This is a genomic window from Bacillaceae bacterium S4-13-56 (assembly GCA_040191315.1).
GTDB lineage: Bacteria > Bacillota > Bacilli > Bacillales > JAWJLM01 > JAWJLM01.
Genome location: JAWJLM010000004.1, coordinates 1 through 115,343, shown reverse-complemented (window position 1 = coordinate 115,343; position 115,343 = coordinate 1). Strand labels below are relative to the sequence as shown.

Here is a 115,343-nt window from a genome sequence, read left to right as displayed (position 1 = left end):
ACAGCTAATTTAAAGTAGGCGAAAGTGACATAGAACGGGAGATTCGTTAAGTCCGCTCCTGTCATATCCGCGTATTTTTTTGCAAATTCCTCTCTTGAGTAAAAGCCAGCTTTGGTTGTGATTGGCGGCTTTCCGAATCCATATTTTAATAGTTCAGGGTCATCGCCCTGCACCCAATAGCTAAGAGTGACACCAAGGTCTGCGAGTGGATCTCCAACTGTTGTCATTTCCCAATCGAAAAGTCCAACCATTTTGGTGAGATCATTCGGATCAAACATCGCGTTATTCGGTTTGAAATCGTAATGAATGATCGTTGGGCTTGGTGATTCAGGAATATTCGTTTTTAACCATTGGGTAAGTTGATCCACTCTTTGAACATCATCGGTTTTGGCATTTTCATAACGCTTGATCCAGCCATGGACCTGTCTCTCAAGAAACCCTTCTGGCTTCGCCATATCGACAAGCTCTGTTTTTGTATAATCAATAGAGTGGAGTTTGACTAGATTTTTTACCATGGCATCCGAAATCTTACGCCCATTTTCTTCTGTTTCTTCGATTTCTTTTGGATATTCTGTATCAAAAACTACTCCATGCCGTCTTTCCATCACGAAAAATTCACTACCGGTAATGGATGAGTCTGATTCATAAAGATAAGGCATCGGTGCTATTTGAAAATAGGGATGGATCGCTTTTAGAATTTTATATTCTCTGTTCATATCATGAGCTTTTGATGCTACTGGTCCAAGAGGACGTTTTCTAAGGACCGCTTCCCATGGACCAATTGATAAAGAGTAGGTTAAATTGGAATGTCCCGATGGGAACTGCTCAACCTGTAATTGTCCTTGTGGCAGGTCCGGCAACTTTTCCCGTAAATATTTTTCTAAAAGTTGGAGGTCAAGTTCCTCTCCTCGTCGAACGGGAATTGTGTCTTTCATAAATTAAACCTCCTTAGACTCCTTTTCCACATAGGTTTCAAGTGCTTTCTTGAATTCGGTTGGAACTGGAATTGGCTTTTGTGCTTCAAAATCGAAGTAAACTACGACAGCTTTTCCTCTCGCCACGAGGCCTTTGTCAGTGTACAGCTCATGTTTGATATGAAAGCTGGTGTTTCCGATTTTGCTAACAGTGGATTCTATTGTAATGTGGTCATCAAAATGCGCTTGCTGAATAAAATCACAGGATACGTTCGCCACGATAAAATGCCAATTTCCCATTCCTAGGTTAGCTCCGAGTTTTCTGAAAAACTCGATTCGCGCGTCCTCCAAGTAAATAAAGTAGCTGATGTTACTTACATGTCCTAGTGCATCTGTTTCGCTAAATCTAACCTTTACCCCAAATTCGTGTTTCATTTTCTATATCCTCCTAAGTCCTAGTGATGAATTTTTATTGGTTTTCCATCGTTATTGATGTGTGAATTTCGGTTTTCTCTTTTCAATGAAAGCTGAAACGCCCTCTGCAATATCCTTTGTTTGAAAAACTTCTTCAAAAAGTTGGGCTTCTCTTTTTATTCCTTCTCTAAGTGGAAGCTCTAAGCCCTCGTCTACTGCTGTTTTGATTCGCGATAATGCTTGTAGGGATTTATCTACGATTCTATCTGCAATCTGGAATGCCGCTTCTAGTCCTTTTCCTGTTGGTACTACGTGGTTTACCAATCCAATTTGCTCCGCCTTTTCTGCTGAAATAGGTTCTCCAGTGAACATCATCTCTTTGGATCGTGCCTCACCTATCAATCTAGGAAGGCGCTGGGTTCCCCCTCCACCTGGAAAAAGTCCAAGTTTGATTTCAGGTAAGGCAATGGTTGTCTGCTCTTCTGCGACCCTCATGTCGAATGCCAAGGCTAGCTCGCAGCCTCCTCCGTAAGTGAGTCCGTCTAGGACAGCAATAGTCGGTTTTGGCAGGTCATCAATTTCATGCAAAAGATTGTGCATTCCCATGACATACTCTTGCATGTTCGGATTTCCCATCATAGCAGGGAACTCTTTGATATCCGCACCAGCAATGAAGGCTTTTTCACCTGCCGTAACAAGGATGACACAGACCACTTCGTTATCGTCTTTGATTTGCTCGACGATTTCGGAAAGCTCTTCCTGAACCTGGCGACCCATTACATTTAGTGGAGGATTATCGATTACAATAATGCCAATCCCACGCTCTTTTTTTAAGGTAACCTTTTTTGTGCTCATGAAGTGACACCGTCCTTTGTGTAGTCATACCAGCCTTTTCCTGTCTTTCTACCAAGATCGCCGGCCTTTACTTTTTCCTCTATCAGCTTAGATGGTAAATCTTCTGGATTACCAGTTTCTTGATAGAGTTGCAGATTTGCATAATAACCTACATCAATACCAGATAGATCAGCCAATTCAAATGGACCAATAGGATGTCGTAGTGCTTTTTTTACAATGGTGTCAATATCCTTAAAATCAGCATATCCGTTTTCATATAAAAACATCGCCTCTTTGGAAAGGGCAAAAAGGATTCGATTAGCGATGAATCCATAGATTTCTTTTTCTAATAGAACAGCGGTCCGATTCATTTGTTCACATACAGCCATGGCTGTTTCTACTGTCTCTTGGGAGGTCTGCTCACTTTTCACGACCTCCACACAATCCATCACTAGTGGAGGGAAAAAGAAATGCATATTGCAGATTTTATCCGGTCTTTTGGTGACCTCTGCTAACTTCGAATTGACGATCGTTGAACTGTTCGTTGCTAAAATAGCATGTTCAGGAGCAATGGCATCTAAGTATTTAAAAACCTCACGTTTTACATCAAGTTTTTCAACTACCGCTTCAATAACCATATCTGCTTTTCTAGCCGCTTCTTCTATACTAGTTGTCATGGTGAGTCGACTGAAGGCTGCGTTTTTTGCTTCTTCCGAAATTTTTCCTTTTGATACCCAATTGGTCATGTGACCTTCTAGTTGTTGCCTCGCTTTTGTTAAAGCTTCTTCATTAATGTCTTGTAGTGTGGTCTCGAATCCACCTAATGCACTGAGCATGGCAATCTGGTGGCCCATCGATCCTGCGCCAATGACAGCGATTTGGTTAATATTTGTCATTTCTGATCAACTCCTTTGATTGTTGATGTTTATTTGTTCTGTACTAACCAGTTAGTATGTTTGTTTTAGGTTTGTATTGAAGGCACTTGATTCATTTTGGTTTGAGCCTTATGGTGTTTTTTAATAAAAAAGTAATGCTTATGCTCATGTTTCAAGCTTTATGCTCCATTTCATGTTATTATGCGCGGATTATTTAGTTTATGCGCAGGTTTCCTAGGTCCTATGCTCAAAATTGGCTTGTTTATGCTCGACTTTCTTCTCTCTTTGCTCATAATTTACTGCCAATGCTCACCATTGCCACGGTATGCTCAGATAAACCTTTTTAAGCGCAAGAGCACCACTTCCTATGCTCAACATTTTGTTCCTTGCGCGCATTATTTTCCTTCCTTAGAGTAATTATGCTCAAAACAGACCTCTAATGATCAACTTCTCCATTTTATGCTCACGGCAAAAACGGTCAATACTCATATTAACCCTTCTATGCTTACTCCTAACAAAACCTATCCGCAGGTATCAACACAAAAAGTCACTCTTCAATCCCTTCTCCGATCATCTTCATATACGTGTCAGCCACCTCATCAGCAGACACTCTACCATAAGGATTGAACCATTGATACGTCCAATTACATGCTCCTAAGATACCTAAGGTGACAATGCTGGGATCTAAGTCTGAACGAAACTCACCAGCAGAAACGCCCGCTTCAATAACTTTCTGCATACCCTTGCGAACCCGATCCCGCTTAGGACGTACTTCTTCAAGATGCTCCGCCGATAAATGGCGGAGCTCTCGGAAGAAGACACGGGCGCTATCCCCGTGTGGAGCGATGTTACTAACAAGCATTCCTATTAACTGACGCAATTTTTCTCCGTTCGTTAAAGAGGGATTGGATAAAATGACAGCCTGCTGCTCCAACAATGTATCAATGTAGAGACGATGGATGGTCATTAGGACCTCTTCCTTACTGGAAAAGTAATAGTAAAAAGTTCCCTTCGTGACACCCTCGGCCTCGACAATGTCTTGAATCGATGTTTCACTGAAGCCTTTTTCCTCAAATAACTGGATACATGTTTGCAGCATTCTCTCTTTCATCCAAAACCCTTCCTTCAACATCATTTTCGACCTTCACTTTTATAGGCTTTCCTCACGAATCGCACGGCGTAAAATTTTACCCACATTCGTTTTTGGCAACTCACTTCTGAATTCAACGATACGAGGGACCTTAAAGGCAGCCATGTTTTCACGACAATAAGAGATTAACTCTTCTTCCGTACAAGTTTTACCTTCTTTTAACACGACTACAGCTTTCACTGTTTCTCCACGATAGGGGTCTGGCACACCAACAACAACAGCTTCTTGAACAGATGGATGCTCATAAATGATTTCCTCCACATCACGAGGATAAATATTATATCCACCCGCGATGATTAAATCTTTTTTACGATCGATGATATAGACATAGCCGTCCTCATCCATTCGGGCAATATCCCCCGTATATAGCCAGCCGTCTCTCAATGTATTAGCGGTTTCCTCTGGCATATTCCAGTAGCCTTTCATGACTTGCGGACCGCGAATCACAAGTTCTCCTACCTCACCATACGGAAGTTCTTCCGTACCCTTGGCTAGGTCCACAACCTTATAATCGGTAGATGCAACTCCAATACCAATACTTCCTGGCTTTCTTTGAGCGAACATCGGGTTACAATGGGTAACCGGTGAACTCTCTGATAATCCGTATCCTTCTAAAATCATGGCACCTGTCTTCGCCTCAAAGGAGCGCAACAATTCTCCTGGCATTGGCGCACTTCCACTGTTACAAATTCTAATACTATCTATTCCATATTCTTCAGCCTTCGGATGGTTCGTCAGCGCAACATACATCGTTGGCACTCCCGGAAAAGAAGTTGGCTGAAGATTCTTGATGGTTTCCAGAACCTCTTCCAGTTCGAATTTTGGCAGAAGAATGTTCATAGATCCCGAATAAATAGAAAGATTCATTCCAGAAGTCATTCCAAACACATGGAATATTGGAATAACCGTCAGATATCTTTCTTCCCCAGGGGTGATTTCTTCCTTAAAGTACTCATAACACTGAATGACGTTGGCTACCACATTTCGATGTGTCAGCATAGCCCCCTTGGAGCGGCCAGTCGTTCCGCCAGTGTATTGAAGGACAGCGATATCTTCCTTAGGATCAATAACAGGTGGTGTCGGCGGCTTTGTCACACTTTTTACAAAATCGGTAAAATCAGTGGCTACTCCGCTATCACTAGATCTGCCCGTTAAATTTACACTAATGACTTGCTTCACGTTGGTCTGATCTAGCACCTTGTTTAAAACAGGAAGCAGTGGCTCATAAATAACGATGGTTTCCGCTCCTGAATCTGTCAGTATATGAGTCAATTCTTTCCCTAAAAGCATTGGGTTAACTTGAGTTACCGTACCCCCACCTTGCAGTATGCCATAATAGCTGATGACATATTGGGGACAGTTAGGTAGCATAATAGCCACTCGATCCCCTTTTTTCAGACCTTTATCCTGTAAGACAGAAGCAAATGCTCCCGCCTGCATAGCCAATTCTTGATAAGTAATTTCGTGTCCGTAAAAGTGAATCGCTTTTTTGTCCCCAAATCTGGCTGCTGTTTGTCTCAGTATATCCCCCACCGAAACATCAGGAATGTCAATTTCTTTCGTAATATGCTCTGAGTAATGCTTTAACCACACTCTTTCCATTTTGGTTCCTCCCTTTGTTTTATCCTTTTTAAAACCCACCGTGAAGTACTCCCAAAATCCCTTTTCTTTTTGTGTCTACATGGCTGACATCCCACCGTCTACTGCAACTATCTGCCCCGTCATATAATCAGAGGCTTTAGATGCTAGAAAAATAGCTACTCCTTCTATATCGTTATCTCCCCCCAATCTGCGCAGTGGCGTTCTTTCTATAATCATCTGTCCTCCCATTTCTAAGACGCCCTTTGACATCTTAGTCGGGAAAAATCCAGGTGCAATGGCATTCACATTGATTTGATGCTCTCCAAGCTTTGTAGCCAAATCCTTCGTAAAGGTAATCACAGCTCCTTTACTGGTGTTATAGCAAATGGTATCCATAATGCGAGGATCCACTCCACCAAAACCAGCAACAGAAGCTATGTTAATAATTTTTCCTTGTTTCTTTTCCATCATATGCTTGGCCACAGCTTGCGACATGAGAAAAGTCCCTGTCACATTGACGTTCATTACCTTTTGCCACGCTTCATAAGGCATTTCAAGGACCGGTGCTCCCCATGTCGCCCCACTATTATTTACTAAAATATCAATCGTCCCGAAGTGGTCTAATGTTTTTTGCACGACCTCTTGGACCTGTTCAGGATCCGCAATATTACATTCTAAGGCTAAAGCTTCCCCTCCATTGTCTTCCATTTCTTTTGCCACCTGCTGACAGGCCTCAATTTTCCGAGAACAAATCATAACTTTAGCACCTGCATCAGCATAAGCCAAAGCCATTTGGCGACCGAGTCCTCGGCCTCCCCCTGTCACAATCGCAACCTTCCCTTCAAGGGAAAACATTTCTTCTAATCTACTCATTTCAATCTCCCATCCTTATAAGAAAATTGCAAGCGCCCTTCGAAACAAGAAAAGCACTTGTTTCTGCGAAGTAAATTCTCGAGACGCATTTCTTGTGGCCATCGACGTAAGGCGGTGAGTCCCACAGGATGTGGGTCACGTAGGCGTTACGAATCATTTCGGTGGGACGAGTAATCGCAGTCCCACCACGATGCCGCGTTTTTAACCGAACCTCCTTCATCGATGTTGACTTATCGATGGAGAGGAGGGAACCGACTCTAGTCGATAGGCTGCCCTCGAAACAAGAAAAGCACTTGTTTCTGCGAAGTAGCTCTATGTAGCTTTCCTTACTCGGGCGAAAATTACTCGATGAAGCTTTTTCGCTGGAGCTAGACAGATTTTATACTTTATTTAAAATATATATTGTTAACGCTTACATTTTAGTCAGTCTTTTCCCTGATTGTTCTTTTAATTCTACTTTAGCCACCGATTGACGGTGAACTTCATCAGGTCCATCGGCGATTCGCAACGTCCGGATTAAAGCATAGGAGTTTGCTAATGGAAAATCCTCACTTACTCCCGCTCCTCCAAATGCTTGAATCGCACGGTCGATCACCTTTAGGGCCACATTAGGAGCGACCACTTTAATCATGGCAATCTCTTTTTTAGCTGCTTTGTTCCCGACCTTATCCATCATATCGGCAGCATTTAAAACTAGTAATCTTGCTTGCTCTATTTCGATTCTAGAATCAGCAATCCACTCCCGAATAACCCCCTGATGAGCAAGTGGTCGACCAAATGCCTCTCTTTGTTGCACTCTTTCACACATATAAGCCAGTGCGCGCTCTGCTGCTCCTATAGCCCGCATACAATGGTGAATCCTTCCTGGTCCAAGTCTACCTTGAGCTATAGCAAATCCTTCTCCTTCTCCGACTAAAATATTTTCTACAGGCACCCTTACATTGGTAAACGTAATTTCAGCGTGACCATGTGGGGCATCGTCATACCCGAAAACAGGTACCATTCGTTCCACTTTGACCCCTGGTGTATTCATGGGTACTAGAACCATAGATTGTTGACGATGGCGCTCCGCATTAGGGTCCGTTTTTCCCATAAAAATTAAAATCTGACAACGTGGGTCCCCAGCACCGGAAGACCACCATTTCCGACCACTAATCACATATTCGTCTCCGTCCCGAACAATCTCAGCTGTAATATTAGTCGCATCTGAGGAAGCCACTTCAGGCTCCGTCATACAAAAAGCGGATCGAATTTCTCCTTCAAGTAGAGGCTTGAGCCACCTTTCTTTTTGAGCCTCCGTTCCATATCGTGCCAGCACCTCCATATTCCCTGTATCAGGGGCATTACAATTAAATACCTCGGGTGCAAGGAATGATTTCCCCATAATTTCACAAAGTGGCGCATATTCTAGATTGGTTAGGCCGACTCCATACTTCTCATCTGGTAAAAATAAATTCCATAAGCCCTGCTCTTTTGCTTTTCTTTTCATCTCTTCCATCACAGGTGGAATGCGTTCGAAACGATGATTGGATTGGTTCAACTGTTCTTTATAGACTTTTTCATTTGGAAAAATGACTTCCTCCATAAACCGTTCTAACGTCTCTGACCATGACTTCACCTTATCCGAAACCGAAAAATCCATTCTTATCCCCCATTTCTTTAATAGTGAAACATTTTTTCTTTCTACCGAGATACTAACCGGTCGGTATGTTAACCCGTAAATAAAGCAGTCACCCCTGTTTTCTCTTAAGATGACTGCTTTTTTACAATTATACCTGACTTTTCTGAATATTTAAAGTGATTTTTATCGACGAAATTCTTATCCTTTAGTTTCTTATCCAAATAGGGGAGGAAAAATTCTTGCTACTAATCTTCATCCTTGACGTCAGGGTCTTCGGGTAGAGGCTCTGTCAAATACTCCTGCATTTGCTTCCTTAATTTTTCTAATTGATTAAGATGGGTAGCAAACTGTTCCTTGTTAATTAAATATTGTTCTCCATCATGAACTGCACGGATTTTCTTCTCTTGAATCAGAGATTCCACAACAGAAGGATGCATTGATAGGTATTCTGCTGTTTCTTTTACTGTTAAGTACATTTTTCGACCTCCTTAACAATCTTTTTGGCTGAAACCTTCCCATTCTTTCCTTCGTGTATTACAGTATGTATTAGATATTTTTTTAGTGAAGGGGGGATTTTTATGGATTCATTTCCATCATCAGGTCCTGGAATAGGCTTCCCAGGTGACATTATGTTTACAATAGTTCCTGTCTTTATAGGTATTGTATTTGTTATAGTTATTGGCACCATTATTTTTCGTGCTGCAAAAGGAGCTAAGCAATGGAATTATAACAACCAACAGCCCGTATTGACTGTTGATGCCACTGTTATCTCTAAGCGTACGGATGTTAGCCGTCATCATCATAATCATGATAACCATCATCATCACAGAACATCTACTTACTATTATGTCACGTTTGAAGTAGGAAGTGGAGATCGAATGGAGTTTCAAGTGGATGGAAAAGAATTTGGATTACTTGCTGAAGGCGATTACGGCAATCTTACTTTCCAAGGAACACGCTATCAAGGTTTTCAGCGTTTTGCCTATGAAGAAAATAATTAACTTTAATGAAATCGCGCCCACGTCCCGGTTTTTTATATTGGATGTAGTCTACTTATATATTTAGGTATGCCTAAAACGCTCTGGTCTTTTGAAGATGCTGCTGTTAAGTGGTTGTGATTTATCATTTATATGTAAAGGTTTGGCGTCGCACTCAGGCTGGGTTCGGCTTCTTTTCCGGTATATACACTATTTTTGCGCCAAACCGGACTCAACTCCGACCTTTTAGTTAGAAAGTAACCAGTAAGAACCCCTAAGATTTTCTTAGGGGTTCAAGATTAAAGTCTTTTTATCTCGCATTAACTGGCAGTAATATTCCACCTCAAGTCTTAAGTGAAACGAAAAGAGTAGTTGGGGAATAAACTCCTATGAAAATAAAACATTAAATTTTTCATCCTTGCTGGAAAAGCTTGCTTCATGGTTGGCTGCTGCAAATGTCTGATTGTTTCAAGAACCTTTAGGTCATGCCCTTGGGTGCTAACAATCAGTGGAAAACCCCCACTGATTGAAGTTTCACTTTATTCGTTATCCTCATCTTTGTCTTCATCTTCTTCATCTTGATCTTCATCTTTGTCATCTTGATCTTCATCTTTGTCATCTTCATCTTTATCTTGCTTTTCAGCTTTTTTCTCTGCTTTCTTTTCTTGTTTTTCTAATTCTTTGGCAGCTTTTTCTTTAGCCTTTTCTGCTGCCTTTTCAGCCTTTTCAGCCGCTTTTTCTGCTTTCTCTTCAGCCTTTTCTAATTTCTCTTCTTCCTCTACTAAGGCTTCAGAAACTTCTTTTTCTACTTCTCTATTCATTTCTTCCATATCTTTTTCTTCTTCGCGAGCAATCTCTTCCTGTTCTTCAACTAGCTCTTCTTCCATTTCTTCTATCTCTTCCTCTGCTTCTTCCTCAGAAATCTTGCCTTCGTCTAGTTTAGATTGAATATGTGCTAGTTTTTCTTCAAATTTTGCATCTTTTTCAGCTAGCTTTTTAATTCTTTTTTCCAGCTTTTCAAAGGATTTTTGAATGTTTTTAGCAATTGCTTCTTGTGCTTTTGGATTATCTACTTTTTCTAAAACAAGTAATAATGAGTCGATATTATTTGCTAGTTTACTTCCTATCACAGTAGCCTCTTCCTCTTCTGCTACTATCTCATCTTCTGAAATAACTTCTTCTTCATTTTCACCGACAACTGTTTCTTCGCCAAGAGTTAACTCTTCTCCAGTATTTTCAGTTGTAATATTTTCTGCGTCTGTGCCTTCTTCATTTACTAATTCTTCAGCTTCTGCTTGTGCCTTAAGTGCTGTTTGAAGTAACTCAGCAGCTTCGTCAGACTTACCTTCAGCAATTAGAGCATTGGCCTCTTTGATTCTTTCAGCAGCTTGTTCTGCTAATAATTCAGCTTGTTTATAGTCATCAAAAGTGATGGCCAATCTAATTTTTTCAGCAAAGATTTTTACAAAGTAGAAAAAATCACCAGGGATGAGTCCAGGTTCTTCTAAATCGTCTTCAACAGCTACGTCTTCTTCAACCACTTCAGTATTTTCATCTGTAGTAGTACTCTCATCTACTTCTGTACCCGAATCTTCTTCAGTACTTGTTGATTCTTCTGTACTTTCTACATTAGTTCCTACTTCTGTAGTTCCCTCAGTTGCAGTGTTTTCACCATCGTTCACTACATCGTCAGTTAAAACATCATTATCAATTACCTTTTCTCCCTCTTCTGCAAATGCGGCCACTGGTAAAACTAAAATAGATGCTAAAATTCCGCTAAGTATAAATGAGCTAAGCTTCATATTCACTTCTCCTTATCAATAGTTTTTTCACTATATGATTCGGACAGCTGTTAGCCTTTTTTGTCGGTGTCTAAGAAAAATAGTCGAATATGACTACTCATACTTCTTCCATAACTCCTGATTGGAGGTTGTTATACCTGATGCACCTGCTTCTAAAGCCCTTTCGACATCGGAATAAGTTCTAATAAAACCACCTGCTAGGACTGGCTTTCCTGTAATTTCCTTAACCTCTTTAATGAGAGGTGGAATAATGCCAGGAAGTACCTCAATATAATCAGGTTCTGTTTTTTGGATTAATTGTATACTTTTGTCTAATGCACTTTGATCAAGTAAAAATAGCCTCTGAATGGAGAGTACATTTTTTTGTTTTGCTTTTTTGATCACGTTTGACCGTGTGGAAATGAGACCATCTGGTTTAATTTCTTGAATTAAAAACTCCGTTGCATACTCATCATGCTTTAACCCATGAATCATGTCGACATGGAGAAGCATTTTTTTGCCATTCTGTTTAGCTATAGTGATAACATTTTTAACCTGGGCAATATGTAGATCCAGGAACACTGCATATTCATAATTGGTGTCAAAAATTTTCTCAAGTTCACGTACAGTACGAATGGCTGGTATGATTTTTTGGTTAAAAATTTCCATATCATTCTAAATCCTTCCTTATCATCGACTCTTCTAAGTATATCAAAGTTTCACTCTACATTAAAAAGCTTTAAAAATACATCTAGTCATTAAGATATTGTCACAATTTTGACGCACTTTTGTTAGTTGTTCGTTCGGATTTATGATATGTTTTAAATAGAAAACATAATATTTTTGGCCGGAGACTAGGAGAAGCCATAAGAACCCATGAAGGAAATTATTTTCCATTATAGGTTTTTATGGCTTTTTATTTTCCCCGCATTTCATTTGGAAAGGGGCTTTACCATGGGAAAAATGTTTGAAACAGACGTTGTGGTTATCGGCGGTGGCATGACTGGTTTAGGCGTTCTCCGTGACCTTACCTTGAGAGGAATTCAAGCAACACTTATAGAACAAAGAGATCTTATTCATGGTACTTCTTCGCGCAATCATGGGCTACTCCATTCCGGTGCGCGTTATGCTGTACGTGATGAAGAAGCTGCTATTGAAAGTTATAAAGAGAATTTAATTTTGAAAAAAACCATTCCTGGTTCTGTTGAAGCATGTGGTGGGCTGTTTGTAAAAGTTCCACAAGATGAGGATGCTTACGTGAAACAGTGGATCCAAGCCTGTGAAAAGATCGGTATTCCAATTGAAGAAATGGAACTTGATGATGTTTTGAAAAGGGAACCATTCCTTAATAAGGATATTCAAGTAGCTTATAGTGTCCCTGATGGAGCAGTGGACCCTTTTACAATGTCCGTTGATGTGGCAGCAGATTCAGTAAAGCGAGGGGCACAGCTTTTGACCTACCATGAAGTGATTGGCATGATCACAGACCAACATGGTGTTAAAGGTGTAAAGGTCCGCAACTTCTATACCAAGGAAGAGTTTGAAATCTTTGCAACTATTGTTGTTAATGCTGCTGGACCATGGGGCGCACAGCTCGCTACATTAGCGGGGCTTCCACTAAAACTCATTAATAATAAAGGAATGCTTTCCATATTAAATCACCGAATTAACCAACGAGTCATCAATCGACTCCGTATGCCAGGTGATGCTGATATATTTGTTCCAGCTCATAATGTTACCATTTTTGGAACTACTGGAAAGAATGTTGAAGATCCCAATGATACATCCTTGGACCAACATGAATTTGAGCAAATGCTTGAAATAGGAACTGCCCTTGTACCAAATTTGAAAAAGTTGCGTATGATTCGTGCCTTTAGTGGTAGTCGCCCACTATATCAAGATGAAAGTAAAGTTGATGACAGTGGTCGCAGCTTATCACGTGGATTGGTTCTTCTAGATCATCATGAACGTGATGGCATGGACGGTTTTATCACTATAACAGGTGGAAAGTTAACTACATTCCGCTACATGGCAGAAAAAACCGTCGATTTAATCAGTCAAAAATTAGGTGGGACAGAACTTTGTAGCACTCATGAAGAAGTCGTTCCGCACAGAGAAACTATGGATTTCAAACAAATTCAAAATATGGCCCCTGCAGCTATGAATAAGTTATCCCATTGGGCCGGCTTTCGCTCAGAGGCCATTAAAAAATCAATGAACGAAGACGAACATGGAAAGCTCGTTGTCTGTGAATGCGAGCAAGTGACCTGGAGTGAAGTGGTTTCTGCTATTCAGGAAAGTGGCAGCTTCCATATTGGAAATATTAGAAGGAGAACTCGACTAGGAATGGGACCTTGTCAAGGCACCTATTGTAACCAGCGTGTCGCTTCCCTTGCCGTTGAAAAGGGTATAGCTACTCCAGAAGAAGCCAATATCGCGTTACAAGAAGCCCTGCAAAGTCGTCAAAAAGGCATGTATATTATTGAGAGCATGGAAACAAAAAAACAGCTTCAGTTTATGGATACTATGTATCATGTGTCTCTTGGAATTCCAAAAGGGGGGAGTACAGCATGTATGATGTTGTCGTCATCGGTCAAGGGTTAACAGGTGTTTTATCGGCCATTTATGCAAAAAAGAAAAATTTGTCTGTGGCTCTCGTTTCAGAAGGTGTAGGAAGAATTGCTCAATCTACTGGAGTCATGGACTTACTCCCAGGTTCAAATGGCAATCTCGAAGATTGGAAAAAGTTCTTCCAAATCGACCAAGAAGGTGAATCCATTTTAGATAAAGCTACTCAAGAATTTTTATCATTAACGAATGACATCGCTTACCCTTACTATGGTAATTTGGGAACTCCCATTTCTATGGTCACAGGCTCTGGGTATGTAAAACAGACCCGCTTATATCCTAAAACCATTTCCGCACTGCCTAAGAAAGGAAAAGTGGTGATTGTCGGAATAAGTGAATTATTGGATTTCCGTCCTGAATTTATGAAAGGAAATCTTCAGGATCACAATCATCAATTGGAAATAGAAACCATCTCTATTTCCATAAAAAAAGATACTCAACGAGTGTTGACCCAACTAGATGTTGCAAGATTACTAGACCAGAAAGAAATTCGGGAACGCTTCATCCAAAATATCAAACGTCAGTTGGTTAGTGAGAACGTAGACTTATTTATCTTTCCTGCATCTTTAGGACTCCGCCATTGGGAAGAAGTTCTTACTGATCTAGAAAGGGAGCTACGTGCCAAAGTTACAGAAGCACCTGGCATGCCACCAAATGCAACTGCCTACCGCCTATTCGAGGCTTTGCGGAAGGACTCTATTAAACTTGGAATTCGATATTATTCCAATACCACTGTTTCAGGAGCAAATTTTGAAAATGAAAAAGTAGAATCTATTACTGTCCATAATCACAATCGTGCTACTACTGTGAAAGGTCGTTCCTTTATATTAGCAACTGGTGGACTATTAGGTGGAGGTCTTGACATACAGGAAAGCATTTGGGCTGAAAACGCCTTGCACCTCCCAATGAATGACCAAGGAGAATGCATCTATGTTCCATCCAATGTTTCTATTGCTGGTGCCACCAAGAATCAAGAACGAACTAGATATGGTATTACTGGTGGTATTTATTCCATTTTTTCAAGCTATCTTTCAGTCTATACTCTGCTTGAGGAAAACGTAGGAGGGGTTTCATATGCTACCAGACATTGATTTCTCTTTAGAAAAGTGTCTCAAATGTAATGCTTGTACAGCTAATTGTCCAATGACGGGGGTCACCTTAGATTTTGGTGGTCCAAAGCATATGGGACCAGAGATTAAACGATTAACACAAAACCAACCATTTTTCGATGATTCTCGGATTGAGCTATGCACCTTATGTGGTACTTGTGATGTTTCCTGTCCAGAGGGGGTACAGGTGTCGGTTCTTACTGCTCATGCTAAGGCCCTTCATGCTGAAACTTCTGGAACAAAATTAAGAGATCTTGTATTAAGTAACGCGGAATTAGTAGGAAAACTAGCTTCTACATTTGGACCTGTAACCAATGCAACCATGAAATCGAAATCAATTAGAAAAGTCATGGAGACCGTTTTAAAAATTCCAGCTGAACGTAGATTCCCAGACTATCGTTTCAACAATTTTAAACGGAGATACAAAAAGCGCGAAGTAAATACAGAAAGAAAAGTTGCGTATTTTGTTGGATGCTATGCTACCTATAACGCTCCAGAGGTTGCCGATTCATTTGTTAAAGTTATGGAGTACAACGGAATTGAAGTAGCATACCCAGAGCAAGTTTGCTGCGGAGTTCCTATGTTCTCTAATGGACAGATGAAACAGGCCATTAAAAACGCGAATAAGAATGTTGCTACCTTCTTGGATTATGCACGCCGAGGTTATGATATCGTTCTAACTTGTACCAGTTGTACGGACGCTTTTAAAAAGGATTATATCTCTTTTTTACAAAGCCAAGACGCGATAGAACTAGCAGAGCATGTATATGATGCAGATGAGTACTTACGAATTCTTCACGAAAATGGAGAATTAAATACTGAATTTGGCGAAATTAATATTCGTGCAGGCTACTACAGTCCTTGCCATATGAAGAGTCAAGGTATTGGAAATCCAGCCATGGACATTTTAGAAATGATTCCTGGTTATGAAATTTCCGATCTAGCAGCGAGCTGCTGCGGTCAATGTGGTACTTTCGGATTTAAAGAAGAAAAATTTGAGTATTCAATGGCATTAGGAAAATCCATGGGAGAAGCCGTATCAGAGCTTGATGCAGACTATACGGTTACAGAATGCGGCATGTGTAAGAACCAATTAGACGAAGTGACAAACAAAGTTACTAAGCACCCTATGCAAATTTTGTTAGAGGCTTATGAAAAAGGGGAAAATGAGAAGGACGCCAATGGAAGCTTTTAATAAGAACAAGTATCTTCCATCAATGGGGGATACTTGTTTCTTTTTGGCCCGAATAAGTAAGATTGGTGATCCATTACCTATCTTAAATTTTTCAATCCACGCACCTAAGTATGGTACGTCAGCGATTTTTAAATAAATACGCATATAATCATCAAATTTAACGGATTGAATTCAACCCCGAATATCGAATAATATTTGATTATACCGCAAATTGGAATAGACAAACCCAAAAGACAGTAAAATCGACCTATATTTTGTTGAAATTATGGTAATGGAAAATATGTCTGGCAATACAAAAAGCCTATGGAAGTTTTTCCTATTTCCATAGGCTTGAGATAATTTTATTTTTCACGGGATGGTTGCGCTGAAATAATATCATTTGCCGAACCTGTTCCTCCCGATGTTTCGTCAAGGATTGGGGGTAAATCAGCAACATTAAAATCATCAAGCGTAATCAAACTTCCGCCTGATGCGGTATAAGATTTACCGATTATTTGACCTTTTATTGTCCCCCCACCAGATATATTTATATCTGCATTAGGAGCATAAAATAATTGAGTAATTGCGTTTGCACCACCACTTATATTTATCTTTCCCCCACCTGTTATTATATGTCCTTGAAAACCTGATCCACCCGAAAAACTTAAGTCTGCATACTGAGCGTATAAAGAACCATATATTTTTTGACTTCCTGATAAAAGCAAGTTTGGACCCTTATAAAAGATATCAAGTTTTTTTACTTGGTCCTTGATTAGTTGAGACTTTGTGTCTTCATTTCCCTTTTTATTTAAATTTTCTATTTCATCAGATGTATTAATTATACTACCAGCCCCCATAGTAATGCTGTTATTAACATAAATTGTTAGTTTTCCTGTGCCAATTATATTAATTTTCCCATTTGGTAAATTTAAGGAATTAACCACAATGCTTCGATTACTATTGCCAATATTAATATTTAATGTGTTGTTGGAAGTGAGATAAATGTCATTGAATTTCAAATCCTGTGTCATATTTAAAGTATACCCATCTGCCACCCAATTATCGACACGCAAAGATCCGTTATAAATTACATCATAGCTACTATTAGACTTAAATACCTTTTCGTTTGGTGGTGTTGAATTGCTTGGAAAGACTGGAAATTGAGGCATTTCAAATGTTTTTATAGCTGGTAATTTAACTATTTCATTATTTAATACCATCCAATTCGGTTTATTAATGACATTATTCCCTGAGTCAGGACCAACATATATTTTTCCCGAAATACTTGCACCCCCATCGAGATTTATTGAACTTGGAGCAGATGAGTTTGTTCCAGCTCCACCTTCAATTTTTGCCCCACCAGATAAATTAACTGTTTCTCTAACAAAAACAGCTGTATCGGGAATTGTAACATTATTTTTTTGCACCCAACTGATACGAATTTGTTTTTCTACCGTTCTTGAATGATTATCAATTGTTCCGATTGATGTTATTTTGTAATCTCTGATAGTAGAATCTAGATTGTTACTGACATCCACAATCGATATTTTTGCTTCCGGCGTATGACCAAAATAATTTTCAAAATTTTTATAAGGAGGTTCATTGTTTAAATTCGTTATCATATCTTCAACATTTGAAAAGAAAGTAGTTTGATTGGGAGAGTTGTTATAGATATCAACAATGCCCTTATTCACTTTATCCATTGTATAGGTAATGCCAGATTCGGCAATATAATAAGTAGATTGATATGTTCTTTCACTAGAACTCATTTTCATATTGTTTAGAGCAAGTCCCATAAGGGCTAAACCTAAAACTGACACCACTACAAGAACCAATAAAACTATAACTAAGGCAATACCTTGTTCATTCTTTAATAACCCCATTCGCTTTTTCATAACATCAATCCTATTCTCTCAAATAAATGGTAGTTTCGGGTAAATTACCAATTTTTAAATTAACTTGAGTATTTCCTATTTTTGAAACAGTAAAAACCTTAATGTTAGAAATAAAATCCACATTATTTTTTTTCAAGGTCGTTCCTTCAAGCCTATAAATATCTGCTCCATTAATTGTTAGCTCATTGGGGTTTTTTACCTCAATTGTCTGTGCTTTTCTAATTTCTTTGGTAATGAGATTCATAGCCATTCTTTCATCAGATTGAATTTGAATAGCATTTGATTGTGAATTCATTTGTTTTTGTGCAAGTAAGTGAACAGAACTCGCAAGAAGCATAACTATTGAAAGGATAGAAATGGCAGCCAAAAGCTCAACTAAAGTTACACCCTTTTCGCTCATTTTCATTTATAACACCCCTATTTCTTCCACGATAAAACCATCTCCATTTGAGCTTCCTGTTTATTCTTTTTATCATCTTTATATATTTTCAAGATAACCTTACCTAATTCATCCGATACTGTCTTTAATTGTAAGAATACATAATGACCATCTTTGGTAATTCCATAACAATTACTACAAGAGATATCATTACTATACCCTTTCTCTAAAATTTGGTCAGATAAATTAGCTATAGAAGGAGAAATGGAATTAGTATTGATATTTATTATTTCTTCCATCTCTTTTTGTGCAAGGTAAGTTGAGTCAGTTATATTCTTTGACATAGTATTCGACTTAGCTGATTGAGAGAACATAGGTACCATTGATACAATGATAATAGAAAGTATTACAATTGATGCTAATACTTCAATTAATGTCAAACCTTTTTCAGATGAAAATTTCGGTAAATAATGTTTCATACAATCCCCCCTAATTTACCTGAAGGTTTCTTAGTCTTAGAATATACTAAATTTCGACATTTTTATATAATTAAAATCAACGCATCATCAATATTTTGTATTTCTTCCTAGTAAAATACTACTATCTTGACTCTTGCATTTTTTATTAGAATCCCAAAAAGGGCTACGGATTTGTAAACCGGACTGATGGAAACTTCGGCTCTAAAATCTGTACCACCCTTTGCCTTGCCACGACAATAGGACGTACGTGCGGGTGTGATATGCTGACAATCCGATCAGCAATCCGGTTCGAGGTGTTTCTGTACATTTCATTTTGTTGGCAATACACTTCGCTAATCACGAGAAGTTGCTTGTATTCTTTTCTACTGAGTAGCGACAAGCTGCTTCTATTTTTGAGTTCGTCAATAATTTCGCGCAACAAAACCTGGCTGTTTTCTGATCTAATTCAAAAGTTCCGCATACAACTTTTTTGGTTTATAATTTGTTAAGACTTTTTATTTCTCCTGGTGTCTTCACCCATTTTTCAGAATTAAAATAATTAATTTGCTAGAGGATGATACCTATGATCACAATTATTCGTAATGGAGAAGTTTATGCACCTGAGTATCTAGGCAAAAAAGACATTGCATTAATCAATGACAAAATCGGTTTTGTGGGAAATGATGTTGAACTGTCCTCGTCTTCCATAGACATTACGGAAATAGACGCTACAGGCAAAATCATTGTTCCTGGTCTAATCGATTCCCATGTTCACATTACTGGCGGGGGCGGTGAGGGGAGTTTTCATACACGTACACCTGAACTTAAACTAACAGATGCCACATTGGCCGGGGTGACTACTGTTGTAGGTGTAATAGGCACCGATGGAACAACAAGAACAATGACTAACTTGATTGCAAAGGCAAGAGCTTTAAATGAGGAAGGAATTACTTGTTATGCCATGACCGGTTCTTATCAGGTGCCCGTTCGCACGTTAACTGGAAGGATAGAAGACGATATCATGATGATTGACCTGATTCTAGGTACAGGAGAAATCGCTATTGCCGACCATCGTTCTACTCAGCCAACGAGGGAGGAACTAGCAAGAATTGCTTCTGAATCTCGTATAGGTGGCATGCTCTCTGGAAAACCCGGAATTGTAAACATTCATGTTGGAGATGGGAAAGATCAACTGCGATTGATTGAAGAGGTTGTGGAAACTACTGATGTACCAATGAAACAATTTTATCCTACCCATATCAATCGGAACCGAAAACTCTTTGAAGCAGGAATCCAGTTTGCTCAACAAGGAGGATATGTGGATTTTACGACAAGCGCCCTCCCAAATGATTCTCGGGGAGATCTTACAAGTAGCAGAGCATTAAAGGAAATGCTTGATGCCGGGGTTCCTATTGATCAAATCACTTTTACATCCGATGCACAAGGCAGTTTACCAAGATTTAATGAAAAAAGAGAGTTTGTTGGGCTAGGGGTTGGGGAAATCAAATCCCTACTTGAGGCAGTAAGAGATGCTGTATTGGTTGAAGGGATTCCACTTGAAACGGCAATTCGTGTGTCAACTGCAAATCCTGCTACCATTTTAAAGCTTAGCCAAAAAGGAGCCATTGAAAAAGGAAAGGATGCCGACCTAACGATTCTTTCGAAAGGTTTATTAGAAGTTGATACGGTTTTTGCGATGGGCCAGGTGATGGTTCAATCAGGTAAAACAGTTGTTAAAGGGGCTTTTGAATAGATAAAAAAATACATACATCCAATAATTATGGGAAAGTAACATTCCTATAAAATTGCGAGGTGTTTGTATTACGAGAACAACATGTGAAAATATCTACATCTGAGATGGCTCATTTATGGACAACTTACATAAACTACAGCTTTGCAAACTGTGTTCTTCCTTATTTTTTACTAATTGTGAGGAACAGGTGTTTTCAGACAAGTTGATGATATTTCATGTTGCTGCTCTTACTGTCGCTAGTACTAGTCCTTATGGAACTAGCTTAGGTTCAAGTCCCAGACATGATCTTGGCACTATCTATGTACGTCTAAATGCGGAAATACTAAAATTCGCAGAAGAAGAAGCAAGAATTATATTGATCATGGTTGGTTAGAACAACCGCCTTCTGCTTCTAATAAAGAATCATTAGGAAAATAAAACGTAAATGAATGGAGTCCAGTGGAATGGACTCTGTTTTTATGCAAGAAAAAAACTCCTCTGATACTTGAGGAGTAAGGGAATTACAGCGTTTTCTATATGTAGTCGTTACGAAATACTATTGTCCTTGGCGTGATCCCAATCTGAAAAATAGTAGAGTGCATTTTTCATGAGTCGAGGATGTGACTTCTTAATCCTCTTCTTGTTTAGGTTTTCTTCCCGTGCATGTAATCGCCGAATACCCTCCATCACTTCCTCAATGCTCATATCCACTTCCATCGTATTTATTCCTCCTTCCTTGAGTTACTTTTATAATTTCCAAAATTAGGAGGAACATACAAAAACTTAAGATTTAAAGATCACCGATTCATTCACAGAATGAGAGTTAAGGTTAAGTAAGTATGCAAATGTAAAGGTACCGCTGTGAAAAACGGTACCTTTTGGCATCTTCAGAAATTATACTGCTTCTTTTCTCGCTCCCATGATCTTCCCTTGCTTTTTCGATTCTCTATACTCGGCAGTTGCAGTAAAGATAACATCTGTTGAGGAGTTCAATGCTGTCTCAAAAGAGTCTTGTAAAACACCAATGATAAATCCTACTCCCACCACTTGCATAGCTATTTCATTCGGAATTCCAAATAAGCTACTCGCCAATGGAATTAATAGTAAAGACCCACCTGCTACACCAGATGCTCCACAAGCACTCACTGCTGCTAGAACACTTAATAAAAAGGCTGTTAGGAAATCAACTTGAATACCAAGAGTATTTACTGCAGCAAGTGTCAGGACTGAGATCGTCACGGCTGCTCCAGCCATATTTATCGTAGCTCCAAGTGGTATTGATACAGAATAGGAATCCTTATTTAATCCTAAGTTTTCACATAGTCTCATATTTACAGGGATGTTAGCTGCGGAACTTCTTGTAAAGAAGGCTGTGATTCCGCTTTCCCTTATACATTTGAATACAAGTGGATATGGATTCTGGCGAATGGTTACAAATACAATCAATGGATTCATAACCAGCGCTACAAATAACATACATCCAATTAAAACGGCAAGAAGCTTTCCGTATCCTAAGAGAGAATCTAGGCCATTTGTGGTAATACTATCAAAGACAAGACCCATGATTCCAAACGGAGCAAGTTTAATCACCCATCTCACAATTTTAGATACTGCTTCTGAAATATTGGAAATGAGGGTTTTCGTTGTACCCTGCGCACTTCTTAAAGCGATACCTAAAAGAATTGCCCATGCTAAAATTCCAATATAATTCGCATTATAGATCGCACTCACTGGATTATCAACGATATTAAGTAATAAAGTAGTGAGAACCTCCATTACTCCACCTGGTGGTTCTAAACCTTCTGCAACTGGCGCAAGCTCCAAGTTAACTGGAAACATAAAACTAGCTAATACAGCGATAAGTCCCGCGGAAAAAGTACCTACTAAATACAGAATAACGACTGTTTTCATATTCGTTTTTTGACCACTCACATGTTGAGCAATGGCTGACATAACTAGGAAAAAGACTAACACTGGTGCTATTGCTTTTAGTGCACCAACAAATAAAGAACCTAGCATTACGACAGGACTTGCGATTTCTGGTAATAGCAAGGCTAACAAAATACCAATTGTCAAACCTACAATGATTTGTTTTACTAAACTCAATTGGTTCCACTTTCCCCATACCCTTTTCATTGATGTCTCCTCCAGACTTTAGATTAATAGAATAATTGCAACTTTCGAGGACAACATCCCCATTGTCCCCCTTACAAAAACAAATGTCCTTGTCGAATAGTATAAAGAATAAATGGCTGGATTCCAATAGAAAAAACTATATTTTTAAAATGTTTAAACTATATAAATATTAAGATTATTCAGTTTACAATATCCACAAGATCTATACCATCAATAAATGAAAAAGAACCTCTGATCAAAGAAAGATCAAAGGTTCTCTCACTTATCCTGCTCTATGGTTCACTTAGAGATATATAGATATAGAATTTTTTAATAAGCCCCTGCCATTTGTCTGATTTCTTCATCCAATTCTTCCACTTGCTCCGATGAGTTTTTAGTTAGACCTAAAGACTGGGCTGTTAACGCATGAATTTTTCGAAACATTTCTGGGTTTTCTGATAAAGAAATACCATAAGAAGGGATCATTTCTTTGATCTTAGGTTCCCATTCTTCCATATGCTGAGGGAAACATTGTTTAATCACTTCAAGCATGACATGAACAGATGTAGAAGCCCCAGGTGAAGCACCGAGTAAGGCTGCGATCGATCCGTCAGCTGAACTAACGACCTCTGTACCGAATTGTAAGGTTCCTTTTCCGCCTTCTTCTGTATCTTTAATTACCTGAACGCGTTGGCCTGCAACAACCAAGTCCCAATCCTCACTTTTAGCATTTGGAATAAACTGACGTAATTCTTCCATACGTTGTTCCTTTGTTAATAAAAGTTGCTGAATTAGATATTTTGTTAATGGTATATTTTTTGCTCCTGCGGCCAACATCGTAAGGAGATTGTCTGGCTTAACTGAAGTAATCAAATCCGTATTTGATCCGTTTTTCAAGAACTTAGGCGAAAAACCAGCAAACGGCCCAAATAATAAAGATTTTTGATTGTTAATATACCTTGTATCTAAATGCGGTACTGACATTGGTGGAGCACCAACTGCTGCTTTTCCATATACTTTACCATGATGTTGTTGGACAACCTCTGGGTTCTTACAAACCATAAATAGACCACTGACTGGGAACCCTCCAATATTTTTCCCTTCAGGTATTCCTGATTTTTGAAGTAGATGAAGGCTTCCTCCTCCGGCACCAACAAACACGAATTTCGCCTTATGAGATTCAATTGTACCACTTTCAAGATTTTTTATTTTTAGTTCCCATAGCCCATCTCTATTCCGCTTTATATCATTAACACTGTGATTGTAATTAATGGCCACACCATGATTCCTCTTTAAATGTTTAAAAAGTCTGCGGGTTAATGCACCAAAATTAACATCTGTACCTGAATCAATTTTTGTCGCAGCTATTGGTTCATCCATTGTGCGTTCATTCATCATTAGCGGAATCCATTCTTTCAACTTCTCTGGATCTTCGGAAAATTCCATCCCCTCAAACAAAGGGTTGTTTGAAAGGGCTTTAAATCGTTTCTTCAAAAAATTAATACTATTTTCTCCGTGTACGTAACTAAGATGAGGTAATGGCATGATAAAGTCCTGCGGGTTTCTTATTAGATTTCGATTTACGAGATAAGACCAGAATTGTCTGGATAATTGAAACTGTTCATTAACCTTTATGGCTTTGCTAATATCCATAGATCCATCTGACTTTTCAACAGTATAGTTTAATTCACACAGTGCAGAATGCCCTGTTCCTGCATTATTCCATTCATTGGAGCTTTCCACACCCGCATCCGCAAGCTTCTCAAACACAGTGATTTTCCAATCAGGGTCTAGCTCCTTTAGAATGGTACCTAAGGTTGCACTCATGATCCCCGCACCAATTAAAATAACTTCAGAATAATTTTGTCCGTTACTCATTTTACCATATCCTTATACTCTAAGATTTTTTGAGGTTATAGCCCTCTGCTTACGTCTCCATGTAAGACAGACAACTTCTAATTTTTAATACTCTTTCCCAACATTATAATATATTAATATTGTTTATAGGGTTAACTTCTTCCATTATATCAATATTTTCAAAAAACTTAAAATATATTGTTTGGTTTTGAGCAAGAAATGATTGACCCTTTATGATCCATAACTTTAATATGATTGTGAAATAATTTTAGACTAAGTTTGTCACTATGGAGTAAGAGTGACAAACTCAAACCAAGCTATTGTCACTCAAGCAACATCAGTAGCACTCAGTTAATCTACTAACACTATTGTCTCGGAAAAACATCACTTAATATGGGCATGTTGGTACTTGAATTATGTAGGGAGTTGAGGCAAAGGTATGGGTCACGTAGACGTTGCCAATCATTTCGTGAATCGAGTAATCGCGGCCCTAACACGATGTGCGGTTTTAGCCTACGTTCCCTCTGAGATAAAGTGAAACTTTAATCAGTGGCCGTGCCCCACTAATTGTTAGCACCAAAGGTATGACAACCAATCGGATATTTACGGGCTGTTCATCCCCATCTACTCACCTCAAATATTAATTAAAATTTGAGGTGAGGGATTACTACCCGTTCATGTGGGATAAATTCTGATAGCAAAAAAAAGACTCGAAAATTGGAGAGGGTCTCCAATTACGAGTCTTTTAAATTCAACTTTCTACTGTTGTGAGCTGAGCTTTACATTTTAATCAGCCCTAGGTTACACATTGCTTTTCTTTAGGAATAGAAATAGTAAATGTCGTACCGATATTTTCTTAAATTAACACTTGAAGGTTCTGCTTATCCATGGTAACAAATCCTTCACACAATAGTGCTAATCCTTTATAAAAAGGAGTATTTGCATTTTTTTGAACATCATTGGAAAAATCAGAAATCCAGGTTAAGATATGTTCCTCCAAAAATTGGGATTGCGCTTTTATTAATTCTTGTTCTTCAAACTTTTGATTTGAAATACAGTCAATCAGATATGACATAAAAAGTAACTCTAATCCGATATGGTCATCGGGTTCTTGGTTCTTTCGAGTGAGCTCAAGACCAAATCTATGGAAGAAATCCCTGACTGCATAGGTCTGTAATCCAAAAACATTTTTTCTTTTTGATCTATATACTGATTCCCAAGGAGGAGCTTCGACGGTAGCTGGTCCGATAAAAAGCTTTGCGTAATCACTTCGCAACTCTGTAACTGTTTCTTCCACGGAATAATTTTTGCTAGCTTCCGACCACTTTAATAGTTCATCTATTCCCCTTGTCATTTGATCATTATCAACAGGTACGGGAAATCCTTTCCAAAATCCTTCTTGACTTTGAACTACTAATTCCTTTTGTGGGAGCTCTAACCATAAGCGGCCAAAAAGTTCATAAATTCTACTACGTTCTTGATCCATTTCATTCAGATTTTGATCCATGCTTATCCCTCCTCTAAGAAACATTGAGTCCTTCGTCAATCGGTTGTTTTGAATCTTTAGTTTTTTGATGACGATGTCCCGCAATCAAATAATTATATCCTAGTGTAAAGAGCAATCCCCCAAATCCAAGCATTCCAACAAAAATTGTAATCTCTGCCCATGTCGGAGAATAATTGCCTATCATTGCCCAAATATCTGGTCCAACTCCCGATAAAGAAGGATCTTCCCATCTTCCTAAGGTCACACCAGGCGCTCCATGAATTAAAGGGAGGGACAGGGAAGAAAGTAATAGCCAAACCCTTTTGAAAAACACACCGATAACCACAAATATGGATGCTAAAACGATAAGGCCGCTTCTCTGACGGTTTCGTTTAAAGGCCAGAATCAAGAATGGGATTAAACCGCCTAGCAATAATTGCCCCCAAAAGAACGGTGCAAGCCTACCCGTTAATAACAAATGAACATACTCCATCTCTTCCGCTTGTCTTGGGAAAGACATCGTTAATGTTTCAGACAACACCATAAAAATATCTACTGAAATAAATACTGCCAAAAGACCTCCTAAAGTTGCGATTAATCCTTTGTCTGTCTTGAATTTCGTAAATTTATTCATGGCAATTAAAACAACAAGCAATAAAGCTAGGCCTGAGTCTAATGCTGAAGCAACAAAAAGAGGAGCCATTAAAGCACTATTCCATGTTGGCTGAGCTATCTGCAATCCAAAAATCCAAGCCGTAACGGAATGGACCAATACCGCAACTGGAAGCGCAACAAACGACATAATCTTTAGTAACTTTTCATTCGGTTTGGGTCTAGTTATTAAGAACAAATATATCAGTGAAATGGATAGATAAATTGTTATGACAATAACATCCCAAATTAAGGGAGAACCTATTCTTCCATAAATCAATAGATTTAGGAAGCGTTGGGGACTACCCAGATCAACTAAAATGAGCAAAGCTGCTAAAATAATGCAAACTGTAGATAATAATATTGCTGGTTTAGACACTTTCTTAAAGGACGGGATATTAAATACCGTTGCTGATGAAGATACAATCAGACCACCAGCAGAAAGTCCTACAAGGAACATAAATGAAATAATATACAATCCCCAAGAAGTTATATTATCCATACCAGTCACAATCAACCCTTGGTTAATTTGATAAAACCAGGTACCAAAAGCAGCAATTGAAAGTAAAGATACACTACCGAGCCACACTTTATAATTCAGATTATTCATTGTAACCCCTCCTTTCTTAACGTAGATAATGAACTTTGGGTTCTGTTCCCAAATGTTCTAGTAGACGTTCGGATGTTCTGGATTTAATTAGCTTAGAAACTAAACTATCAGGATCATTTAAATCGCCGAAAACACGTGCTTCAGAAGGACAAGATTCTACACAAGCTGGTTCTAACCCTTGATCTGTTCTTTCTTTGCAGAAGGTACATTTTTCAACGACACCTTTAGGTCTTACTGGAACTTCAGCATCTCCATAGTTAAACCCGGTCATACGTTCAGGTTCCTGCCAATTAAAAGTCCTGACTTTATATGGACATGCAGCCATACAGTAACGACAGCCAATACATTTATCATAATCAACCAATACTCTTCCATTATCATCCATATAGGTTGCGCCAACTGGACAAACTTTGATACAAGGTGCATTATCACAGTGCATACAGGCAACAGGACGATAATTCATCTCCAGATGCGGATATACACCACCGGCACGGTCTATATCATCCCCGCCACCCTCAGTTAACACTCGATTCCAGAGCATTCCATCCGGTACATTATTCTGCATTTTACAAGAAATAGAGCATGTATGGCATCCCATGCACTTTTCAAGATCAATCGCCATTCCATAACGCGGTTTCTTTGTTTCCATTTATTCATCCCTCCCTATGCCTTTTGTACATCCACTAATACATCGTAGAGACCATAGACGGGACCAAATGTTGTCTTCCATTGTCTTGAGTTCACAAAAGAGTGAGTGACACTTTGGAAAGAACCTTCTTTATAGGCTTTTGGCCACCATCCATGATTCATACAAATCATTCCTGGTCTCATATCATTGGCACTCTGATATCTTGCTGTAAAACTCCCTCTATCGTTAAAGACGCGTACGTAATCGCCATTCTTAAATCCTCTTTTATCAGCGTCCTTTGGGTTCATGAGCACAAGTGGCTCAGGCCGTATTTGTTGCAACCAACGTGCATTGGTAAATTCCGAATGAGCTGTAAAGCGAGAATGATAAGTTCCATAAATTAAAGGATACTTATCAAAAAGCGCATTGTTAGGAGAAGCCTCAAATGGTTCCTCATAATCCGGAAGTTCCAATTTTTCCGGCAAGTATTCTTCCTGATAAAATTCTAATTTTCCACTCTTTGTTGGGAATTTCTTATCAGTAAAGAGCCTGTATGGTTCATTTGGTACATTCAAGCGTAAAATATTCTCGTTTTTGCGCAGTTCATCGTAAGTAATCCCCTTCAAGGCCGGATCATTAGAAGTGGCCAGAAGTGTTTTAGCATATTCCTTCATATCCTTAGGCAGAAGATGGCTATAACCTAACTTTTTGGCAAATTCTTGTTCAATTTGAAAATCAGTTTTGCTCTCGAATAAGGGATCAATTACCTTATCATCTAGCATGACATACCCTTGTTCAATTCTAAGATGCCCGGTCTCAGATTCATTTTCAAAATTAGAGCTGGCCGGAAGGATAATATCCGCACATTGGGCACTAAAGTTGTTAAAGATGTCTACAGTTACGACAAAATCTAATTTTTTAACCCATTCGATTGTCTTCTCAATATCAGGATAACGTTGTTGTAGAGTATTTCCTTGAACAAAGATAGCTTTAATCTCGTCACTTTCGCGTAATTCTGCAAGAAGCTTTCCACCTTTTGTAGTAGCAAATTCCTGTGGGATTGGCCATGAGCCCAAACGTCCAGACCACGTAGGTTGACTGATTCCAACCCCTCCCCCAACCGTTCCAATGTTTCCAGTTAATCCAGCTAAAAACCCTAGGAGACGACCTGTTGTATCGGCGTGGTACCAACGATCCATACCAAAGCCAAGAACCAAGGCAGCTGGACCATTTGTAGCATAATCCTTTGCTAACTCATTGATTACTTCGGGCTTAATATCAACAGTTTCAGAAACTTTTTCCGGGGTATATTGATTGGCCATATCTTTTAATAAAGAGAATACGGTGTTCACTTTAATTCCATTAACCTCGAAGTTCCCTTCTAATGAGGCTATTACTTGGTCTCCATCTACTTGAGCTGAATTTGTTACTTGATTCCAAACAACAAATTTTTGCTCATCCCCTCCGGCAATAATATCACTTTCTCTTAAGAGTTCTCGGTTATCAGATCTTACCAAGTAAGGAAGAGTGGTATATTTTCTAACGTATTCATCATTAAACCAATTATTTTTCAAAATGACATGAATTAAAGCCCACACCAAAGCACTATCCGTTCCAGGTTGAATAGGAATCCATTGATCCACTTTGGTAGCTGTAGGAGTATGATTCGGATCGATCAGGATAACCTTAGTTCCGTTTTTCTTGGCATCCATAATATAAGGAGCAGTGACACTTAGTGTTGTTTCAAGTGTATTTTTCCCCCACAGTATAATTACTTTTGAGTTTTCAAGATCTGTAACATCATTCTGACCACTACCATAAAAGCTTTGACCTACTACCTGCCATAGTCCATTGGCAATACCAATATCTATTCCTCCCGGATTCCCTGACTGCATGTTAAAGTATCCTGTCAAAAACGGAAACTTGTATTGCGGACTGACAGAGGATTGGAACAGAATAGATTGGCCCCCATACTCATCTTTAATTTCTTGGAACTTAGAGGCGATGGTATCGATTGCCTCATCCCAAGAAATCGGTTCAAATTTTCCTTCTCCTCTTTCTCCTACTCGTCTCATAGGGGTCTTAAGTCGATCGGGGCTATACACACGCTCGATCTCAGAACCTCCCCTTAGACATATCCCTGTGCAAAGTTTTGGTTTTTCACCGTTTTTTAATGTATGCGGTTGTATTTTCACCAACTTACCGTTACGCGCAGTAACTTTCATATGATGACGATTCCCACAGTGCGGATGGTGAGCTAAATATAGAATTTTCTCTTCAGGAGACGTTGCATTACTTGCTGCATTTACTTCTTTAAACCACTTCTTTTTTAACGTAAAACCTCCAAAAAGGCTTAGTCCAAGTGTTCCAGTGGCACCTGTTAAAAATTTACGTCTCGAAACCTCCATAATTTTAATCCTCCTCCTTAACAAGGTGTGTTTTGGCTACTGCATATTGATGAAGTATACCAATTTAATAAGTCCATTAATTCACAAATAGTACTTATTTGATATTCTGCTAGTCCTCCCCATCACGCATAAATTACGAAGATCATAGCACTTAGAGTAGGTACAAAGTAAATAGCCAATACACTTTACATGATCAGAATTAACAATTCCTTCCTTTAATAACTATAACCTCGTTTATATAGTGAATATCTCATAAATTAAACGCTATGTGTTTGTTCCGTTGTACAAAAAAAAATGCTTTTATTTGTACTTTAAAACATTGAAAGGTCAAAAGTTGACCCCCACGTGATGAAAGCATTCATGCTTTCATCACGTGGGGGTCTGTCATCATACCCGATTTTCTTTTTTAAGCTTTATTTTCCCGGCAATATAAACCATTAGAGGTAGCAGAAATCCCACAATATATGTTAAGGGAAAGAACACTTCTTTATCAAAACTAGCAAATTGCATTGTGCTCGTAAACATAATGGGTACCATTACAACTATCAACATTCCTAATGGTAAGGTAATGGGTCTATAATCTTTTGCTCTTACAAAATCACTTAAGCTAGCTACTAAAATATAGAATAGTATTGCTAATTTAAAGTAAATACTTAAAAACCATATGATGGCAATGATCACTTCTAACCTTTCTAAAAACTCTCCTATACTCACCTTTTTACCCAATAAATAAACAGGAAACATATTTCTAATCGTAACATCTGAACCCAACACGAGAATACAAAGGAATGTTACGGTAGTCAATAATAATCCTCCTATAAGTGTACCTTGTAAAAAGGATTTTTTTACTTTTGCTTCTTTATTAACATAGGGTGTAATCATTAGAAATACGAATAATTCCAAGTACGGAAACGCTAACAGATAGTAGCTACCATGTATCACTGGCTTTATACCTTTTTCAATATAGGGAAGTAAGTTCTCTTTCTCTAATGACCCGATTAAAAATATGCATAAAAGAAAAAATAAGCCTAATACCCACGGTAAAAAGATCTCAGAAGTACGCCCAACGTTTTCTATACCAAGTCTTATCGTATAAATAACGGTTAGCATAAATAGAATGTGGATTACTTGTATTGGTGTTTGAACTAAAATTTGTGTTTTTAAAAAATCTCCTATATCCCAAAGAAGGATCGAGCATAGTAAAAACAAGTACATATAAGTGATGAAAATTATTACCCCACCAACCCACTTGCCTAAAACATAGGTGGTACATTCAAAGTAACTTTTCTTAGGGTACAACTCATGAAGCTTTGAATAAAACAGCACTAAAAATAGTGCTATAACTGTGGCAACAATTGCAGAAATCCAAGCATCTTGTTTTGCTGCATTGGCTAACAAAGAAGGGGTAAACAAAATGGCACTACCAATTGTAAACAAAGTAATCATATTGGTAAGTTGTTTTTCGCTAATCTTTTCCTTGGATGAGCCTAACATTTTATAGCTCCTTTTCCATAAAGTGAAACCTCAATCAGTGGCCATACTCCACTGATTGTTAGTATCCATGGGAATAACCTAAAGACCCGTGAACCAATCGGACATGTACAGGTAGTTAATCCCCTACCTACTCTTTTCTTTTTTACTTAAGTTTTAGTTAGGAGTATGACTGCCCGTTAATGCGGGATAAAGAAATTCTCGATACCAATTCCTATTGGTGAAAGAATAGCTCTTAAACCACTAATAGGATTCGGGATGGACACACCATTTACTTGCAAAAGAGATAATGTAGTTGCAAGAAAAAGAATAGAAGAAAAAAGGATAAAATCTTTTTTCATATTTTGTTTTTTCATTTTAGGTATTTCATAAATCGAAATAAGTATTGCTAGAAATAAAACACCTATTGTTTTCAATGTTAATCACCACCAGCTTTCCATTGAAATGACTCCTTAATTGTCCCGGTTCTTCGAATATTGTATTGAGATTCAATTTGTACATCTAACTGAACAAATCCTTCTTCATTCCAGTTTTCCTTCACCCTATTCCAAAGTTTAGGGTTTTGTTTATGAATCTGTTCGCCAAAACCAAAGATATCTGTTTGTAACTCTTTAGCTTTGGTAAGTCCCTCATTTAATATTTCTCTTAATTGTTTGTCCAATTTCTCTGCCAATTCTTTGAGTTTGTCTTCACCTAGTATGTTTTTGTTACATCTCACCTCTCCAATCGATACATCAGACTCCACCTTTACGGTTATCTTAGGCATGCCATTAGCCTCTGCTACTTTTACGTCCGTTTTGGTTTCATAAATTTCTAGAGTGACATTGCCTCCTTCACATTTTTCAACACTAACCGTATTAGTAACGTTGTCAGTGATATAATTAAATGCCTTACTTTCATTCTTGTTTAACCACCCTACAAGCTTATCTTTCTTAAATACCCCTAAGTAATCTAAACTTATGACTGAAGGAGAAGGAATCCTTTCAACATTTGGTAGTCCTCCTCCAATATCAATATCACCTTCTACTTTTACCCCTGTTAAAACAGGGTTAACTCCCTCAGAGGAAAGCCTTGCAATTAAATCTTCTAAGTCAACTCCTTTTGTTGGAGCCCAGGATTTTTCGGATGCTTCTATAGAATTAAAGATTTTACTTGTCGGTATTTTGTCAATCGGCGTTAGGACTTCCAAAATACTAGAAGCATCCTTTTCTTTTGAAACAACAATAAAATAGTCTGTTCGTACTTCATGATCTCTAGACAAAAAATCAAGTGTTTTTTCGATTCCTTGTGCTGCTAGTTCTTCACCTAAGACAACTATCCTAAGATGGGATAAGTACAATTTCCTAGGACTTGTTAAAGTAAGGGATCGTAAGGCTTCAAACACACTTCTTCCTGTTGTTTCATATGTTGATACAGACACACGGGTTGACTGTGTTTTTCCGGCAATCTCCCCTGGGTTCAACACTTGTGCAGTTATTTTATATTCTTCATCTTCTTTATCAATTGCTAAACCGGTTAGGATGGCTAGTTCATTTAATTCCCGCTTGTCCCAACACCCAGATAAGATGAATAGTAACAGTAAAATGAATAACATCATAAATCCATTTTTCATGATGATGGCTCCCCACTCTGCGAGTTATCTGACTCCCTTGATGAATCTTTAGGTTCAGGAGCAGGAGTCTTTTCACGGACAATATTATTCTGAGAAATTAGACTAGGTCTTGAAGATAATGCCCACTTAGGCAAGCGAATAAGTGAATCCTTTTTTCCACCTTTACTCGACGGAGCCATAGGCGACAAATAGGGAACGCCAAATGAGCGTAAACTGGTTAAATGACTAACCAAAATGATTATGCCCAAAATAATTCCAAACAATCCAAAAGATGCAGCTAATATCATAAACAAAAAACGCAATAAACGTACAGATATTGCTAAATTGTATGATGGTATAATAAAACTACTTATGGCAGTTAATGCAACCACAATCACCATAACATTTGAAACAATTCCCGCTTCCACCGCAGCTTGTCCCAACACTAGGGCTCCAACAATCGATATAGCAGAACCTACAGCTCTTGGCATTCTAATGCCAGCTTCACGCAATACCTCAAACGTTATTTCCATCATAATGGCTTCAAAAAAAGCCGGGAAAGGAACACCTTCTCTTTGTGCAGCCAGGCTTACAAGTAAAGTAGTAGGTAACATTTCTTGATGAAAGGTTGTAACTGCTATATAAGCAGAGGGAACAAGTAAGGCTAACATAAAAGTCACATAACGTAATAGGCGGGTAGCACTAGCTATGTCAGCACGCTGATAATAATCCTCACTCGACTGCATAAACTGTATAAATACTGCAGGTGCAAGCAAAACAAAAGGCGTTCCATCTACAATAATGACTATTCTTCCTTCTAACAACCCTGAAGCTGCAATATCAGGTCGTTCAGTATTAAAAATGGTAGGAAAGGGTGTAAATGTTTCATCTTGAATGAACTCTTCTAGCATTGCACTTTCCAAGACACCATCCGTATCAATACGATTTAGACGCTCTTTTAATTCCTTTAAAATCTTTTCATTTACAATACCGTTCATATATAAAATGGCTATATCTGTTTGTGTTTCTTTACCAATCTGCATCTGTTCAATCCAAAGGTTATCACTCTTAATCTTCCTTCGAATAAGGGCTGTATTTGTTCGGAGTGATTCTGTAAACCCTTCTTTTGGACCCCTCACAACAGTTTGTGAGGAGGGCTCTTCCACTCCTCGCTGCATCCACCCTTTTGTGCCAACTGTAAGTCCAATCGTCTCTCCATCAAACAATAAAACGGTATCACCAGATAAAATATGACTTTTAACCTTTTTTAAATCATAAACCTTTTTCAATTCTCCGCCTGTAAGCGAATACTTTTCTAATAAATCCAAAGTAGCTGTTTCAAAGTTTGTATTTTCTAAGTGGACGTCCCTTATGTCAATCATTAACGTTTTTAATACAAATTCTTGTACAGTAGTAGAATCAGCAAGACCATCTGTATAAATAACCCCTATTTTTCGATGATCTTTTTCACCAAGGTTAAATTCTCTAAATATGACATCTGTACTATTACCTAAATCTTTTCTAATCGTATCTAAGTTATCCGATAATGATGGTGAAATAGAAGGTCCTGTTTTTATATCTGTCTTCATTTCTTTTGTTGCCACATTCTTTTCTTTCATTTTATCTTGATTATTTTTAACTTCATTTACCCAGTCGGTTAACTTTTTCATGTATTGATACTCCTAAAAAAGTATTGATGAGAAGAGAAAACCAATTAAAAGTTTCAGAAACAACATTCGTAATTATCTTAAACAGATAAAGGGAAACTTTCATCAGTGGTCGTCCCCCACTGTTTGTTAGCACCCAAGGGTTGACCTAAAGGTACTTGCACTAATCGGACATTTACGGACAGCCAACCATGAAGCAAGCTTCACCAACAAGAATGACAATTTAATGTTTTATTTTTATGGAAGTTTATCCCCCGCCTGCTCTTCTTCATTTACTTAAGAATTGAAGTGGGGAATTGCTGCCCGTTCATGTGGGATAAATTTGTTGTTTAAGCTTCAAAATCTCATAACTTTGTTAATAATTATTTAACAATATAATGCTAAGATTATTATTCTCAATCATTACTTAGATATTCAGGATTATTTTTGGACTACCATTTTTAAAAACTATCACCCAAATACGTGATAAGTGTTAAAAATCAGGTTTATCCATAAAGTGAAACTTCAATCAATGGCCGTCCCCAAGGGTACATCCTAAAGGACCTTGAACCAATCAGACATTTACAGGCAGTTTATCCCCTACCTAATCTTCTCCGTTTTTACTTAAGAATTAAGGTGGGGGATAAACTGCCCGTTCATGTAGGATAATGATAATGTTATTTGGAAATCATGCTTATTTAAATTTGGAACTATTTGTTATACACCGCCTCCATGAGGCTGTTCCTTCATAGAGATTAGTCCAAATAAACCAATAATTGAAAAAAGAAATGGTGTAACAAAACCATTGTAATATCCATCGATCATACTACCTGAGACTGAGTGAAAATAATCTAAAATATAGCCAAAAACACTTGGGAGTAACACAGCACTTAGAAATCCACCAGTATTGGCAATTCCCGTAACAATTCCTGATTCTTTAATCGGAAAGTATTGACGAACGAAAGCAAACGTTAACGAATTAGCTCCAAATGAAAAACCCATGACAAAGAAAAGCGTAAATAACAAATAAAGAGGAGGCTTTCCATTAAATAATAAAATGGCAAGCCAGCACAATATCGTTATTAAGTAGAAAATTAAATAAGGTTTTTTGATATTTTCTAATTTACTAGAAACCCAACTTATGAGAGGTGCACCAATAAGTGCTCCTAAAAGACTAATCATTATGAGTTGGCTAGCGTTAGTACGTGTCATTCTATATACATCTATCCCATAAGGAACCGCCCATGAACCAATAAATCCGATGTACCCGCCAACAATTCCAAAATGGCAAAAAAACAATGCCCATGGTTGTCGATTAGAGAGTACTTTACGTAGTAAATCAAAGGTTTTTTCACGTTGTAATTCCTTTTCTACTACAAATACCTCTGGAAACAATTGTTTTGGTTTCTTTATGAGAACAAAATAAAGGAGGATACCAAATAAACTTAATAGGACTCCTCCAAATAAAAATACATTTCTCCAACCAAACCAAACAATCATTGTTGAAACAGGAAGTGTTGCCAAAAGGAAGCCTAAGCTACCTGCCATTCCTGCCACACCTATTAATCGAATGAATTCTTTTCGATTTAACCACTGGCTCATGATGGATACCATATTGACCCAAATGGTTGCGTCCCCTATTCCTGTTAGTATTCTGGCTAAAAACAAGACAATTATATGTGTACTGTTACTATAAATAATAATTCCTAAGCCTGTCAGTATGGCCCCTATAATCAAGAAAAAATTTGGCCCATATCGATCAGCTAAAACTCCCATAGGAATTTGCAGAGCCGTATATACGAAAAACTGGACGCTTGTCACTAACCCAATAATTGATGCGGTTACGCCAAAGTCCACCATTAACTGATCTGTAATTAAGCCGGGTGCGGTTCTTTGGCTCGACATCAATAGATAAGTAAACAATACAGATCCAAAAACAACCCATCTATACCTACTGTTTTGTTTTTTCAATGACGTATTCTCCCGGTTTGCTTTTACACTATTTATATGAAATTTGGCTATACAAGTGTTAATCCAAAAAAGAGAGAACTTTCAGTCACTGAGTCGCAAATGATTATTTTTCTTTAGGAAGAAAAATAGTAAAAGTAGTTCCAATGCTTTTCTTGCTAGTTACTCTAATTTTTCCACCATGGGCTTCCACATAGCCTTTAGCAATTGATAATCCGAGTCCTTGCCCTCCACTTCTCGTTCTAGATTTTTCAGTTCGATAAAAACGTTCAAATATATATTGAAGATGTTCTTCCTCTATACCTGGACCGTCATCACTTATTTCAATCTCATAACAATTTTGTGCACTGCCAATAAATATATTCACTTTTCCATTTTCATTAGTATGCTGAAGGGCATTCCCTATTAAATTGATAAAAACTTGAGTCATTTTATCCTGATCAACTGAAAGAATACAGGGTGTCGAAGGCTTGTCGAAATAGAGAGTTATTCCTTTTTCATCAGCCAGCCACTGAAGTTGCTCCATAACCCTTTCAATAAGTTCACCTATATTTGTCTTGATTTTATTTAAAGGGAGTATTCCTGCATCAGTTAAGCTTAGTTGTTGGAGTTCGTTTACTAATCGAGACAGGCGATACACTTCATCATGTAATCTTAGAATTGTTTCTTCAGAAGGCTCTAATGCTCCCTCTTGAATAGACTCAAGTTTTCCTCTTAGGATAGTAAGAGGTGTACGCAATTCATGGGCAACATCATCAACTAGCATCTTTCTTATTTTTTCATTTTTTTCAAGTTGATCTAGCAAATTATTGAAAGAATATCCAAGCTGTTCAAACTCATCATTTGTTTTTAATTTGACTCGATAATCGTGTTCTCCCTTTGATATCTTCTCTATACTACTCATTAGATAATGAAGAGGCCGAGTCATCTTAGCTGCCAATACAAACGCTAATAGTGCCGCTGTAACAACCATAAGTAATGTCCCATAAAAAATGGACTCTTTTACTGTCAGTATATATTGATTCTGAATTTCCATCAGCCGGTTATTTAGAGGTTCTGAAATGATAAGAGAACCAATCTTTATTCCATTTAGAATAAGACTTTCCTTCATGCCCGTTAAGTCAGACTCAAGTTCACCAACCATATGCTCCATCGTCGAAGCAATAACAACCCCATCTTTATTAGCAAGACTATAATGAGCCGAATTCATCCCCATTCCTTGGCGCATCCTATTTTGCCCCATTCCCATGGTTGAGGTTTGATAATAGTATAATATTTCCTCTGGATTTCTCCATTCCCCATAATAATCAAAGGATTCTAGCAGATCATTTTTTAAGGGCGTTATTTTTTCACTTTCCGTTTCAAGAATATATTCCTCAAATTTTTGCTCTATTTTATATTGAAAATAAATCCCTTGAAAAACTCCTATAATAATAACAACAACTGTAAATCCAATGACGATTTTCCATTTGAGTTTCATCTTAATCTCCAAAACGATATCCGATTCCATACACAGTATGGATATAGTCAGGGATATTGGAATTTACTTTTAATTTCTTTCTTAAATTGCTCACATGAGTATCAATTGAGCGCTCATAGTTCACGTACTCTTCCCCTATAGCGATGTTCATTAATTGTAAGCGAGAATATACTCTTCCAGGTTTTGCTGCTAACGTATGGAGTATTTTAAATTCAGTTGGTGTTAAATTAACTTTTTCATCGTTCACAGTAACAGTATAAGTATCCATATCTATTTCTATGGGACCTCGTGTAATAATTTCTCCCTTTTCATCTGCCTCTTGTGCAGATGTCCTTCTCCACACAGCTTTCATACGGGCAACCACTTCTCGAATGCTAAAAGGCTTTGTTATATAATCATCCGCTCCAAGTTCCAATCCTAATAGTTTGTCTAACTCATCCGTTTTGGCTGTAAGCATGATAACAGGCAAATGCTTAGAATATGCCCGAATTTCACGTAACACCTGATAACCATCTGTTTCTGGCATCATGATATCTAGAAGAATTATATCTAGCTTCTGATCTTTCAAACAGCGTAATGCAGCATCCCCATTTTCTGCTTCAAACACAGAATATCCTTCTTTAACTAAGAAATTAGATATTGTTTCTCGAATTTGCTGTTCATCATCTACAACTAATACACGCTTGTTCATACTCCACCACCTCGTATAAGTTTACATGAAAATTATAATATACCTTAGCCCATGAGGAACCCATTTTTATAGAAAAAAAGCTCTGGTATTATCCAGAGCCTTCGGTTATTTAACGTTTTGAAAAGCGCGACCTTGACCACCAAAACCTCTCATTCCTTGACTAGGTTGAACATCGCCATTTGCTACTGAACAGTTTCCTCTGTATCCTTCTCCCTTTCTCGATCCAACATCTGTTCTACTAATATTAGCTTCCATCATTTCTTCCATGTTGGTTAGCATGTATTCCTTTTGTTCTTGAGTAATGACACCTTGTTCCACTAATTCACTTAATTGTTTTTCCTTGGTAACTGTCATCAAAGAAATTAGCTCTTCTAACTGAACTCCTTGTTCGTCCGCAATTTCTTGAACCGATTTTCCCTCAAGTCGAAGTTGTCGAAGCTCCTCCATTGTAAGTCCTAACAAATCTGCCGCCGTAGTACTCATTGTTCCCTGGAAGTATTGCCCCATTCTCGGCCCATAATGTCCATTCATCCCTTGTTGGACAAATTGAGATGTTTGCGTTCCAATAGCCTCATTAGGTGTTTGGGGTTTAATGACTTCATCAGCTGAGATATCAGATGGTCCCAAAATTGAGCCAATTCCAAATGCACTAACTAAGGCACCTGTTAGTAAAACCATTTTCCATTTCATTTTAATCACTCCTCTTTTTTTTGCTCACCCCTATCATAAACAAGGGTTTTTTAGAACTCTTAGAGAAAATATCAAGAAAATGTTAAGATTCAAAAAAGGTTCCTGACTCTCCGTACGGTGAAGCTTTACCATCCTGGGGGTCAGGAACCAGTACGTAAACCTCTTCCTCGCTTTTCCCATCTAGCTGTTCAATATTGATTTGTGTTTGGTTTTTAATTCTGGTATTTATTTTTTGGATCTGTATTCATATTTACTTTTGTAGTTGTAGGTACGAACATTTACGGGCAACCAATGAAGCAAGCTTCAGCAACAAGGATGAAAAATTTAATGTTCTATTTTCATGGAAGTTTATCACCCACCTAATCTTTTCATTTACTTAAGACTTTGAGGGGGGGTATTACTGCCCGTTCATGCGGAAATATTTTTCTTTTTATTTGTTCTAGAATGTGACTCATGAAATATCATAGGAATAAAAGAGGTGACAAAATGAGAGAGAATAAGATAATTCCATATTTATCAACGAAAAAGCTTTATCCAGAAAACCAAGAATCCCCCATTCACTTTCTAGACAACGGGCAGACTCCCATTCATTATTTTTATAGAAGGAATCATTTTGCCTACCCTATTCTAAACCCTTTGCGTTTTGGAGTGGAAATTTCAGGGCAAGTTTCCCAACCTCGTTTTTTTAATTTAAACGAGCTTCTTTCCATGCCTAGAAAATCATTGTTAATCCCCTTAGAATGTTCGGGAAATAAGCGAGCGAAATTCACCCCTGAAGTCTTTGGTGAGCAATGGCAAGATGGTGCGATTAGCCAAGGGAAATGGACTGGAGTATCCTTAACTTATCTTCTAGAACTTGTTGGACTGACTCCAAATGCGCTTGAAGTGCTATTTCAAGGTTCCGATTATGGTAACAAACCAGGTAAGCTAGAAAAATTCCACTTCGAGAGAAGCCTACCCTTAGAAAAGGCATTACACCCTGACACAATCATCGCTTTTCAATATAATGATAATCCTATTTCTTTTAAACACGGTTATCCATTACGCTTAATTGTTCCGAATTGGTATGCTATGGCTTCTGTAAAATGGCTAAACCGAATAAAGGTAATCGATCATCATTTTACTGGACCCTTTCAAACAGAGGATTATGTCTATTATCCTGATAAAGACTCTGACGTAGGTCAATTCCCTGTTACCACTATAAATGTAAACTCCATCATACAACAGCCGTTAGATTTAGCTATATTAGAAACTGGTACACACACAATTCAAGGAATCGCTTGGTCAGGACTTGGACCAATTTCAGAAGTGGAATTAAGTTTTGATCAAAGTGAAACCTGGATAAAAGCTTCTCTTCACCCATTATCAAATCAGAAATATGCTTGGTCAAGATGGTCTTATGAGTGGAAAGTAAGTCAAAAAGGTGAATATACAATATACGTTCGTGCCAGGGATTCAATTGGTAGAGTGCAACCTATAACTCCATTTTGGAATCGAAAAGGCTATGGATATAATGCCGTTTCACATATTAAGGTAAAGGTTAACTAATTTAAGTAATCGCTTCTCCTCCGGCTCTCTAGCAATTAGATTTGACCCTTTCCTGTCCATAGTCTTTATATATTTTCTAACAATCTTGGCTTGTGACATGTTAATGAACAGGTTGCCGTCTTCATAACCTTGGAATTTCGTATGGTTATCGGCTACCTGCGCTTGTTCATATAAAAAAGGTGCCTAACCCCATTACCATGCTGGGGGTCAGGCACCAAGGTGCATGTTTATTTTTTTAAAAAATAGGTTTTTTGAACAAGCTCTTTTAGTAAGTGCCTCCAGCTAATTCGTACCTAACAGAAAACTCCTGTACAAATTGATTTGTGATAGCTGGATCATGGATAAATAGCAAGTTTTCATCATTTACGTTATTCCCATTGTCACTCCAATTTGTTGATCCTACAATAACTGTTGGATCACTAGTTGTATCTGCATCTACTAACATTGTTTTACTATGAAGCTTACGATCTTCATTATCTTGATATACTGGTGCAGGGTTATTCCAACGAGTATTTGGATTATTCGTGCTCTCTTGTGAAGCAGTACGGCCAGTCATATCCACACTTCCAGACCACCATTGGTTCCAGAAGCTTTCATCGAAAACACCCTTTACATCAAAGCCAGTTAACGTACCTTCTAAATCATTATAAGAACCTTCCCATAAATACTTTAACTCATCAACTAAGCCTTGATCACTCCAAGCAAATATAGAAAAGTACGTATTAATATCCGCATCATATTTTACAAACTCTCGCATTCTACCAACCGCATCATCACCAGTTGAGAAATAAAGCTCTACTGATGTACCGTTCACATCAAATATATGTGTTGTATTATCAGTTTTACGCGTATTAAAGTTTGAATTTGCTTTATCAGGGGTTAATCCTGTACTTCCCCACATTTCATTAAATTCTATTTCAAAGTTTTCTGCAAGATTTGGCCAGTTGATTTCTACTACATGCTGCTGGTTTCCGCCAAGAATCCCCTGTTCCATATTTGTTTCAGAGCCATATAATCCAGTTACTGTGAAATTCCAGCTTCCAGTAAATACCCACTGATCATCAATAACAGCAAACTTATTATGCATTTGAGTTCCTGGACTGTAGTAGGTCCCCACACTTTTTTCTTCTGCATCTACTAATAGATATCCCGATTCGCTAGTGCTTCCAACTGTAACTTTAACATTTGGAAAATCATTAGGTGTAGATGGTAAGCCAAAATTTATTCTAGATGTACTATCTTCTACAGCAAAATGTGGAGAATCAGAGAATACATAAATATCATCTGCAGTTCCTACAGTTCCATCTTGTCCACGAACCATTTTTTCTACATATAAACGCATTGTTTTAAAACGGTCTGCGTAGTTGGGGTCCGTTGTATCCTTTGCATCTGCAATTACACGAACATCAACACCCTGTGCTGCTTTTGAAATTAATGTATCAACGATACCAGGTAAGTTAATTTCATATGTTGCAAAATCAATGCTGGTTGTCGCTTGATTTAATCGTTCAATTAATTTAGTTTCTAAATTAACATTATAATTTGCTTCATTTCCTGATGTTGCATAGGAAGTATCCGCACATTTATTAAAGTAAACGTTAATTGCACCTAGTGATTCAGAAACATTGGTTATACTTTCTGTTGTATCAGTGCACCCTGAGCCAGTACCAGCTTCCCCACCAGAAGTACTATTAGAGTTATGCGCTATAGGTGTTCCATAGCCATATCCATAGTCATTTGTCGAAGTATTCCAATTTGATGTAGTCGTTCCACTAACAAATGGATCCGTTCTCTCCATTGTTGCCTTTGATGTATTATCTCCAGCATACCAAGCATCTACATAATCTATTAATGTGCCACTACTATCACGCAGTTCAAGAGATTCAGATGAATTCCCTAATGCTCCTGTGTATATAATATCAGCAGTAATACCTGGAACGGTGTCATCACTAGTTCTTTCTAATAAATAATATCCCCCAGCGGAAATAGTTCCTGATAAAGTAATAGCTGGCGTTCCATCTGATGCATTTAACGTCCAATTTGTAAGATCAAGTGCTTGATTAGAATTGTTATACAGTTCCACCCATTCGTCATTATAACTATTTGTTGTTCCCATCCAAGCAATTTCATTAATAGCAACATCACCAGCAGCAACGGCATACACTTGATTATCTTGGTCAATTACTGGTGCAAAAAAAGCTAGAACAAGACCAAAGATTATTGAAAGATTTAAGCCTTTTCTCATTAAAACACCTCTCCTTATTTTTCATACTAGTACCATGGGGTCAGGCACCAGTACTTAACGCTTTAATAATGCGGGGGACTGGCTCCAAGCCCGATGCAAAAAGTAGATGCAATAAAGAGCAGCACTAAGTATTAATAATATAGCACTTGCCGTTAAGGTGGTGGATGATTTGTCTTGGAATGCAAACAAACTTCCTAAGGCTGGTCCAACCATAACTCCTATTCCCTGAACGGATGAAAAAACGCCCCAACCACCTTCTTTTATTGTAGTTGGAATATGCTCAGCCAAAAAGGAATTCCATGATGGCAAGAGAAGTGCATAAAATAATCCAATCAATGCTACAGCTACTATTACATAGAAAAAATCCGGCTTGAGGGTTAGTAAATGGAGCAATACACCTAGTATACTCAAACCAATAATAAAAGAGAGTTTTTTATTGGTTTTATCAACTACTTTTCCCATAGGAACAATAGCCAAAATAGCTATTCCCCCACCAATTAACATTAACAAAGAATATTGTGATTGTGTTAAGTCCAACTCTTTTAACATGAATGAAGGTAAAATCGGAATAAGCATTCCCATGGCGACGCTTTGCATTATAATCCCTGGAAAAACTATCTTGCTATTTTTCAATAATTTTAAAGTAACGAAATATTGGCGTTTTATTGTATTCCTGTGCTTAACATTATTTCCATGGTTACTGAAAATATAGAATAACCAAGCTATTAAGATGATAAATGGCATTAACCAATAAGTTAAACCATAGTTATATTGAAGGATGTAATTCATGAAAATGACTCCAGAACCTAATCCTAGGAGCCATCCAAAATATACAATCCCCATCTTCTTCCCGCGATCGTTTTCTTTAACTTTAGCCAACACCACTAACCATATTGGACATATACCGATTCCTAAAAGGAGAGAACCTAGGATGATGAACCAATATCCTTTCATAAAAACTACCATAGTTATAGCAATAATAGATATTAAAAAACTCATATGTACAACGAGAGATGTCCCAACACGTTTCATAATATAACCAATAAACAAGTTGGTTGTTGCATCGCTAATAAAGTGAAAAGTGATAGCCAGACCAACAATTGTGACGGGAATCCTTACATCTGTTGCAGCTAATGTTGGCAAATAACTTATAATAAGTGCACCACGAATAAATTCAATAAATGCCAGTGAAATAATTAAAAAAACTAAACTTTTCTCTCTATCCCCACTCACTAATAGAATCATATTCCAGAGACCCTCCTTCTAACAAATGGTCACCTGGATTTTTTTCTAAAAATTGGAGGATATCAGTACAAATAACACTTGCTGCGTTAGGATTATGAATTTTTTTCATATTTAGTTTCATTTCATTTTGTAAATGTGAGTCTCTCGTTATTTGAGTAATCTTTTCAATCAAAGCAGTTGGATCATTCACAAGGAAAGCGGCACCTTTTCTTTCAAAATAACATGCATTTTCAAGCTCCTGTCCCGGTACTGACCGATATAAAACTAAAGGAGTTTTTATAGCTAATGCTTCACTCAACGTGATACCGCCTGGTTTTGTCACCATTATAGAAGCCACACTCATTAATTCATATAAATGATTGGAGTAGCCCAAAATTTTTATTCTTGGAGTGTTCAAAAATCGATTTGTTAATTTTTTTCTTAATTTTTCATTTTTACCACACACCACCACAACCTGATACCGATGTTCTTTTGAAAGTTTAGCAACAATCTCTTCCATATCTTTTAGTACACCAAAAGCTCCAGCGATAATTAGAATAACTTCACTATCTTTTTTCAGATCATATTTATGAAGAATCTCCTGTTTTTCTAGATCCTCTTCAAATTGGGGTTGAATGGGGATGCCTGTAACCCTGATATTTGATAGTGGCACATTACTGTTCATTATATCCTGTTTTAATTCTTCAGTTGCTACATAATATCGATCAATTTCTTCATGAATCCAGTTTTTATGCGCACAAAAATCAGTCAATATATTGAATATCGGGATGGTTACACCTTTCTTTTTCCGAAATTCTGGCACAACGAGCATTGGAAATGTATTAACAATTATATCCGGTTTTTCATTTTCTACAATCTCTTCTAGCTTTTGCATACCTAATTTATGAATGAATGCCGTTTTGGAAAGGATACTTTGTTTGTTTCCACCATAATAAAATAATCCGTAAAGTCTTTGACCGTACGTATAGCTCATTATATAAAAAGACTTTGTAATACTGGTGAGAGTTGGATGAGCTTCTAAAAATAAATCAGATACAACAATATTATTAATGCCTTTCCTTTTAAAAGTTTCTGAAAGTGTTCTAGTGACTTGCAAGTGCCCATTTCCATAACTCCCAGTAAGTATTAGTACCTTTGGGCTTGATAACATCAAGACTCACCTCTTAATAAATTGTAATAAGTATAAATAACTAAAGGAGTGCTAGTTTGTGAATTCAAAAGATGCTATTCCTCATAAAGTTGAACTTCAATTAGTGGTCGTCCCCGCTGATTGTCAGCACCCTAGATTATGACCTAAAGGCACTTGAATCAATCGGACATTTAGGCAGTTTATCCCCACCTACTCTTTTCATTTCAGTTAAGACTTGAGGTGGGGGTATTACTGCCATGAAAATAAAACATTAAATTTTTCATCCTTATTGGTGAAGCTTGCTTCACGGTTGGCTGCCTGTTCATTCGGGATAAATTTGAATAAAATAATTCCGGATTTCATCTACTATAGTCGCGCGCATAAAAAAGTGCGATTCCCACTGAATTCCCTTTTAATTGAGCTAATTTAGGCATAAGAGATAATTTGTTGATCATCTAACAATACTTCTTCATACTGAGCGACCAAATCATCAAAAATATCATCCCAGGACCTGCTTAACGCAAAATTTCGGGCTTCATAACTCATTTGCTGAACTAGAGCTTCATTTTCTATTAATTTGGAAATTGCTATTCTAAAGTCTTCTATATTTCTTGGCCTGCAGAGTAAACCCGTCTTTTGATCTGTTACGATCTCTTGGACTCCTCCTGATTTAGCACATATAGCCGGTGTACCACTCGCTAATGATTCTAATACCACATTTCCAAATGTTTCGGTTGTTGAAGGAAAGACGAATAAGGTGGATCCAGCATATGTTTGTGCTAATTCTTTACCCTTCAAATACCCTGTAAAGGTCATATTGTCTGTAGCTTCTAATTCCAATTTTTCTTTCATCGGTCCATCTCCAACAATGAGCCAATGAATATGTTTCTTAATCTCAGGTGTTAGTTGATGAGCAACCTTCATTAAAATATCCAAATCTTTCTCAGGGGCTAACCTACCGACATACGTAAGAATAAATTTTTCTTTTATACCGTGTTTTTCACGTAATGCCTCTGTCGTATAATCCGGCTTAAACTTCTCACAGTCCACTCCTCTACTCCATATACCTATATTGTTAAACCCATGTTGAAGTAATTCTCTTTTTGTTTCGTGGGAAGGGACAAACGTTTTTAAAAAAGGTTGGTGAAACCATCGCATGTATTTCCAAATCACATTGGACATTAATTGCAAATTGTAATAGTCTAAATAGCGATTGAAATGTGTATGGTAGGAACCCACAATAGGAATTTTTAACTTCGATCCATAATAAAGTCCGCTAAGACCTATATTAAAAGGAGTAGCAATATGAATTAAATCTGGGTTGAATTGTTTTAATTCCTTTTTAATTTGATAAAAATTTGGGAAAGTAAAACGACATTCAGGATAAAATAAAAATGGCATACTCGTAAAACGATGAATTTGACTACTATACAAATCATCCTCTTTTGCCTCTGGAACAAACAATTGGTATTCGAAATTTCTTCTCTCTAGATAATTTGCAAACCGTTGTAGCGTCATCGAAACACCATTTACTTGTGGTTTATAAGTATCTGTAAAAATAGCAATCCTCATTTGAATTCCCCCTTCAGATGAAAAAGTTAACGATAAAAACAGAAATAATACCGGTTAACATTCCTAAAATGGAGCCAACTAAAACATCACTTGGATAATGAAGCCCTAATACAATTCGGGAAAGACCTACAGAAAATGCTAAAATAAATAATAAAATATCAAAATTCGTGTACATGATAAGAGGAATAATGACTGAAAAAATAGCTGTTGTATGACCAGAAGGAAAGGAATAGTCTTTTAGAGGCTTCTCGATAACTTTGGTGTTAAGAACTACGATATAGGGTCTATGTCTTGGGTAGATCTTTTTTAGAATATGCACGGGTATATGACTTACCGTAAGTGCAAGAGCAGATGCTAACCCACATATTCGAAGTGTGGTGTCTCCCAACAATATAAGAAGCAAGGACCCTGTAATGGTTACTACAGCTCCTCCTAGGTGGGTGATCTTGGAGAAATACCACTTAATGAAACGATAGTCAAAGTATTGGTTCAAGTATAAAAATACAAAGCAATCATAATGATATAATCCTTTTACTCCTTTCAACGTATAGGCCACCTCCTTTTTATGATTTACTTTCATCTTAAATGGCAAATATTAAAGATATATCAAGATCATGTAAATTTTTTTTTGAAAATTGTAAATTTACTCTTTTCTAAAAACGCAAAAATCGCAATGCTTTATTTAAAAACATTGCGCTTCACATATTACTTCACTTCAAGGCGTGGGCTAAAATTTGTTTATACACCTCATTTGAACGCTCTTCTGTAATTAAATGACCCGTCTTTTCAAATGTGACAAGCTTTGCATTTGGCAAGTCTTTCACTAATTGATAACCAATTTTCACTGGTGTGACTTGGTCTTCTTCTCCCCAAAGCAATAGTGTAGGGAGAGAAATAGTTTTTAATTCTTCCCTTGATAAGTCTCCTTCTCGGTGTCTTAACAATCTTGTAAGAGAAACATAAAAACCATCTTCCTTTAAGGGTTTTCCATATTCCTCAATATAATTTTCCGTAATGAAAGATTGTTTATAAAAAACATTTTGTAGATACTCCCTAACGTCTTTACTTTTCACCTTTCGTTTTACGAAATAATTAAAAAAAGGAAGGTACGTGCACCACCTTAATATTGTGTTTGCTCTCTTTAAATATCCAGAACTAGATAGTAATACTAAATTCTTTATTTTTTCAGGACTCATTTTCGCCGCATTTAATGCAATTTGACCACCCATCGAATGTCCAACAATACTCACATCTTTTAAACGAAAATAGTCAATACAACCTAAAACAATCTTGGCAAAATTTTTAAAGGAATACACAAAGGAAGATGATTTTTCACTCCTACCAAATCCGGGTAAGTCAATCGCAATTATAGTAAATCGTTCCTTTAATAAAGGGATAAGAAGATTAAAGGTATAAACTGAAGAAGCTAAGCCATGAATTAAAAAAAGAGGGGGTTTTTCATTTATTGAATATTCACAATAAATTTTTACATTACAAACATCTATATACTGTTGATTCAACACCATCATTCACATCTCCATCATCTTTTAGAGATATTTTGTGCGCATTTCTTCTATTACATGTATTATAGTTCTACGTTTATTAATGGGTGCCTGACCTTCAAGATGATAAAGTGAAACTTCAACCTGTGGGGGGTACTACTGCTATGAAAATAAAACATTAAATTTTTACTCCTTGTTGGTGAAGTCCTAAATTCGTATATTCCTTACACTGCTCGCTTTGCGTCATCGACGGCTTCAGGTACAATTTCAATTCCATAAACTTTTTTTGCTTGTTGAGCCAAGAATAAGGAAATCGTACCAATCCCACAACAGACGTCGATAACAGTTTCTTTTCCTGTCAGTTCTGTATATTCTAAAGCTTGATCATATAATAACCAGTACATACGGAAGTTGGTCAGTTCACTTCTATTTGGAACATTCTCACCTTATCTAGTTTTTCAGCCATGCGGCATATCAGTTAGCGTACCTTTTCTAACGAAATGGCTCTAGCCTTCCTTCTGCCGAATCTACTCTTGCTTCGAACCCCGTAATCTGTCAATCACTACGCATTAGGAGTCTTGATGGGATTGTTTCAGGAAACTTGGTTCCATCGTTCCAATCCTCCGTTGTATAGTTGAAGCTTTTCTAGTAAACTTCCTGTATTTTCACGCTAGAAAGCGTTTATAACAGAGCTTGTCGCGTACACCGTTGCTTTAAGTGAATTACTTCACATTCATTATTTCAAGTTTATTATACTGTATTGATTAATAGAAAGAGGTTGCCCTTGCAACCTCTTTCCCTTATTAAAACTTGCCTATTTGTCTTTCGAATTTCATTTAAAAATCGTATTCCGCTTCTTTAGCTTTACGAATGCTGGTATATGTTTCGGTCAATACTACTGTATCTTCCACCAAACGATTGATGCGGAATATCACATCATCATTAATAATTTCTTTTTGTTGAAAATCTTTTTCCTCGATAAATACGTATGTCTGAACAATTTGTGCTTTCATATACGCCATAATCGGTTTTAGTTGTTGTTCTACCACCAAATAATGCTTAGATGAACCTGCTGTTACAAGAACGCTTACTACTTTATCACGAAATGCATTTACAGGTAATAAATCGAAAATGTTCTTTAATGTACCAGGAATAGAAGCCTGAAAAATAGGGGTTCCAATCACAATAGCATCTGCTTCCATAATCTGTTTTGTTACAAATGCGGTATCTCCTTCATAATCCAAGTAATTTCGCCCATCACTAAACCGAACATTATATTCCGCTAAATCAATGATTGTATATTCGGCTTCTGGATACTTCTCTGATATTTCTTTAGAAAGATAATTCATTGCTGTTCTTGTTTTAGAACCGACAATTGAACCAGATATTCCAACAATTTTCATATTTATACCCATTCCTTTCGCTTCGCTCAAGGCACAAAATGGTATGAAATAAACTTGTGCTGAGCGACTTTTTTATTATTCTAGACTTATAGGGATGTTCAGTTAACTACAAACCACGTGAGGTGAGTGGGCCTATTCCGAAAGCGGAGTGACCGCAATTTATATGTGTAGATTGCCTTTTCAAGCACAAATAAGTGTGACTTCGAGCACGCAGACTTACCTTTGTATAAACATTACTCGTTTACTGCTGGGCAATACGGTGTCAGATACCTTTGGAAAGAGTTCCATGAATATTATTGAGTAGCTCCTAGAAGATCCAACAGATACAGATTTTAATATCGAACCACTTATTCACGGTTCGATGAAGGACAAGATTCCAGAGTTAAAACTTGCCATTGATGGTTTTATTACACCTGAACAAGCAGGGAAGTTAGCTGTGATTAAAGAACATTATGACAATCTTCAAAAACGTAAAGCAGATCTTGAAAAGCTTATCCTTTCTCTTGCCGAGCCCTACACAGAAGAAATTAACTTGATCTTAACTGTTCCATCTTTTGAAAACACCTTTTCAGCCATTGCTGTGGTTTCAGATATAGGTGCCGATATGGACGTGTTTCCGACTGCTAAACATTTATGTTCCTGAGCAGGACTAACACCTACGAATAACGAAAGTGCCAGCAAGAAAAAGTCAGCAAGGGTTTCAAGAGCAGGGATATATATCAAGCCCCTTTTGGTACAGTGTGATACGGCTGTAGTCAAAAGCGATAAGCATCCCGAAATCCGAAACCGCTATTTAAGAATCAAAAACGTCGTGGTCACAAACGTGCAATTATCACTATAGCACGAATGTTGTTAACAGTTAATTTACCACATTTTAAAGAAAGAAGAACCTTATAATCCAGATCTATATAAGAAAGCCGATGTTCTTCCAGTAAGCCGTGAAATCACGATTGAACAAGCAATCGCATTGGCCAAGTCCCAAGGTTTTCGAATTACGGAATCAATAACTTAGAGTTTGCTCTTTATTCCATAATTTATCAAAAGAGTCATCCTGTGATGGCTTATTTAATTAAAACATCAGTGGTTTATTTCAGACTTATATCCTACTATTTTTTTGCGGTATACTTTCTGATTGCTGGTAAAATTTCTGTACCAATAAGTTCAATGTTCTTGGCTAATTTGTCGAATGGTACACCACCCAAATCGATTTGTGCGAGATAACGCTGATGCCCAAACAACTCATATTGATAAAGAATTTTTTCAATAATTTGCTGTGGACTTCCTACGTTTATGACATTGCGAACATCAGCCCCTTGTGCCCACAATTGCTTCGAAAACCCTTGACCGTTGGCTAAGATTACTCCTTGATTAATATAAGGATAATATTCCTTAAGTGCCTCCTGCGTTGTTTCTGCCACATAAAATAGTCCTGTTGTTGCAACAGGTAAACTATCTGGATCAAAACCATTACTCTTTAAAACCTCTCTATAAGCATCAATCGATCTTTTGAAAACACTTGCAGGACCTCCTAATGTAGCAAGTGTCATCGGAACGCCTGCATAACCAGCCTTTATCGCACTTGCGGGATTACCGCCCACCGCACGCCAAATTGGAAGTGAACCAGTTTTTGGTCGGGGTAAGATTTCAGCATTCCTTAACGGCTCTCTAAATTGCCCGCTCCAATTAACTAATTCTTCTTCATTGAGCTTTAGCAATAGTTCAAATTTTTCCTCAAATAATGCTTCATAATCACGTATATTATATCCTAATAACTCAAAGAGCCCTATACGAGAAGCACGACCAGCAACAATCTCAGCACGACCATCCGAAATCAAGTCGATAGTCGCAAAATCCTCATACAAACGAACAGGGTCTAATGTACTGATAATCGTCGAAGAACTACCTATTTTTATTTTTTCTGTTGCTTGGGCAATAGCTGATAAAACAACAGTATGTGCCTGAGTAGTAAAATACTGTTGATGACTTTCCCCAACACCATAAAAATCGATACCTGCTTGTTCAGCTAACTTAGCTAATTCAATAATTTCATTAATCCGTTGCTTAGCTGAAATACGTTCACTAGTATTAGGGTTTGGCATGTGGTCACCTAATGTATAAAGACCGAATTCTAGACCTTTACTTTTGTCGATTCGATAATTTTCCATCTTATTCAACCTACCTTTATATAAAGTTGTTTATTTTCAACTGACAATGTTATTATGACTTATAAATATCTTTTTAATAAGTACGCACTTAAAAGTGGTATAGTATACAAAAAGATACTAAAGGAGAAATTGGGATGAATATAGAACCAGAATTGTGTCGAGTAGAAGATGCTTTAGGCATATTAGTTGGGAAATGGAAACCAATTATTTTATTGAATTTACTAAAGAACGGTACTCAAAGATTCAGTGAATTAAAGCGAAGTATGCCCGGAATTACCCAAAAGATGTTGACTAACCAATTACGTGAATTAGAAGATGAGGATATTATTCAGCGTGTTGTATACCCCCAAGTTCCTCCCAAGGTGGAATATTCGATTACAGAATACGGAAGGAGCTTGGAACCAATACTAGAAGCAATGCATGAATGGGGTACAAAGCATACTTTGCATAAAATGGAGAAATTGCAGCAAAGTAATAAATACTAGAAAGCTACCATTTTGGTAGCTTTACTCTTCCGATAACCCGTTAGCAATAGGTAAGCGTTTGAATTCCTTCATCGATGTTGACTTATCGAAGGAGAGGAGGGAACCGACTCTAGTCGATAGGCTGCCCCTCAAAACAAGAAAAGCACTTGTTTCTGCGAAGTAGCTCTAAGTAGCTTCCCTTCGTGCGCTTACTTGGGGCAAAAACTTCGAAGATTACTCGATGATGCTTTTTCGATGGAGCTAGACAAATTTAAAGTTTTATCTTGTAAGAAAAGCAGAAGTTTTGATAAAACTTCTGCTTCTTTATAAGACGCCGCCTAAATCTAGAACGGTTTCTTAGATTCTATTATTTTTTCTGATTTTTTGTAAATCATGTTCATCCCTTTCAAAAAATCATATTAGACCCGATAAAATATTAATCTTATCTTAGCGAAATCTTTTTTAGACTATATATATACTGTGGGTCAGACAACCAGTACTTCAATCGATTTTTTGTTTAAAAGGTATGAAAGTTATTGGCTTCTTGCAGTAATTCCTTCAAATAATTGATTGCATTCTGAGCTAGAATACCATCAATGACGCGGTGGTCATAGCTTAGCGATAGGGTAAGCATGTTCCCAACGGCAAACGCATCCTCTTTTATAATTGGCTTCTTCGTAATTTTACCAACACCCAATATCGCAGTCTCAGGTGGGTTGATGATTGGCGTGAACCATTGGCCACCAGCTGAACCAATGTTAGAGCTTTCGACCGTAACCAGGATTGTTGAATGAACCGATCGACACGAGCATCCATGCGATCATAAAGAACGAACTGCTCCCACATATCTTTCAATTCAACAAACTCCTTCAACTAAATAGTCCCTCCCCTATTTGCGTGCTAGGTCCATTATAGCAAATATTGGGGGGTTCGGGGGGACGGTTTGAGACTAGTGTCGCTTTTAATAAAGAATCGAAAATCATTTAGTCCCCACTTTGTGAGTCTCTTTTTAGTTATTGTTTGATGGAGAATTTCACTACAGGATATGCGCCAATTCCCTTTCCTAGAGTTGGCGAGCATCATTGCGTTGTCATGGTCTAGTCCGTATGACCGAAGCTTAGGGTCGACTACTTGAAAAATAGCTTGATGAAGTACTCTGTCTAAGATACATGGTATTCCTAAATATCTTTTCGAGCCGTCAGGTTTAGGGATCGGAACTCGTTTAACCGGTTGAGGCTTATATGTTCCATCCTTTAACTTTCGTTTGAGTGCTTGATAATATTTTCTCATATGAGATTCTAAATCGTTTACTTTTATACCATCTACACCTGAAACACCTTTGTTTGCTGTTACCTTCTTGAAAGCATCCCAAAGATTATCATCGTCAATAACTTTATCAATTAAGCTGATGCCATCTTGTTCTTTCCTATCCATGTAGGCATCCCTACGCACTCCTATATGTACCCTTGGGTCTCCAACCTATCTCTCCATAGTTAGCCATCTTTTTGGTTTTTACCGTGATGTTTTCTGCACTTAGCGGTGATGTCTACACCTCCTTGTTTTCCAAGATTTAAGATTGGTCGGTCCTTCGTTTCCGTAAGAAACTACTATGACTTCAGCTGACTTCTCACGGTAAACCTTTTTCCGACCAAGTGTATTCCACTCGTCCGTGAGATCTCCTCGGATAAGAGCGATAACTTTCTTCTCATGCAATTGTTATATTTACTGTATGGGATTCGGGCAGTATTGGACTTTATCTTGTTTAGTAGACTCACCCTTCCCAATTTATCCTTATATATAGTTTCTTGTTCTTCAGTTCAAGAATTTGCCTTCAGATTCCTCCTCACGGGTGGACCCCTTTGCCATTAGCTAACAGTTCATACCGCCAAGCCTGTAGTGGACTTTCACCATCAAGTTATCGCCCATGTCAGGCAGAACAAAAATAAGGCTACCTGCTGGTAGTCAGGATAGCCTTAGCATAAATGTAACTTTATTTGTCTGTTCTTTTAGCCAATTCCAAAATGAGTTGGTGATTTTCTTTAATATCCTGGTAAATACCTTCCAACTCATTCGCGATGGTATCTTCTTTTTGTTTAATAGAGCTAAGTTTGTGTTCTGCTTGCTCCTGATCATTTGTTATCTTTCTAAGACTAGTTTCTAATTGCTCACTATCTAACCGAATAGATAATATCCCCTCTGATACATCCCTTAGTTCTGTTGCCTGGTTATCCACCTTTGTGTCAACTGATTCCATCAAACTATTAAACTCACTAAAAGAAGTGAAACTTGCATTAATTTTTTTCTGAATTTCATCCAACTGTTCCTTAATCTTACCAGAAGCATTTGAAGAGGCACTTGCTAGCTTTCCTACTTCTTGAGCGACAACAGCAAATCCTTTTCCATGTTCACCAGCACGTGCTGCTTCTATGGATGCGTTAAGTGCTAAGATTTTCGTTTGATCTGAAATTCCGGATATTGTTGAACTGATACTTCCAACGACTTTTGTTAAACTTACAAGATCTTCTAGAAGTTCGGATGTTGTATTCATATGTTCTGTTGCTTGTTTATTATCTTGTCTAATTATTTCAGAACTGTCTGCCACCTTTTGAATAGAATGACTGTATGTTTTTATTTTTTCATCCAACGTTTCAAACACATTAAAAAATTGTGTTAATTCGGCTGTGTTATTAGTAAAAAGATTCTCCAGTTGATTGATAGAGGATAAGTTATTATCCAAACTTTGTTTAATAGTATGTGTAGACAGATCAATATCTTGGTATGTTTCTTTCATAGCTTCCACAAAAACACCGATTTCCTGATTCGCTTGCATTTTACTACTTCTGACATCTTGAGGAAGTTCGTTTATTATAGATAAAATATCATCTATTGCAGGACGATCAAACTGTGATTCACCGATATAACTGTATTGGATCATGTGTTGCTCATTTAATAGATATGTACTAGGAATCGCAATACGGAAACTATCCCATTTAATAGGGACAAAGACTTCGTATTGTTTAATCACTTTCCTTTTCTCATCTGATAAAATAGGAATTTTTATGTCCTCTTTATCGACGTATTGTTGAATAGATTTAATATCTTGTCCAGCAATACCAATAATCTGTATGCCCTTTTCTAACAAGCTATCATAATAGTTATTCAGCTCAACTAGCTGTTTGCGGCAGTTTGGTCACCATGTACCTCTAAAAAAAGTAAGAATGATAGGTTGGTTGCTAAAATCTGATAAACGAATAGTTCGATTGTTTGTTGCAGGCAATTCAAAGTGCGGTGCTTTTTTTCCTACTGTTAAACCTTTATTCGCCATGTAAATCCCTCCAATAATATGCCGGGTATTATAAAAACTTTCTACCTTATTAATCATGTTAATTATTTATTTGTGAAATGTCTATTTATTTGTCGGATTGAGTCCAACCTCCGAACAAGTGGTCCGAGGGATTTAATCTTTGTATGGCACTAATTTTAGTTCAACTCTATCAACGCCACGCACTCGACGTGTGTTATCATTTATCACTTAATACATTTTCGCTAAAGTTTGGTTTTGCGTAAATGTATTCCCACAATAGCGCTTATAAAAGGATAACCTAGTGATTATATTTATATTTCGAGAAAATATTGCTCTATTGCAGGTAGATTTTTTTATCGCGATCGATTTAACAAAATAGCTCTGTAAATTACGCGCTAAATCATACCCCTTTCATTCCTCAGATTCCCCTCAATTGCCAAAAGAACTTTATTCAATCTCCGTTGGCTGTTCCAACTTTTTTGTTAAAAATATGTTATCATGGGGATGAAATTTTCAGTTATTAGAGATATCTTTTAGTGCTCAAAATCAAAATAAGACTTTTCGAAGAATTACACTTATACTAAACCAGCAGTAATGCGGAATAAGAAAATCATCATTTGCTTAATATGTCGTGACATATATAATTACCTGTGAAATCCCCATGTAATAATTGGTAACTAACGATAAGTATAAAGTCATAACGAATAAAAAATAGGGACTCAAAACCACAGGTCTAAGACATTATTTGTTATGGTGGCTGGGTTATCTGTAGCAGTTGGTGAGTATTTAACCAGTTGTATAGTTAAAACTATTGTTGAGGGGAGAACTTATGGAACATAATCATAATTTATATAGTGAGGCTGAACTGTTTATCAGGATTTGCTATCAAGAGCTAGGTAAAAGTAGTAATACTTTAAAAGACAGAATAGAAGAAGTGAAATCGGATATTTACACCAGTGGAACATATACTCATACATTTGAAGAGCTACAGCATGGAGCAAGAATGGCTTGGAGGAATAGCAATAAATGTATTGGACGCTTGTTTTGGGACAAGCTTCATGTTCTAGACAAAAGAGGACTTTCGACTGAAAAAGAAATATGCAAAGCCCTTTTTGATCATATAGATTATGCTACAAATGGTGGAAAGATTATCCCTACTATCTCTATTTTAAAGCAAAGTACACAAGAACAAAAGGTTCGAATATGGAATCATCAACTTATCCGTTATGCAGGCTATGAAACAGCTGAAGGGGTAACTGGTGATCCCGATTCCCTTTCCTTTACAAAAGTTTGTCAAGAGCTTGGATGGATAGGGAAAGGAACACATTTTGATGTTTTACCTATTGTTATTCAGATAGGAAACAGTCAGCCTTGCTATTTTGATATTCCGCAAGAAATTGTAAAGGAAGTACCGATTACACACCCTACAATTGAGGGAATAGCAGATCTTCATCTAAAATGGTATGGGGTCCCAATTATTTCAGAAATGAAGTTAGAAATAGGAGGTATTGAATATACAGCTGCTCCTTTTAACGGCTGGTATATGGGAACAGAAATTGGCGCCAGAAACCTTGCTGATACAGCTCGTTATAACGTGCTGCCTAAGGTTGCCTCTATATTAGGTCTTTCTACAGAACGAGACTCTTCATTGTGGAAGGATAAAGCTTTATTAGAATTAAATATTGCTGTATTGAACTCCTATAAAAAAGCTGGGGTTAGTATCGTTGACCACCATACAGCTGCTAGACAATTCCAAAAATTTGAAAGTCTAGAACACGATGAAGGACGAAAGGTAACAGGTAATTGGACATGGCTGATTCCCCCTGTATCTCCGGCCACTACACATATTTTTCATAATCCTTATAAAAATGACATTATAAAACCAAATTATTTCTATCAGAAGAGACTTTATTAAAAAAGTAAGGTATTTTAAAAAATATTTATTTTTAAAATTATATGAAGAAGAACTAATACCAAACAATTCATTTGTTGCATAGTCATTCATGTATTTTTTAGACCAAGAGATACCACCACCGAGAATGAAAATAAGTATTCCCATTCTCGGTTATAAAGTTAAGATAAATATGTTTATCTTCTGCCTTTCACACTTGAAGTGCTTATAGTAGAACTTGTCGAGCGACACCCTTTACTTTAATGGAAAAAGGGCAATCCCTGCTTTTCTTAGAATTGCCCACTTAATTTTTATTCTTAATAAATTTAATGTGCATGGAAGAAAAAGAAAAAACAAACATCTTTAATAATGGCAACCTTTTCTATTTTCACACCTTCTCACCTTTTTATATTTTCAAATGACTTCAATACAAAAGTACCGGCTAATTTCATCAAGGTTTACCCATTGAAACTCATGTCTTCTTGAAAGGGAAATAAAATCTATACCTTTTCGAGCAGCGGTTGGTTTATAAACATCTCCGTAAACCGCGAATTCTTCTCTAAAATATTTATAAATACCGTTATTTACTTTCCCTTCATAAAAGGGCTTGTCCGATACAAGAACAACACAGGCTGTTTTATTAAAACCTCGGTCTTTCAGCTGTTCCATAAATTTAATATCTTTTGTGAATGAATACATCTGTTCAGGATATTGACCATTTAACGGATGTTTAAGTTCAATAGCATATTTTTCAGACTGATCAGCATTATAGATAACAATATCAATCTCTTTTTTTATCGTCTTTGTATCATTCGTGAAAAAAGAAACGTTTCTCTCAAACTGAATTTTGTAATTCGGAAATTTACTTCTTAAATATATGCCTAATTCATGCTGTAAACTAAATTCATTATAGATTTCAATATTATCTGCTTTGACGTAATGAAAAAAATCCTGAACAATCACCTTCAATTCAAGCATACTTATCACCTTTCTTCGTTCGTGTAATCCCGATCAATTATTTTCTACCTCCCCTAGGTACTTTTTCATTAATTCTTCAGCCTCTTTAATACCCGCTTCCGTTAAGTAAACGGATTTGGATCGCACGCTCCCTCGAATTAAATCCTCATCAGTTAATTCATTTAAGGTATCAAACGGGTATCCCTTCCAGCTTCTTCTCATTTCCACTGGAAGATCATTCTCCTTCCATGAAGTTAAGTATAGTAATAACAAAGTAAGCTCTTTAATCTTTTCCTCCATTTAAAACAAACCCTCTCTTAATCATTATTAATTTTAGCTTATTAGAAAAACCAACTATTTACAATATTGTTTCTCCACCAACAGCTCTGTCTATCATAGGAATAAGAGTTTATTAGATTGGGAGGCGTTTTATTTTATGAATTTATCAAATGTAGGGAAAGGATATCAGGCAGATAAGCAGCTCGATTAAAATTATGTGTTTTTTAGGGGGATCTAAATGGATGTACTGAAAGAAGTTTTGGGTGTTATTGCAGAAAGATTAGATGTAGCTGAGGAAGAAATTAAACTGGACTCAACGTTCAAAGATGATCTAGATGCTGATTCATTAGATGTTGTTGAATTAGTAATGGAATTTGAAGATACATTTGATATGGAAATTCCGGATGAAGATGCAGAAAAGATACAAACTGTTGGAGATGCGGTTAAGTATATTGAAGAAAATAAATAGTTCAAAATGTTACAAGAAATGCACTAGGTTAATAACTCCTAGTGCATTTCTCATTACCCGCTTCAACCGATTAAATATGTAGGGTGTTTTGCTTATGTTAATCTTTAGTAAAATAGAGTCTGACGAATGGGAAGATAATGACATGCATAAGTGCATAACTTATATAAGTAATTGATATAATCGCAGGATAATAAATGATTTTCGTATCGTTTCCTTGATCATACTACAGTTTTATGTAGTTTTACAATCAGAAGTGAATCTAGTATAACTATTATCGTAGAAAAATACTAGAGGAGGAATTATTTTGAAGCTTTCAAAAATAACAAAGGGGGTAGGAACAATTGTTTTATCAGTGTCGTTGTTGGCTCCAACAACGATCAGTGCAGAATCAAGTCATCCTGTAGAGAAATCTCCTTCTATTGAAAAATTTGAAAAGGAAAAGGAAAAGATAATTTCAAAACAAATGAAATTGTACAACAGTATGGACGAGGATCAAGCTAAAGGTTTAAGTGAGTCAGGAAAAGAAAAATTTAAACAAAAAATCATTGATAAAAGAGAAGACTCCATCGAGAAAAAGTTAGAAAAACTTAACGAAAAATATGGTTGGGAGAAGGTTAAACAACCTTTTCAAATAATGCCTTTAACGTACTCATCTGATATGGATATGGATGGAGATTTGTATGTATCTCATTACGATGTACATATAGATATGATGGGAGATATGTATGGGTTGGTTCATTAGATCCATATGGTAATTCCGAAGATATCGCTTCTGCTAGTGTTAATACTACAATAGATGTCGATCAAACATTTGCGCATACATATGATAATATTGGTCGAGTTACTGGTACAGAAGTAAATGGTGATTCATCTGGACACGTTTCATTAAGGACTTCCTCAGAAGGAAATGGTGTGGCGTGGAATGTTAGGGATGGGAACTATGATATCGAAGGATATTAAGTTTACGCAACAACAAGACTAGAGGTAACAATGTACTTTGGTCCTCCGGGAGAAAGTTTTAAAGTATTCCCTTCTTATGTACATGATTGGACTGAGCGGAAAACTAACGTTTCTGGTTCAATCGGTTTCTCAGGCTTTTCACCAAGCGGAACGCTTAATGTAAGTACATCAACTGTTCCGTATTCATGGTCCCGTTCAAGGAACATATTCTTCTTCGTCCTCTGCAATTGCTCAATGATTTAACTTTTAATTATACTTAAAGCCCTGTAGTATATAAACTATAGGGCTTTATTTTTGGAGGAGATAAATATGAGATTGCCTTTTATAATTATTCTAACATTAATTTTTATAGTAGGTTGTTCAGAAGAAGAAATTCCTACATTAGAAGGAAATATCAACGAGTACAGTAAAAATAAAGAAACTATTCTTAACTACTTTGATAAAGAAAACATTGTTGTTTTTCAATACATGAAAAATCATAATAAAATTGTTGTATTAGGGGGAGTTAAAAATAACACTGAATATATCGGAAATAAAGAAGTTGCAGTCACAATAAATGGAACCGATAATTCTGATTTAGCTTTTTTCTATAATGATCAATATATTCATCCGATTTCAAAACGTCAATACGTATGGGGGATGGTTAAGGATACTGATGTATCGGAGGTTACTATTGAATATTTCAATGATGAACAACTTGTTTTCTCTGACAGCACGGGGATCGTGAATAATCTATTTTTAACGGAACTCATTGTGGATTCGGAAGGACCGTATAAAAGGAAATTTGTTTTAAAAGGTCCGGAAGGTGAAGTTATAGAAGAAATTAATGAATTCTGATTAGAAATAATATATTACTCCTCTACTAAATGGTAAAATATAAATAGGTAGAAGCACTACAGAAATTTATTTTTCTGTAGTGCTTTTTTGTGAATTAAAAGGGGGATGGATCTTGAAGAAAATAATATTACCTGTTTTGTTAGGTGCTGTAATGATAGCTGGGTGCAGTGAACAAACCGATAAAACGAATAGTGATGTTGATGAAAAAATTCGGATGTAGTAGAACAACAAGAAGATATAAAAGTGGGAAAAAAGGAACAAAAAACGGTGTATGGTAATTCAGGAGAAGTTTCACCAGATAAACTTACTGTTTTAGAAATCGGTGAAACAGGAACGATAGAGTCAACTATTGGTGATTATAAGGTAACTGTTAAATCTGCGGAATATGTGCCTTCTCCAAATTATGAAGAAGCCTCTGCGGTAAAGTTAGTCGTGGAAATAGAAAATTTAACGGTTGAACCAAAACAGTCAGTAGGAGATATTTATTTCTATAATTTTTATAATAAAGCATCTGTTGTTGATCAATCTGAATCACATACTTTGACTCAAAGAATAGTGGCTGATTTTGATTTAGTTCGTCAGACCTTATGAACATTCTCATCATAGATGGGTTGTCGCCCTCCGACCTATCCCTTTCCGTATCCAAGGACGTAGGATTGGTTCAGCCGACTTCACCTAGCTTCATACATGAGTTCCCTACGAGGTTCTTATGCATGCAGGAGTATTAAGGTGAGGGTTTCAGCTCAACATGACGGCTTTCATTCCCCTCTTCAAACATATAGTTGTGATGACCGAAGTCATCCCTCTGTTTCATGATTTCCACTTATAAGAGAACGTTTCGCACGCTGCGTAGTATAGGTCTACTACGTAATACTAGGGTAAATCAATTGTAGCTAGGAATAGCATTAATTGGACAAAATTATTCTGTGGTAAAAAGTATGTCAGGGGTGGTGCATTTCAATGACTGTAATCACTGCTAAAATAAATGACACATTAAATGGAAATTATCATCCCAGTATTTAGTGAACTGCACCCTCTAGTACCAAGACTTCTTTTATTCATTGTCGTGATTTTATACGGTAAAGGTAAATAATAAAGAGCCAAAATATACAGTCTAATGAATAAAACAATGTACATTTTAGCTCTTCTTGATAATGGAGTTATTGAACTAAAGCCCAGTTATAGTGAAACGATTCACAAAAAATATCATTACTACTTCATTTCAAAACGATTATAAAAGTAATAATTAATCTGATATAATTTATAGAAAGGTGGTGTTCCTTATGTTAGAACAAAACAATGAACCCAAAAGAAAATATGAGTGGTTAGGTAAGTGGGCTAAGATGACTGGTGAACGGGCTAGAATTGATGCAAAAGCTAATAACACATATATCGTATACGAAAAAGACGGAAAGCTTGTGAAGGAATTTCCTAGTGGAGATATTGTTCCATTAAATAAAAACGGTGAATCTTAATGCATATCCACAGACCGATATTCTATATATTTGCAGGTAATAACGGAAGTGGTAAAAGTACACTACGCAGCTTAATTATTGATAAAATAGGTGTTGATATTAATATTGATCCAGATGCTATTGCACGAAGGATCGATCCAGAAAATCCTGAGAAAAATAGAGTATCAGTGGTAAAGAAGTGATTAAGTCAGTCAGTAATTATATTAAAGAGGGAAAAGACTTTTCAATTGAGACGACCCTTGCTGGTAAAAATGCTATTAGACAGATTCAAAAAGCTAAAAATGAAGGATACGAAATAACGATGTTTTATATTGCACTTAGTAACGTCAGTCAAAACATCGAAAGGGTTTCAATGAGAGTGGAGAATGGTGGTCATGACATCCCAACTGAAGATATTATCAGAAGGAATAACACTTCATTTAAGCATCTATATGACTGTGCGTATATGATTGATAACCTTGTATTGATTGATAACAGTGAGGATGATGGGAAAATTGTGCTTGAAGTAAATAATGGGATTATTACTTTCGAAGCAACAAACCTTCCTAAATGGTCACATCTCGTTCAGGAACAGTTCAGAAAAGATTAAATGATCAAGCCGATTTTCTGCTTTAATAAAATCGGCTTTTATTACCTTCCCGAAGAGCAAATATAGAAAAACCCTTATTGGAGATGAGAGGCAGTTATATAGTTTAAGAAAATGTAGACACAATAAGAGACTGCCTTTGTTAAGCAATCCTCCTGTTAGTGAAATAATTTATTTTAGTTTAAAATATAACACACTTTGACCTATAAGCTTTCTTTCATCTTTTCATAAGTATTGAACTGCATATTGTTTTCCAACTTCTTCTTCACCAACTTGAATATTTAACGTAGAACTATCAGTGCTAATTTTTTCTCCCGATATCGAGAGGGACTTACAGAAGTTTAAAAGAAATTTAAATACATTTTCAAGCTTACAAAACTTACTCCCGAATTACTTCATACATTAATTGATTGGATAGAAATTAACGCAGATGGTACAGCTAGCATTCATTATCGTTTTAAAGAACTAGCTGTACCTCTCGCTTCAACTTCTATTTAGTTATTTTAACTCTATCAACGCCACGCACTCGACGTGATTCGTCTGTGGAAACATGTCGACTGGTTGGACTTCTTTGACATCATATCCTCCGTCGACGAGAATTCGTAAATCCCGTGCAAGTATCGATGGGTTACAGGAAACGTAGACGATCCGTTGAGGTTTCATCTTTAACATGGCATTAAGCAGGTCTTCCTCACAGCCTTTTCGTGGAGGGTCGACAACAACGACATCTGGTTGAAGGCCTTGCGCTCGCCACCATGGCATGATTTTTTCTGCTTCCCCGACAAAAAATTCTGCATTGTCGATATTATTTAGCTTTGCGTTCTGCTTTGCGTCATCAACGGCTTCAGGTACAATTTCAACTCCATAAACTTTTTTTGCTTGTTGAGCCAAGAATAAGGAAATCGTACCAATCCCACAATAGGCGTCGATAACAATTTCTTTTCCTGTCAGTTCTGCATATTCTAAAGCTTGATCATATAATACCTTTGTTTGCACAGGGTTTACCTGATAAAACGACCTTGGGGATATAGCAAACGAAATGTCTCCAATACTATCTTTAATGTATTCCTCACCCCATAGGATATGGGTTTCATCCCCCATGATGACATTGGTTCTTTTGAAATTAATGTTATGCGCAATGGACTTCACATTAGGAAACGCCTCCGTAATTTCTTCGACGATTTTCTCTGCATTAGGAAGCTTTTTCGTTTTCGTGATGAGAACTACCATTACATCTCCCGTCTGTTGACCAGTGCGAACCATAATATGTCGAAGCACCCCTTGATGGGAGTCCTCATCATAAACTGACACATTATATTTCTGAGCAAGACGACAAACAGCATCTACTAATCGGTCATTGGTTTCCTGTTGAATAATACAAGTGTCCATGTCGATGATTCGATGACTTTTCTTTTGATAAAAACCAGCCTGTACTTCTCCGTCCTTTGCTTTCACTGGCATTTGAACCTTATTTCGATAACGCCAAGGATCCTTCATTCCTTTGACAGGATGTACAGGAACGTCCGGAAGTCCACCTAATTTGCGAAGAGAATCTTTCACTTGTTTTAGCTTCATTTCAAGTTGACGTTCATAGCTCATATGCTGAAGTTGGCAACCACCACACTGTTCATATACCGGACATGGTGGATCAACCCTATGCTCGCTTTCTTCAAGAATCTCTTCTATTTTTCCAAATCCATAGTTTTTCTTCACATGGATTACTTTAATTTTTGCTTTTTCACCAGGAAGGCCATAAGGAACAAAAAGTGGGTAACCATTTACCTTAGCGACACCTGAACCTTCATGAGTAAGATCTTCAAATGTACCGTTAATAACTTCATTTTTTCTAACGGGTGCAGATTGTTTTGACATAATAATCCCCTTTATTAAATTGCATTCTATGAACAGTTTACCCTTATTCTTTTAGAACAAAAATAAAAAGTATGATAAGAAAAACTCGGCTTATCACCACGTCCTAATGGCGAAAGCCTTAGTTTTTCTTATACTATCAACCAACAAAATTTATAAATTCTGATAGTACGAAAGAAAAGACAGCCAAAAGATGACTGCCTTTTTATGATGAAATACGCTATTCAGATTCGAGTTCAGATGATGTCCATTTCTCTCTTGGGACAAATATTTCAAGATGGCGCGTTAAATTGACAAATTTCCCGGGCAATAATCCACCATATTCACCATCTAGATTTAATTGCATCTTTTCCGACGTTTCGACAGTAATATTTTTGGCCTTTGTATAGATCACATGTTCATCGGAAATATGGTTCCCTTTGATTGCTAGGGATGCGACTCGAATAAAATCAGCAAGATTCACTTTCTTCAATATGAGTAAATCAAAAAGTCCATCATCCATCGCCGAATCCGGGGCAAGTCTTTCAAACCCACCAACAGAGTTCGTATTCGCAATAAGAAAGAGCATGATTTCCCCTTCGAAAAAATTACCATCATATTCAATTCTGACATCCGTTGGTCGAATCGATGGCATGAGCATTTCTAGGCCTTTCAAATAGTACGCAAGTTGACCTAGCATTGTCTTTAACTTACTTGGAACCTCATAGGTTAACTCCGTGAGTTTCCCCCCACCAGCTATATTAATAAAATAATGATCATTTGCTCGTCCAATGTCTATAGGCTTTGATAGACCTTCTGCAATGACTTCAGTTGCCTTTAGAATATTACGTGGAACTCCAATTGCTCTAGCAAAATCATTCGTCGTTCCAACTGGGATGATACCTAACTTCGGTATGTTTTCTTGTTCAGCCAGGCCATTAGTGACCTCATTAATAGTTCCATCGCCACCGGCTGCAATGACCACATCAAACCCACGATTGGCAGCCACAATAGCTGCTTGTGTGGCATCCCCTTCTCCCGCAGTACAATGAGCTGAAGTCTCATATCCAGCTCTTTCTAGGATCTGCATGACATCCGGCAACTCCCGTTTAAATGCCTCACGCCCAGATGTTGGATTGTAAATAATTCGGGCACGTTTCATATCCAAGACTCCCTTACTTTACATCATCTATATATCCTTATACATCATAGACCTTTTTCATACGTTTGAAAAGTTAGATCATTTTCCAAAAAAAATACCCTACATGAACGGGCACCCAACTTTAAAGCAAGCTTCACCTACAGGATGGAAAGTTTAATGTTTTATTTTCATGGGAGTATTACCCCACCCAAATCTTAAGTAAAACGAGAAGAGTGAGTGGGGGATAAACTTTCCACAAATGTCCGATTGGTTCAAGGGCTTTTAGGGCATACCCTTGGGTGCTAACAATAAGCGGGGGACGAGAAACCCCAGTGGTTGAAGTTTCACTTTATATACTTATCACACCTAGAAGTTAGCGTTTTTCCAATTCTGAAGTTAAAAGCTGGTTAACCATTTGTGGATTGGCTTGTCCTTTTGTTTCCTTCATCACTTGACCAACCAAAAATCCAACAGCCTTCTTCTTTCCATCTTTGAAATCTGCAATAGATTGAGGATTTTTGTCCAAAATTCCTGTAATAATTTCTCGAAGCTGGCCTTCGTCAGAAATTTGGACAAGTCCTTTTTCTTTGACAATCTTTTCAGGATCTCCTCCATGCTCCACAAGTTCTGCAAATACCTGCTTTGCAATTTTAGAAGAAATTGTTCCATCTTCTATAAGTCCAATCATCTTTGATAATCCTTCTGGTGTAATTGGAAGATCATGAAGCTCTTTATTTTCCTTGTTCATGTATCCAGAAAGCTCCCCCATAATCCAATTCGATGCCTGTTTCGGATCTGCATTATAGGAAATCGTTTCTTCAAAAAAGTCCGACATTTCCTTTGTAGCTGTTAAAACTTCCGCATCATAGGAAGGTAAGCCAAGTTGGTTTATATATCTCTCTTTACGAGCATCTGGGAGTTCAGGAATTTGGGCACGTTCGCGAGCCTTCCACTCCTCATCAATATATAAAGGAACAAGGTCAGGCTCAGGAAAGTAACGGTAATCATCGGAGCCTTCTTTTACACGCATAAGAATCGTTTCTTTTGTCGCTTCATCATACCGGCGTGTTTCCTGCTGAATTTCTCCACCGGCTAAAACAACTTCACGCTGACGCTTTTCTTCAAACTCCAATCCTTTTTGAACAAAATTGAACGAGTTTAAGTTTTTCAATTCTGTTTTGGTTCCAAATTCTTTTTGACCAGCAGGACGAATGGAAATATTGGCATCACATCTTAAAGAGCCTTCCTCCATCTTACAGTCAGAAACTCCTGTGTATTGAATAATATTTTTCAATTTTTCCAAATATGCATAGGCTTCTTCAGGTGTACGAATATCTGGTTCAGATACAATTTCCACTAAAGGCGTCCCTTGTCGATTTAAGTCCACCAAGGAATATCCATCACTACTGTGCGTGAGTTTTCCTGCATCCTCTTCCAAGTGGAGACGAGTAATTCCAATTTTCTTCTTTTGGCCATTCACCTCAATCTCAATCCAACCATGTTCCCCAATCGGTTGATCGAACTGAGAGATTTGATATGCCTTTGGATTGTCAGGATAAAAATAATTTTTTCTGTCGAATTTTGTGTGTGTAGCTACCTCGCAGTTTAGCGCCATGGCTGCACGCATAGCATAATTAACGGCTTGCTCATTCAATACTGGTAAGACCCCTGGATATCCAAGTTCAATCGGACTAATATTCGTGTTTGGCTCAGCTCCAAAAGCATTGGGACTTGCACTAAAAATTTTGGAGTTTGTTTTCAACTCTACATGGACTTCTAGTCCAATGACCGTTTCAAATTCCATTTACTTCGCCCCCTCTAGCATAGGCTTTTGTTTATGATGATCGGTCGCTTGCTCGAAGGCATGCGCCACTCGATAGACCATACTCTCATCAAAGTGCTTACCAATAATTTGCAGTCCGATTGGAAGACCTGTTGATGACATACCACAAGGAATAGAAATTCCTGGTACCCCAGCAAGGTTCACAGGTATCGTCAAAATATCATTCACATACATAGTGAGAGGGTCCTTTGTGTTTTCCCCAATTTTAAATGCTGGTGTTGGCGAAGTAGGTCCAACAATCACATCGTATTTCTCAAAAACTTTTTCAAAGTCTTGCTTAATCAGTGTGCGAACCTTTTGTGCCTTTTTATAATAAGCATCGTAATAACCAGAGCTTAAAGCAAAAGTTCCTAGCATAATACGACGTTTCACTTCGGCCCCAAAACCTTCACTTCTAGAACGTTTGTACATCTCGATCATATTTTCAGCTTCCTTTGTACGAACCCCGTAACGAACACCATCAAACCGGGCAAGATTCGCGGAAGCTTCAGATGAAGATAATAAATAGTAGGTAGCTACTGCAAAACGAGAGTGTGGAAGCGAAACTTCTTCCCAGGTAGCACCTAATTTTTCATATTCCTTCAGTGCTTGAAGGACGGCCTCACGCACCTCATGATTCACACCAGAACCTATATATTCAGACGGAACAGCAATCTTGAGTCCTTTCACATCTCCAGTAAGAGCTTCAAAGAATTTTGGAACATCAACGTTAGCTGAAGTCGAGTCCATTTTGTCATGTCCAGAAATGATTTGTAAAATATACGCATTGTCCTCAACGTTCCTTGTAATCGGTCCGATTTGGTCAAGGGAGGATGCAAATGCAATAAGACCAAAACGAGAAACCCTTCCGTAAGTTGGTTTCAATCCAACCACTCCACAAAAGGAAGCTGGCTGGCGAATGGATCCTCCAGTATCTGAACCAAGCGCAAATGGAACTTGTCCGGATGCGACCGCTGCTGCAGATCCACCCGATGATCCTCCTGGAACATGATTTAAATTCCATGGATTTTTGGTTGGGTGGTAGCCGGAATTTTCATTGGAAGAACCCATTGCAAATTCATCCATGTTAAGTTTACCCACTGTTATCGTGCTAGTTTGTTGAAGCTTTTGAACAACTGTTGCATCATAAAGCGGGTCAAGGAAGTTATCAAGAATCTTACTCCCAGCAGTGGTACGTAACCCTTTTGTTACAATATTATCTTTTATTCCTACAGGAATGCCGAACAACGGATTCTTTGTTTCTGTTTTAGGCTCGTTATCAAGAGCTTTTGCTTGTTCACGAGCTGCTTCCTCATTTAATGTAAGAAATGCTTTGACTTGGTTGTCCACTTCATGAATTCTTTGGAATGAGGTATCCACTAAATCCGTTACAGAGATCTCCTTTTTATGTAACCATTCCTGCAATTCTGATAACTTATGATCAAATAAATTCATCTGCGCCTTCTCCCTCCCTTACTCTAAAATAGATGGAACTCTAAATTGTCCATCTTTATGATCCGGTGCATTCTTCATGGCTTCCTCTTGAGTAATCCAAGACTTCGCCTCATCTTTCCGCAATACATTTTTTAAATCCAACACATGGCTCGTCGGTTCCACATTTTCTGTATTCAGCTCATTCAACTGCTCAGCATAGGTAATGATGGCATCTAGGTCCTTGGTTAACCGTTCTACTTCATCTTTAGTAACGGCCAGCCTCGCTAGGTGTGCGACATGTTTTACCTGCTCCTCACTAATTCTCGACATGGTACACCTCCACAATTTTCTTCTGTTTCCATTATCACATAATACTTGATGATACCAAAAAACATGGGTGAAGGGCAATGATTGAGGGGTGGTTTGGGGGATTTGCACGTTAAATTTTGTTCTTTATGCGTCTAGCTGAGATCCGCGCGTCGATTATTGGGCGGCGTGCGCCTGTTTGAGTGATTTGCGCGTCTACTTTCACTTGGCGTGCGTCTACTCGAAATCCGTGCGTCGATTCTTGGGCGGCGCGCGTCTGTTTGAGTGATTTGCGCGTCTACTTTCACTTGGCGTGCGTCTATCCTAAATCCGCGCGTCGATTCTTGGGCGGCGCGCGTCGGTTTAAGTGAATTGCGTGTCTACTTTCACTTGACGTGCGTCTACTCGAAATCCGTGCGTCGATTCTTGGGCGGCGCGCGTCTGTTTGAGTGATTTGCGCGTCTACTTTCACTTGGCGCGCGTCTATCCTAAATCCGTGCGTCGATTCTTGGGCGGCGTGCGTCTGTTTGAGTGATTTGCGCGTCTACTTTCACTTGGCGTGCGTCTATCCTAAATCCGCGCGTCGATTCCTATGCGGCACGCGTCTGTTTGAGTGATTTGCGCGTCTACTTTCACTTGGCGTGCGTCTATCCTAAATCCGCGCGTCGATTCTCGGGCGGCGCGCGTCTGTTTGAGCAATTTGCGCGTCTACTTTCACTTGGCGTGCGTCTATCCTAAATCCGTGCGTCGATTCTTGGGCGGCGTGCGTCTGTTTGAGTGATTTGCGCGTCTACTTTCACTTGGCGTGCGTCTATCCTAAATCCGCGCGTCGATTCTTGGGCGGCGCGCGTCTGGCTTTTATTAGTATCAAAGCCGGTTAATTCATTGTTTAAACTTTGGATTAACTGTTGGATATCTAAAACATATTTTACACTATTTCCTTTTCCGACCATCTTAAAATTAAGTTGTTTTAGCAATTTATTTGCTACTGTTCTTGAGCTTATTTGAAGAAAGTCTCTTAGTTCACTATTGGATATAGATGTTTTAAAAAGGAGGGCATATTCCAAAAGCGCGGCTATATGGGCATTATTATCGGAGTAATTGCAAGATGGGCAGTACCACTGTCCCTTGCGTCTCTTTAAATTATCAGTTGAACATTGGGTACAGATAACCCCAGTACTAATATCTTTTTGCTGAATTCCGTATTTTTCAAATATATTTGGATGATAAGGGCAATTCTGTTTGATCAACTGCTGCGATACTTTCTTTAATTCTTTAACTGATATTTTTTCCTTTTTGTATTTTTCTTCCAATGAATAAACCCTTTGAACAAACTCTTCACTATGAATTACATTTTTGTAATAATTAGATTCTCCAGTTGTTCGTAATAATGTGTTTTGATTTGAGAACACAATTAAAGTTTCAATTGGAAGTGTTGGGAATTTGTTTTTAATCAACCATTCTTGAAATCTGAATCTCTGCCGTTCAACTTGAATAGTAGGATCAGAAAAACATTCTTCGATGTCATTCCATTTCCTTATCATTTGTCGAAAATTTGGATCTAATAGAATGGTACCTGCCAGGTTTTTGACTTCAACAATGAGGAAAAATTCAGAAGAGAGAAGAAGGATGTCCATTTGAAAGAATTTATTACTGTCTTCAAGCCTGATGTTAAACAAAATTCGGTACTTTTTACTATCTAAAAATCCTAAAAAATAATCCATTGACTTTTCCCCAGCAAAACCACTATTAGCGTTCCTCCGATCCGTCTCAATATCTTCCATTCTTGGATGTGGGACACGCAGCCGCTTTTGTAAAAGTTCAAGTTGCCTTAAGTAAATAGGTTTCTCGCATGGCTTGTCTATCAATTTATTATGCCTCCTTTTTATTTAATAAATGAGTTCCACAAATTAAGATAATTTCCTTCTATTTGTCGAATGGTTTATTTTACTTTTAAAAATTAATTCATCATTTTGAATGATGATAGTCCACTAAATTCGTACCGGTCAACAATCCGCACGTCGATTCTTGGGCGGCGTGCGTCTGTTTGAGTGATTTGCGCGTCTACTTTCACTTGACGTGCGTCTACTCGAAATCCGCGCGTCGATTATTGGGCGGCGCGCGTCTGTTTGAGTGAATTGCGCGTCTACTTTCACTTGGCGTGCGTTTGGCTGAAATCCGTGCGTCTATTCTCGGGCGGCGCGCGTCTGTTTGAGTGATTTGCGCGTCTATTTCCACTTGCCGTGCGTCTGGCTGAAATCCGTGCGTCTATTCTCGGGCGGCGCGCGTCTGCTTGAGTGATTTGCGCGTCTACTTTCACTTGGCGTGCGTCTACCCTAAATCCGTGCGTCGATTCTTGGGCGGCGCGCGTCTCTTTGAGTGAATTGTGCGTCTACTTTCACTTGGCGTGCGTCTATCCTAAATCCGTGCGTCGATTCTTGGGCGGCGCGCGTCTGTTTGAGTGATTTGCGCGTCTACTTTCACTTGATGTGCGTCTACTCGAAATCCGTGCGTCTATTCTCGGGCGGCGCGCGTCTGTTTGAGTGATTTGCGCGTCTATTTCCACTTGCCGTGCGTCTGGCTGAAATCCGTGCGTCTATTCTCGGGCGGCGCGCGTCTGCTTGAGTGATTTGCGCGTCTACTTTCACTTGGCGTGCGTCTACGCGAAATCCGCGCGTCGATTCTTGGGCGGCACGCGTCTATCCTAAATCCGCGCGTCTACCTCCGCACTCGTCGCACACCTCACACAAAAACCCCCGCCATGGCGGGGGTACTAAATCCTAACACATTAATTAACTCTGCAATATTAAATAGTTTTTGCACGATCGAATTCTTCTTGGATCTCTAGAGATGGCTCTTTGTCTAGTAAACTAAATACCACTATCGCAATAGAGTTCAAGATGAACGCTGGTACAATTTCGTAAAGATCAAAGATTCCGCCAGGACCACCAGTTAGATAGTTACCCCAAATGAAGATCGTTAAAGCACCGATGATAATACCAGCTAGTGCACCGTTGCGAGTCATGCGTTTCCAGAATAAGGAGAAGAGGATAATTGGTCCAAAGGCGCCACCAAATCCTCCCCACGCATAGGCAACAAGTTCTAGTACAGTCGCTTCTGCACTATATGCTAGATAAATAGCTAAAAGTGCGATAGCTACAACAGAAAGACGTCCTACCCATACAAGTTCACGATCAGATGCTTTTTTGCGTAGAACAGCCTTATAGAAATCCTCAGCTACGGCACTAGAAGATACAAGTAACTGGGAATCGATGGTACTCATAATGGCTGCAAGGATCGCTGCTAATAAAATACCTGCAACCCATGGATCAAATAGCAATTGTGAGAAGGCGATAAAAATTTGCTCAGAATCGACAAGAACCGTAACACCATTGCTCACTTCTGTTGCAAAAGGCATTCCCGCTGTACTTACGTTTGCAACATAAGCAATACCTGCAAAACCAGTGAAGATAGCACCAAACAATCCAATAACCATCCAAGTCATACCTATCAAACGCGCTTTAGGAACATCTTTAGTTGAACGAAGGGCCATAAAGCGTGTAATAATGTGAGGCTGACCGAAGTAGCCCAATCCCCAAGCTAAGAGTGAAACCACGCCAATGAAGGTTGCTCCAGACATAATATCTAGGGCACCGGGATTTACTTCACCAACCGCTTGTACAGCTTCCCCCCATCCTCCAACTTCGCTGATCGCACGGATAGGAACAACAATAAGGGCTAAGATCATTAATATTCCTTGAAGGAAATCTGTCCAACTTACAGCCAAGAAACCGCCTAAAAATGTATAGGAAATGATTACAGCAGCACCAATCCATAGTGCTTGTGTATATGAAAGATTAAAGGATGCTTCAAATAGTTTTGCTCCCCCAACCAATCCTGAAGAAGTATAAAAGGTAAAAAAGATCAAAATGACAATGGCAGAAATAACTCGAAGTGATTTTGAAGTATCACGAAAACGATTTTCTAAAAAATCTGGAACAGTAATCGAATCGTTCGCAACCTCCGTATAACTACGTAAGCGACGTGCAACAAACTGCCAGTTTAAATATGCACCAATAGATAATCCAATGCAAATCCATGCAGACGCAAAACCTAAAACATAAGCTGCTCCTGGTAAACCAAGAATTAACCAACTACTCATATCAGAAGCCCCAGCACTCAAGGCAGCGACTCCAGGCCCTAACCTTCTTCCACCTAATACATAGTCTGATAGATTAATAGTTAATCGATAGCCCACAACACCTATGACTAACATACCAACTAAATAAACAATAAATGTAATTAATGTTGCGTTATCCATTCATTCACTCCCTCTCCGTAAAATAAGTAATGATTGATAGAACAATTAATAGTGGCATTGGAACAAAGATCCAAAACCAGGTTGATGCAGTTAATGAATAAGTAGCTCCTATAAGCAAATCCATTCTTCCACCCCCTATTTTTTTGTATTCACTTCTTATGCATATTTTGTAAGTTCTAAAATAATGACCATGAAGTAAAAATTCAGAAATACGTTTACTGATATATCATAAACTAAAAATATGAACTTTTCAAAAATTTATAGTTTATAATATGTGTGAATAATTATACAAACATACCCTGGTATTTTCTCCTATAGTATAAAAATGATGATATCTATTCAGAAAAAATTAATAAAATTAAGTTCATCGCATTCAAATGAATATCACTTTATCCCTGGATTTGTTCCAATTAAACTAGATATTATTTTTTCCGACAGACTTTATTGTAAGCGCTGCTAATATAATAAGTTTTTACTATGATTAACAAAGTATTGATTTTTTAATTAAAAAAACCGATTTACACATGAGTTGTGTATAAATCGGTTTTTTATTATCGTTCTATAGCATTTCAGATGTTGTTTTTCCTTGCATGTGTTGAAGAAGGTAATCTGGACCACCAGCTTTGGAGTCTGTACCAGACATATTGAACCCACCAAATGGATGATATCCAACAATCGCTGCCGTACATCCACGATTGAAGTACAAGTTACCTACATGGAAATCTTGGCGAGCTTTTTCTAAGTGCTCACGGTTATTGGTGAATACAGCACCTGTTAAACCATACTCAGTGTTGTTTGCGAATTCAATAGCTTCATCAAAGTTTTTAGCTTTTGAGAAGCCTACAACAGGTCCGAAGATTTCTTCCTGCATGATTGTAGCAGTCGGGCTAAGGTCTGCAAATATTGTTGGCTCGACAAACCAGCCTGTGCTGTCGTCTCCATTACCACCAGTCATAAGTTTCCCTTCTCTTTTACCTGTTTCAATATAGCTTAGGATTTTATCATAAGCCGCTTGGTCAATTACTGGTCCCATATAAGCTGTTGGGCTAGAAGGATCTTCAGCTTTAACTTCTGTTTTTGTTTTCTCAACAACACGCGCTAATAGATCATCGTAAATAGCTTCGTGTGCAATAACGCGGGAGCACGCCGAACATTTTTGGCCTGAGAAGCCAAAAGTAGAGTAAGTAATGGCATCAGCTGCTAACTCAAGGTCTGCACTTTCGTCAACTACGATCGTGTCTTTTCCACCCATTTCAGCAATGACACGCTTAAGCCACTTTTGGCCTTCATTTACTTTTGCTGCACGTTCATAGATACGTGTACCAACTTCGCGAGAACCAGTGAAGCTGATGAATCGTGTTCTTGGGTGATCAACTAAGTAATCTCCAATTTCAGAACCACTACCAGGAATGTAGTTTATTACTCCAGCAGGAAGCCCTGCTTTTTCAAGAACTTCCATAAATTTGTAAGCAATAACAGGAGTAGCACTAGCTGGCTTTAGTAAAACCGTATTACCAGAAACCATAGACGCTACAGTAGTACCACACATGATCGCAAATAGGAAGTTCCATGGTGGAATTACTACTCCCACTCCTAGTGGAATGTAATGGAATTGGTTATGTTCAATTGGACGGCTATTAACAGGAAAACCGTCTTTAATACGAAGCATTTGACGTCCGTAAAATTCCATAAAGTCAATAGCTTCCGCTGTATCAGCATCCGCCTCTTTCCAAGGCTTCCCAGCTTCTTTTACAAGATGAGCAGAGAATTCATGCTTACGACGACGAACAATAGCAGCCGCACGGAATAGAATATCCGCACGCATGGCAGGATCCGTTTTTCTCCAATATTCAAAAGTCTTATCAGCAATTTTATGCGCTTTTTCTGCAAGCTCTTGATTTGCCTTTGATACATACCCAAGGACTTCATCTTTTTTGGCAGGATTGACAACCTTTATCTTATCTTCGGTTGTAATTCTTTCTCCACCAATAATCAATGGATATTCTGTACCAAACTCACCCTCTACCTTTTTAAGTGCATCTTCAAAGGCCTTGCGATTTTCTTCAACAGTGAAATCTGTAAACGGTTCATGTTTGTAAGGTACGACCATGCGTAACGCCTCCTTCAACAATTTTGCTACATAAACTCTATTAAAAAAACAGAGCCTTCCACCTATCATTCTAACCTATAAGAATGGGCACATCAAACAATCTTGCACATTTTTAAGGCTCTAATTTTGACGAAAATACAGGAGTCTATTACTGATAGAGATAAACAAATGGGTCTGTTTCTCCCGCTTCTCGAACGATTACACTTTCCTGTTGTTGATGGGAGTGTATTTGGACCTCAACCTTAAAGTAATTCGGGAAAGTTTCCATTACTAGCCCATAAACATATTGAGTAAATCCTACAACTTCTGCTTTACCTTGAAATTCGATAGGAATCTGGATATTAAGTTCAGCTAGTTCCCCATCTTTATAGAAACCATTTCCTATAACTCCAACGTAGTTAGGAAAATATCGTGCGATTTCATCGGTGAATTCCTGCATGAGCTGACTTTCCTCATTATAATTTACAGCTGCTTCATTTGATGGAAATAAAACATAGTCTTCATCTATGTCCTGCCACTGTTTTGCAACAGCACCCCCAACCTCTACTACAGTCTTAGCAACAAAATTACCCGGTGACATGGCATTTTGATCTTCTTCGCGAAAAAGGGCCACCACTATAGGGACCTCCTCCAAGCCCTCCATCTGACGAATTCGTTGAATCACTTCATTTGCTATTTCTTTCCCTTCCTTTACCATGACTTTCTCTGGAATATCTTGATAATAATAAGGGCCACCGACTTCCGTTTGAAAACGGTACGTTGATTTCAAGGCAATACCTATGGACATCCCTTTTAATTCAACTATTCCATCTTCATTTTTCTTAAGAAAATCATGTTCCAAAATATGACTTAAGTATTTAGGCGCCTCTTGATGCGATTCAATTGCATCCTCTGGCCCTTCCATGACGGGATTCAAGCCACTTGATGTTTCACCTTCCCGTGAAAGCCAATTATAAAGCGTGTTGCTGTCAATCCTCTGTCCTTCTTGAAAAAAATACAAATCGGGATCAAAATAAGATTTGGCATGGTCCCTAAGTCCAACTTCAAAAACATCAATGTCTAATCGATTGGCCATTTGATTTACAATAACACCACGGGCTTGGCTTGGTTTGTAAGGATAAATAATCTTGTATTCCTCTTCAGATACATTAAAGCTCGGTACAAAAGCAGTTTCTCGCTTATTATTTTCATTGGTTTGGACTATTTCTTCCTCTTTATCAAAAGTTGGGGCGCAAGCACTCAGTATTAAAACAGAAGCCAAAACGACTCCCTTGATTATTTTCATAAAACTACCACTCCCTAAGATTTCAAGGCCGCCATTAATTGTGCCTCACTCCAAATTTCAATTTCAAGCTTTTTCGCTTTATCTAGCTTAGATCCTGCATCTTTACCAGCGATTAACAAATCCGTACTTTTACTTACACTACTAGTCACTTTTCCACCTAATGATTCAATTAATTCCTTCGCCTCGTTTCGAGAATAAGATTCCATCGTTCCAGTCAGAACAATCGTCTTCCCTGAAAAAGCAGAATCGAATGCCTGATCGCTTTTAATGAGGCCCTTATATTCAAGATTAAGTCCAAGCGATTTTAAATCTTCAATAAGCTCCCGAGCATGCGGCTCTTCAAAATAACGAACAACAGCGTCTGCCATTTTGTCTCCGACTTCATAAATGGCAACCAATTCATCATAGGAGGCATTCATAAGACGTTCCATAGTTTGAAATTGCTCAGATAATGTTTTAGCCGCTTTCGCACCTACATGTCGAATACCCAAACCAAACAAAAGTTTTTCCATTGAATTTTGCTTAGAAGCTTCTATAGCATCAAGCAAGTTCTGTACTGATTTTTCACCCATCCGCTCTAGTTTGAGAAGTTCTTCTCGCTCAAGCTTGTAAATGTCTGAAATCGTATGGATCAATTGATGGTCGAATAATTGGATAATGACTTTTTCTCCAAGACCTTCAATGTTCATCGCATTTCTAGACACAAAATGAATGAGTCCCTCCTTTAACTGGGCCGAGCAGTTCGGATTGATACAACGAAGAGCAACTTCCTCTTCTAGGCGGACTAGTTTACTCCCGCAAGCTGGACATTCTGTCGGCATCGCATATGGTTGCTGCTCACCGGTCCGTTGGTCTTCAATGACACGAACGACTTCTGGAATAATATCTCCAGCTTTTTTAATAACGACAGTATCTCCAATTCGTATATCTTTTTCTCGAATCAAGTCTTCGTTGTGTAAGGATGCTCTTTGGACTGTTGTTCCTGCAACTTTTACCGGCTCTAAAATAGCTGTCGGTGTAATGACTCCCGTACGCCCAACACTCAATTCAATGTCTCGCAAGATGGTTACAACTTCTTCCGCCGGGAACTTATAAGCTATTGCCCAGCGTGGACTTTTCGCTGTGAACCCTAACTCTTCTTGTACATCTAGCTGATCAACCTTTACGACAATGCCGTCAATTTCATAGCTAAGCTTAGGTCTACGCTCCAACCAACTGTTGACATATTCAATAACTTCCTCGATATTTTTGCATCTTTTCCACTCTGGATTTGTCTTAAATCCAAGCTCCTTCAAGTAATCCAATCGATCACTATGGGTTGATTTTTTCGTATACTCCCAATAACCAATTCCATACAAAAAAATATCTAGGTTGCGTGATGCGGCGATTTTCGGATTGAGTTGACGAAGAGAGCCAGCAGCCGCATTTCTCGGATTCGCAAAAGGCTCTTCTCCCCGCTCCTCTTTTGCCTCATTTAAAGCAACGAATGATTTTTTTGGCATAAAGGCTTCCCCACGAACCTCGATGGATTCGGGATGGTTCAATCGTAAAGGAATGCTCTTTATTGTTCGAAGATTATGGGTAATATCCTCACCTTCAGTTCCATCACCTCGAGTTGCTCCTTGAACAAACACCCCTTCCTCATAACGTAACGAAACAGCTAAACCATCAATCTTCAGTTCACATACATATGTAACCTCTTTATTGGTACCCTCACACACTCGACGATCAAAGTCTCGTAGCTCCTGATCATTAAAGGCATTCCCCAAGCTTAACATTGGAATGATGTGCTGAACCTTTTGAAAAGATTCCAGAGGTTCACCCCCAACACGCTGGGAAGGTGAATCTGGCGATTGAAACTCAGGAAATTTCTCCTCAAGCTCCATTAATTCTCTCATTTTCTTGTCGTATTCCACATCAGGGACAGTCGGTGAATCTAATACATGATATTCATAGTTATACCGGTTCAATTCCTCGCTTAATGCTTCTATTTTTTGACGTGCTTCATCTTTATTCAATTCATTCACCTCATTAGAAAAGCGTAAGCGCCTTGACCATCGACGTAAGGCGGTAGACCTCATCGAATTTTTTGGATCGTCGGCTAAAACCGTCACATCGTGTTGGGACTGCGATTACTTATCCCACCCAAATGATTAACAAAGCCAACATGACCTACATCCACGGAAAATCAAGCTTTTTCTTCGTGCGAAGTAGTTCATAGTAGCTTTCCTGTCCTGTAGGCCTAACACGGTTCACGCAGGATGCGAGTCAGTTCAGTGTTGCGACAAACGTTTTTGGTGGACCGAGTAACTGGAGCCCCCAGGATGTCGCGTTTTTAACCAAACTTCTGAAATCGATGTTGATTTATCAAGCGAGATAAAGGAACCGACTCTAGTCGATAGGCGCTGGGGCTAGACTTTTTTTCTTATCTTTAATAAAGGTATCTTCTTATTGTTTTGTTATAGGAGCAAATTTAGCCAAAAGACGCTTGATTCCAGTTGGAGCAGGAAAAGCGATGTCTAATTCCAGACCTTCTCCAGCACCTTTCACATTAACCACTGTACCAGTGCCCCATTTTTTATGACCTACCTTGTCTCCAACCTTCCATTCAATCAATTCTCCACCGGAAGAGGTTGGCTGTATCATTTTTCTAGCTTGACGCTTCGGTTGAACCTCCGATCCTGATGTAGAACGACCAAAAGGAGACTTTTGATCACGACCGAATGGTGCTTCATTAAATGGGGAGAAGGATTCTCTTCCAAACGGAGTAGCACCACTTTGTACATCTGCAGTATCTCGGCCTTCTATCAAATCATCTGGAATCTCATCAATAAAACGACTCACAGGATTAAATTGTGTCCGACCATAAAGAGTCCTCATACGCGCATGCGTTAAAAATAATCTTTTTTCAGCACGAGTGATCCCTACATAACAAAGGCGCCGTTCCTCCTCCATCTCTTCATCGGCCATTAAAGATCGACTATGCGGGAAGATGTTTTCCTCTAACCCAATCAAAAAAACTACTGGGAATTCAAGCCCTTTTGCAGAATGGAGCGTCATAAGGATCACTTTTTCTTCGCTATTTGGATCTTCATCAACACGATCAATATCCGCAATTAGTGCCAAATCCGTTAGAAAATTAATCAGACTCTTATCCTCATTCGTTTCTTCAAAATGCTTTGTTACAGATAACAATTCATTAATGTTTTCCAAACGACTTTGGGACTCTATGGTATTCTCATTTTTTAGCATCTCTTCATATCCTGTTTTTACTAATATTTCCTCAACCAAATCTGTAACAGATAAAAATTCCTGCATTTTATTCCAATTGCTAATCATGGTTTGGAATTCACGAAGTCCTTTAGTTGCACGGGCACTCAACCCCATCAATTCCACTTCATCTACAGCTTGGAAAAGCGATAATCCATATGCTGCAGCATGTTGACCAAGCTTGTCTAAGGTCGAATTTCCAATCCCTCGTTTAGGCTCATTAACTACTCGAGTAAAACTAATATCATCATTTGGATTAGAAATAAGGCGTAAAAAAGCAAGGACATCCTTAATCTCTTTTCGATCATAGAATTTTGTTCCACCCACCATTTGGTAAGGGATGTTCGACTTCATCAGTACATCCTCAATCGCACGAGACTGCGCATTGGTTCTATACAAAATGGCGATATCATCATAATTTAAGTTGTCCTCACGAGTGAGTTTTTCTATTTGGTCGACTATGAAAAAACCTTCCTCTTGTTCATTGCCACCGCAGTGATATTGGATCGTAAATCCTTCTTCATTCTCAGTCCAAAGTTTTTTCGGCTTTCGCTCCGGATTATTTTTAATAACCTCATTAGCCGCATTTAAGATAATTTTCGTAGAACGATAGTTTTGCTCTAATAGAATGACGCGGGCATTGGGATAATCTTTTTCAAACGATAAAATATTTGCAATATCAGCCCCTCGCCAACGATAAATAGACTGGTCTGAATCTCCGACCACACATAGATTTTGATAGCGACTAGCAAGCTTGTTAACAAGTGAATACTGAGCACGGTTGGTATCCTGATACTCATCGACATGAATGTATTGAAAACGACGTTGATAGTATTCCAAGACCTCAGGGACACGATCAAATAAATGGAGAGTTTGCATGATTAAATCATCAAAATCTAATGATTGGTTTTTTCGAAGCATTCTTTGGTAGCCTTTGTACACCTTAGCAGCCTGCTGTTGATAATAATCTCCTGCATTTTTCTCAAATTCTTCTGGGGTCACTAGTTCATTCTTAGCACTGCTTATGGCGCTCAGCATTGCCCTTGGATCTGTTTTTTTAGGATCAAAATTAAGGTCCTTGAGCACCTTTCGTATAACAGATAATTGGTCTGTTGTATCTAAAATGGAAAAATTGCGATCATACCCGATTCTATCGATGTTTCTACGAAGAATTTTTACACACATGGAGTGAAATGTAGATAACCATATCTCACTTGCCACTGAACCCACTAGGTTTTGCACACGTTCACGCATCTCTCTAGCGGCTTTATTGGTAAAGGTGATAGCGAGGATATTTCTTGGAGCGACATCCTTTTCACCTAAAAGATAGGCGATTCGATGCGTTAATACCCGCGTTTTCCCACTACCAGCCCCAGCCATGATAAGTAGTGGTCCCTCTGTGTGACGTACTGCATTTTGTTGCTCTGGATTTAATCCATCTATTAAAGTGTTGATTTGATTCATTTGCTCTACCACCTTTACATCTTTTGTTTCACTGCTGCTACTGTTTCTAATGCTGCCTTCAAGTCCTCATAGATGACATTGCCAACTACTATCAAATCAGCATACTGACTCATTTCCACTGCTTGTTCTGGGGTCTTAATTCCGCCACCATAGCAAAGCCTTGTATGATTTAATTCCTTTTTAACCTTTTGGATGAGTTGTGGGTCTCCATACTCCCCGCTATATTCCATATAAAAAATCGGTAAATGGTAAACGTGCTCCGCCAATTGCGCGTAGGCAATCACATCATCCTCTTCCGGAAGATAGCATCCTGTGTATTGAAACACCTTCGCTTCCTCATTCATGACGCAATACCCTTCCACCAGAAGCTCGTCCCAATTTAATAACGCACGGTTTTGCTTAATCGCTTCATGGTGTAAGTCCATAACAAATGTCTTTTCACCTGAATTCATGACCATTGGGATAAAATAATAATCAAAACCTGGTGTAATGGACTCCAAATTAGAAATTTCCAGCACGCAAGGAACCGAATATCTTCTAATTTCTGCGAGTAATTGGATCACCTGGTCAAGCGTAACCCCATCTGTTCCTCCTACAACGATAGCATCCGTTCCAGATTCACAGAGTTCCGCCAAATCCTTGTCATCTAGCGGTTTATTCGGATCTATTTTAAACACATGTTTCCAATGCTTTACATCATACATTTTTCGTGCCTCCAACTCTGCTTTCCATTCCTTTATTATAGCAAAAAGATAGGGGGAGAAGAAACGGGGGAGGGAGGATTGAGTAGAATTAATGTGCTCTTGTTGTTGCAGCCGGCTATTAATTCACTTTGGGGGGTGGTGCATTGACCAAACTCAATTATAACCGGCTTTTTTTTTACTTTTGGCCCTGCTCCGCCGACTAAACTCAATTATAACCGGCTTTTTTTTTACTTTTGGCCCTGCTCCATCGACTAAACTCAATTATAACCGGCTTTTTTTTTACTTTTGGCCCTGCTCCATCGACTAAACTCAATTATAACCGGCTTTTTTTTTACTTTTGGCCCTGCTCCATCGACTAAACTCAATTATAACCGGCTTTTTTTTTACTTTTGGCCCTGCTCCATCGACTAAACTCAATTATAACCGGCTTTTTTTTTACTTTTGGCCCTGCTCCATCGACTAAACTCAATTATAACCGGCTTTTTTTTTACTTTTGGCCCTGCTCCATCGACTAAACTCAATTATAACCGGCTTTTTTTTTACTTTTGGCCCTGCTCCATCGACTAAACTCAATTATAACCGGCTTTTTTTTTACTTTTGGCCCTGCTCCATCGACTAAACTCAATTATAACCGGCTTTTTTTTTACTTTTGGCCCTGCTCCATCGACTAAACTCAATTATAACCGGCTTTTTTTTTACTTTTGGCCCTGCTCCATCGACTAAACTCAATTATAACCGGCTTTTTTTTTACTTTTGGCCCTGCTCCATCGACTAAACTCAATTATAACCGGCTTTTTTTTTACTTTTGGCCCTGCTTCATCGAATAAACTCAATTATAACCGGCTTTTTTTTTACTTTTGGCCCTGCTCCATCGACTAAACTCCATTAAAGCCGGCTTTTTTTTACTTTTGGCCCTGCTTCTCCGACCAAACTCAATTATAACCGGCTTTTTTTTCACTTTTGGCCCTGCTTCATCGAATAAACTCAATTATAACCGGCTTTTTATTCACTTTTGGCCCTGCTTCATCGACCAAACTCAATTATAAACGGCTTTTTTTTCACTTTTGTCACCGCTCCTCCGACCAAACTCAATTAAAGCCGGCTTTTTTTTTTACTTTTGGCCCTGCTTCATCGACCAAACTCCATTATAAACGGCTTTTTTTTCACTTTTGTCCCCGCTCCTCCGACCAAACTCAATTAAAGCCGGCGTTTTTTTTACTTTTGGCCCTGCTTCTCCGACCAAACTCCATTATAACCAGCTTTTTTTTCACTTTTGGCCCTGATCCGCCGACTAAACTCAATTAAAGCCGGCCTTTTTTTCACTTTTGGACCTGCTTCATCGAATAAACTCAATTATAACCGGCTTTTTTTTTTACTTTTGGCCCTGCTTCATCGCCCACACTCAATTATAACCGGCTTTTTTTTACTTTTGGCCCTGATCCGCCGACTAACCTCAATTAAAGCCGGCCTTTTTTTCACTTTTGGCCCTGCTCCGCCGACTAAACTCAATTAAAGCCGGCTTTTTATTTACTTTTGACCCTGCTTCATCGACTAAACTCAATTATAACCGGCTTTTTTTTTACTTTTGGCCCTGCTTCATCGAATAAACTCAAATATAACCGGCTTTTTTTTCACTTTTAATCAATCTACTCATACCAAACTCAATTTAACTACTATTTTTTTATAAAGTACGCACGTTTAGTAGTGCCTATAAGCTTATATTCATTTGATAATATTCTTCTAATAGCTGAATTTGCAACTTCCTCCCCACACCACTGATATATATCCTTCGTGGTCACCTTTCTCTCAGGGAATAACAACCCATACTCGTCCACCATTCGTAGAACGCTATGATCAACAAGCTCTACATAACCACACCCACAAGACAAAATACTCCGATGCTCATGCACCATGAAATGACCACACTTAGGGCATATTAACCCTTTCCTCAAATTCCCAAATGAATACTCCGCCTTATTTTCAAATAGAGAATCAGTAGTTTGAGCGGCAACAAGCGTCTCAGCTATCTTTTCGTGCCTAGGGGTTAGCTTACTTATAGAGGAATTTAATTTACCAAAGAATCTCCCCAATTGGGAATGAAATATTGCAGGTAATTCCGGTGGGGCGTTGTATGGCATCATGTCGGGATTTACAAATACAAGGTAGGCTTCAATGGGAAGGTTAATTTTAAGATGATGGAAAAGTTGACGAAGGAGAGATTCAGATCGTTGTAACTGCAACAGTGGATTTTTAATTTCAGAACCAGATTTCATACACCATTTATCGCCATTAATAACGATGTCACCGGTGTAGTTTTTCACTTCAAAAAGATAAATTTTACGGAGAGTGATGAGGAGGGAATCAATTTGAAAAATGGTGTTGTTATGCTTAAATAATAAGTCGTTTACTATAAGGGCACCATCCGGCAGTCCAGCTATCCATTCATCAAACTGACACTCGCCTTCGTATCCTTTTTTCAAGTTATCATACTGCTTTGCTTCCTCTTCACTTAATGACATGCGCGTTGCCAAAGATCGCAACATCCTTAATTCGAGGCTCTCACTTCTTTCTTTATAAAACATAGCCCACTTCCTTTCCTGAAAATAAATTCAACTTAACTATAATACATCACAACCCAATACACCAAGTAAAAATTTGTGTATAAGAAAAGCGCAAGTACCCGTGAGCATCGACGTAAGGCGGTGAGGCTCGCAGGATGCGAGTCCGTTCGATGTTGCGAATCATTTCGGTGGGACGAGTAATCGCTTTCCCAACACGATGTCGCGTTTTTAACCGAACCTCCTTCATCGATGTTGACTTATCGAAGGAGAGGAGGAAACTGACTTTAGTCGATAGGCTGCCCCTCGAAACAAGAAAAGCACTTGTTTCTGCGAAGTAGCTCTAAGTAGCTTTCCTTACTCGGAGCGAAGATTACTCGAGGAAGCTTTTTCGCTGGAGCTAGACAAATTTTATGCTTTTGTATGAAAACAGACCCTGCAAAACTTTTGTATACGTGATCTAGTCACAATAGATGGTACTTCTATACCGTCACAACCCGTTTCTTATGCAGGGTATCCTTCTTCAGGATCCACCAATGTATATTTCGACCTGGTCATATTGTTATTAAAGGTATTCCCAAAGATGAACAAGATTTATACTCCTTGTTTGATTAGGAATCCATTTTCATGGTAGATGGTGGCTCCGGGAAGCGAGCCATAATGATTTCTTATCTTGTTAGAAAAATTGGCATTCACCAATCCTTTTGGTTGCACTTACGCATATGGTAACTTTTATACTTACCTATATGCCAAAAAAAAGCACTGCGAGGAGATCTAACAATCCACTCTCAGCGCTATTAAAGTTATTCTTTCATCGGTTCTTCAATTTTCCCATATAAACGATCAAATACCATAGAATAGGCGTCATTTCCATAATTTAAACAGCGCTTCACACGGGAGATGGTCGCTGTTGATGCTCCAGTGTCACTTTCAATTTTCTGATAGGTTTTTTTCTCACGAAGCATACGTGCTACTTCTAATCGTTGAGCTAATGATTGAATTTCATTAACTGTCGCAAGATCATCAAAAAATTGATAACACTCTTCTTTATCCTTCAAAGTCAAAATCGCTTCAAAAAGCTGATCTAACTCTCGACCTCTTAACTTATCGATTTGCATAGGGAACACTCCTTCTCCATTCCAGTATTAAGTATCCTACTCCCCATTATACTTTCATACGTTAATACGTTTCAATTTTAACGCATTATCGAAGGGAAAAGAACCTCTTTCCTCTTAACATCATAGATTCCTTTTGGAGTAATCCTAATATATGGCAAATGAACCGATGATAAAAATAACAGAGTGTAGATAGGATCACCAAAATGGTAACCTTTCGAAACAAGCAATTCTCTAAGTTGCTTTTCACTTGGAATTAAATCATCTATTTTTTCTTCAGACATCATTCCTCCGAGTGATAGCGGCAATTCAAATATGATTTCTCCGTCTTGAGCAAGTACGATTCCACCACTAATTTCTTTCATTCGATTAAAAGCAATGATTAGATCATTTTTATTTTTTCCTATGATCGTGATGTCACCCGTATTTGAGAAGGAACTCGCTAATCCTCCAAGTTCTTCTGTAAAGCCTTTTAATAGAGTAGTGACCTGCCATTTCCCTTCTCGGTCAATGAGCATTAGGAAAGCCTCATTTTTACTGTCTAAGACATCATCACCAGTATTAGCAAGAATTGGGTATGGTTTAAGGATAACGTCATTCATCATTTCAATACCAATGGGCATAGAAAATTGCATGTCATACTTAGTTAAGTCCCAATCCAAGGTTAGTGGTAAAACACCATGACTTCGCCAATCGAATGGCATATAATCATTGCAACTAATTCCATTTCGTTTCATCCATTTTCCTTTAGCTAATACGGATACGGGATGAGGATTTTCTTTTGCATCCAAAATGTTGATGTGAGCAACATGCCCTGGTGCAAGGCTACCGATACGATGATCTATTCCAAAATATTGCGCAGCATTTTTGGAGGCCATACAATATGCCTCTTCTACTGGAACGCCTTCTTGAATCACTATTTCTAAGCAACAGTTAATGATTCCGTTTTCATAGAAAGATGGAGGTGAACCATCGGTCGTTAACATCATTCGATCATAGCTATCACATCCGAGTTCTTGAAGTTCTCGAATAATTTTTTGAAGGTCTGGACGTATGGATGAATGACGCAATGCCGTCATATACCCCATTTCAATTCGATTCATCACTTCTTTCCCAGTCATTCCTTCATGGTCACCATCAGTCCCAAGGAGCTTCATTTTTGTTAAAGTTTTTTCAGAAGCACCTGGAAAATGACCTTCCACCGGCTTACGCAAACGTTTAGCCTCTTGCATCCAATGCAGTGCTAGATCATCACCCTCTAAAATTTTAGGCCAATTGGTTAATTCGCCTCCTTGAACTACGGCATCATGCTTTAACCAAGATAAAATATTAGCGTTATCTGTAAAGCTTTCACTTTCCTCATCTTGAAGGGCAGATTGAGAGTCAAATCGGCACCACCAGTATAATGAAACCGGGAGATCATTGATGTCATCAAGAAAAGAAAACGCTTTCTTTTTTTCGAATAAAAAAAGCAGCATTAAATTATCATTAATGAGCGTTGTCGTTCCCGATTGAGATGCATATTGTGCAAGTCGATGGGGATTATATAACTGAAAAGGATGAGCGTGGGGTTCAATATAGCCCGGCACTAAATATTTCCCTTCACAGGATACAATTTCAGTTCCGTCTATATTTTTTGGTTCATCTTTTCCCACATAGATAATTCGATCTTCGTAAATCCAAATATGGCCTGTAACCCATTTTTTTGTGAAAACATTCAAGTATGTCCCATTCTTTAACCAGAGGGTGGGTGCTATTTTCCCATCGACCACGGAAAGATGTTCTCTTATTTGACGATTTCGCCAACGGTATCGGTGCTCATTCATCGCTTTCCCCACTTTTTCAATTAATTTTGTTTATTATATCACAAATAAGTCTTCACCGCATTAATGTTTTGAAGGAGTTGATAAAAAATGTCTCGACAAAATATTGGAATAATCAACGCGTTAGTACGAATTACCTTTGGATTGACAACTCTCAGTTACTGCACAGCAAAAATGGTTCGCAGACCTTGGCGTGCAAGCTATCTTGTGTATAGCTTCCTAGGTGCAATGAAGGTTGCCGAAGGAATCACTCGCTTCTGCCCTATAACTGCACTCTACCAAGCAAGAGATGAATGGTGGTTCGAGGAAGATGAGGATGAGGAAGAAGTTTTTAATCCCTCTTAAAGTTTTATCACAATAGTTTTGATTAAAAGCATGTTCCCTCCAAAATGAGTGACATTCTTTTTCTCTTTCCTTAATTAGGAAATCGAACCCCCTGGCTACAACAAACAAGGGGGTTTTAAAAATTATACTATACTTTTCTCCCGTCTAAGGGCTCTATGTCCAATATCTTTTCGAAAGACGAAATCATCGTTCCCATCAAAAGCAGCTCCCAATACCTCATAGACTTTTTTCTGTGCATCTAGTAAGGTTGGCTCAACAGCACCTACCATAAGAACTCTTCCCCCATCACTCACAAAGCCATCACCTTTTTCAGGATTCCCTACTCCAGCAAAAACCGCAAAACTAGAATCCTTTTCAAAAATTCCAGGTACAACTACTCCCTTAGAATACTCACCAGGATATCCTTTAGATGCAACAACTACTCCCAGTGCTGCACCATTCTTCCACGTTAGCTTTGGGTCACATCCATCTAACACGTCCATTAAAACCTGCGCTAAATCATTTTCAAGCAGTGGTAGGACCACTTGTGTCTCAGGATCTCCAAAGCGAGCATTAAATTCTATAACTTTTGGTCCGTCCACAGTGTCGATCAATCCTGCATATAAAATCCCTGTAAACGGAATCCCCTGGCTAACCATCCCAGTTGCCGCAGGCTTTAAGATCCTATCCACCGCCTTTGAAATCGTGTCATTTTTCAAATGTGGAACTGGAGCATAAGCCCCCATTCCTCCCGTATTAGGACCCTGATCCCCATCAAGCAGTCGCTTATGGTCTTGAGAAACGATCATCGGATACACTTTTTCTCCATTTACAAACGCCATTAATGAGAACTCTTCGCCTGCCAAAAATTCCTCGACTACAATGCGTGCTCCAGAAGATCCGAACCGGCCACCCTCTAACATATCACGGGCTGCCCCCACAGCCTCATCAACAGTCTCGGCCACCACTACACCTTTCCCAGATGCTAAGCCATCTGCCTTAATGACAATAGGAGCACCTTTTTCTTCAATATAATCTTTGGCTTCATTAAAATTTTCAAAAGCCTGATACTTTGCTGTTGGGATGTTGTATTTATCCATCAATTCCTTAGCGAACGCTTTGCTCCCCTCGATAAGCGCCGCTTCTTGTCTTGGACCAAATACTCGTAACCCTGCCACTAAGAAAGCATCGACTAGTCCATCCAATAATGGAGCTTCAGGTCCGACAAAAGTGAGATCAATCCCTTCTTTAACAGCAAAATTTACCAATGCTTCTTTATCCAGCTCATCTATCAACACACGAGTAGCTATGCGCTCCATCCCCGCATTTCCTGGTGCTACAAATAGCTGAATCACCTGACTACTTTCTGAAAACTTCTGAAGTAAGCTATGCTCTCTTCCGCCTCTCCCCACAACAAGGATTTTCATAAATTAGCAATCCCCTTCCTAATGTTTAAAATGGCGCATTCCAGTGAACACCATGGCAATTCCGAACTCATCACACGCTTGTATCGAATCTTCATCGCGAATGGATCCACCTGGCTGAATGATCGTAGTAACACCGGCTGCCGCCGCCGCTTCCACCGTATCTCTCATTGGAAAAAAGGCATCCGATGCAAGTGCAGATCCATTAGCTAAATCTCCCGCCTGTTCTAAGGCGATTTTCGCTGCTCCAACACGATTCATTTGCCCAGCACCAACGCCAATTGTTCGGCCATCCTTGACCAAAACAATCGCATTAGACTTCACATGCTTCACAATCTTCCAAGCAAAAAGAAGATCCTTCATCTCTTCGTCTGTAGGATTTCGTTTCGTAGGAACCGTAAGCTTTTCTTCCTCATAAAGATATTTATCCACATCTTGAAGCAAAAATCCTCCGTTGACCGTTGTCACGAGAATGGATTTTTCAGTTTCAGATGAAAGTTCAACTTCCAATAAACGAAGATTTTTCTTAGCTGTTAGAACTTCAAGTGCCTCCTCACTAAACTTCGGGGCAATGATAATCTCTAGAAAAATTTCCTTCATTAATAATGCTGTTTGTTCATCAACCTCTCGATTTAAAGCAACGATTCCACCAAAAATAGAAACCGGGTCGGCATCATAGGCGCGTTGATAGGCCTCCAAAATGGAAGAACCGGTTCCAACCCCACATGGATTCATATGCTTAACAGCAACTGCAGCTGGTTCATCAAACTCACGCAAAATCATTAAGGCTGCATTAGCATCTTGAATATTATTGTAGGACAATTCTTTTCCATTCCGTTGTGTCGCACCAGCAATAGACGGCTTTTCGTTTTTGCTCGTTTGGTAGAAAGCTGCCTTTTGATGAGGGTTCTCCCCATATCGTAAAGACTGAACCTTTTTAGCACCAAACGTTACTTTTTCAGGAAACTCTTCGCCTACTAATTCAGTCATATAACTTGCCACTAAACTATCGTAATAAGCTGTATGACGGAACACCTTAGCAGCTAATTCACGACGCTTTTCCAAAGAAAGTCCTCCATTTGATAGCTCCTCTAACACTCCTGCGTAATCGGAAGGCTCTACAACCACGCCAACAGAAGCAAAATTCTTAGCTGCCGCACGAAGCATGGATGGACCACCTATGTCAATTTGCTCAATAGCTTCCGCTTCACTCACACCATCCTTTGCAATGGTTTCTTCGAAAGGATAAAGGTTGACCACAACTAAATGAAACGGTTCAATTTCATGCAATCTTAACTGTTCAAGATGGGCTGGATCATCTTGCTTTGCTAATAGGCCGCTATGTATAAAAGGATGCAATGTTTTTACACGACCTTCCAAAATTTCAGGAAAACCAGTGACATCTTCCACCTTCGTGACAGGGAGCCCCACTTCAGCAATAGATCGAGCCGTTCCACCAGTCGAAACAAGCTCGAAACCTAAATCCAACAATCCTTTTGCAAAATCTACTATTCCTGTTTTATCCGAAACACTTAAGAGTGCACGTTGACCCATTTGGTATCCTCCTTAGTAACTAGTTCTCGAATGACTTTTGGGTAAATTGTATGCTCTATTTGTTGAATCCGCAAATGGAGGGACTCATACGTATCATCCGAAAACCTTGGGGTTGCTTCTTGTGCAATCGCTGGACCTGTATCCATTCCCTCATCTACAAAATGCACCGTAACTCCGGTCACCTTCACTTCTGAATCAAGGGTCTGCTGAATCGCATCTTTCCCTGGAAAGGAAGGGAGTAGAGAGGGATGGATATTAACAATTCTTCCTTCATAAGCTTTCAATAAAGTTGGGCCAATCAATCGCATATAGCCCGCTAAGAAAATCCATTCCACCTGCTCGGAGCGTAACCGATCTAAAATCACTTTTTCATAGGCTTCCTTAGAAGCAAAATCTATTGCCGCAAATACCATGACTGGTACTCCGTATTGGTTGGCGCGGTCTATGACCTTAGCATTCATCTTGTCACATACTAGAACCGCTATCTCTGCAGGAAAATCCGATAGATGAATATCCTTTACTATAGCTTCAAAATTACTTCCACTTCCCGAGGCGAAAATAGCTAGTTTTTTCATCCTTCCAGCTTCACTCCTTTTTCCCCAATGACTTGGCCAATGACTACAGCATCTTCCACAAGCTCCAACACCTCAGACACATCGGACGAGCGTACAGCTAGCAACATGCCGATTCCCATATTAAAAACCCCAAACATCTCCTCATCTGAAAGGCTGCCTTCTTGTTGTAAAAAGGTGAAAACTTGAGGAACTTTCCAAGATCCACGATCAACTCGTACTCCAAGACCATCTGGCAGCATTCGTGGAATATTTTCGTAAAATCCACCGCCAGTAATATGACTAATTCCTTGAACAAGACCACGTTCAATCAGAGGAAGGACGGATTTCACGTAAATACGAGTGGGCTTCAAAAGAACCTCGCCTAACGGACGATCCAAGCCAGGATAAACTCCCCCTAAATCCAACTGCTTATCTCGTACAATTTTTCGTACAAGGCTAAATCCATTGGAATGGACGCCACTAGATGGCAACCCCACCAGTACATCACCAACAGCTACATTTTCTTTTTCTATCAGCTGCGATTTTTCAGCGATCCCTACTGTAAAACCGGCAATATCATACTCCCCATCTTGATACATATCGGGCATTTCTGCTGTTTCTCCACCAACGAGTGCACAATTAGCCTCCACACACCCATCTGCTACACCTTTTACAATAGCTTCAATCTGACTCGGATCATTTTTTCCAGTAGCGATATAGTCTAAGAAAAATAACGGTTCCGCTCCCTGGGCCAGCACATCATTAACGCACATCCCGACAACGTCCACCCCGATAGTCGAATGGAGATCCAATTCAAAGGCGAATTTTAGCTTGGTCCCAACCCCATCACATCCTGATACCAAAACAGGTTCTTCAAAACGCTTCCACTCACTTAGATCAAACATTCCTCCAAAACCACCAACAGCACCTAACACTCCCGTCCGAGCTGTTCGTTCCACATGTTTTTTCATACGTTCGACTGCTTCATACCCTGCTTCCACGTCCACTCCAGCTTCTTTGTATGCATTTCTCATCTTCTCACCTCAGGCCTTTTGATAAGGATGAATCGTATTTTTATAGATTTCCGTTGGATAATCTCCTGTGAAACACGCTGTACATAAACCGTGTTTTGGCGAATTCTCTAAGCGACCAATCGAATCTTCCAGTCCCTCAACAGAAATAAACGACAGGGTATCCGCCCCAATCAACTGGCGAATGGCTTCCACGTCATGGTTAGCTGCAATAAGCTCAGCTCTTGTTGATGTATCAATTCCATAATAACAAGGATTCATAATTGGAGGGGCTCCAATTCTAACATGAACTTCCGTAGCTCCTGCTTCTCTCAATAGATTTACAATTCTGCGACTGGTCGTGCCACGCACAATAGAATCATCCACCATGACCACTCGCTTTCCTTCCACAATCCCACGAACAGCCGAAAGCTTCATTTTCACACCTTGCTCCCTCAAACTTTGCGATGGCTGAATAAAAGTTCTACCTACGTAACGGTTTTTGATTAACCCAAGCTCATAAGGAATTCTTGAAGCCTCCGCGAATCCAATCGCCGCAGAAATACTAGAATCCGGAACACCAGTTACGACATCAGCCTCCACTGGATTCTCTAACGCCAGCCTTCTTCCCATTCGCTTTCTAGCCGCATGAACATTAACTCCATTTAAAAGGCTATCAGGGCGAGAAAAGTAGACATGTTCCATGGCACATAGTTTTCGAGGGATGGGCTCTGCAAATCGGTCTCGTTCAAGACCATTTTCATCAATTACTAAAAGTTCCCCTGGTTCCACTTCCCCCATATAAGTCGCGCCAACGATATCAAAGGCACAGGTTTCAGAGGAAAATACATAAGCATCTCCTAGACGCCCAATCGATAACGGACGAATTCCCCGTGGGTCAAGAGCTACAAAAAGCTGTTTTTCCGTCATCATTAAAAGTCCGTATGCTCCCTTGATCAAAGTCAATGCCTGTTTTATCGCATCTTTTATAGGCATATGACGATTCCGTTTAATAAGATGAGCAATGACCTCTGTATCCGATGTCGTTTGCAGAATGCTACCTTGTGCCTCAAGCTCAAGTTTTAAAGACTGGGCATTCACCAGATTTCCGTTATGGGCAAGCGCAAGGCCACCTGTCTGTGAGCGAAAGTGAAGAGGCTGTACATTTTCCAGTCCACCTCCACCAGAAGTCGCATAGCGAACATGACCAATCGCTCCAAAACCTTTTAATCGATCAATATCTTCCTGGTCAAACACCTCAGCTATCAACCCAAGCCCTTTGTGCGTTTGCAATTTTTCTCCATCGGTTACCACAATCCCAGCGCCCTCTTGCCCACGATGCTGAAGGCTATGCAATCCATAATAAGTTAATTGAACAGCATCCACATGACCCCATATTCCAAAAAGTCCACATTCTTCATTTAAACCTCTGATTTCAGTAAGCATGGAATAGCTCCTTTCCAGGCTGTTTTCAATTTTTCCACTGGAACTGATAAAATATCCAAATCATTTAATAGAACATTAAATTGCCCATGACCTTGAACCTTACCAATTTGAATGGTTTCTGGCATTTGCACCTCAAATTCATGCATTTTTTCTGGCGAAACGGTGATAACATAACGTGACTGTGTCTCACTAAACAGCTCAACTACCGCATCCCCTGATACCGCAACATCACAGCCTAAATTTTTCTCGAAAAGCACTTCCGATAACGCAACAGCCAATCCGCCTTCAGCTACATCGTGAACGGATTGAACAAGCCCCTGACGAATGGCACCAAGCACTGCTTCTTGACGATTTTTCTCCACCGACAAGTTCATTTTTGGTGGCTGACCACTAAACTCTCCATCTATCAATTTTTGCAGTTCAGAACCACCAAATTCAGCAGCAGCCTTGCCAAGAACGTAAATATAATCTCCTGCCTGCTTTGCATGCTGAGTCGTAATATGGTCCGTATCCTCAATCAACCCGACCATTCCTACAATTGGGGTAGGGAAAATAGCAGAAGTACCTGATTCGTTATACAAGGAAACATTCCCACTAATAACCGGTGTTTCAAGCTCAGAACACGCACGACTCAAGCCTTCTACTGCTTTCCTCATTTGCCAAAACACTTCCGGCTTTTCTGGATTTCCAAAATTTAAGCAATCTGTAATCGCAAGTGGCCTAGCACCAGAACACACGAGATTTCTAGCTGCTTCTGCCACTGCAATCTGTCCACCAACATAAGGATCCAAGGCTAAGTATCGGCTATTGCAATCCGTCGTCATCGCTAGCGCCTTTTTCGTGCCACGAATTCTCACGACAGCCGCATCAGAGCCTGGTACCACTACCGTGTTCGTTTGCACCATACTGTCATACTGGTCATACACCCATTCCTTGCTAGCAATCGTCGGCTGTGCCAATAATTTTAACAATGTATCTTTAAGGTCCTCGACTTGTGGAACCTCCATCTTCAAATTTTGATGATAGGCAAAACTCTCCGGCTCTCGATCTGGTTTGTGGTACACAGGTGCATCTTCAGCAAGCGCATCAACCGGAACATCCGCTACCACCTCACCATTGTGTAGCAGACGAAAACGTTGGTCATCTGTCACCACACCAACTTCAACAGCATGCAAATCATATTTTAAGAACAAATTCTTAATCTCCTGCTCGCATCCTTTCTTCACCACAAGCAACATCCGCTCCTGCGACTCCGAAAGCATCATCTCATACGCCGTCATATTCAACTCACGCTGAGGAACCAAATCCAAATTCATCTCCATACCCGTCCCCGACTTACTCGCCATCTCACTAGCCGACGACGTGAGGCCAGCAGCCCCCATATCCTGCATCCCAACAAGCGCATCACTCTTGATCACCTCAAGACACGCCTCAATCAACAACTTCTCCATAAACGGATCCCCAACCTGAACCGAAGGACGCTTACTCGCTGACGCTTCTGACAATTCTTCCGAAGCAAAAGTCGCGCCGTGAATGCCATCTCGCCCCGTTGCGGCGCCAACATACATCACCGTATTTCCGATCCCGCTCGCGACACCTTTTTGGATATCCTCATGACGAATGAGACCCACACACATAGCGTTAACAAGTGGGTTGCCCTCATAGGAATCGTCAAACTGAACCTCGCCCCCAACCGTTGGGATGCCCACGCAATTCCCATAATGCGCAATTCCATGAACGACCTCAGAAAACAAATATTGCACTCGAGGGGATGTCAGTTCCCCAAATCTTAAAGAATTCAGGAGTGCGATTGGTCTAGCTCCCATAGAAAACACATCACGAATAATTCCACCCACACCAGTAGCCGCTCCTTGAAAAGGTTCTACGGCAGAGGGATGATTATGACTCTCCATTTTAAATACAACTGCTTGCTCATCACCAATATCCACAATCCCTGCTCCCTCTCCAGGACCTTGCAATACATGAGGCCCATCTGTAGGGAACATTTTGAGGAGTGGCTTTGAATTTTTGTAGCTACAATGCTCCGACCACATGACAGAAAACAAACCAAGCTCTGTCCAGTTTGGACGGCGTCCCAAAATATCTTTTACTTTAGTAAACTCTTCCTCTGTTAACCCAAGCTCACGATAGATTTGTTTTTCTTCGATTTGCTCCGGTAACCACTCAAGCGTTGACTGCATGGGATTCCCTCCAATTCTTTACGATCGATTGAAATAGCTTAAGCCCATCCTCATTTCCGAGTAAAGATTCCACCGCACGTTCTGGATGCGGCATCATTCCTAGTACATTACCTTCTTGATTTATAATCCCAGCAATATCATGAACCGACCCATTTGGGTTCTCCCCATACGTAAAGACGATTTGTTCATTTTGTACAAGCGTTTCATACGTTTTCTCATCACAATAATAGTTCCCTTCTCCGTGAGCAATTGGAAGTCGGACCGTCTCCTGATCATACCCAGTGGTAAACATGGTGTTTTTGTTTTTTACTTTGAGATCAACCGTCCGACACATAAATTTGAGATTTTTGTTGCGTAACATCGCACCAGGAAGGAGTCCTGACTCTAGTAAAATCTGAAATCCATTGCACACCCCAAGAATAGGCTTCCCTTTTTGAGCAGCATCTTTGACTGCCTTCAAAATAGGAGATGTCTTTGCCATGGCTCCTGTTCTTAAGTAATCCCCGTAAGAAAATCCGCCTGGGAGAAGAATACCATCATAGTTTTCAAGATTTGTTTCTAAATGCCACACCATATCAACTTCTTCTTGGAGAGCATCCTTTACTGCATGGTACATGTCACGATCACAATTTGATCCTGGGAACACAACTACCGCAAACCTCATTGAGGGACAACCTCCTCAATCGTATATTCATAGTCTTCCATAACTGGGTTTGCTAGAAGTTTCTCACACATTTCCTTGATTTGCTCCTCCATATGGTCAAGCTTTTCTACTGTCAATTCAAGATATTTTCCTACTCTTACTTCTTGAACCCCTTCATATCCAAGCGTTTCAAGTGAATGCTTCACTGCTTTTCCCTGTGGATCTAAAACCCCATTTTTCAACGTAACGAATACCTTTACTTTGTACATGATGCCTCCCCCAGTCTTCTCCAGATTTCTCCGTAAACCGTAATTAAATCATTTGTTCCTTCACGAAAAACATCCTTATCGAGTTTCTCCCCTGTTTTCTCATCCCAAAGCCGGCATGTATCCGGTGAAATTTCATCCACTAAAACCAAGTCATTGTTGTAGGTGAGTCGGCCAAATTCTAATTTGAAATCTGCTAAAATAAGCTCTTTTTCTAATAACTGTTTTTGTAAAATTTTATTGATTTGAAGTGCAATTTGTTTAATTTGTTGTAAAGTTTCTGCAGATTCCCCTGTTAGATGGAGGGCGTGCTCATCGTTCATGAGGGGATCTCCTAAATCATCATTTTTATAGTAAAGTTCAACTATAGGAGGTGTTAACACTGTTTTTTCTTTAAATCCAAGTCGTTTGGTGAGGCTTCCAGCAGCAATATTTCGCACAACCACTTCGGCAGGAATCACACTAGATTTATAGACTAACTGGTCCGTTGCATTGATTTGCTCAATAAAATGAGTAGGAATCCCTTGTTCGTTAAGTAGACTTAGAAAATAGCTAGAAATCTTATTATTTAGAGTACCCTTACCCTGAAACTGCTCCTTCTTTTGTCCATTAAAAGCCGTCGCATCATCTTTATAAGACAGAATAACTTGATCATCTTGTGTTGGATGCTGATAAACCTTTTTTGCTTTCCCCTCATATAACAATTCTCCCTGCACAGTGAGTGCCTCCCTTTGGTTTAATTACGTTTATTTACGTTTATTTGCGTTTATTTGCGTTTATTTGCTTCTATTCTCTCGGTTTCCTCTCCGGCATCTCATTTTGCGTCAATAGACTGCTTCTATTCACTCGGTTTCCTCTGCCGCTTCTCATTTTGCGTGAATAGACAGCTTCTATTCTCTCGGTTTCCTCTGCCGTTTCTCATTTTACGTCAATAGACTGCTTCTATTCTCTCGGTTTCCTCTCCGGCATCTCATTTTGCGTCAATAGACTGCTTCTATTCACTCGGTTTCCTCTGCCGCTTCTCATTTTGCGTGAATAGACAGCTTCTATTCTCTCGGTTTCCTCTGCCGCATCTCATTTTGCGTGAATAGACTGCTTCTATTCACTCGGTTTCCTCTGCCGCTTCTCATTTTGCGTGAATAGACAGCTTCTATTCTCTCGGTCTCCTCTGCCGCATCTCATTTTGCGTGAATAGACGGCTTCTATTCACTCGGTTTCCTCTCCGGCATCTCCTTTTGCGTCAATAGACTGCTTCTATTCTCTCGGATTCCTCTGCCGCTTCCCATTTTGCGTCAATAGACTGCGTCTATTCTCTCGGTTTCCTCTGCCGCTGCCCATTTTGCGTGAATAGACTGCTTCTATTCACTCGGTTTCCTCTGCTTCTTCCCATTTTGCGTTAATAGACAGCTCCTATTCTCTCCTTTTCTAAACCCACTCTTACTTTCTAGTTAATAGATCAGCAAGTTTACTCCCCCAACCCAATCCTGTTAAACACGAGATCTACGTTCGCTAAGTGCTGTGTATAATCAAAACATTCATCAAGCTTTTCCTCAGATAAAACAGCAGTGATTTCCTCTTCTGCCTCAATTAAGGATCTAAATGGCACTGCTTTTTCCCAGGCTTCCATGGCTCTAGGTTGAACAAGGTCATACGCCTTCTCACGTGACATTCCAGTATCGATCAACGCGAGCAAAACACGTTGGGAGAAAATAAGTCCAAAGGTTTTATCCATATTGCTCCTCATTCGATCAGGGAATACGGTTAAATTTTTCACAATTCCGTTAAAGCGATGCAACATATAATTCAAAGCAATCGTTGCGTCTGGTAAAATCACACGTTCTGCTGAAGAATGAGAGATATCACGCTCATGCCATAGAGGAACATTTTCATAGGCTGTCATCATGTACCCACGGATCACGCGTGCCATTCCTGTCATATTTTCCGAACCAATTGGGTTACGCTTATGAGGCATAGCTGATGAACCCTTTTGACCTTTTGCAAAAAACTCTTCCACTTCACGAGTCTCTGTTTTTTGTAATCCTCGAATCTCCACAGCCATTTTCTCTATAGAAGTTGCAATTAATGCAAGTGTGCTCATGTAGTGTGCATGGCGGTCACGTTGCAAAGTCTGGGTTGAAACAGGGGCAGGAGATAACCCTAATTTTTCACATACATACTGCTCCACAAATGGATCAATATTGGCATATGTACCTACCGCTCCAGACAGTTTCCCGAATTCCACTTGATCGGCAGCAAACTTAAAACGTTCGATATTGCGCTTCATTTCTTCATACCAAAGGGCTAGCTTCAAGCCAAAAGTCGTTGGCTCAGCATGAACCCCATGCGTACGCCCCATCATAACGGTATATTTATGTTCTTTCGCTTTTTCCCCAAGAGTTTCTAAAAAGGTATCGAGTTGACGCTTAATGATGTCATTAGCCTGCTTGATTAAATAAGAAAGGGCAGTATCCACTACGTCTGTGGACGTCAATCCATAGTGGACCCACTTTTTTTCTTCTCCAAGGGTTTCCGAAACAGCACGCGTAAAAGCTACTACATCATGACGTGTTTCTTCTTCGATTTCGTAAATTCGTTGGATGTCAAAGGAAGCATTCTCACGGAGTCTTATTACTTCCTCTTTCGGAATAATTCCTAATTCACTCCAGGCTTCACAAGCTAAAATTTCCACTTCTAGCCATGCCTTAAATTTATTTTCATCCGTCCAAATCGCTCCCATTTCTGGTCGAGTATAACGTTCAATCATTAGAAGTCCTCCTATTTATTAAAAGTAAACGGTGGCTGTTGCTCAATAAGCGCCAGTAGTTCATCACGACTTTCACCAACATAGGTGATATGCCCCATTTTACGGTTTTCTCTTGTCTCACTTTTTCCATATAAATGAAGAAAACCATTGTTCATTTTAGATATGTTTTTAAAAATCTCTTCCATATGCTGCCCTAAAACATTGACCATTACAGCATCATGTGACGGCTCTAAAGAAAGCAACGGAAGTCCGCAAATCGCTCGAACATGTTGATCAAACTGAGATACTGGGCAAGCCTCAATTGTATAGTGCCCGGAATTATGTGGTCGTGGTGCAAGCTCGTTGACGTATAATTCATTCCCCTTCACAAACATCTCGATTGCCATGGTTCCCACTAACTCAAGGCCCGTTGCCAATGTTTTCCCCCATTGAATAGCTTCCGCTCGAAGCTCTTGAGATATTCTTGCTGGGACAATAGATTGATGCAAAATGTGGTTGACGTGAACATTTTCCGGAATTGGGAAAACGGTAACCTCCCCATCAACACCCCTTGTTAAAACAACCGCAATTTCCTTATCAAACGGAATCCACTGTTCCACGATACAAATCCCTTTTTCAATCAACCTTTGCGCATGACTGATATCTTCTGCCGTACGAACAATCTGTTGACCTTTCCCATCATATCCTCCTCGACTCGTTTTAACGACACAAGGAAGGCCAACCCTTTCAATGGCCAACTCTAACTCTTTTTCATTTTTGGCTTCTTCAAAAGAGGCTGTTGGTACGTTTTGGCTCTGAATGAAACTTTTTTCCTGGATCCTATCTTGAGTTAGCTGTAAGAGTCGTGAGCCTTGAGGCAGGATTCCTCTTTCTTCAAATAGAGTAGCTACCTTTAAATCAACATTTTCAAATTCATAAGTAATCACATCACTTACCTCAAGGAGACGGCGAGCTCCTTCTTGGTCATCATAAGCTGTGGCAATTACATGGTCCGCAATTTGTGCGCAAGGTCCATTGGGGTCAGGGTCTAACACTGCAATCTTGTATCCCATCTCTCTAGCAGATATGGCCATCATGCGTCCGAGCTGGCCCCCTCCTAATATTCCAATCGTTTGCCCTGGTAGAATCATAGATTTATTGTTTTTCAAGTTCCTCACTCATTTCCTGAACCTTTTTTTCTAAGCTTTCACGATAATTGTTCAAACGTTCAATTAGGCTTGGATTATTAGTTGCCAACATCTGAGCTGCCAATAATCCTGCGTTAGTTGCACCTGCTTTTCCTATTGCAACGGTTGCCACGGGAATTCCTGCTGGCATTTGAACAATAGATAACAACGAATCCATTCCGTTTAAGGCTTTGGACTGGATCGGCACCCCGATGACAGGAACCGTTGTTTTTGATGCAATCATTCCTGGGAGATGAGCAGCACCACCCGCACCAGCTATGATCACCTTGACTCCATTTTCCCGAGCCTCTTCTGCATACCGAAACATTTTGTCAGGTGTCCGGTGAGCAGAAACAACATCCTTTTGATATGGAACTTCAAGAGCGTCTAATATATAACAAGCTTCTTTCATCGTTTCCCAATCTGATATGCTACCCATTACAATTCCTATCACAATATCACCTTTTCCCTTTTATAATTTTGTTCTACTGATTGAAAGGAACACCCTTTTGAACATTAGAAAACTTGGCATTCACCAAGCCTTTGTGGCGAATGCCTTAGTTGCACTTATGCAGATAGGTAAGTTTTATACTTTCCTATCTGTTAAGAAAAGCTCAAGCGCCCCTCGAAACAAGAAAAAGCACTTGTTTCTGCGAATTAGCTCCAAGTAGCTTTCCCTTACTCAGGGCAAAAACTTCGATGATTACTCGATGATGCTTCTTCGCTGGAGCTAGACAAATTCTCTAACCACTTATAAATTCTGATACTATAAAAAAATGCTAATGCTTCCTATAAAAGGGAAGACATTAGCACTTGATGTGTAATGGAATGCATGTTATGCAGACTCTTTGAAAGTAGAAATCCACAATGAAGCGCGGGCTTTGTATTCAGACAGAAAAAAGCCCTCGACATGCAAAGGTCTTCCCTCATAGTCCAGCAATTTACGGTCGCCAGGTAGAAACTTATGGGCCATATCCCCAAAATTATACGAGGTAATTTGTTAGATTTTCTTCTTCTTTCATATTAACAACCGACCATGGAAACTGTCAATAAAAAACGAACATTAATATAAATTTTGTTTTTATTGTTCGCTATTCACCTGTTCCCCCTCAAATATAATGATTCTTCCTTGAGGGATAACCTCTTTCTTGCCGTTTTTCATGACTTCTTCAAAGACTGGTTTTTCTAATCTTTTGACCGGAAAATACCCTTCCCTCTTCATCCGATCAAGGCAGTCCTCAATGGTCTCACTTTCCTGCACTTCAAATTTCTTTTTCTTGCTCATAATGATTTCCCTCTCCGAACATTTCTTACCCAAAAACCACCATGTATGGTTTTTGGCTCGTAAGCAATGATAAATGCTTTAGGATCAATTTCTTTAATTGCTTTATAAAGAGCTATTTCAGATTTTCTTGGAGTAAGAATTTGCATATTTAGACGGTCTCCATCCATTCCATAAGCCATCCAACTCGTCACCCCATACCCTTTTTCTCGAAGTAAGCGAGTAAACTCTAAATCCGGATTAGTAGAAATTACATTAACCGTTATATATCCTAGGGCTAACTTTTCTTCGATCTTCATGCCAGTTATAACCCCAAGTCCATATCCAACTGCATAAGCTATTAGGTTCTGAATTTGATCTAAGTTGTCGAGAACAAGTCCCAACCCAACAACATAGATTACTACCTCAAACATACTCAAGAAGGCGGCAAGATATCTTTGACCCTTCATTGTTAAGATCATTCGTATCGTAAAAAATGACACGTAAACAACATTGATCGTTAAGATGATAAGCACCATAACGATGCCATTTTCAAGCATTACCATTTCCTCCTTACCAACCCAAAGACAGGCACTCAACATAAACTTTTTCATATTTTAATTACAAGAATACTTAGGCCCTTATTATACACTTAGTTTTTCAAGAAAGAAAAGACCATAGGAAAGGAGCTTTTAGATGTTTGACCCTTTTAAAAATATGGATGATTGGCAAAAGAATATGGATACCATCTTCGGAAAAAGATTTTGGAATCAATTTGAACATTTTACCAATAACACATTCCCTAAAATAAATATGTATCAAACCGATCAGGAAATACTTTGCATGGTTTATATTCCTGGAGTTAGAAAAGTGGAAGATATTAATGTGTACGCTGACGAAACAACTCTAGAATTAGAGGGATCCATTCGCTTACAAACCTCTCATCATAAAGCAGTTCTAGAGGAAATTCCTCAAGGAGACTTTCACCGAAAAGTTGATCTTCCATTCCCAGTACGCAGCGACCGAATGGAGGCTACTTATGAAAATGGTTTATTGGTTATTCAATTGTATCGCCTTCATTCCAAGGACAGAAAGAAAAAGCGTGTAGAGGTGAAATATTTAGATGAGGAGTAAGACCACTTTTGCATAAGAAAAGCGCAAGCGCCCTTCGAAACAAGAAAAGCACTTGTTTCTGCGAAGTAGCTCTAAGTAGCTTTCCTTCCAGTGATTACTCGGGGCAAAAACTTCGAAGATCACTCGAGGAAGATTTTTCGCTGGAGCTAGACAAATTTTATGCTTTCTTGTAAAAAAACGTCTGAAGATGAGTTCTTCAGACGTTTTTTATGGAGCCTAGCGGGATCGAACCGCTGACCTCCTGCGTGCAAGGCAGGCGCTCTCCCAGCTGAGCTAAGGCCCCGTATTCCCTATTCTATAAAACTATTCCTAACAAGAATGGTGGGCCTGAGTGGACTCGAACCACCGACCTCACGCTTATCAGGCGTGCGCTCTAACCAGCTGAGCTACAGGCCCATTCTATTTTTGCGACTTTCTAACTATAACATCGGCTCACATTTTGGTCAAGAGGATTTTATGCAGACTAAATAAAGGTGTCCCCTTATTTTTACAGGGTAACACCTTTACGTTTACTGCATTCCATAAAAAGCAAACTTATCAGTGGCGGTTTCTTCATTCCCACTGACGATTCGTTAATTGGACATACGGGCAGCCAACCATGAAGAAAGCTTCACCAACAAGGATGAAAAACTTAATGTTTTATTTTCATGGCAGTTTATCCCCCACCTATTCTTCTAGTTTTCCTTAAGATTTGAGGTGGGGTATTACTGCTAGTTCATTCTGATGAAAATTCACTCCCCTAAGTTCTGCTCCTTTGCAGCTGAGATTATTGCATCAAGAGCTTCCTGTTCATCTGGTCCTTCTGATGTTATTTTTATTTCTGCACCAGAAGCAATCCCTAGGGCCATGACTCCCATAATCGATTTAAGGTTTACTTTTTTTCCGTTGTATTCAAGGTTGGATTCCGCCTCGAATTGGCCTGCCTTTTGGACAAGAATTGTTGCCGGGCGCGCATGCACTCCGTCAGGGGACGTAATCTTAAGTGTTTGTTCTACCATATCAATTCACTCCTAAATATAAGTTTATTCATCAGGTCATTTCCAAAACAACTATCTTTAATATTTTACGAAACAGATTATATTAACCATATTTCGCAAATATATTTCTTGGTTGAATCCCATTTCGAGCGTTACACTAGAAATAAAACATTATACTTTTAAAACATTGTAGTTACAAATCGAAAGGAGATTCAACATGATCAAACTATTTGTTACTGATTTAGATGGCACTTTACTGGGCAACAACCATTATATATCAAATGAAGATATTTCTGCAATTCAAGAAATAATTGATCAAGGGATACAATTTGGAATTGCTACTGGTAGAATGGATCATGAAATCCAAGAAATCTTAAAACGAATAGCACGAGCAGGTCATCGAATTAGTCAAAACGGTGCTTATGTTTACGACCTTGCTCACAAAAAAATTTCTGAGCGAACATTCGAAGCAGAAATTTCACGCACCCTATTAGAAGCTGTAAATCAAGATCATGTCGTTGTTACCGTGTCCACAGATAGAGAGACCCACGTGTTAGAAAGAAATGAAATGGTGGACCTCATTGAAAAACAGCTATTCCATTCCATCCAAGTGACACCTAATATGGCAGAACTTTTTGGGAGTAATATCAATCCCTCTAAAATTTCAGTTTTTGGAGAAAAAAAAGATTTACCACCGATGATTCAGAAAATTAATCAAACGTTTGATCAACAAATGGATTGTTATATCTCATACCCTACTTGCTTTGATATTATGCCTAAAAATATTAACAAAGCCAATGCAATATTGCCGATTCTTCAAACAAACAGCATTCACCCTGATGAACTTGCTTGTATTGGGGATTCACATAATGATATAGAGATGCTTAGATTGACTAAGCACAGTTATGCTATTTCAACTGCAGATCCCGAGGTTAAGCAAGTAGCCAATTATGTTGTCGATCATGTTCATGAAGCTATTGAGGATTTAAGAAGGAAAAGTCTATTGTAGTAATTAATTAATACGTGTTTTAGGAGGACATAAACTTTAAAATCCTTCTTCCCACAGGGGCACACTAAGAAAAGCGCAAGCGCCCCTCGAAACAAGAAAAGCACTTGTTTCTGCGAAGTAGCTCTATGTAGCTTTCCTTACTCGGGGCAGAAACTTCGAAGATTACTCGATGAAGCTTTTTCGTTGGAGCTAAACAAATTTTATACTTTATCTTAAGAAAAGCGCAAGCGCCCTCGATCATCGACGTAAGGCGGTGGACCTCATCGAGCGAGATAAAGGAAACACGGTTCACGAAGTGAATCGATGTTGACTTATCGATGGAGAGGAGGGAACCGACTCTAGTCGATAGGGCGCTGGAGCTAGACAAATTTTATACTTTCTTATCTGTTGAAAAAAAGCCGGACCCAATACATCAATTGGATCCGGCTCTTATTATTTAGAACTAGGATAAGAAAATAAAGTATAAGACAAAGATTACAAATAGTCCGTACATGATTGGATGAATTTCTTTCGAACGTCCTTTTAGAATCATCGTAATTGGGTAGAAAATAAAACCAATTGCAATTCCTGTTGCAATACTATAAGTAAGTGGCATTGCAATAACAGTCAAGAAAGCAGGGACTGCCACTTCAAATTGATCCCACTCAATATTCTTCAAAGAGGACACCATGAGAACTCCAACAATGACAAGAGCTGGTGCAGTTACTTCTGACGTAACGACGCCCAAAAGCGGGGAGAAGAACAATGCTAGCAAGAAAAATCCTGCTGTAACTACAGATGAAAATCCTGAGCGTCCTCCCGCAGCAACCCCTGCTGAAGATTCAATGTAAGAAGTAGTTGTAGAAGTACCAACAATGGCACCCACTACAGTTGCAGCTGAGTCAGCAAAAAGTGCTTTTCCAGCGCGAGGAAGTTTGTTATCCTTCATAAATCCAGCTTGAGAAGCAACTGCTACAAGTGTTCCAGCAGTATCAAAAAAATCAACGAACAAGAAAGTTAAAATAACAACTAGCATTTCTAAAGTAAAAATATCACCAAAGTGCAGAATCGCTTGACCAAAGGTTGGAGAAATATCTGGAACAGCTCCTACCACATCATTGATTCCTGTTGGAGGATGGATCAAACCGACAACCATTCCTGCAATAGATGTTAAAAGTAATCCGTAAAAAATTCCACCTTTAATCCCTAAAGTCATTAGAACAACTGTAATTACAATTCCGAAAATAGCAAGCAAAGTAGTTCCTTGAGTCAAATCACCAAGCGATACTAAGGTAGCGGGATTAGCAGTAATAATTCCAGCGTTCTTCAAACCGATAAAAGCAATAAACAAACCAATACCTGCACCAACGGCATATTTTAGGTTGGAAGGAATCGCATTAATTATCGTTTCGCGAATTCCAGTTAAAGTTAAAACCACAAAAATAAGTCCGGAAGCAAGCACACCAGCTAAAGCCGTTTCCCAAGGAATACCCATTCCAAGAACAACGGAATAAGCGAAGAAAGCATTCAATCCCATACCAGGAGCTAACGCGATAGGATATTTCGCAATTAATCCCATAACTAAGGAACCAACAGCAGCCGCAATTGCCGTTGCACCAAAGATAGCATTTGGATCCATTCGAGTCATGCCTTCAGGTAAAGTTTCGATATCGAGCATTGCTAGTGTAGCTGGGTTAACAAAAAGAATGTAAGCCATAGATAAGAAAGTAGTAAGACCGGCTACAAATTCCGTGCGATAGTTCGTTCCTAGCTTTTCAAACTCAAAAAATTGCTTCATAATGATTTTTTCCTCCTTAGGATTTTGTATCACTGTCATTGCTACGAATAGAAAAAGCATACTTAACCCATGGCCAAGTATGCTCTACATGAAAGGAGAAATAATAGAAAAATAGACTTCCTATCAATCACCACGTAGTCAGACTATTTACGGTAGTCCGGTAGAGACTTTTGGGCCATATCCCCAAGATTATACGACAGTGTTTTTTATTAAATTGATATGATTTCTTTACTATAATACTAATTTCATAGATTACAGTCAACAAAAAACGAATAATTAATTTTAAAAAATTAAAAATGTTCGTGTTTACCGTGTGTTCTTCCTATCTATAATAAGTTTAGAACTAATGAAATACCCTTTATTCCCACTCAATAGTTGCAGGCGGCTTACTAGTGATATCATACACAATTCGATTGACGTGATCGACTTCATTCACAATTCGTGTAGATATTTTTTCCAGAACATCAAATGGAATACGTGCCCAATCAGAAGTCATTCCATCAATGGATGTGACAGCACGAATACCCACAGTATGATCATAAGTTCTAGAATCTCCCATTACCCCAACACTTCGAATATCAGGAAGTACCGTGAAGTATTGCCAAATGTCCCTATCTAACCCTGCTTTACTAATCTCATCGCGAAGAATCGCATCGGACTCTCTTACAATCTCTAGTTTTTCTTCCGTTACTTCTCCAAGAACTCGTATCGCTAGCCCTGGTCCTGGGAATGGCTGGCGCCAAACAATTTCATCTGGCACTCCAAGTTCAGTACCAAGCGCACGTACCTCGTCTTTAAACAAGGTGTTTAAAGGTTCAATTAACTTAAATTGCATGTCTTCTGGAAGTCCCCCAACATTATGGTGAGATTTAATCGTTTGCGCGGTATCTGTTCCACTTTCAATGATGTCTGTATAAAGAGTTCCTTGAGCTAAATAGTTAATATCTTTAAGTTTTGATGCTTCATCATCAAATACGTAAATAAATTCGTTACCAATGATTTTCCGTTTTTTCTCAGGGTCAGAAACCCCTTCTAATTTTCCTAAGAAACGATCCTTGGCATCAATTTTAATTACATTCATATGGAAGTCCCCTTTAAAGGTATCCATAACAGCATCCGCTTCATTTTTTCGAAGCAATCCATGATCCACAAAAATACAGGTCAATTGATCTCCGATAGCTTTGTGAAGGAGCGCAGCAACAACAGAAGAATCAACACCACCACTAAGTGCACACAATACCTTTTGATCTCCAACCTCAGCGCGGATTTTTTCCACTTCGAGATCAATGAAATTTTCCATATTCCAATTTCCTTCACATTGGCAAACCGTATACACAAAGCGCTCCAGCATCTCGTTTCCATGTTCGGTATGACGGACCTCCGGATGGAATTGGACCCCATACATTCTGCGGTTTGGGTCACTTATAGCGGCAACAGGACAAGATGGATTCGTTGCATCCACAGTAAAGCCTTCTGGTGGAGCAATAACCTTATCGCTGTGACTCATCCAAACGGTTTGTTCATTTGGAAGGTCTGCAAAAATGGCAGATTCAGTTTGGATTTGAATCGTTGATTTTCCGTATTCTCGCTGATTTGCACGTTCAACTGCTCCACCAAAATGGTGAGTCATGAGCTGCATTCCATAACAAATCCCAAGAACCGGTATTCCAATCTCAAATATATCCTCATCACAGGAGAAACTATTTGGATCATACACACTGTTTGGGCCACCAGAAAAAATGATCCCTTTAGGATTCATTCTCTTAATCTCTTCTGCCGTCAACTTATGGGAGTGTAGCTCACTATATACCCCAAGCTCACGAATACGGCGTGTAATTAATTGATTGTATTGGCCACCAAAATCTAGTACTAGGATCATTTCTTGGTTTTCTTCCAACATGGATGGCACCCCTTTATTTTTATAGACTTTATTTAAAGCAAAAGAAAAGACACCTATCCTCTAAGAAAAATAGAAGACAGATGTCCCGTTACATCGCACCTGAGTGCACAAAGTTAACATATTAGGAAACAACTGCCTTCATAGTCACGACGTTTACGGTGTCATGGTAGAGACTCTCGAACCCTATTTTCGAGGATATATGAAGGTACTTTTGGAATAACCTATTTTAACAAGATTCGACACACTCGGTCAAGATAGACTTCTTTTTAAAAGATCAGCCCATATTTCTTTCTCTTGATCCCATTGACCTTCCTCTTTTTGAGGACGATATAAAATCTTTTCATACTGGTAGGTGAGACGACTCATATGTTGAGTTTGAAAATCACGATCAATCTCCTTCGCAAACTCTCGAAGAGTCTGACCTTCTTTTCTTCTTAGCCCTCGATGAGCCAACACTTTAATTAGAAAATGATAGGCTTTTTGATAGCTTTCATTATCTGATTTTTTCATGTACCTGAAGAGATACCATCTACTTAGCCAGTTGAATCTAGATTTATATAATCCAAATACAAGTCCAGCAACAACGAGAATTCCTAGAATCCAAGACAGCCATGAAAAAGATTTACCGTTTGCTCCTCCACCACTAGCTTCATCTTCAGAGAGTGAATCTTCCAAACGATTACGCGGATTTAAAGAAGGATCATTTAAATTTGGATCGATTTCTGGTTCTTCTGTTCCTTCATTCTCAGGTGTCTCATTAGGGTCTACTTCCTGATAGAATTCAGCACGATTAATAAATCCTTTCGTAGGTTCAAAAGGAACCCAACCTACCCCTTCAAACCACACCTCTACCCAAGAGTGGGCATTGGAATTAGTCACTTGGTAAACATTTAACTCTTCACCATTTCTTTCAATTTTTTCGTTTAAAAGATCACCACCTGTGAATCCTTTAACCCACCGAGCAGGGATATCGATAGAACGAAGCAGCACAATCATCGAGGTGGAAAAGTTATCACAATATCCAACTTGTGATTCAAACAAAAATTGATCTACATAGTCTTCGTCTTCGCTAGGAACAGGAATTCCTGTTGTATCGTACTCAAAACCCGTACTACTAAAATATCGTTCTACTGCTTTCACTTTTTCATATTTCTTTTCATGTGGTTCCGTAATTTCTGCAGCTAAGTCTTTTACTCTCTGGGGAAGACCCTCTGGCAACTGGAGATAAGGAGCTACATTTTCTGACGATATAGTACCATTATCTTCCTCTAATTTATTGATTGAAAAGGAAGGTTCGTTAAAAGCTAATTGATAAGTTTCTAGAGATCCTCGGTTCCCTTCTATGATCGTTTCAATTCTGCCACTTTCAGGCTCTACTCTATATTCTGCTTCTCCGACTGCGTCAACAGCGCTTATGCCATAAGGATAAACCAGTACCGGAAGCCTTGTTTCTCCATTAAACCCAACGACCGCAAACGATGATTCCTCAGATAAAACGGTTGGCGAATGGAAGTCGAGTGAGAGTTCCCCATTCCCATGGAATTGAGTGTCTCTTTCAATCGTTCTCTCCCATCCTTTTCCGGTATAAAAATCCTTAGATTCTACACGCCAATAATAACGCTCATTAGCGGCTACCTGAAAAACTGGAGAGTCATCCTGAACAAAAGAACCCCCTAATCGCGAATCATTTTCTCCATAACCCACCTTACGAATTCCTGGTCCAGATCCATTCCCAATTCCTTCTGCTGCACTTTCCATAAACGGTACAGGGTCCGGCCATTGCGGTTCAAATTTAGGCCCTAAATATCCAAGTAAGCTTGATGCTATTACAACAACTAGTAAGGGAACCACCCAAGAAGTGGTGCGTTTTCCTCCTCGGACCGGAATTTTTTCATTAGCCATCTCCTTTGTAAAACTAGTAAGTCCTAGCATAACAAAGGAAACAGCAAAGGTCCTGATGATGGCAGTCATCCCCTCATACACTGTAAAAGTATCAAGAATAGTAATATAGATTATGGTAATAACGATAAAAAACAGCGTTTTCTTCGCGATGACTAACCAATAATATAAGAGATAACTCATGAGCCAGAGCAAAATAAAAAATAGTAAACTTCTAAAGAACGGGGTCATTTCCCACCATTCTCTAGCAACAATAAATTCAAAATTTACCACTAGATCTGCATAAACCGCTAGGAACCATTCCTTACTTAGAAAGGCTTGTTCCAAGAACAGACCATCAATCAAATAAGCCATTCCTAACAGCTTTAATGGAGAAGAGACATACCATGGTAGCTGCAAAAAGGAAAGCACAAAACAAAAGGCAGCATAAAGTATAAATATGGTAGCATCTTCTGTATCTGTTACTTGTTCAAGCGGGCGTAACCATTCCCAAAAAAGAAGGAACCCACCAAAAAATACGGCAGCATTGATTAAATACTGTTGCTGCCCATCTCCTGACTGCCGCATCATGTACTCACCTCAAATGTTTGTTTTAAAAACTTGTCCTCAGTCATGAGATTTACAATCACACCCGATGACCTAAGTTCTGCCAACAATTGATGTTGTTCTTCTGAAATTCGATCTTTTGCTTGAATATAAAACAACACGATTTTACTAGACTTGAAACGTAATTTTCCAATGGTTTCTTTGGTTTCACGTGAGAGATTTGAAGTTGCCAACAACGTAATTAAACCCGACGGTAAAGAACGCTGGGCATCAATTATAGCCTGACCAAAAGGAACGTTCCCACTAGGGGTCAGTTTTGCTAAATGTTGATTAATTTTGTCCTGTTTAGAAACATCTCTTTGGATTGGAAAATAAGTTCGTTGCTTTCCTATAGTCATAAAAGCAAGCTCCGAAGTCTGTTTACGGAGAGCATCTAAAAGAGAAGCTGACAATTCCACAGCACCTTCAAAAACAATCTCGTCATTAGCAGAATGACTAGTAGCATCCAAAATATAGAGCATATCGAAGCTCTTTTGTTTTTCAAACTCCTTGGTCATGACTGAATTTTTTCGAGCAGTTGTCTTCCAATCAATCCAAGAAACTCGGTCACCCGGTGCATATTCACGGACACCTGAAACAACGGTTGTATCTTTTAAATTGATATTGTAAGAAGGAGCTACCCCTTCTTCAAAACTATGAGCTTTTTCATTCATCGATAGTTTTCTAAATTTCGGATAAACGAGAATTGCATCATACACCTCAAAATAGTGTTCCTTTTTTACAAAGCCAAAGATGTCTCCCATTTTGACTCGTATAGCTTGTAAATGGTGCTCGCCTCTAGGTAACCCTTCGATACCATAGCGAAAACTGAAGGATCGTTTGAACCCAGGAAAAAGAACGCGTTTAATAGAACGTGGCTCATAAACAGCTTTCGGTTGTCCCATGTACTTGTACATTTCAATGCCTAAGTTTTTCTTTTCTAGGCTTTTAGGAAGCATTTCCTCAACCACGCAATAAAACAAAGGAAAAGGTATTTTCCTAGTTAGCTTGACTTCAGCAATTAACGCGTCACCGGATCTTAATATGTGATTCGATATACTGCGTTCAACCTTCCATTTTGAAAATGGATAAAAGAGGAGAATAAGGACATAAAGAACGAGAGGGGTCACACTATAAAACAAAAACCAGCTGACAAATCCTCCCTGAAACATGGCGTAGGAAAAAAGTATTCCTACTAGCAATAGTAGAAAAACAGTCTTTCGAATGAGTAGAAAGATATGTCTCATCGTGCATTGAATTCCTTATGAACCGGAATGGAAGTACTTTCTAAAATCTCCTCGATTACACTTTCGGTGGTTAATCCATCAAATTTTGCTTCTGAAGTTAAAATCATACGATGAGATAACACATATGGTGCCAAATATTTCACATCATCCGGAAGGACATAGTCACGGTCAGATATGAAAGCAAATGCCTTTGCCGCTTTCATAAGCGCGATAGAACCACGAGGACTCACACCAAGATAAATAGAACGGTGCTCCCTTGATCTGTTGACAATGTCTATAATATACCGCTGAAGCTGAGTATCAATATAAACATCTAACACAGCTTTTTGCATTTGGATGAGTTCTTCCTTGTCCATCACAGGGCCAATGCTATGAATAGGGTGCTCTCCACTTGTTCTTTTCAACATTTCTAATTCTTCTGACGGAGACGGATAACCCATATTCAACTTTAGTAAAAATCGATCGAGTTGCGCTTCTGGCAAGGGATACGTCCCCTCATATTCAATCGGGTTTTGAGTAGCCATTACAAAGAAAGGCTGAGAAAGCGGAAGCGTGTTCCCATCTACTGTTACACTTCCTTCTTCCATTCCTTCTAATAAGGAAGATTGAGTTTTGGGTGAAGTTCGGTTAATTTCATCTGCCAACACAATATTCCCTAAAATTGGGCCTGGACGAAACTCAAACTTGGCTTCTTGAGGATTATATATTGAAATACCCGTAACATCTGATGGAAGCAGGTCCGGTGTAAACTGAATTCGTTTAAAATCACAGCTTAGTGATTTTGCAAGCGTACGAACTAGCATGGTCTTCCCGACCCCAGGAACATCCTCTAACAAAACATGTCCCTTAGCTAGCAACGCTACTAAACTAAGTGTTGCAATATCCTCTTTTCCGATAATTACTTGATTTATATTTTTCATTAAGCCTTGTACCTTGGGATGATAGTAAAAAATTTTCTGTGACATAGAATTAAATTCCCCCTGACATATTTGACCTTCCCTTTATATGAACGTAACTAAAGGAGCTTTCACTTGAAGTTTAAGCAAAAAATAGAAATTTTTTGCCTATTATAACTATACTACAAGAATAGGGATGCAATAAAGTAACATCCATATAAAATTAAACGGGAATGTTTGGGAGGGGGTTACACTTTATACTGGTTTTGAGGTTAATCATCTTCATAAAGAACAAATCTTTCTGTTTATTTGGGGGGCTATGTGTATCATTCTTTTGCGTGAACACCATAACTCTGTTCGCTTGCTC

At 38.8% G+C, this 115,343-nt stretch carries 97 protein-coding genes, 2 tRNA genes, 4 pseudogenes and 4 riboswitches (1 of these 107 running past the window's edge); of the genes and pseudogenes, 21 read left to right on the top strand and 82 right to left on the bottom strand.

The window, feature by feature from the left end:
* From RZN25_02260 to RZN25_02220, 9 genes are all read right to left on the bottom strand, one after another.
* On the bottom strand, positions 1–935 hold the 5' portion of the coding sequence (locus RZN25_02260) for a phosphotransferase family protein (GenBank protein ID MEQ6375656.1). It extends 115 nt beyond the left edge of the window; 935 of the gene's 1,050 nt are visible here — the first part of the coding sequence; the start codon lies at positions 933–935; the stop codon falls past the left edge of the window.
* 3 nt (positions 936–938) lie between these two features.
* Complete coding sequence (locus RZN25_02255) at positions 939–1,349, bottom strand: thioesterase family protein (GenBank protein ID MEQ6375655.1); 411 nt, start codon at positions 1,347–1,349, stop codon at positions 939–941.
* A 51-nt stretch (positions 1,350–1,400) separates the two neighbouring features.
* Positions 1,401–2,183: an enoyl-CoA hydratase gene (locus RZN25_02250; GenBank protein ID MEQ6375654.1), complete on the bottom strand. Its 783-nt coding sequence runs from the start codon at positions 2,181–2,183 to the stop codon at positions 1,401–1,403.
* Positions 2,180–3,058 (bottom strand): 3-hydroxyacyl-CoA dehydrogenase family protein, encoded by an 879-nt coding sequence (locus RZN25_02245; GenBank protein ID MEQ6375653.1) that lies wholly within the window; start codon positions 3,056–3,058, stop codon positions 2,180–2,182. Before RZN25_02245 ends, RZN25_02250 begins: the two co-directional genes overlap by 4 nt.
* 526 nt (positions 3,059–3,584) lie before the next feature.
* A complete protein-coding gene (locus tag RZN25_02240) occupies positions 3,585–4,148 on the bottom strand; it encodes a TetR/AcrR family transcriptional regulator (GenBank protein MEQ6375652.1) in 564 nt (187 codons plus the stop codon).
* A 39-nt stretch (positions 4,149–4,187) separates the two neighbouring features.
* Entirely contained in the window at positions 4,188–5,789 is a 1,602-nt protein-coding gene (locus RZN25_02235) for a long-chain fatty acid--CoA ligase (GenBank protein ID MEQ6375651.1), read from the bottom strand.
* A 75-nt stretch (positions 5,790–5,864) separates the two neighbouring features.
* Entirely contained in the window at positions 5,865–6,641 is a 777-nt protein-coding gene (locus tag RZN25_02230) for an SDR family oxidoreductase (protein ID MEQ6375650.1), read from the bottom strand.
* Between the two features lie 412 nt (positions 6,642–7,053).
* Complete coding sequence (locus RZN25_02225) at positions 7,054–8,283, bottom strand: acyl-CoA dehydrogenase (protein ID MEQ6375649.1); 1,230 nt, start codon at positions 8,281–8,283, stop codon at positions 7,054–7,056.
* A gap of 224 nt (positions 8,284–8,507) precedes the next feature.
* Positions 8,508–8,738 (bottom strand): excisionase family DNA-binding protein, encoded by a 231-nt coding sequence (locus tag RZN25_02220; GenBank protein MEQ6375648.1) that lies wholly within the window; start codon positions 8,736–8,738, stop codon positions 8,508–8,510.
* Between the two features lie 102 nt (positions 8,739–8,840).
* Here RZN25_02220 and RZN25_02215 point away from each other — a divergent pair, with 102 nt between their 5' ends.
* Complete coding sequence (locus RZN25_02215; protein ID MEQ6375647.1) at positions 8,841–9,263, top strand: DUF2500 domain-containing protein; 423 nt, start codon at positions 8,841–8,843, stop codon at positions 9,261–9,263.
* Positions 9,264–9,778: 515 nt separating this feature from the next.
* Here the strand turns inward: RZN25_02215 and RZN25_02210 are convergent.
* Together RZN25_02210 and RZN25_02205 are read right to left on the bottom strand one after the other, a co-directional pair.
* Positions 9,779–11,041 carry a DUF5667 domain-containing protein gene (locus RZN25_02210; GenBank protein MEQ6375646.1) on the bottom strand — a complete coding sequence of 421 codons (1,263 nt, stop codon included), beginning with the start codon at positions 11,039–11,041 and terminating at the stop codon, positions 9,779–9,781.
* 93 nt (positions 11,042–11,134) lie between these two features.
* Positions 11,135–11,689 (bottom strand): glycerol-3-phosphate responsive antiterminator, encoded by a 555-nt coding sequence (locus tag RZN25_02205; protein ID MEQ6375645.1) that lies wholly within the window; start codon positions 11,687–11,689, stop codon positions 11,135–11,137.
* 285 nt (positions 11,690–11,974) lie between these two features.
* Here RZN25_02205 and glpA point away from each other — a divergent pair, with 285 nt between their 5' ends.
* From glpA to RZN25_02190, 3 genes are read left to right on the top strand one after another with little or no spacing between them, the layout of a single operon-like run.
* A complete protein-coding gene (gene glpA / locus RZN25_02200) occupies positions 11,975–13,624 on the top strand; it encodes an anaerobic glycerol-3-phosphate dehydrogenase subunit GlpA (GenBank protein MEQ6375644.1) in 1,650 nt (549 codons plus the stop codon).
* Positions 13,591–14,739: an FAD-binding protein gene (locus RZN25_02195; protein ID MEQ6375643.1), complete on the top strand. Its 1,149-nt coding sequence runs from the start codon at positions 13,591–13,593 to the stop codon at positions 14,737–14,739. Before glpA ends, RZN25_02195 begins: the two co-directional genes overlap by 34 nt.
* Positions 14,723–15,952, top strand: a complete 1,230-nt coding sequence (locus RZN25_02190; GenBank protein ID MEQ6375642.1) for an anaerobic glycerol-3-phosphate dehydrogenase subunit C — start codon at positions 14,723–14,725, stop codon at positions 15,950–15,952. The genes RZN25_02195 and RZN25_02190 overlap by 17 nt, the downstream gene beginning before the upstream one ends.
* A 341-nt stretch (positions 15,953–16,293) precedes the next feature.
* Here the strand turns inward: RZN25_02190 and RZN25_02185 are convergent, their stop codons facing one another.
* The 4 genes and pseudogenes from RZN25_02185 to RZN25_02170 form a co-directional block, all read right to left on the bottom strand.
* Entirely contained in the window at positions 16,294–17,826 is a 1,533-nt protein-coding gene (locus RZN25_02185) for a PilX N-terminal domain-containing pilus assembly protein (GenBank protein MEQ6375641.1), read from the bottom strand.
* A gap of 10 nt (positions 17,827–17,836) precedes the next feature.
* Positions 17,837–18,232 (bottom strand): prepilin-type N-terminal cleavage/methylation domain-containing protein, encoded by a 396-nt coding sequence (locus tag RZN25_02180; GenBank protein MEQ6375640.1) that lies wholly within the window; start codon positions 18,230–18,232, stop codon positions 17,837–17,839.
* Between the two features lie 11 nt (positions 18,233–18,243).
* Entirely contained in the window at positions 18,244–18,684 is a 441-nt protein-coding gene (locus RZN25_02175) for a prepilin-type N-terminal cleavage/methylation domain-containing protein (protein ID MEQ6375639.1), read from the bottom strand.
* Positions 18,685–18,866: 182 nt separating this feature from the next.
* Positions 18,867–19,124, bottom strand: a pseudogene (locus tag RZN25_02170) (IS5/IS1182 family transposase).
* A gap of 122 nt (positions 19,125–19,246) precedes the next feature.
* On the opposite strand from RZN25_02170, the gene iadA reads away from it, so the two are divergent.
* Positions 19,247–20,416, top strand: coding sequence for a beta-aspartyl-peptidase (gene iadA, locus RZN25_02165; GenBank protein MEQ6375638.1), 1,170 nt, complete (start codon positions 19,247–19,249; stop codon positions 20,414–20,416).
* Between the two features lie 115 nt (positions 20,417–20,531).
* A complete protein-coding gene (locus RZN25_02160) occupies positions 20,532–20,789 on the top strand; it encodes a DUF3231 family protein (GenBank protein MEQ6375637.1) in 258 nt (85 codons plus the stop codon).
* A 152-nt stretch (positions 20,790–20,941) separates the two neighbouring features.
* Here the strand turns inward: RZN25_02160 and RZN25_02155 are convergent, their stop codons facing one another.
* The 15 genes from RZN25_02155 to RZN25_02085 all read right to left on the bottom strand — a co-directional run bounded on the left by RZN25_02155 (position 20,942) and on the right by RZN25_02085 (position 39,707).
* Positions 20,942–21,112: a hypothetical protein gene (locus tag RZN25_02155; protein ID MEQ6375636.1), complete on the bottom strand. Its 171-nt coding sequence runs from the start codon at positions 21,110–21,112 to the stop codon at positions 20,942–20,944.
* A 177-nt stretch (positions 21,113–21,289) separates the two neighbouring features.
* Positions 21,290–22,531: a serine/threonine transporter SstT gene (gene sstT / locus RZN25_02150; protein ID MEQ6375635.1), complete on the bottom strand. Its 1,242-nt coding sequence runs from the start codon at positions 22,529–22,531 to the stop codon at positions 21,290–21,292.
* A gap of 309 nt (positions 22,532–22,840) precedes the next feature.
* Positions 22,841–24,388, bottom strand: coding sequence for a malate:quinone oxidoreductase (locus tag RZN25_02145; protein ID MEQ6375634.1), 1,548 nt, complete (start codon positions 24,386–24,388; stop codon positions 22,841–22,843).
* An 835-nt stretch (positions 24,389–25,223) separates the two neighbouring features.
* Positions 25,224–25,874, bottom strand: coding sequence for a molecular chaperone TorD family protein (locus RZN25_02140; protein ID MEQ6375633.1), 651 nt, complete (start codon positions 25,872–25,874; stop codon positions 25,224–25,226).
* Between the two features lie 13 nt (positions 25,875–25,887).
* A complete protein-coding gene (gene nrfD / locus RZN25_02135; protein MEQ6375632.1) occupies positions 25,888–27,114 on the bottom strand; it encodes an NrfD/PsrC family molybdoenzyme membrane anchor subunit in 1,227 nt (408 codons plus the stop codon).
* 16 nt (positions 27,115–27,130) lie between these two features.
* Positions 27,131–27,763 (bottom strand): 4Fe-4S dicluster domain-containing protein, encoded by a 633-nt coding sequence (locus RZN25_02130; GenBank protein MEQ6375631.1) that lies wholly within the window; start codon positions 27,761–27,763, stop codon positions 27,131–27,133.
* 14 nt (positions 27,764–27,777) lie between these two features.
* Positions 27,778–30,150, bottom strand: a complete 2,373-nt coding sequence (locus tag RZN25_02125) for a molybdopterin-dependent oxidoreductase (protein ID MEQ6375630.1) — start codon at positions 30,148–30,150, stop codon at positions 27,778–27,780.
* A 387-nt stretch (positions 30,151–30,537) separates the two neighbouring features.
* Entirely contained in the window at positions 30,538–31,644 is a 1,107-nt protein-coding gene (locus tag RZN25_02120) for an endospore germination permease (protein ID MEQ6375629.1), read from the bottom strand.
* Between the two features lie 176 nt (positions 31,645–31,820).
* On the bottom strand, positions 31,821–32,057 hold the full coding sequence (locus RZN25_02115) for a hypothetical protein (GenBank protein ID MEQ6375628.1): 237 nt from the start codon (positions 32,055–32,057) through the stop codon (positions 31,821–31,823).
* A 2-nt stretch (positions 32,058–32,059) separates the two neighbouring features.
* Positions 32,060–33,253 (bottom strand): Ger(x)C family spore germination protein, encoded by a 1,194-nt coding sequence (locus tag RZN25_02110; protein ID MEQ6375627.1) that lies wholly within the window; start codon positions 33,251–33,253, stop codon positions 32,060–32,062.
* Complete coding sequence (locus tag RZN25_02105; GenBank protein MEQ6375626.1) at positions 33,250–34,902, bottom strand: spore germination protein; 1,653 nt, start codon at positions 34,900–34,902, stop codon at positions 33,250–33,252. The genes RZN25_02110 and RZN25_02105 overlap by 4 nt, the downstream gene beginning before the upstream one ends.
* A gap of 693 nt (positions 34,903–35,595) precedes the next feature.
* On the bottom strand, positions 35,596–36,849 hold the full coding sequence (locus RZN25_02100) for an MFS transporter (protein ID MEQ6375625.1): 1,254 nt from the start codon (positions 36,847–36,849) through the stop codon (positions 35,596–35,598).
* 103 nt (positions 36,850–36,952) lie between these two features.
* Entirely contained in the window at positions 36,953–38,326 is a 1,374-nt protein-coding gene (locus tag RZN25_02095; protein ID MEQ6375624.1) for an ATP-binding protein, read from the bottom strand.
* Position 38,327: 1 nt separating this feature from the next.
* Positions 38,328–39,017: a response regulator transcription factor gene (locus tag RZN25_02090; GenBank protein ID MEQ6375623.1), complete on the bottom strand. Its 690-nt coding sequence runs from the start codon at positions 39,015–39,017 to the stop codon at positions 38,328–38,330.
* A 105-nt stretch (positions 39,018–39,122) separates the two neighbouring features.
* A complete protein-coding gene (locus RZN25_02085; protein MEQ6375622.1) occupies positions 39,123–39,707 on the bottom strand; it encodes a hypothetical protein in 585 nt (194 codons plus the stop codon).
* A gap of 486 nt (positions 39,708–40,193) precedes the next feature.
* Here RZN25_02085 and RZN25_02080 point away from each other — a divergent pair, with 486 nt between their 5' ends.
* Positions 40,194–41,255, top strand: a complete 1,062-nt coding sequence (locus RZN25_02080; protein MEQ6375621.1) for a sulfite oxidase — start codon at positions 40,194–40,196, stop codon at positions 41,253–41,255.
* 265 nt (positions 41,256–41,520) lie between these two features.
* On the opposite strand, the gene RZN25_02075 is transcribed toward RZN25_02080, so the two are convergent.
* From RZN25_02075 to RZN25_02040, 8 genes and pseudogenes are all read right to left on the bottom strand, one after another.
* Positions 41,521–43,500 (bottom strand): phospholipase D-like domain-containing protein, encoded by a 1,980-nt coding sequence (locus tag RZN25_02075; GenBank protein ID MEQ6375620.1) that lies wholly within the window; start codon positions 43,498–43,500, stop codon positions 41,521–41,523.
* Positions 43,501–43,554: 54 nt separating this feature from the next.
* Entirely contained in the window at positions 43,555–44,745 is a 1,191-nt protein-coding gene (locus RZN25_02070) for an MFS transporter (GenBank protein ID MEQ6375619.1), read from the bottom strand.
* Positions 44,720–45,895, bottom strand: a complete 1,176-nt coding sequence (locus RZN25_02065) for a glycosyltransferase (protein MEQ6375618.1) — start codon at positions 45,893–45,895, stop codon at positions 44,720–44,722. Before RZN25_02065 ends, RZN25_02070 begins: the two co-directional genes overlap by 26 nt.
* Before the next feature lie 405 nt (positions 45,896–46,300).
* Complete coding sequence (locus tag RZN25_02060; protein ID MEQ6375617.1) at positions 46,301–47,446, bottom strand: glycosyltransferase family 1 protein; 1,146 nt, start codon at positions 47,444–47,446, stop codon at positions 46,301–46,303.
* A 13-nt stretch (positions 47,447–47,459) separates the two neighbouring features.
* The gene (locus RZN25_02055) at positions 47,460–47,990 is read right to left on the bottom strand and encodes a phosphatase PAP2 family protein (GenBank protein MEQ6375616.1); all 531 of its coding nucleotides are present in this window, start codon (positions 47,988–47,990) and stop codon (positions 47,460–47,462) included.
* 166 nt (positions 47,991–48,156) lie between these two features.
* Complete coding sequence (locus RZN25_02050; protein ID MEQ6375615.1) at positions 48,157–48,972, bottom strand: alpha/beta hydrolase; 816 nt, start codon at positions 48,970–48,972, stop codon at positions 48,157–48,159.
* Between the two features lie 209 nt (positions 48,973–49,181).
* Positions 49,182–49,343, bottom strand: a pseudogene (locus RZN25_02045) (methyltransferase domain-containing protein).
* Between the two features lie 441 nt (positions 49,344–49,784).
* Positions 49,785–50,351 carry an NADPH-dependent FMN reductase gene (locus RZN25_02040; GenBank protein ID MEQ6375614.1) on the bottom strand — a complete coding sequence of 189 codons (567 nt, stop codon included), beginning with the start codon at positions 50,349–50,351 and terminating at the stop codon, positions 49,785–49,787.
* Positions 50,352–50,712: 361 nt separating this feature from the next.
* Between RZN25_02040 and RZN25_02035 the strand changes: the two genes are divergently transcribed.
* Entirely contained in the window at positions 50,713–50,994 is a 282-nt protein-coding gene (locus RZN25_02035; GenBank protein MEQ6375613.1) for a hypothetical protein, read from the top strand.
* Between the two features lie 12 nt (positions 50,995–51,006).
* Positions 51,007–51,192, top strand: a pseudogene (locus RZN25_02030) (hypothetical protein).
* Between the two features lie 265 nt (positions 51,193–51,457).
* Here the strand turns inward: RZN25_02030 and RZN25_02025 are convergent.
* The gene (locus RZN25_02025) at positions 51,458–52,516 is read right to left on the bottom strand and encodes an LLM class flavin-dependent oxidoreductase (protein ID MEQ6375612.1); all 1,059 of its coding nucleotides are present in this window, start codon (positions 52,514–52,516) and stop codon (positions 51,458–51,460) included.
* A 134-nt stretch (positions 52,517–52,650) separates the two neighbouring features.
* On the opposite strand from RZN25_02025, the gene RZN25_02020 reads away from it, so the two are divergent.
* The gene (locus RZN25_02020; GenBank protein MEQ6375611.1) at positions 52,651–53,001 is read left to right on the top strand and encodes a helix-turn-helix domain-containing protein; all 351 of its coding nucleotides are present in this window, start codon (positions 52,651–52,653) and stop codon (positions 52,999–53,001) included.
* A 496-nt stretch (positions 53,002–53,497) separates the two neighbouring features.
* Here RZN25_02020 and RZN25_02015 read toward each other — a convergent pair.
* The 3 genes and pseudogenes from RZN25_02015 to RZN25_02005 form a co-directional block, all read right to left on the bottom strand.
* Positions 53,498–53,755, bottom strand: a pseudogene (locus tag RZN25_02015) (2-oxo acid dehydrogenase subunit E2).
* A 134-nt stretch (positions 53,756–53,889) separates the two neighbouring features.
* Positions 53,890–54,414 carry a hypothetical protein gene (locus tag RZN25_02010; protein MEQ6375610.1) on the bottom strand — a complete coding sequence of 175 codons (525 nt, stop codon included), beginning with the start codon at positions 54,412–54,414 and terminating at the stop codon, positions 53,890–53,892.
* 556 nt (positions 54,415–54,970) lie between these two features.
* Positions 54,971–56,305 carry a redoxin domain-containing protein gene (locus RZN25_02005; protein ID MEQ6375609.1) on the bottom strand — a complete coding sequence of 445 codons (1,335 nt, stop codon included), beginning with the start codon at positions 56,303–56,305 and terminating at the stop codon, positions 54,971–54,973.
* A gap of 663 nt (positions 56,306–56,968) precedes the next feature.
* Positions 56,969–57,054: riboswitch (cyclic di-GMP riboswitch) on the top strand.
* Between the two features lie 59 nt (positions 57,055–57,113).
* Between RZN25_02005 and RZN25_02000 the strand changes: the two genes are divergently transcribed.
* On the top strand, positions 57,114–58,199 hold the full coding sequence (locus RZN25_02000; protein ID MEQ6375608.1) for a nitric oxide synthase oxygenase: 1,086 nt from the start codon (positions 57,114–57,116) through the stop codon (positions 58,197–58,199).
* Between the two features lie 390 nt (positions 58,200–58,589).
* On the opposite strand, the gene RZN25_01995 is transcribed toward RZN25_02000, so the two are convergent.
* Positions 58,590–59,153, bottom strand: coding sequence for a hypothetical protein (locus RZN25_01995; protein MEQ6375607.1), 564 nt, complete (start codon positions 59,151–59,153; stop codon positions 58,590–58,592).
* 33 nt (positions 59,154–59,186) lie between these two features.
* The gene (locus RZN25_01990; protein MEQ6375606.1) at positions 59,187–59,432 is read right to left on the bottom strand and encodes a DUF6429 family protein; all 246 of its coding nucleotides are present in this window, start codon (positions 59,430–59,432) and stop codon (positions 59,187–59,189) included.
* A 217-nt stretch (positions 59,433–59,649) separates the two neighbouring features.
* Here RZN25_01990 and acpP point away from each other — a divergent pair, with 217 nt between their 5' ends.
* Positions 59,650–59,880 carry an acyl carrier protein gene (acpP, locus tag RZN25_01985; GenBank protein MEQ6375605.1) on the top strand — a complete coding sequence of 77 codons (231 nt, stop codon included), beginning with the start codon at positions 59,650–59,652 and terminating at the stop codon, positions 59,878–59,880.
* Between the two features lie 304 nt (positions 59,881–60,184).
* Positions 60,185–60,622 (top strand): hypothetical protein, encoded by a 438-nt coding sequence (locus RZN25_01980; GenBank protein ID MEQ6375604.1) that lies wholly within the window; start codon positions 60,185–60,187, stop codon positions 60,620–60,622.
* A 292-nt stretch (positions 60,623–60,914) separates the two neighbouring features.
* Here RZN25_01980 and RZN25_01975 read toward each other — a convergent pair whose 3' ends face one another.
* On the bottom strand, positions 60,915–61,046 hold the full coding sequence (locus tag RZN25_01975; GenBank protein MEQ6375603.1) for a hypothetical protein: 132 nt from the start codon (positions 61,044–61,046) through the stop codon (positions 60,915–60,917).
* Between the two features lie 103 nt (positions 61,047–61,149).
* Here RZN25_01975 and RZN25_01970 point away from each other — a divergent pair, with 103 nt between their 5' ends.
* The 5 genes from RZN25_01970 (at position 61,150) to RZN25_01950 (ending at position 63,741) form a co-directional block, all read left to right on the top strand.
* On the top strand, positions 61,150–61,677 hold the full coding sequence (locus RZN25_01970) for a hypothetical protein (protein MEQ6375602.1): 528 nt from the start codon (positions 61,150–61,152) through the stop codon (positions 61,675–61,677).
* A 243-nt stretch (positions 61,678–61,920) separates the two neighbouring features.
* Positions 61,921–62,268: a hypothetical protein gene (locus RZN25_01965; GenBank protein ID MEQ6375601.1), complete on the top strand. Its 348-nt coding sequence runs from the start codon at positions 61,921–61,923 to the stop codon at positions 62,266–62,268.
* 692 nt (positions 62,269–62,960) lie between these two features.
* A complete protein-coding gene (locus RZN25_01960; GenBank protein MEQ6375600.1) occupies positions 62,961–63,152 on the top strand; it encodes a hypothetical protein in 192 nt (63 codons plus the stop codon).
* The gene (locus tag RZN25_01955; protein ID MEQ6375599.1) at positions 63,152–63,334 is read left to right on the top strand and encodes a hypothetical protein; all 183 of its coding nucleotides are present in this window, start codon (positions 63,152–63,154) and stop codon (positions 63,332–63,334) included. The genes RZN25_01960 and RZN25_01955 overlap by 1 nt, the downstream gene beginning before the upstream one ends.
* Positions 63,331–63,741: a hypothetical protein gene (locus RZN25_01950; GenBank protein ID MEQ6375598.1), complete on the top strand. Its 411-nt coding sequence runs from the start codon at positions 63,331–63,333 to the stop codon at positions 63,739–63,741. Before RZN25_01955 ends, RZN25_01950 begins: the two co-directional genes overlap by 4 nt.
* 495 nt (positions 63,742–64,236) lie before the next feature.
* Here the strand turns inward: RZN25_01950 and rlmD are convergent, their stop codons facing one another.
* The 15 genes from rlmD to RZN25_01875 form a co-directional block, all read right to left on the bottom strand.
* A complete protein-coding gene (gene rlmD / locus RZN25_01945) occupies positions 64,237–65,610 on the bottom strand; it encodes a 23S rRNA (uracil(1939)-C(5))-methyltransferase RlmD (protein ID MEQ6375597.1) in 1,374 nt (457 codons plus the stop codon).
* A 217-nt stretch (positions 65,611–65,827) separates the two neighbouring features.
* Entirely contained in the window at positions 65,828–66,748 is a 921-nt protein-coding gene (locus RZN25_01940) for a diacylglycerol kinase (protein MEQ6375596.1), read from the bottom strand.
* Between the two features lie 352 nt (positions 66,749–67,100).
* The gene (gene gatB, locus RZN25_01935) at positions 67,101–68,531 is read right to left on the bottom strand and encodes an Asp-tRNA(Asn)/Glu-tRNA(Gln) amidotransferase subunit GatB (protein ID MEQ6375595.1); all 1,431 of its coding nucleotides are present in this window, start codon (positions 68,529–68,531) and stop codon (positions 67,101–67,103) included.
* Positions 68,532–70,004 (bottom strand): Asp-tRNA(Asn)/Glu-tRNA(Gln) amidotransferase subunit GatA, encoded by a 1,473-nt coding sequence (gene gatA / locus RZN25_01930; GenBank protein ID MEQ6375594.1) that lies wholly within the window; start codon positions 70,002–70,004, stop codon positions 68,532–68,534.
* A gap of 18 nt (positions 70,005–70,022) precedes the next feature.
* Positions 70,023–70,313, bottom strand: coding sequence for an Asp-tRNA(Asn)/Glu-tRNA(Gln) amidotransferase subunit GatC (gatC, locus tag RZN25_01925; protein MEQ6375593.1), 291 nt, complete (start codon positions 70,311–70,313; stop codon positions 70,023–70,025).
* Positions 70,314–71,023: 710 nt separating this feature from the next.
* Positions 71,024–72,157 carry a nuclease-related domain-containing protein gene (locus RZN25_01920; GenBank protein ID MEQ6375592.1) on the bottom strand — a complete coding sequence of 378 codons (1,134 nt, stop codon included), beginning with the start codon at positions 72,155–72,157 and terminating at the stop codon, positions 71,024–71,026.
* A gap of 938 nt (positions 72,158–73,095) precedes the next feature.
* The gene (putP, locus tag RZN25_01915) at positions 73,096–74,610 is read right to left on the bottom strand and encodes a sodium/proline symporter PutP (GenBank protein ID MEQ6375591.1); all 1,515 of its coding nucleotides are present in this window, start codon (positions 74,608–74,610) and stop codon (positions 73,096–73,098) included.
* 559 nt (positions 74,611–75,169) lie between these two features.
* Positions 75,170–76,720, bottom strand: coding sequence for an L-glutamate gamma-semialdehyde dehydrogenase (gene pruA / locus RZN25_01910; protein MEQ6375590.1), 1,551 nt, complete (start codon positions 76,718–76,720; stop codon positions 75,170–75,172).
* Between the two features lie 148 nt (positions 76,721–76,868).
* Positions 76,869–78,005 carry a CamS family sex pheromone protein gene (locus RZN25_01905; GenBank protein MEQ6375589.1) on the bottom strand — a complete coding sequence of 379 codons (1,137 nt, stop codon included), beginning with the start codon at positions 78,003–78,005 and terminating at the stop codon, positions 76,869–76,871.
* 14 nt (positions 78,006–78,019) lie between these two features.
* Positions 78,020–80,023 carry an NAD-dependent DNA ligase LigA gene (ligA, locus tag RZN25_01900; protein ID MEQ6375588.1) on the bottom strand — a complete coding sequence of 668 codons (2,004 nt, stop codon included), beginning with the start codon at positions 80,021–80,023 and terminating at the stop codon, positions 78,020–78,022.
* Between the two features lie 430 nt (positions 80,024–80,453).
* On the bottom strand, positions 80,454–82,739 hold the full coding sequence (pcrA, locus tag RZN25_01895; GenBank protein ID MEQ6375587.1) for a DNA helicase PcrA: 2,286 nt from the start codon (positions 82,737–82,739) through the stop codon (positions 80,454–80,456).
* 14 nt (positions 82,740–82,753) lie between these two features.
* Positions 82,754–83,443, bottom strand: a complete 690-nt coding sequence (locus tag RZN25_01890; protein MEQ6375586.1) for a heptaprenylglyceryl phosphate synthase — start codon at positions 83,441–83,443, stop codon at positions 82,754–82,756.
* 1,673 nt (positions 83,444–85,116) lie between these two features.
* A complete protein-coding gene (locus RZN25_01885) occupies positions 85,117–85,974 on the bottom strand; it encodes an NERD domain-containing protein (GenBank protein MEQ6375585.1) in 858 nt (285 codons plus the stop codon).
* Positions 85,975–86,804: 830 nt separating this feature from the next.
* Positions 86,805–87,119: a YerC/YecD family TrpR-related protein gene (locus RZN25_01880; protein MEQ6375584.1), complete on the bottom strand. Its 315-nt coding sequence runs from the start codon at positions 87,117–87,119 to the stop codon at positions 86,805–86,807.
* A 77-nt stretch (positions 87,120–87,196) separates the two neighbouring features.
* Positions 87,197–88,942 (bottom strand): adenine deaminase C-terminal domain-containing protein, encoded by a 1,746-nt coding sequence (locus RZN25_01875; protein MEQ6375583.1) that lies wholly within the window; start codon positions 88,940–88,942, stop codon positions 87,197–87,199.
* Between the two features lie 87 nt (positions 88,943–89,029).
* Here RZN25_01875 and RZN25_01870 point away from each other — a divergent pair, with 87 nt between their 5' ends.
* The gene (locus RZN25_01870) at positions 89,030–89,284 is read left to right on the top strand and encodes a DUF2892 domain-containing protein (protein MEQ6375582.1); all 255 of its coding nucleotides are present in this window, start codon (positions 89,030–89,032) and stop codon (positions 89,282–89,284) included.
* A gap of 122 nt (positions 89,285–89,406) precedes the next feature.
* Here RZN25_01870 and purD read toward each other — a convergent pair whose 3' ends face one another.
* From purD to RZN25_01800, 14 genes are all read right to left on the bottom strand, one after another.
* Positions 89,407–90,690 carry a phosphoribosylamine--glycine ligase gene (purD, locus tag RZN25_01865; protein ID MEQ6375581.1) on the bottom strand — a complete coding sequence of 428 codons (1,284 nt, stop codon included), beginning with the start codon at positions 90,688–90,690 and terminating at the stop codon, positions 89,407–89,409.
* An 18-nt stretch (positions 90,691–90,708) separates the two neighbouring features.
* Positions 90,709–92,241 carry a bifunctional phosphoribosylaminoimidazolecarboxamide formyltransferase/IMP cyclohydrolase gene (purH, locus tag RZN25_01860; protein ID MEQ6375580.1) on the bottom strand — a complete coding sequence of 511 codons (1,533 nt, stop codon included), beginning with the start codon at positions 92,239–92,241 and terminating at the stop codon, positions 90,709–90,711.
* Positions 92,220–92,816 carry a phosphoribosylglycinamide formyltransferase gene (gene purN / locus RZN25_01855; GenBank protein MEQ6375579.1) on the bottom strand — a complete coding sequence of 199 codons (597 nt, stop codon included), beginning with the start codon at positions 92,814–92,816 and terminating at the stop codon, positions 92,220–92,222. Before purN ends, purH begins: the two co-directional genes overlap by 22 nt.
* The gene (gene purM / locus RZN25_01850) at positions 92,813–93,829 is read right to left on the bottom strand and encodes a phosphoribosylformylglycinamidine cyclo-ligase (protein MEQ6375578.1); all 1,017 of its coding nucleotides are present in this window, start codon (positions 93,827–93,829) and stop codon (positions 92,813–92,815) included. Before purM ends, purN begins: the two co-directional genes overlap by 4 nt.
* 9 nt (positions 93,830–93,838) lie before the next feature.
* On the bottom strand, positions 93,839–95,251 hold the full coding sequence (purF, locus tag RZN25_01845; GenBank protein MEQ6375577.1) for an amidophosphoribosyltransferase: 1,413 nt from the start codon (positions 95,249–95,251) through the stop codon (positions 93,839–93,841).
* Positions 95,227–97,452 (bottom strand): phosphoribosylformylglycinamidine synthase subunit PurL, encoded by a 2,226-nt coding sequence (gene purL / locus RZN25_01840; protein ID MEQ6375576.1) that lies wholly within the window; start codon positions 97,450–97,452, stop codon positions 95,227–95,229. The genes purF and purL overlap by 25 nt, the downstream gene beginning before the upstream one ends.
* A complete protein-coding gene (purQ, locus tag RZN25_01835; GenBank protein MEQ6375575.1) occupies positions 97,436–98,116 on the bottom strand; it encodes a phosphoribosylformylglycinamidine synthase subunit PurQ in 681 nt (226 codons plus the stop codon). Before purQ ends, purL begins: the two co-directional genes overlap by 17 nt.
* Complete coding sequence (gene purS / locus RZN25_01830; protein MEQ6375574.1) at positions 98,113–98,364, bottom strand: phosphoribosylformylglycinamidine synthase subunit PurS; 252 nt, start codon at positions 98,362–98,364, stop codon at positions 98,113–98,115. Before purS ends, purQ begins: the two co-directional genes overlap by 4 nt.
* Complete coding sequence (locus RZN25_01825) at positions 98,352–99,077, bottom strand: phosphoribosylaminoimidazolesuccinocarboxamide synthase (protein MEQ6375573.1); 726 nt, start codon at positions 99,075–99,077, stop codon at positions 98,352–98,354. Before RZN25_01825 ends, purS begins: the two co-directional genes overlap by 13 nt.
* Before the next feature lie 749 nt (positions 99,078–99,826).
* Entirely contained in the window at positions 99,827–101,125 is a 1,299-nt protein-coding gene (gene purB, locus RZN25_01820; protein MEQ6375572.1) for an adenylosuccinate lyase, read from the bottom strand.
* Between the two features lie 11 nt (positions 101,126–101,136).
* Positions 101,137–102,282, bottom strand: coding sequence for a 5-(carboxyamino)imidazole ribonucleotide synthase (gene purK / locus RZN25_01815; protein ID MEQ6375571.1), 1,146 nt, complete (start codon positions 102,280–102,282; stop codon positions 101,137–101,139).
* Positions 102,260–102,730 (bottom strand): 5-(carboxyamino)imidazole ribonucleotide mutase, encoded by a 471-nt coding sequence (purE, locus tag RZN25_01810; protein ID MEQ6375570.1) that lies wholly within the window; start codon positions 102,728–102,730, stop codon positions 102,260–102,262. The genes purK and purE overlap by 23 nt, the downstream gene beginning before the upstream one ends.
* A gap of 470 nt (positions 102,731–103,200) precedes the next feature.
* A riboswitch (purine riboswitch) is annotated at positions 103,201–103,302 on the bottom strand.
* 70 nt (positions 103,303–103,372) lie between these two features.
* Positions 103,373–103,576 carry an NETI motif-containing protein gene (locus tag RZN25_01805; GenBank protein MEQ6375569.1) on the bottom strand — a complete coding sequence of 68 codons (204 nt, stop codon included), beginning with the start codon at positions 103,574–103,576 and terminating at the stop codon, positions 103,373–103,375.
* Positions 103,573–104,112: a DUF2179 domain-containing protein gene (locus tag RZN25_01800; protein MEQ6375568.1), complete on the bottom strand. Its 540-nt coding sequence runs from the start codon at positions 104,110–104,112 to the stop codon at positions 103,573–103,575. The genes RZN25_01805 and RZN25_01800 overlap by 4 nt, the downstream gene beginning before the upstream one ends.
* A 136-nt stretch (positions 104,113–104,248) precedes the next feature.
* Between RZN25_01800 and RZN25_01795 the strand changes: the two genes are divergently transcribed.
* Positions 104,249–104,686, top strand: a complete 438-nt coding sequence (locus RZN25_01795; protein ID MEQ6375567.1) for an Hsp20/alpha crystallin family protein — start codon at positions 104,249–104,251, stop codon at positions 104,684–104,686.
* A 210-nt stretch (positions 104,687–104,896) separates the two neighbouring features.
* On the opposite strand, the gene RZN25_01790 is transcribed toward RZN25_01795, so the two are convergent.
* The 3 genes from RZN25_01790 to RZN25_01780 all read right to left on the bottom strand — a co-directional run bounded on the left by RZN25_01790 (position 104,897) and on the right by RZN25_01780 (position 105,684).
* Positions 104,897–104,969, bottom strand: a tRNA-Ala gene (locus RZN25_01790).
* 36 nt (positions 104,970–105,005) lie between these two features.
* Positions 105,006–105,082, bottom strand: a tRNA-Ile gene (locus RZN25_01785).
* 335 nt (positions 105,083–105,417) lie between these two features.
* Positions 105,418–105,684, bottom strand: coding sequence for a phosphocarrier protein HPr (locus RZN25_01780; GenBank protein ID MEQ6375566.1), 267 nt, complete (start codon positions 105,682–105,684; stop codon positions 105,418–105,420).
* A 196-nt stretch (positions 105,685–105,880) separates the two neighbouring features.
* Here RZN25_01780 and RZN25_01775 point away from each other — a divergent pair, with 196 nt between their 5' ends.
* Positions 105,881–106,672, top strand: coding sequence for an HAD family hydrolase (locus tag RZN25_01775; protein ID MEQ6375565.1), 792 nt, complete (start codon positions 105,881–105,883; stop codon positions 106,670–106,672).
* A gap of 442 nt (positions 106,673–107,114) precedes the next feature.
* On the opposite strand, the gene RZN25_01770 is transcribed toward RZN25_01775, so the two are convergent.
* The 5 genes from RZN25_01770 to RZN25_01750 form a co-directional block, all read right to left on the bottom strand.
* Positions 107,115–108,449, bottom strand: coding sequence for an NCS2 family permease (locus RZN25_01770; GenBank protein MEQ6375564.1), 1,335 nt, complete (start codon positions 108,447–108,449; stop codon positions 107,115–107,117).
* Positions 108,450–108,564: 115 nt separating this feature from the next.
* Positions 108,565–108,666, bottom strand: a riboswitch (purine riboswitch).
* Positions 108,667–108,807: 141 nt separating this feature from the next.
* Positions 108,808–110,349, bottom strand: a complete 1,542-nt coding sequence (guaA, locus tag RZN25_01765) for a glutamine-hydrolyzing GMP synthase (GenBank protein ID MEQ6375563.1) — start codon at positions 110,347–110,349, stop codon at positions 108,808–108,810.
* Between the two features lie 121 nt (positions 110,350–110,470).
* Positions 110,471–110,572, bottom strand: a riboswitch (purine riboswitch).
* Between the two features lie 26 nt (positions 110,573–110,598).
* Positions 110,599–112,818, bottom strand: coding sequence for a transglutaminaseTgpA domain-containing protein (locus RZN25_01760; protein ID MEQ6375562.1), 2,220 nt, complete (start codon positions 112,816–112,818; stop codon positions 110,599–110,601).
* Complete coding sequence (locus RZN25_01755) at positions 112,815–114,080, bottom strand: DUF58 domain-containing protein (protein MEQ6375561.1); 1,266 nt, start codon at positions 114,078–114,080, stop codon at positions 112,815–112,817. The genes RZN25_01760 and RZN25_01755 overlap by 4 nt, the downstream gene beginning before the upstream one ends.
* Positions 114,077–115,045 (bottom strand): MoxR family ATPase, encoded by a 969-nt coding sequence (locus RZN25_01750; protein ID MEQ6375560.1) that lies wholly within the window; start codon positions 115,043–115,045, stop codon positions 114,077–114,079. The genes RZN25_01755 and RZN25_01750 overlap by 4 nt, the downstream gene beginning before the upstream one ends.
* Positions 115,046–115,343: the final 298 nt, after the last annotated feature.

What these genes read in the sequence shown, in the direction of transcription:
- RZN25_02255 (MEQ6375655.1), bottom strand. Translation starts at nt 1,349, where the DNA reads ATGAAACACGAATTTGGGGTAAAGGTTAGATTTAGCGAAACAGATGCA.
- RZN25_02250 (MEQ6375654.1), bottom strand. Translation starts at nt 2,183, where the DNA reads ATGAGCACAAAAAAGGTTACCTTAAAAAAAGAGCGTGGGATTGGCATT.
- RZN25_02245 (MEQ6375653.1), bottom strand. Translation starts at nt 3,058, where the DNA reads ATGACAAATATTAACCAAATCGCTGTCATTGGCGCAGGATCGATGGGC.
- RZN25_02240 (MEQ6375652.1), bottom strand. Translation starts at nt 4,148, where the DNA reads ATGAAAGAGAGAATGCTGCAAACATGTATCCAGTTATTTGAGGAAAAA.
- RZN25_02235 (MEQ6375651.1), bottom strand. Translation starts at nt 5,789, where the DNA reads ATGGAAAGAGTGTGGTTAAAGCATTACTCAGAGCATATTACGAAAGAA.
- RZN25_02230 (MEQ6375650.1), bottom strand. Translation starts at nt 6,641, where the DNA reads ATGAGTAGATTAGAAGAAATGTTTTCCCTTGAAGGGAAGGTTGCGATT.
- RZN25_02225 (MEQ6375649.1), bottom strand. Translation starts at nt 8,283, where the DNA reads ATGGATTTTTCGGTTTCGGATAAGGTGAAGTCATGGTCAGAGACGTTA.
- RZN25_02220 (MEQ6375648.1), bottom strand. Translation starts at nt 8,738, where the DNA reads ATGTACTTAACAGTAAAAGAAACAGCAGAATACCTATCAATGCATCCT.
- RZN25_02215 (MEQ6375647.1), top strand. Translation starts at nt 8,841, where the DNA reads ATGGATTCATTTCCATCATCAGGTCCTGGAATAGGCTTCCCAGGTGAC.
- RZN25_02210 (MEQ6375646.1), bottom strand. Translation starts at nt 11,041, where the DNA reads ATGAAGCTTAGCTCATTTATACTTAGCGGAATTTTAGCATCTATTTTA.
- RZN25_02205 (MEQ6375645.1), bottom strand. Translation starts at nt 11,689, where the DNA reads ATGGAAATTTTTAACCAAAAAATCATACCAGCCATTCGTACTGTACGT.
- glpA (MEQ6375644.1), top strand. Translation starts at nt 11,975, where the DNA reads ATGGGAAAAATGTTTGAAACAGACGTTGTGGTTATCGGCGGTGGCATG.
- RZN25_02195 (MEQ6375643.1), top strand. Translation starts at nt 13,591, where the DNA reads ATGTATGATGTTGTCGTCATCGGTCAAGGGTTAACAGGTGTTTTATCG.
- RZN25_02190 (MEQ6375642.1), top strand. Translation starts at nt 14,723, where the DNA reads ATGCTACCAGACATTGATTTCTCTTTAGAAAAGTGTCTCAAATGTAAT.
- RZN25_02185 (MEQ6375641.1), bottom strand. Translation starts at nt 17,826, where the DNA reads ATGAAAAAGCGAATGGGGTTATTAAAGAATGAACAAGGTATTGCCTTA.
- RZN25_02180 (MEQ6375640.1), bottom strand. Translation starts at nt 18,232, where the DNA reads ATGAAAATGAGCGAAAAGGGTGTAACTTTAGTTGAGCTTTTGGCTGCC.
- RZN25_02175 (MEQ6375639.1), bottom strand. Translation starts at nt 18,684, where the DNA reads ATGAAACATTATTTACCGAAATTTTCATCTGAAAAAGGTTTGACATTA.
- iadA (MEQ6375638.1), top strand. Translation starts at nt 19,247, where the DNA reads ATGATCACAATTATTCGTAATGGAGAAGTTTATGCACCTGAGTATCTA.
- RZN25_02160 (MEQ6375637.1), top strand. Translation starts at nt 20,532, where the DNA reads ATGGACAACTTACATAAACTACAGCTTTGCAAACTGTGTTCTTCCTTA.
- RZN25_02155 (MEQ6375636.1), bottom strand. Translation starts at nt 21,112, where the DNA reads ATGGAAGTGGATATGAGCATTGAGGAAGTGATGGAGGGTATTCGGCGA.
- sstT (MEQ6375635.1), bottom strand. Translation starts at nt 22,531, where the DNA reads ATGAAAAGGGTATGGGGAAAGTGGAACCAATTGAGTTTAGTAAAACAA.
- RZN25_02145 (MEQ6375634.1), bottom strand. Translation starts at nt 24,388, where the DNA reads ATGAGTAACGGACAAAATTATTCTGAAGTTATTTTAATTGGTGCGGGG.
- RZN25_02140 (MEQ6375633.1), bottom strand. Translation starts at nt 25,874, where the DNA reads ATGGATCAAAATCTGAATGAAATGGATCAAGAACGTAGTAGAATTTAT.
- nrfD (MEQ6375632.1), bottom strand. Translation starts at nt 27,114, where the DNA reads ATGAATAATCTGAATTATAAAGTGTGGCTCGGTAGTGTATCTTTACTT.
- RZN25_02130 (MEQ6375631.1), bottom strand. Translation starts at nt 27,763, where the DNA reads ATGGAAACAAAGAAACCGCGTTATGGAATGGCGATTGATCTTGAAAAG.
- RZN25_02125 (MEQ6375630.1), bottom strand. Translation starts at nt 30,150, where the DNA reads ATGGAGGTTTCGAGACGTAAATTTTTAACAGGTGCCACTGGAACACTT.
- RZN25_02120 (MEQ6375629.1), bottom strand. Translation starts at nt 31,644, where the DNA reads ATGTTAGGCTCATCCAAGGAAAAGATTAGCGAAAAACAACTTACCAAT.
- RZN25_02110 (MEQ6375627.1), bottom strand. Translation starts at nt 33,253, where the DNA reads ATGAAAAATGGATTTATGATGTTATTCATTTTACTGTTACTATTCATC.
- RZN25_02105 (MEQ6375626.1), bottom strand. Translation starts at nt 34,902, where the DNA reads ATGAAAAAGTTAACCGACTGGGTAAATGAAGTTAAAAATAATCAAGAT.
- RZN25_02095 (MEQ6375624.1), bottom strand. Translation starts at nt 38,326, where the DNA reads ATGAAACTCAAATGGAAAATCGTCATTGGATTTACAGTTGTTGTTATT.
- RZN25_02090 (MEQ6375623.1), bottom strand. Translation starts at nt 39,017, where the DNA reads ATGAACAAGCGTGTATTAGTTGTAGATGATGAACAGCAAATTCGAGAA.
- RZN25_02085 (MEQ6375622.1), bottom strand. Translation starts at nt 39,707, where the DNA reads ATGAAATGGAAAATGGTTTTACTAACAGGTGCCTTAGTTAGTGCATTT.
- RZN25_02080 (MEQ6375621.1), top strand. Translation starts at nt 40,194, where the DNA reads ATGAGAGAGAATAAGATAATTCCATATTTATCAACGAAAAAGCTTTAT.
- RZN25_02075 (MEQ6375620.1), bottom strand. Translation starts at nt 43,500, where the DNA reads ATGAGAAAAGGCTTAAATCTTTCAATAATCTTTGGTCTTGTTCTAGCT.
- RZN25_02070 (MEQ6375619.1), bottom strand. Translation starts at nt 44,745, where the DNA reads ATGATTCTATTAGTGAGTGGGGATAGAGAGAAAAGTTTAGTTTTTTTA.
- RZN25_02065 (MEQ6375618.1), bottom strand. Translation starts at nt 45,895, where the DNA reads ATGTTATCAAGCCCAAAGGTACTAATACTTACTGGGAGTTATGGAAAT.
- RZN25_02060 (MEQ6375617.1), bottom strand. Translation starts at nt 47,446, where the DNA reads ATGAGGATTGCTATTTTTACAGATACTTATAAACCACAAGTAAATGGT.
- RZN25_02050 (MEQ6375615.1), bottom strand. Translation starts at nt 48,972, where the DNA reads ATGGTGTTGAATCAACAGTATATAGATGTTTGTAATGTAAAAATTTAT.
- RZN25_02040 (MEQ6375614.1), bottom strand. Translation starts at nt 50,351, where the DNA reads ATGAAAATTGTTGGAATATCTGGTTCAATTGTCGGTTCTAAAACAAGA.
- RZN25_02035 (MEQ6375613.1), top strand. Translation starts at nt 50,713, where the DNA reads ATGAAGGACAAGATTCCAGAGTTAAAACTTGCCATTGATGGTTTTATT.
- RZN25_02025 (MEQ6375612.1), bottom strand. Translation starts at nt 52,516, where the DNA reads ATGGAAAATTATCGAATCGACAAAAGTAAAGGTCTAGAATTCGGTCTT.
- RZN25_02020 (MEQ6375611.1), top strand. Translation starts at nt 52,651, where the DNA reads ATGAATATAGAACCAGAATTGTGTCGAGTAGAAGATGCTTTAGGCATA.
- RZN25_02010 (MEQ6375610.1), bottom strand. Translation starts at nt 54,414, where the DNA reads ATGGATAGGAAAGAACAAGATGGCATCAGCTTAATTGATAAAGTTATT.
- RZN25_02000 (MEQ6375608.1), top strand. Translation starts at nt 57,114, where the DNA reads ATGGAACATAATCATAATTTATATAGTGAGGCTGAACTGTTTATCAGG.
- RZN25_01995 (MEQ6375607.1), bottom strand. Translation starts at nt 59,153, where the DNA reads ATGCTTGAATTGAAGGTGATTGTTCAGGATTTTTTTCATTACGTCAAA.
- RZN25_01990 (MEQ6375606.1), bottom strand. Translation starts at nt 59,432, where the DNA reads ATGGAGGAAAAGATTAAAGAGCTTACTTTGTTATTACTATACTTAACT.
- acpP (MEQ6375605.1), top strand. Translation starts at nt 59,650, where the DNA reads ATGGATGTACTGAAAGAAGTTTTGGGTGTTATTGCAGAAAGATTAGAT.
- RZN25_01975 (MEQ6375603.1), bottom strand. Translation starts at nt 61,046, where the DNA reads ATGTTCCTTGAACGGGACCATGAATACGGAACAGTTGATGTACTTACA.
- RZN25_01970 (MEQ6375602.1), top strand. Translation starts at nt 61,150, where the DNA reads ATGAGATTGCCTTTTATAATTATTCTAACATTAATTTTTATAGTAGGT.
- RZN25_01960 (MEQ6375600.1), top strand. Translation starts at nt 62,961, where the DNA reads ATGTTAGAACAAAACAATGAACCCAAAAGAAAATATGAGTGGTTAGGT.
- RZN25_01955 (MEQ6375599.1), top strand. Translation starts at nt 63,152, where the DNA reads ATGCATATCCACAGACCGATATTCTATATATTTGCAGGTAATAACGGA.
- rlmD (MEQ6375597.1), bottom strand. Translation starts at nt 65,610, where the DNA reads ATGTCAAAACAATCTGCACCCGTTAGAAAAAATGAAGTTATTAACGGT.
- RZN25_01940 (MEQ6375596.1), bottom strand. Translation starts at nt 66,748, where the DNA reads ATGAAACGTGCCCGAATTATTTACAATCCAACATCTGGGCGTGAGGCA.
- gatB (MEQ6375595.1), bottom strand. Translation starts at nt 68,531, where the DNA reads ATGGAATTTGAAACGGTCATTGGACTAGAAGTCCATGTAGAGTTGAAA.
- gatA (MEQ6375594.1), bottom strand. Translation starts at nt 70,004, where the DNA reads ATGAATTTATTTGATCATAAGTTATCAGAATTGCAGGAATGGTTACAT.
- gatC (MEQ6375593.1), bottom strand. Translation starts at nt 70,313, where the DNA reads ATGTCGAGAATTAGTGAGGAGCAGGTAAAACATGTCGCACACCTAGCG.
- putP (MEQ6375591.1), bottom strand. Translation starts at nt 74,610, where the DNA reads ATGGATAACGCAACATTAATTACATTTATTGTTTATTTAGTTGGTATG.
- pruA (MEQ6375590.1), bottom strand. Translation starts at nt 76,720, where the DNA reads ATGGTCGTACCTTACAAACATGAACCGTTTACAGATTTCACTGTTGAA.
- RZN25_01905 (MEQ6375589.1), bottom strand. Translation starts at nt 78,005, where the DNA reads ATGAAAATAATCAAGGGAGTCGTTTTGGCTTCTGTTTTAATACTGAGT.
- pcrA (MEQ6375587.1), bottom strand. Translation starts at nt 82,739, where the DNA reads ATGAATCAAATCAACACTTTAATAGATGGATTAAATCCAGAGCAACAA.
- RZN25_01890 (MEQ6375586.1), bottom strand. Translation starts at nt 83,443, where the DNA reads ATGTATGATGTAAAGCATTGGAAACATGTGTTTAAAATAGATCCGAAT.
- RZN25_01880 (MEQ6375584.1), bottom strand. Translation starts at nt 87,119, where the DNA reads ATGCAAATCGATAAGTTAAGAGGTCGAGAGTTAGATCAGCTTTTTGAA.
- RZN25_01875 (MEQ6375583.1), bottom strand. Translation starts at nt 88,942, where the DNA reads ATGAATGAGCACCGATACCGTTGGCGAAATCGTCAAATAAGAGAACAT.
- RZN25_01870 (MEQ6375582.1), top strand. Translation starts at nt 89,030, where the DNA reads ATGTCTCGACAAAATATTGGAATAATCAACGCGTTAGTACGAATTACC.
- purD (MEQ6375581.1), bottom strand. Translation starts at nt 90,690, where the DNA reads ATGAAAATCCTTGTTGTGGGGAGAGGCGGAAGAGAGCATAGCTTACTT.
- purH (MEQ6375580.1), bottom strand. Translation starts at nt 92,241, where the DNA reads ATGGGTCAACGTGCACTCTTAAGTGTTTCGGATAAAACAGGAATAGTA.
- purN (MEQ6375579.1), bottom strand. Translation starts at nt 92,816, where the DNA reads ATGAAAAAACTAGCTATTTTCGCCTCGGGAAGTGGAAGTAATTTTGAA.
- purM (MEQ6375578.1), bottom strand. Translation starts at nt 93,829, where the DNA reads ATGAGAAATGCATACAAAGAAGCTGGAGTGGACGTGGAAGCAGGGTAT.
- purF (MEQ6375577.1), bottom strand. Translation starts at nt 95,251, where the DNA reads ATGCTTACTGAAATCAGAGGTTTAAATGAAGAATGTGGACTTTTTGGA.
- purL (MEQ6375576.1), bottom strand. Translation starts at nt 97,452, where the DNA reads ATGCAGTCAACGCTTGAGTGGTTACCGGAGCAAATCGAAGAAAAACAA.
- purQ (MEQ6375575.1), bottom strand. Translation starts at nt 98,116, where the DNA reads ATGAGGTTTGCGGTAGTTGTGTTCCCAGGATCAAATTGTGATCGTGAC.
- purS (MEQ6375574.1), bottom strand. Translation starts at nt 98,364, where the DNA reads ATGTACAAAGTAAAGGTATTCGTTACGTTGAAAAATGGGGTTTTAGAT.
- purB (MEQ6375572.1), bottom strand. Translation starts at nt 101,125, where the DNA reads ATGATTGAACGTTATACTCGACCAGAAATGGGAGCGATTTGGACGGAT.
- purE (MEQ6375570.1), bottom strand. Translation starts at nt 102,730, where the DNA reads ATGGGTAGCATATCAGATTGGGAAACGATGAAAGAAGCTTGTTATATA.
- RZN25_01805 (MEQ6375569.1), bottom strand. Translation starts at nt 103,576, where the DNA reads ATGAGCAAGAAAAAGAAATTTGAAGTGCAGGAAAGTGAGACCATTGAG.
- RZN25_01800 (MEQ6375568.1), bottom strand. Translation starts at nt 104,112, where the DNA reads ATGCTTGAAAATGGCATCGTTATGGTGCTTATCATCTTAACGATCAAT.
- RZN25_01795 (MEQ6375567.1), top strand. Translation starts at nt 104,249, where the DNA reads ATGTTTGACCCTTTTAAAAATATGGATGATTGGCAAAAGAATATGGAT.
- RZN25_01780 (MEQ6375566.1), bottom strand. Translation starts at nt 105,684, where the DNA reads ATGGTAGAACAAACACTTAAGATTACGTCCCCTGACGGAGTGCATGCG.
- RZN25_01775 (MEQ6375565.1), top strand. Translation starts at nt 105,881, where the DNA reads ATGATCAAACTATTTGTTACTGATTTAGATGGCACTTTACTGGGCAAC.
- RZN25_01770 (MEQ6375564.1), bottom strand. Translation starts at nt 108,449, where the DNA reads ATGAAGCAATTTTTTGAGTTTGAAAAGCTAGGAACGAACTATCGCACG.
- guaA (MEQ6375563.1), bottom strand. Translation starts at nt 110,349, where the DNA reads ATGTTGGAAGAAAACCAAGAAATGATCCTAGTACTAGATTTTGGTGGC.
- RZN25_01760 (MEQ6375562.1), bottom strand. Translation starts at nt 112,818, where the DNA reads ATGATGCGGCAGTCAGGAGATGGGCAGCAACAGTATTTAATCAATGCT.
- RZN25_01755 (MEQ6375561.1), bottom strand. Translation starts at nt 114,080, where the DNA reads ATGAGACATATCTTTCTACTCATTCGAAAGACTGTTTTTCTACTATTG.
- RZN25_01750 (MEQ6375560.1), bottom strand. Translation starts at nt 115,045, where the DNA reads ATGTCACAGAAAATTTTTTACTATCATCCCAAGGTACAAGGCTTAATG.